Here is a 108,909-nt window from a genome sequence, read left to right as displayed (position 1 = left end):
GCAACGGCGGATCCAGAAGCCGCACGGTGACCGGCAGGCCGGCCATGATCTCGAACAGCTGGACGAAATCGGCCTTCTGGAACGGCGCGATCTTGGCCAGGGCGGCGCGGCGGCCGGCTTCGTCATCGGCGAGGATCATCTCGCGCACGGCGGCGATGCGGGCGTCGTCGAAGAACATGTGCTCGGTGCGGCACAGGCCGATGCCCTCGGCGCCGAAGCCGCGGGCGGTCTTTGCGTCGAGCGGCGTCTCGGCGTTGGCGCGGACCTTGAGGCGGCGGACCTTGTCGGCCCAGGCCATCAGGGTCTGGAAGTCCCCGGTCAGCTCGGGCTCGATCATCCGCACGGCGCCATCCAGCACCTCGCCCTTCGAGCCGTCGATGGTGATCACCTCGCCCGCCCTGAAGGTGCGGCCACGAGCGGTGAAGGTCCCTGCCCGGTGGTCGATCTGGATTTCGCCGGCGCCGGAGACGCAGGGCCGCCCCATGCCGCGGGCGACCACGGCAGCGTGGCTGGTCATGCCGCCCCGGGCGGTGACGATGCCGCGCGCCGCGTGCATGCCGTGGATGTCTTCCGGGGAGGTTTCCTCACGCACGAGGATGACGGCGTCGCCCAGCTGGGACAGGCGTTCGGCCTCGTCGGCGTCGAAGACGACCTTGCCGGTGGCCGCGCCCGGAGAGGCCGGCAGACCGGCGGCCACGACCTTGCGCTCCGCCTTCGGGTCGAGGGTCGGATGCAGGAGCTGGTCCAGCGCCGCCGGCTCAACCCGGCCGATGGCTTCCTCCTGCGAGATCACGCCCTCGGCGGCGAGATCGACAGCGACCTTCAATGCGGCCTTCGCGGTGCGCTTGCCGTTGCGGGTCTGCAGCATCCAGAGGCGGCCCTGTTCGACCGTGAACTCGATGTCCTGCATGTCGCGGTAGTGGCTCTCCAGCCGGCCGACGACATCGACGAACTGGGCGAAGACCTCGGGCATGGCCTCTTCCATCGAGGGGGCGGTCTCGCCCATCTCCTCGCGGCCCGCCCTGGTCAGCGACTGGGGCGTGCGGATGCCGGCGACCACGTCCTCGCCCTGGGCGTTGATCAGGAACTCGCCATAAAGCTTCGACTCGCCCGTCGACGGGTTGCGAGTGAAGGCCACCCCCGTCGCGGAGGTGTCGCCCATATTGCCGAACACCATCGACTGGACATTGACCGCCGTGCCCCAGCTTTCGGGGATGTCGTGCATGCGGCGGTAGAATTTGGCCCGGTCGTTCATCCAGCTGGCGAAGACGGCGGACACGGCGCCCCACAGCTGGTCGTTCGGGTCCTGCGGGAAGGCGTGGCCGAGGTTGTCCTCGACGACCCGCTTGTAGTCGAGGACGACCTTCTCCCAGTCGGAGGCGGACAGGTCGGTGTCGATGGTGACGCCGAGACGGTCCTTGTGGTCGTCCAGCACCTCCTCGAAATCGTCGTGCGACAGACCCAGCACCACGTTCGAGTACATGGTGATGAAGCGGCGGTAGCTGTCGAAGGCGAAGCGGCGGTCTCCGCTAAGGGCCGCCAGCCCCTCCACCGTCTCATCATTGAGGCCGAGGTTGAGGACGGTGTCCATCATCCCGGGCATGGAGGCGCGGGCGCCGGACCGGACCGAGACCAGCAGCGGATTCTTCGGATCGCCGAAGGTCTTGCCGACGATGCCCTCGACCTTCTTCAGGCCCGCGGCGACCTGGGTCTCAAGGTCAGCCGGGTAGGACTGGCCGTTCGAATAGTAGTGGACGCAGGCCTCGGTGGTGATGGTGAAGCCCGGCGGCACCGGCAGGCCCAGCGAAGACATCTCGGCGAGGTTCGCGCCCTTGCCGCCGAGAAGGTTCTTCATCGACGCGTCGCCGTCGGCGGAGCCGCCGCCGAAGCCGTACACCCACTGAGTCATTCACCAGCCCCTGAGCCGTTGTCCGTCGCGCGGGACTCGCATCCCTCGCGGTGCAGGGCCCCGCTTACCGCGCCGGACGCGGCAAGGCGAGGCTGAGGGTGTAACAAAACGTGAGCCGCTGTGACGGTTCCGCCCCTGCCGACCCTGTCGTTCGAAAATCGCGGAACCCTGTCATCCCGACACTCCCGCACTCCTCCTCGTTCCCCGGGCCAGACGCTCTGGGCGCCCAGGACGCCCAGGACCGGCCTCCTGCAGAGCCGTTCGCCCCTGTTGCGCCATGAGAGCACGCGCCTGCGTCAGAAGCGGACGCAGGCGGTCCCCGCCGGCTCCCGACCAGTGGTCGTTGGGGTACGGGATGGCAGGGAATGGCGGGGATTGGCCGGGATGGCAGGGTATGAGTTGGCAGGCCGTCGCCACCGCTTCCCCAGCCTAGATCGGGCGCGCCGCGGGACGGACGCCGAGTTCCGGCCCTCCCCGCTCCCTCGGCTTATCGTCCGGCCGCGCGGGTGGCGCGAGGTCGGCGTCGGGCGACAGGAAGGAGCGGCGCGAGGGGGCGGCGGGGCGGCTGCGCAGAAGACGGACGAACTCGGCGAAATCGCCGATCTGCTCGTTGTAGAAGGCGGCCCTTTCGACCGGACCCATATGGCCGGCGTCCTCGACGCGGATCAGCCGGGCCTGCGGCAGGGCGGCGGCGATCGTCTCGCCGGCATGGTCCTTGGTGATCAGGTCGCGGCCGCCGGCGAAGACCAGGGCGGGCACGTCGGTGCGCGGCAGACGCCCTGTGACCGACCAGTGCAGCATGGCGAGGTTGCCGCGCGCCTGCACCGCCGGGGAATTCTTGGTCGGCAGCCGCGCGGTGCGGTCCAGCTGTTCCCGGGTCGGACGGGTGCCGAACCCGGCGAGGCGCGCGGCGACGTGGGTGGAGCCGCTGAGGTAGGCCTGCCAGTTCATCACCCAGAGGGCCGGCGACAGCACCATGTCCAGCTTGCAGGCGAGCTCGATGACCGGCTGCAGCGGCCTGAACACGCGCGAGAGGATCATTGTCTCGAGCGGATTGGTGTGGGTGGTGTTCTCGAGCACGATGGCGGCGACGCGGCGGTTCAGCAGTTCGGGGTGACGGGCGCAGAAGGTCTGGACCGTCATGCCGCCGATGCTGTGGCCGACAAGGATGAGCGGCCGGTCTTCCGGAAGACTGTCGATCACCGCATGCAGGTCCTCGGCGAAGCCTTCGATCGAATAGCCGGCGGTCGGGCGGCCTGAACGGCCAAGGCCGGGAAGATCCCAGAAGACGAGGCCGAAGCGGGCGCCGAGGTCCGCCCTCGCCTCGGCCCAGATGCGGGCCGAGAGACCCCAGCCGTGCGTGAAGACGAGGACGGGCCCCTCGCTCGCGCCTTCGGTCTCGACATGGAGGACGGCGCCGTCGGCGCCCGGAACCTCGACGCTCGCCGCCCGGCGCGGGGGCGCCGTCGTCTCGTTGCGTCCGAGCAGCATGAGAACCGGCAGGCGGCCCAGCAGGCTGAAGGCCATCAGCCCGGCGCCCCACCACAGTCCGGCGCTGGACGGTTCGGTCACCCCCAGGACGTCGGCGAGGTGGTCGGCGTCATACCAGCGCCACAGCAGCCAGGCCGCGGCGGCGAAGATCGCCAGCGACCCGATGGCGAAGAGGCGTTGGAGAAAGGCGAACAGGATCATCGGGATACTTTCGGACCAGCGCCACTCCCAACACTACGGACCTCTGTTCGTTCCGCGAAATGCGACGGGCTAACCCGCCCTTAACCGCGATGATTCACCACTCGGTCTCCAATCTGTACGGGGCCGAGTAAGAGAATGTCCGGGTGGAAGACCGACGTCGTTCTGAGGGGCGACTGCATCGAGGTGCTGAAGGGCCTGCCCGACGCCAGCGTCGACATGGTCTTCGCCGACCCGCCCTATAACCTCCAACTGGGCGGCGACCTGCTGCGGCCCGACAACAGCCTGGTCGACGCGGTCGACGACGACTGGGACAAGTTCGACAGCTTCGCCGCCTATGACGCCTTCACCCGCGCCTGGCTAACGGAATGCCGGCGCGTGCTAAAGCCGGAAGGCTCGATCTGGGTGATCGGCAGCTATCACAACGTCTTCCGCCTGGGATCGGCGATCCAGGACCTGGGCTTCTGGGTGCTGAACGACATCATCTGGCGCAAGTCGAACCCGATGCCGAACTTCAAGGGCACCCGGTTCACCAACGCCCACGAGACGCTGATCTGGGCCGCGCGGAGCCGCGAGCAAAAGCGCTACACCTTCAACTACGACGCGCTGAAGGCCTTCAACGAAGACACCCAGATGCGGTCCGACTGGACCTTCGCCCTGTGCACCGGCGAGGAGCGGATCAAGGACGCCGACGGCAAGAAGGCGCATCCGACCCAGAAGCCCGAGGCCCTTCTGCACCGCGTGCTGCTGGCGGCGACGAAGCCGGGCGACGTGGTGCTAGACCCGTTCTTCGGCACCGGCACGACCGGGGCGGCGGCCAAACGGCTGGGACGGCAGTTCATCGGCATCGAGCGCGACGAGGGCTACGCCAAGGTGGCCGAAAAGCGGATCAAGGCGGTGATCCCCGCCGCGCCTGAGGACCTGGCGGTGATGGGCTCCAAACGGGCCGAGCCGAAGGTGCCGTTCGGGGCGCTGGTCGAGGCCGGCCTGCTTCGGCCGGGCGACCGGCTGTACTGCCCCAAGGGCGAGCGCGAGGCGCGGGTCCGGGCCGACGGGTCGCTGGTGTCGGGGTCGCTGAGCGGCTCGATCCACAAGATGGGGGCGCTGTTCGAGAACGCCCCCGCCTGCAACGGCTGGACCTACTGGCGCTTCAAGTCGGATCAGGGGCTGAGGTCTATCGACACCCTGCGGGCCGAGGTCCGGGCCGGGATGCAATAACACCGGTCTTTGGATTCGACGTCCGGTCGGGACAGGCGTAAGGTCCCGCTTTCCGGCCAGGTTCGCCGGTCATGTGCCCAGTGCGATTTCCAGAGTTCCCTCGTTCACCAGGGAGCGGATCGCCGCCGAGCGATCCGGAACGCCATGCCGGAACTTTCCCCCGAACAGCTGGAAGCCCTGCTCAGGGAAATGGAACAGATGCTCGAGCGCATCTGGTCCAAACTCACGCCTGAGCAGCGAGCCCAGGCGGAGGCCCTGTATCGGGCCCTGAGGGACGCCATTCAGGCCGCGCGCACGGCCGGTCCCGCCGCCGCCCGCGCCAACCTGATCGCGATCGCCGAACGTCTGCAGGCCCTCATCGCCCACCTGCTGCGCTATTTCGAACACTGGTTCATCCGGGACCAGCTGAAATGGCTGGTCCACAGAATCTACCTCCACCTGCGGGCGCTGGGACCGGGCGGAGCCGGGGCTGTGGCGGCGGGAGCCGAGGCGGCGGCCGCGGGCGGCAGCGTCACGATCGGCGGGGTGACTGTCGCCGGCATCGGGGCCGCGACCGTCGGGGCGCTGCTGATCGAAATCCTGATCATCCTCTACGGCCTCTCCTGGTGGTGGGACTACTGGACGGAGATTTCCGAAACCACGGAGGAGCCGGTCGGCGGCAAGTCCTGCGGCGGCACCCTGCCCATCGCCCAGGGTCTGACCGACTGGGACCTCAGCTGGGGCACGGCGCGCAGCTGGGAGAACCTGATGGCCAAGATGCGCAAGACGGCGGCCGGCTATGCCTGCCCCGGCGCCTGCAAGACCGGAACCTGCACGGGCAACCCGGCGGTCATGGACTTCGACCAGACCCGGCTGGGGGTCATGACCTACAGCTGGGCCCGGTTCGACGTCTATTGCGAGTGCCTGTGAGCAGCCGACTCCCGTAGAGGCCGGGACCGGGCGGATACCGTCATTCGGCGAGGAACCGTTCGCAAGTGCGAAGGTTAATCTCACTGTCCGGATTCCGACATCGAGAGCGCGCGCCATGAAGATCGCCCAGGTCACGCCCCTCTATGAGGCGGTCCCGCCGAAACTGTACGGCGGCACCGAACGGGTCGTGGCCCATCTGACCGACGCCCTGGTCGACCTGGGGCATGATGTGACCCTGTTCGCGGCCGCCGACGCCGAGACCCGCGCCCGGCTGATCCCGGTGCGGGACCAGGCGATCAGGCTCGACCCGAATCCGCTGAAGTCGGATCTGGCGGCGCACATGAGCCAGCTGTCGGAGGTGCTGAAGCGCGTCGACGAGTTCGACGTGATCCATTTCCACACCGACATTCTCCATTTTCCGTTCTTTTCCCGCTACGCCGACAAGACGGTGACCACCCTGCATGGCCGGCTGGACCTGAAGGACCTGCCGGGCGTCTATGAGCGCTGGCCGGAGTTCGGGCTGGTGTCGATCTCGGACGACCAGCGCCGGCCGCTGCCGCTGGCCAACTGGAAGGCGACGGTGCACCACGGCATGCCCGGCGATCTCTACAAATTCTCCGAGGCGCCGAGCGGGTATCTGGCCTTCCTCGGCCGCATCTCGCCCGAGAAGGGCCCCGACCGGGCGATCGAGATCGCCACCAAGCTGAACAAGCCGCTGAAGATCGCGGCCAAGATCGACGCCGCCGACAAGGTCTATTGGGAGACGGTGATCCGCCCGCTGGTCGAGGGCAATCCGCTGGTCGAGTTCGTCGGCGAGATCGGCGATCACCAGAAGTCGGCGTTCCTGGGCGGAGCGGAAGCGCTGCTGTTCCCGATCGACTGGCCCGAGCCGTTCGGGCTGGTGATGATCGAGGCGATGGCCTGCGGCACGCCGGTGGTGGCGTTCCGCTGCGGCTCGGTTCCGGAGATCATCGAGGACGGCGCGACGGGCTATCTGGTCGAGACCGTGGAACAGGCCGTCGCGGCCGCGGCCCGGGCGCACCTGCTGGACCGCGAGGCCATACGGGCGCGGTTCGAACTGCGCTTCTCGGCCACGGCCATGGCCCGGCGTTACCTCGACGTCTACGGCGATCTGCTGGCCCGCCGCCCCTTCGCGGAGGACCCTCTGGACGACGTGGTGACGCCGCTGCGCCCGCTGGAGGACCGCAGTTTCGCCAGCGCGGTCTGACGGCGCCGGGCGTCAACGGGCCTGAACCTCCGGCGGGTTTGTCCATTAGCGTACCATTGCCGCCATCAGGAGCCCGCAGTCTCAGCGCCCTGTCGGGTCCCACCGCCGCCGATCCGGGGTAACGCATGGACGACGCCTATACAGTTCAGGTCACGGCCGCCGAGTCGCAGGACGCCGACGGCCTTGAACAGCTGATGGCGCTGAAGGACGCCGACACCTTCGCGGTGGCCGATGTCTGGGGGGACATGAAGGGCGGCGCCGACGGCCTGTTCGACAGCGACACCCGGCTGCTGTCGCGCTTCGTGATGACGGCGGGGCTGGCGCGGCCGTCACGGCTGAGCTCGGGCATCAGCCAGGACAACGTCTTCTTCACAGCCCATTCGACCAACCGGCCGCTGCCGCCGATGGGCGGGCGCTCGGCCCCGGCGGGGGTGCTGCACATCGAGCGCCGGCGCTTCATCTTCGACCGGCGGCTGTTCGAACGGGTGCGAATCCTCAACCACGGGATCGAGGACGTGCTGCTGCCGCTGGCCTTCGACTTCGCCGCGGATTTCGCCGACATCTTCCAGGTGCGGGGCACGGCGCGACCGAAGCGGGGGACGCAGGAGACGCCGACCGCGGACGGACGGCGGGTGACGTTCCGCTACACGGGCGTCGACGGGGTGCGGCGCAGCAGCTGCCTGGCGTTTTCGGAGCCGCCCGCCCGGCTGACGTCGTCGCGAGCCGAGTTCATGTTCAGCCTGCCCCAGGGCCGGCGCATCGACCTGTATGTCGAATGCGGACCGGGGGCCTGCGAGGCGCCCGACGAGAACCGGTACCGGCTCCACGCGGTGCAGGCGCGGATGGCGATGCGGCGGCGGCGGCGCCGCGGGGCCTCGATCCGGGGGCCGCGCAGCCCTCGCTTCAACGACTGGCTGGACCAGAGCCGGGCCGACGTGGCGCTGCTGACCACCGACCTGCCGACCGGGCCCTATCCCTACGCCGGGGTGCCGTGGTTCTCGACTCCGTTCGGGCGCGACGGGATCATCACGGCCTGGCAGATGCTGTGGCTCGACCCGAGCCTGGCCAAGGGCGTGCTGACCTACCTTGCGATGCGGCAGGCGACGGAGTTCTCGGCCTTCCAGGATTCGGCGCCGGGCAAGATCATGCACGAGACGCGCGGCGGCGAGATGAGCGCCCTGGGGGAGGTGCCGTTCGGCCTCTACTATGGCGGGGTCGACACCACCTGCCTGTTCGTGGCGCTGGCAGGGGCCTATCTGAAGCGCACCGGGGATGTCGCGACCATCCGCGCCCTGTGGCCCAACCTGATCGCGGCGGTCGGCTGGATGAAGGAGTCCGGCGACGTCAGCGGCGACGGCCTGATCAGCTATCAGCGCGCTGCGGACACCGGGCTGTCCAATCAGGGCTGGAAGGACTCCGAGGACTCGATCTTTCACCGGGACGGGCGCTTCCCCCAAGGGCCGATCGCCCTGCTGGAGGTGCAGGGCTACGCCTACGCCGCCTGGGAGGCGATGGCCGACATGGCCCGGCTGACCGGCGACGAGCGGCAGGCCGAATGGGCGGCAAGGGCCGGGGCGGTGCGCACCCTCGTGGAAGAGCGGTTCTGGCTGGAGGATGAGCAGTTCTACGCCATCGCCCTGGACGGCGAGGGCGAGCCGTGCCGTTCGATCGGATCGAATGCGGGCCACCTGCTGTTCACCGGCCTGCCCTCGGCGGAGCGGGCCCGGGCGGTGACCAGGCGGATGCTTGGGGCGGAGTTCAGGTCGGGCTGGGGCCTGCGGACCCTGGCCACCGGCCAGGCGCGTTTCAATCCGATGAGCTACCACAACGGCTCGGTCTGGCCGCACGACACGGCGATGGCGGCGGCCGGCATGGCGAAATACGGGGAACGCCGGGCCGTGGCCCTGCTGCTGGGCGAGATCTATGCGGCGGCGACGCATTTCCATCTGCGCCTGCCCGAACTGTTCTGCGGTTTCGAGCGGGTGCCCGGCGAGCCGCCCGTGGCCTATCCCGTGGCCTGCCTGCCGCAGGCCTGGGCGGCGGGATCGGTCTTCCTGATGCTGCAGGCGGCGCTCGGGGTCAGCATCGACGCGATCGAGGGCGTGGTGACGGTCGACCGGCCGCTGCTGCCGTCGGGCATCGACCGGCTGCACATCACCAATCTGCAGGTCGGCGACAGCGTTGCGGACCTGGCCTTCCAGCAGCTCGGGACGCACACGGTCGCCATTCCCAAGCGGCAGAAGGGACCGGTGACGGTGCGGACGCTGGGCTAGGCCAGCCCCCGCTCCAGCGCCTTGCGGAACACGGTCGGCAGGGACGTCAAGGCCTCGTCCTCCTGGAGCCAGATGAACTCGCCGGCGCCCTGCCCCGCCTGCACCGAAAGCGTCAGGGCGAAATGGGTGAAGACGTGCTCCACCGCGCCGACGTCGCGCCAGTCCGCCGCAGCGGGAGGCGCGGCCTCGACGGGCGCGGCGGACCAGGCCGACGTCGGCAGGCCGAGCATGCCGCCGAGCAGGCCCCTGGCCGGGCGCTGGACCAAGGCGATCCGGCCCTGGTCGTCACGGAGCACCCAGGCCACGCCATGACGACGGGGCCGATCCGCCTTCTTCGTTTTCAGCGGCCAGCGTTCGGGCTCGCCCGACTGGAAGGCAGCGCACCAGGCGGTCAGCGGGCAGCGCTCGCACAGCGGTCGGCCGGGACGGCAGACGGTGGCGCCGAGGTCCATCAGAGCCTGGGCCCAGTCGCCGGGGCGGTCATCCGTGACCAGCGTGCCCGCCAGCCGCTTCAATTCGGGTTTGGCGGTGGGCAGGGGCGTCTCGACCGCGAACAGCCGGGCCATGACGCGCTCGACATTGCCGTCGACGACGTTGGCCGGGCGATCGAAGGCGATCGCGGCCACGGCGGCGGCCGTATAGGCCCCGATTCCGGGCAGGGCGAGCAGGCCTGTTTCCGTGTCGGGAAAGACGCCGCCGTGCCGGCCGGCGACTGCGCGGGCGCAGGCCAGCAGGTTGCGGGCGCGGGCGTAGTAGCCAAGCCCGGCCCAGGCGGCCATGACCTCGGCGTCCGGCGCCGCTGCAAGATCGGCGACGGTCGGCCAACGCTGCGTGAAGGCTTCGAAATAGGGCGTGGCGTGCGGCGTGGTGGTCTGCTGGAGCATCACCTCCGACAGCCAGATCCGGTAGGGATCGGGCCGCGGCGCGCCCGGGCGGGGCCGCCACGCCAGCACACGACGATGAACGTCATACCAGCCGAGCAGCGCGGCGCGGATGGCGCTCCGGTCGTCTGCGACCTGTATGGGGACTTCAGCGGGGACGGCGGGCATTCCCCGCGCTATAAACCGGAAATGCGCCGCGAGCTGCCCACAGACGCCGAGGCCCGCGAAATCCTGTCGCGGCGACGCACTCGTCCGGCCCCCCGGCCGGCGCCCAGGGCCGGGAGAGCCCTGCAGGGGCTGATCAAGGAACTCGACGCGAAATTCGGACGCGGCGCGTCGGCGCTGGAGCCGCGCTGGACCGAGATCGTCGGCGAGCGGCTGGCCCGGGTGACTCGACCGCAGAAACTGAGCAAGGGCCGGGGCGGCGCGGGCGGCACGCTGGAACTGCGGGTGGCCGGGCCAGCGGCCTTGCTGGTGCAGCACCAGTCGGAGGAAATTCTGCAGAGGGTCAACCTGTTCCTCGGTCCGGGCAGCGTCGACAAGCTGAGCATCGCCCAAGGTCCGGTGAAGCCGCCGGCCGGACTGTCCAAACCGGGCCGCCCGCCGGCGGGCCCGCGTCCCCTGCCGGCGTATCAGGAAGCGGAACTGAAGGCGGGACTGGCCGACGCTCCCGATCCTCTGAAAGGACCGCTGGAGCGTCTCGGCCGCGCCGTCCTCGGCGATCCGCAGAAGGGCCGCGACCGCGCCGGAGACTGAAGGCCAGCTCGCCCGCCCCTCCCCCGCCGCGACACCGAGCAAAACCCCGCTTGACTTGTTTCGATGTTTAGCTAAATAACGAGGCATGAACAAGGTCTTCAAGGCGCTGGCCGACCCGACCCGCCGCAAGGTGCTGGAGCTGCTGCGCCAGACGCCAATGACCGCAGGCGAACTGAGCGAGCATTTCGCGGTCTCGAAGCCGACGATGTCGGCGCATTTCAACGTGCTGCGCGAGGCTGACCTGATCGACGCCCACAAACAGGGCACGACCATCACCTACCGGCTCAAGCTGTCGGTGCTCGAGGACGCGCTGCTGGGATTCAGCCAGGCCTTCGGCATCGGGGCCGGCGCACCCGCCCAACGGACAGACGCTTCCGGAAAGGACACCCCGTCATGACCAACCGCCTCATTCCGGCGATCGCCCTCGCCGCCTTCATCATCGGCGCCGCCCTGGCGCTCGGGTACGCCGAAAACGCCGGATGGATCGGCGACGACACGGCGAAGCGGATCATGCAGGTCCTGATCGGCCTGATGCTCGCCGCCTACGCCAACCTGATGCCCAAGCAATTGGATCGCCCGCGGGGGACGCCGCGGGCCGAGGCCGCCGCCCAATCCGTGCTGCGGGTCGGCGGTTGGTCCCTGATGCTGGCCAGCCTGATCTATGCAGGGCTTTGGGCGTTCGCGCCGCTGGACTTCGCCAACATCGCCTCGATGATCGTCCTGGGCGGGGCGACCGCCTTCATCGTCGGCTACTCCGCCTGGGCCTTCCTGACCTGCCGCCGCGACGGCGGCGCCTCGACCTGAGCGGTCAGGCGGTCCGCGGCGCAGCGGTCACGATCGCGCCTTGATCCCGAGGCTGGAATGGCGCCGGCGCCAGAGCCGCTGGCGCCGCCGATCTTCTTTGGCTAGATCGGCTGTTCAACGATAGACTGGCGCTGACCGGTCTGTCGCCCAGACCCGGGCGCGCGCATTTCGGGGAATCGCGCGATGCTCTCCACCCCCCGTGCAGTGAGGACGACTCCATGAGCGCCACCACCCGTTACGCCGCGATGAGCCGCCGCGCCGCGATGACCGCCGCCGCCCTGACCGCCATGGTCGCCCTGGCAGGCTGCAACAGCGGGGGCGCCGGCGCGGCCGCCGAAGGCGACATGGCCATGGGCGCGCCCGAGGGCGCCAAGGTGACGGTGGTCGAATACGCCTCGGTCACCTGCCCGCACTGCGCCGCCTGGCAGGACAACACCTGGGAGGCGTTCAAGACCGCCTATGTCGACACCAACAAGGTCCGCTACGTGTTCCGCGAACTGCCGACGCCGCCGGCCCCGGTCGCCGTGGCCGGCTTCGCCGTGGCGCGCTGTGCGGGAGAGGACCGGTATTTCCAGGTCGTCCACGAACTGATGTCCGACCAGCGCGCTTTCGTGAGCGACCCGCGCACCACGCTGATGCGGGTCGGCAACGGCGTCGGCCTGAGCGAGCAGGAGGTTCAGGCCTGCATCACCGACGAGGCCGCGCTGAAGGCGGCCGACGACCGGGCCCAGGCGGCGACCAAGGCCGGCGTCACCACCACGCCCGCCTTCTTCGTCAACGGAACCCAGGTGATCACGCCGGGCGGCGAAGGCCCGAGCATGGAAGACCTGTCCAAGGCGATCGAAGCCGAGCTGGCCAAGGGCTGATGGGGCGGTGAAGCGGCTCTCGCGGTTCCTGCTGACGCTGCTGATCGCGCTCGCCGCGCCCGCGCTGGCGCTCGCCCAGACGATCGAGTCGGTGCGGCCGGGTGACCGGACCGTGGGCTCGGCCGACGCGCCGGTGACGCTGACGGTCTATTTGTCGACCACCTGCCCCCATTGCGCCGACTGGCATACGCGGGATTTCCCCGCCTTCAAGGCGGCCTTTGTCGATACGGGCAAGGTGCGAGTGGCGTTCCGCGATCTGCCGACGCCGCCGCAGCAGGTCGCCGTCGCCGGCGCGGTGATGGCCCGCTGTGCGCCGGAAGAGACCTACGACGTCGTGCTGGACGCGCTGTTCCGCGGCCAGGCGCAGCTCCGCGCCCTTCCCGGGCCGCCGTCCCATGAGACGGTCCTGAACTGGTTGAGCGTCGCGGGCCAGGCGGGAGGCCTGACCCGCGAGCAGATGGTCGCCTGTTTCAGCAACGAATCCTCGTTTGCGGAAATCGAAAGCCGCGCCGAGCAGGCCTTCGCCGACGGGGTGAACACGACGCCGAGCTTCTTCCTCAACGGGGAACGGGTGTCCGAGGCCCTGCCGTCCTACTCGGTCAGGGCGTTCGAACCGCTGATCCAGCCGCTGCTCGACGGCCGGTGACCCGCTAGCAGGATGCAGTTCCAGCGCCTTCGGCTCGTCGGTTTCAAGTCCTTCGTCGATCCCGCCGAAGTGCATATCGAGCCGGGCCTGACCGGCGTCGTCGGGCCCAACGGCTGCGGCAAGTCCAATGTGCTGGAGAGCCTGCGCTGGGTCATGGGGGCCAACTCGGCCAAGGCCATGCGCGGCCAGGGCATGGACGACGTGATCTTCGCCGGGGCCGCCAACCGCCCGCCGCGCAGCCACGCCGAAGTCCAGCTGACCATCGACAATACGCAGCGCCGGGCGCCGCAGCCGTTCACCGACAGCGCCGTGATCGAGGTGTCGCGGCGCATCGACCGGGGCCAGGGCTCGACCTACCGCATCAACGGCAAGGAGGTGCGGGCCCGCGATGTGCAGCTGCTGTTCGCCGACGCATCGACCGGCGCCAACTCGCCGGCGCTGGTGCGGCAGGGGCAGATTTCCGAACTGATCGCCGCCAAGCCGCAGAATCGGCGGCGCATCCTCGAGGAGGCGGGCGGTGTCGCGGGGCTGCACACCCGGCGGCACGAGGCCGAGCTGAGGCTGAAGGCGGCCGAAACCAACCTGGAGCGGCTGGACGACATCGGCCGGGAGCTGGAAACGACGCTGACCCGGCTGAAGCGCGAGGCGCGGCAGGCGGAGAAATACAAGAAGATCTCGGCCGAGATCCGGGCGCTGCAGGCGGCGCTGCTGTTCGTGCGCTGGAACGACGCCCGGGTGGCGGCGGAGGCGGCGGCGCAGGAACTGGCCGAGGCGGACCGGGCGGTGCTGGAGGCGACGACGGCGTCAGGCCGGGCGCAGACGGCGTCGCTGAACGCCCGGGAGGCGCTGAAGCCGGCGCGCGAGGAGGATGCGGTGGCGGGGGCCCTGCTGCACCGCGCCTCGCTGGAGCGCGACCGGCTGGACATGGCCGAGCAGGCGGCGCGGGCCGAGGTCGAGCGGCTGACCGCCGAGGCGGCGCGGATCGCGGCGGATATCGAGCGCGAGACGGCGATGGCCGGGGACGCAGGTCAGGAGCTGGCCCGACTGGGCGCGGCGCTGGAGGCGCTGCAGGCGGAGATGGCGGCGGCGCCCGCGCGGGGACCTGAGCTGGAGGCGGCGCTGGCCGCGGCGGAAGAGGGGCGCAAGGCGGCGGACGGCGAGGTGGAGCGGGTCGCGGGCGCCGTCGCGGCGGTCGAGGCTCGCGTCTCGGCCGAGACCGCCCGCAAGCGGGACGCCGAGGCCCGGGTGGCGCGGGCGGAGGCCCAGCTGACGTCGACCAAGGCGGAACGCGAGGCGCTGGGGCCGTTGGAGACGCCGGAGATCGAGGCCGCGAAGGCGGCTCTGGATCAGGCGCAGCTGGAGCTGGCGACGGCGCGGGCGGCGGTCGAGGCGGCGGAGGCCGGGCGTGGCGACCGGGCCCGGGCGGAGCAGGAGGCGCGGCAGGCGGCGCGGGCGGCCGAGGACCGGCTGGGGCGACTGCAGACCGAGGCGCGGGGACTGGCGCAGCTGCTGGTGCAGGGCAAGCGGGAGCATCCGCCGGCGCTGGACCGGGTGCAGGCCGACAAGGGTTATGAGGCGGCGCTGGCCGCAGCCTTGGGCGACGATCTGGACGCGGCGCTGGACGCGCGGGCGGCGGCCTACTGGGCGGGGGCCGAGGCGCCCTCCCCCGTCTGGCCTGAGGGGGTGGAGCCGCTGGCGGACCATGTGTCGGCCCCGGATCAGCTCAAGGCGCGACTGGCGCTGTGCGGCGTGGCCACGCGCGGGGAGATCGAGGGGCTGACCAGGAGCCTGCCGGTCGGGGCGCGGCTGGTCACGCGCGAGGGCGACCTGTGGCGCTGGGACGGTTTTGTGCAGCGGGCCGAGGCGCCGCGTCCCGCCGCCGTTCGGCTGGCGCAGCGGACACGGCTGTCCGAGTTGGAGGCCGAGATCGACGAGGGCAAGCCGGCGCTGGAGGCGGCGCAGGCGGTGCAGAAGGCGGCGACGGAGGCGTTCCGCGCGGCCGAGGAAGCGGTGAAGACCGCGAGGGCCGAGCCCTTCGCTCTGGACAAGGCCGTGACGGCGGCGCGGGACCGGGTCGAGGCGCTGGGTCGGGAGCAGGCGCGCAAGGAGGCGCGGGCGCAGGCGCTGGACGAGACGCTGGGACGGCTGACGGCCGAAGTGGAGGCGGCGGAGGCGGCGCTGGCGGAGGCGCTGGGCGTCGAGGCGCCGTCGGAGACTCTGGAGGCGCTGCGCGCCGAGTTGACGGGCGCAAGGGCGGCGGCGGATGCGTCGCGGGGCGCGGCGGCGACGGCGCGGGTCGAGCGCGACGCCGAGGCGCGCGAGGTCGCGGGGCGACAGGCGCGGCTGGACGGTCTGACGCGGGAGCGCGACAGCTGGGCGGCGCGGGCGAAGGACGCAGCGGCGCGGATCGCGGCGCTGGAGAAGGATGCGGAGAAGACGGCGGCGCGGCTGAAGGCGGCGGCGGATGCGCCGGAGCAGCTGGCGGCGCAGCGCTCGTCCCTGCTGGATGCGCTGACGGCGGCCGAGACGCGGCGGAAGACGGCGGCGGACGCGCTGGCGCTGGCGGAGGGGCAGGCGGGCGAGGCGGACCGGACGGCGCGGGCGGCGGAGAGCGCGGCGTCTTCGGCGCGCGAAGCCCGGGCCGGACTGGCGGCGCGGGCCGAGGCCGCCGCCGAGAAGCTGGCCGAGACCGAGGCCAATTTGCGCGAGACGGCGCAGATGTCGCCGGAGGAGCTCGGGCAGAAGCTGACCGACGACGCCATCGCCCGGCCGCCGGACGCCGCCGGGGCCGAGAGCCTGCTGTACGGGCTGGAGCGCGAGCGCGAGGCGTTGGGTCCCGTGAACCTGCGGGCCGAGGATGAGGCGGGCGAATACGGCGACCGGCTGCAGACCATGAAGGTGGAGCGCTCGGACCTGACCCAGGCGATCGCCAAGCTGCGCGACGGCATCGACGAACTGAACGCCGAGGGCCGCGAGCGGCTGGTGGCGGCGTTCGACATCATCAACGACAACTTCAAGACCCTGTTCGAGGCGCTGTTCGGCGGCGGCCAGGCCGAGCTGAAGCTGGTCGAAAGCGACGATCCGCTGGAGGCGGGGCTGGAAATCTACGCCTGCCCGCCGGGCAAGCGGCTGTCGGTGATGAGCCTGATGTCCGGGGGCGAGCAGGCGCTGACGGCGGCGGCCCTGATCTTCGCGGTCTTCCTGGCCAATCCGGCGCCGGTCTGCGTGCTGGACGAGGTCGATGCGCCGCTGGACGACGCCAACGTCGACCGCTTCTGCCGCATGCTGGACGAGATGCGGAAGCGCACCGACACCCGCTTCATCGTCATCACCCACAACCCGGTGACCATGAGCCGCATGGACCGGCTGTACGGGGTCACCATGCCCGAGCGTGGGGTGAGCCAGCTGGTCAGCGTGGACCTGACCCAAGCCGAAGAGATCGTCGCCGCCTAACGGCCGCCGCTCGGCCTACTGAAATGAAAGCCCATGATGTGGAAGCCTTCGCGGAAGTAGAAGCGATGGGCCCGGTCGCGATGCACCGCGGAATGCAGGGTGGTGGTCGGGCAGCCGAGCGCGACCGCCTGGGCTTCGAACCACCGCAGAAGAGCCGCGCCGTAGCCGCGTGAACGGTGGGCTTCACTGGAAACGAGGTCCTCGATTTCCAGGCGGCGGCCGCAGTAGGTGGTCTCGAACACCCGCCAGAGGGCGATGGCGCGGACCTCGCCCTCGTCAACCAACTGGGCGAGCCGCGCGCCTTCTCCGATCATCCGCTCGATCTGGGCCGGGTAGTCGGCTTCCAGCAGGGGCCGCAGTTGACGGTGCAGGGCCTCGCCCTCGAGCAGCCGGGGCCGGCGATCAGCGGGATCGCCGACGGACTGCGCGTCGGACGTGCGGAAATCGATCCGGGTGAAACTGGGCATGCGGCCAAGCTGAGGCCGACGGGAGCGGGTTTCAACCCCGCCGCAGCACCTCGTGCCGGATGAACAGCCCGAAGATGGCAGGCCCCTCGATGACGTAGCGGCGGAACATGCGGCGGGGCTGACTGAGCAGCCGGTGGAGCCATTCCAGGGACAGCCGCTGGAACACCTCCGGCGCGCGCTGCTGGCGGCCGGTCAGGAAGTCGACCGAGGCGCCGACGCACAGGGCCACGCCGTGCTCGCGGCCGGCGGCTCGCAAAGCGTGGGCGAAGCGCTCCTGTTTCGGAAAGGAGACGCAGGCCAGAAGCACGTCCCAATCGGCGCGGGCGGCCGCGTCGACGGCCCCGATCCAGACCGCTGTCCCGGGGGTCAACCCCATAGGCGCCTCGATGAAGGTGAAGCGGCGATCCGGATAACGGGCCGCGAGATCGTCGAAGGCGGTCCGGTCGGGGCCGAACACGCCGATGGTCAGCCCCTCGGCCACAGGGGAGGCGAGCAGGTCGGCGGTCATGTCGGAGCCGGGATAGACGGAGAGCGCCTTGCCGCGCAGCTTGGCCAGATGGGCGAGGATGCGGCTGTCGCAGACCTTCAGGTCGGCGTCGCCATAGACGTCCGCCTCGACCCGACCGTCCATCAGCTTGATGACGTGATCGACGTTGGGGGTGACGACGTAAGCGTAGCCCTCTCCGCGCGCCATGCCGGCCACGCGGGCCAGCAGGGCCTGGCGGCTCCCGTCGGCGAAGTCGAGCGTCATGAACCGCGTCATGCGCGGAGTCTACTCGCCAGCCGGTCAACGGGCGGTTACGACTGGCGTATGAGAACGGCGATGCTTGCGGTCCTGCTCGGCCTGACGCTGGCGACGCCCGCCTGCGCGGAGCCCGCCCCGCCACGGGAGGGCCCACAACTGGTGCTCACGAGCGTCGGCCGCTTCGCGGTGCTGGCCGAGCTGTCGACGATCCGCCGCGAAGGCGACACGGCCCGGATGCGCTCTCTGCAGGTGGCCGAAGAAGACTTCACAGCCGGCGGGGAGGCTTACTGGGGCGGCTGGTCGTGGTGGGCCTTCGACTGCCGCACGGGCACGGCGGACCGGCTGGATTTCGCCTCGGTGCGACAAGGCGGTGCGGAAGGGCCCATCACGCCGGATGCCGCTCCGCCCTACCCCGCCGCTCGCGACCCCGACGCAGCCGCACTGCGGGCCATGGCCTGCGATCCGGCCTCGGCGGGCGAGGCGGACGCGGACAACCTCGCGGACGCCATCAGGGTCGGGCGGGCGGCGCTTCGGGCGGCGGAGTGAGCGCCAGCCGGTCCTTCGGCAGCGCCTCCGGACATTCGTCGCGCATGAAGGCGAGCATCTTCTCACGGATTTCACAGCGCAGGTCGAAGGCGACCGAGCCGTTGCGGGCGCTGGCCAGGCAGCGGACCTGGGCGACCCGGTCGGTGATGTCGGTGACCTGCAGGCTGACCACGTCGCCGTCCCACAGCGGGCTGTCGCGGCAGATGCGCTCCAGCTCGGCCCTCAGCCGGTCCATCGGCGCCTCGTAGTCGACATAGAGGAAGGCCGTGCCGATCAGCCGGGCGGTCTCGCGGGTCCAGTTCTGGAACGGCTTCTGGATGAAATACGTCAGCGGCAGGATCATCCGCCGCCAATCCCACAGCTTCACGACGACATAGGTCGAGGTGATTTCCTCGACCGTGCCCCATTCCCCCTCGACGATGACGGCGTCGTCGAGACGGATCGGCTGGTCGGTGGCGATCTGGACCCCCGCGATCATGTTCGTCAGCAGCGGCTGCAGGGCGAAGCCGGCGATGATGCCGACCACGCCGGCCGAGGCGAGCAGGCTCATGCCCCATTGGCGGACGGCCGAGATGGTCAGCAGCGCCAGACCCAGGGTGACGACGCCGATCAGCAGGGCCGCGACGCGCTGAAGGATGCGGGTCTGGGTGATGTGCTTTCGGGCGACCAGATTGTCTTCCGCCGCCATGTTGAAGCGGCGCAGATAGACCACCGCCCACATGTCCGACGCGCCGATCGCCATCCAGCCGAGCGTCAGGATGAACAGGAACAGCAGCGTCTGACGGATCGCCTCCGACGGGCCGGGATCGAGCGGCGAGACGGTGACCGCGAGCCCCATGGCCACGATCATGACTGCGATCCGGACTTTCAGGCGCGCCCGGCCGACGACCCCGCGCCAGAACACGTCGCGCTTGCGAACCGCCAGCTTGAGCAGGGCGAAGACGATCTGGTTGGCCGCCCAGCCGACGAAGACGAAACCCGTGACAATGACCGCCACAACCGCCCATTCAGGCAGCCAGTACAGCCGGCGCCAAAGGCGGAAGACCTCGTGGGTCAGGTCGGTGATGAATGCGGGCATCGGTCCCTGCGCAGGCGTGGGCGCCACCTGTCCGGAACGCCTGACGCGACGCAGGTTTGCATAACGCGAAATGACGGAGATAGTGCGGCCGGGGACTTGGGAGGGATTGTTCCATGAAAACAGTACTTAAGATTGCGATAGTCGGCGCCTTCGCTCTTACCGGGACAGCGGTGGTCGCCCAGGACGCGACCCTGGGCCTGGACGGTCCGATGCGGCAGGTGTTCGCCGCGCCGGCGGCCGTGGCCTATATGACGCCGCCCGTCGACGACGGGACGCTGAAGCGGACCTGGACCTGGCTGTTCCTCAAGGACGCCATTCCCGCGGGAGCGGACACCCTGGCGCTGGAGTGGGAGATCGACTGCGCCGCCCGTACCTCGCGGACGGTGCGGACCGTGCTCTATGCCGGCGCCACCCACGTCAAGACCGACGCGGGGGCGGCCGAGCGGACGGCCCCCGCCGCGGGCACCCCGGCGGCGATCACCCTGGACGCCGCCTGTGCGCCGCCGGAACGGGCCCGCACGACGCCCGTGACCAACGCCGCCGCGGCGCGGGCGGCCGCCAACGCGCTGTTCGCCGCGCCCGCGCCCGCAGGCCGGCGGTAGCTCAGGCGGGGCGGGCCGCCGCCTCGACCCGCTCGGCCAGCGAGCGGGTGGCGTCCGGAAGGGCCGTGGCGCGCGCGCCACGGCTCATCGCCTCGAGCCGGGCCGGGTCGCCGAGAATGCCGGCGAGGGCGAGCGTCAGGCGCTCGACGGTGACCGCGTCCTCGAGCATGACCTCGGCCCCGCCCGCGTCCGCGAGGCTGGCGGCGTTGAAACGCTGATGGTCGTCCATGGCGATCTTCAGCGGGATCAGGATCGATGGCAGGCCCGCCACGGCCAGTTCCGAGCAGGTCGAGGCCCCGGCCCGGCCGATGACCAGATGCGCGGCCGACAGCCGCTGGGCCATGTCGCGAAAGAAGGGGGCGACCTCGGCGTCGATGGCGGCGTCGAGGTAGATCTGGCGGGCGGCCTCCAGGGTTTCGGGCCGGGACTGCTGCTGGACCTTCAGACGCGCGCGGATCGCGTCCGGCAACGCGGCCAGGGCGCGGGGCGCGGTCTCGGACAGGATGCGCGCGCCCTGGCTGCCGCCGGTGACCAGCACGCGGATCGGCTCTCCGGGCGCGGGGGCCCTGAAGGGTCGGTCAAAAAGGACCTTGATGTCCGCCCGGACCGGATTTCCGACAAGAGTCACGCGGGCGCCGACGCCGTTCGGGACCTTCTGCAGGTTGGGGAAGGACGAGGCGACCGAGCCGACATAGGGGGCGAGCCAGCGGTTGGTACGCCCCAGCACCGCGTTCTGCTCGTGCAACAGGGTGGGCCGGCCCTGACTCAGGGCCGCCAGCAGGGCGGGCGCGGACGGATAGCCGCCGAAGCCGACCACCACGGCCGCGTCCAGCCGCTTCAGCGCCGCCCGCGCCTGCAGGACGCCGCGCACAATGGTCAGGCCGGCCTTCGCCATCCCGAGCGGGCCGCGGCCGGTGGCGGCGTCGAGGGCGATCCGTTCCTCGGCCGGAAAGGCGTGGGCGTACTGTTCGCCGCGATGGTCGGTGGCCAGCACGATGCGCCAGCCCCGCGCCTGCAACTCGCGCGAAAGCGCCTCGGCCGGGAACATGTGCCCGCCGGTGCCCCCGGCGGCGACGACGCAGACTCTGGTGGTCATGTTGGCTCTTGGATCGGGTCTAGGGCTGGTGAGCGAGAGGTGAGCAGGACACAGCGCGCCGCCTGCGACAGCGGCTCACCCCTTGCTCACTAGCACTAGCGCCCGGTCGGGCCACCCCCATCAAGGCAGGATGCGCCGCCGCTGCGGCAGGGTGGCGCCGGGCTCGTAGGCGCCGGGGCGGCGGCGGGTCAGGGCCAGGGCCAGGCCCATGGTCAGGCCCATGGCGAGCATCGACGAGCCGCCGTAGCTGATGAACGGCAGGGTCATGCCCTTGGTCGGGATGAGGTTGAGATTGACGGCGATGTTGATGCAGGCCTGCAGGCCCAGCAGCACGAACAGGCCGGCGGCGGCGGTCTGCTCATAGGGGTCGTTCAGCTTCATCGCCCGCTTCATGCCGCGGATGACGATGAAGGCGTAGAGGCCGATCATGCTCAGGGACAGCATCAGGCCGAACTCCTCGGCCCCGACGGAATAGATGAAGTCGGTATGCAGATCAGGCACGTGGCGCTTCATGACCCCCTCCCCAACCCCGCGGCCGACCAGGCCGCCGGCGCGGATGGCCTCGGAGGCGCGGTCGATCTGGTGGGTGTCGGTGCTCTCGGGCGAGAGGAAGCGACTCAGGCGGTCGCGCATGTGGCCGAAGGCGAAATACAGCGACACCAGCCCGGCCATGCCCGCGGCCGCGATCACCGCCACCCATTTCAGCGGCACCCCTGCCATGAAGAAGACGGCCATGAAGGTGGTGGTGACCAGCAGGGTCTGGCCGATGTCGGGCTGGATCAGCAGCAGGCCGACGGTCAGGGCCCAGAAGCCGAAGGCGATGCTGACGCCGGGCACCCCCTGTCCCTTCTGGGCCTCGGCGAACATCCAGGCGGCGAAGACGATCAGGCCGGGCTTGGCGAATTCCGACGGCTGCAGGCTGAAGGGCCCCAGGTTGATCCAGCGCGCGGCGCCCTTCACCTCGTCGCCGATGAACGGCAGGGCCATCATGGTGACGATGGCGCCGAGAAGGGCGAGGACGGCGATCCGGCGCACCCCCCGCGGCGACAGCAGCGAGGTGGTCAGCATGATGACCAGCCCCATCGAGGCCCAGACCATCATCCGCCACGAATAATGGAACGGGTCGGTGATCGACTGGTCCGCATTGATCGCCGCCGGGCTGGAGGCGAAGCTCAGCGCCACGCCCAGAGCCATCAGGGTCAGGGCCGCCGCCAGCAGGCCGCGGTCCACGGTCCAGAACCATTTGGCGATGGGGCTCTGGTCGTTGCGGGAGAAGGCGGGGCTGTAGGCTTCGGTCATAACGCGCCTGCGGGGGTTGCGCCGAGGGCGAGGACGGCGGCGCGGAAGGCCTCGCCGCGCGCCTCGAAGTCGGGATACTGGTCGAAGGAGGCGGCGGCGGGGGACAGCAGCACCACCTCGTCGCGGCCGGTGGCGGCGGCGGCCTGGGCGGCCTGACGCACGGCCGTGGCCATGTCGCCGCTGATGCGGTGTGGGGTGTCGCCGAGTCGGGCGGCGAACGGCCCGGCCGCCTCGCCGATCAGGAAGGCCTCGGCCACGCGTGGGAACAGGTCCTCGAGGTCGTCGATGCCGCCCGCCTTGGCCCGGCCGCCGGCGATCCAGAAGCTGCGGACGTAGGATGACAGGGCCTGCCGGGCGGCGTCGGCGTTGGTGGCCTTGGAATCGTTGATGAAGCGCACCCGGCCGAGCGTGCCGACATGCTCCATGCGATGGGCGAGGCCCGGGAAGGAGAGAAGGCCCTCGATGGCGGCGTCATGCGGCACGCCGACAGCGCGGGCGGCGGCGTAGGCGAAGGCGGCGTTCTGGGCGTTGTGGCGTCCCGGAAGCGAGCGGGCCGAAGAGAGGTCGATCTCATGGCCATCGACCGTCAGGCGCCCGGGTTCGGCAAGGATCCCGATTGCGAGTCCCGCCGTGGACACGGCCCGGGCGCGTCTCCCGAGCGCCAGCAGGACGCCCCGCCCCCACTCCTCATCGACCCCCACGAGCGCAACGCCATCGGCCCGCTGCGTCTGGAAGATGCGGGCCTTGGCCGCGACATAGCCCTCCATCCCTCCGTGCCGATCCAGATGGTCCGGGGTGACGTTGGTCAGGATCGCGACATCCGGAGCGAAGCGCGTCGCCAGGTCCAACTGGTAGCTCGACACCTCGATCACATAGACCGCCTCCGGCGTCGGGGCCGGGAGAGCCAGGACGCCGATGCCGATGTTGCCGCCGACATGGACGGTCATGCCGGCCTGCTTCAGCACCCAGCCGATCAGGGCGGTAGTGGTGGACTTGCCGTTGGTGCCGGTGATGGCGACGACCCGGGGCCGCTCGCCTTCAGGCAGGGAGGCGACGGCGCGGGCGAACAGTTCGATGTCGCCGATGATCTCGATGCCGGCTTCGCGCGCGCGGGCGACCGTCCAGTGCGGTTTGGGGTGGGTCAGGGGCGCCCCTGGCGACAGGACCAGCGCTGCGAAGCCGGACCAATCGGCGCTTGTCAGGTCCTCGACGGCGAAGCCCTCCGCTTCGGCCTGCATGCGGCTGGAGACGCTGTCGTCCCACAGCACCGGCAGGGCGCCGCCGGCCTTGAGGGCGCGCGCGGCCGTCAGTCCCGACCTGCCGAGGCCGAAGACCGCGATCCGCCGCCCTTCGAAGCCGGGGACCGGGATCATCTATCTGAGTTTCAAGGTGGCGAGGCCCGCGAGGGCCAGCATGGCCGAGACGATCCAGAAGCGGATCACCACCGTCGACTCCGGCCAGCCCATCTTCTCGAAATGGTGGTGGATCGGGGCCATCAGGAAGATGCGCTTCTTCGTGGCCTTGAAGTAGCCGACCTGGATCATGACGCTGAGCGCCTCGATGACGAACAGGCCGCCGACGATGCCGAGCACCAGCTCATGCTTGGTGGCCACGGCGATGGCGCCGAGCGCGCCGCCGAGGGCCAGCGAACCGGTGTCGCCCATGAAGATCTTGGCCGGCGGGGCGTTGTACCAGAGGAAGCCGACGCCGCCGCCGATGATGGCCGCGCAGAAGATGGCCAGCTCGCCCGAGCCCGGCACGTGGTGGACGCCGAGGTAGTCGGAGAAGATGAAGTTGCCGACCAGGTAGCTGATGATGCCGAAGGCCGCAGCCGCCATCATCACCGGCACGATGGCCAGTCCGTCGAGGCCGTCGGTCAGGTTCACCGCATTGGAGAAGCCGACGAGGGTGAAGGCCGCGAACAGGACGTAGAACCAGCCGACGTTCAGCAACACCGCCTTGAAGAACGGGAAGGCGATCGAGGTCTCCAGGTTCGGCGTGGTCGGCGAGGCTGTCATCCAGAGCACGGTGAGGACGCCGGCGATGACCGAGACAATCACCTGGGCGACCAGCTTCTGCTTCGAGGTCAGGCCGGCGGAGGTCTGCTTCGAGACCTTGGCGTAGTCGTCGATGAAGCCGAGCACGCCGAAGGCGGCGGTCACGAAGCTGACGATCCAGATGTAGGGGTTGGTCAGGTCGCCCCACAGGAGCACCGCCACGGCGATGCCGGCCAGGATCATCAGCCCGCCCATGGTCGGGGTGCCGACCTTGGACAGATGCGAGACCGGGCCGTCCGAACGGATCGGTTGGCCCTTGCCCTGCTTGACCCGCATCCAGGCGATGAAGCGGCTGCCCATGGCCACTGCGACGATCATGGCCGTGGCCATCGACAGCGCCACCCGCACGGTCTGGTACTGAACCAGGTTGAGCAGGGGGTAGTCCTGCGCGATGTCGGCGTAGTGGAGATAGAGCAGGTAGAACATGTTGCGTTCCCTATCGCTCCGCGCGCGGCGCGTCGCTGCTTGAGGGCGTTTCGAGGGCGGCCAGGGCGCGGGCGACGAGGGACGCCTTTGACCCGTTCGATCCCTTGACCATGACGATGTCGCCGGGCGCAACCAGTTCGGCGGCTTCAGCGGCGAGCTCGGCGGCGGTTGGGCGCCACAGGCCGCGGCGCTCCCGCGGAAGGGCGTCGTGGAGCCGCTTCATCTCGGGCCCGGCGGTGTGAACGAGATCGAGCCCGGCGGCCGCGATCGGGCCAGCCAGGCCCTCGTGCAGGGCCTGCGACTGATCCCCCAATTCGAGCATGTCGCTCAGGACCACGACGCGGCGTCCGCCGGCGCCGACCGGCTTTGCGCCGAGACTGCGGAAGCCGGCGGCCATCGACAGCGGATTGGCGTTGTAGCTCTCGTCGATCAGGGTGAAGGCCCCGCCCGGCGCCTTGATGATCGTGGTCTGGCCCCGGCCCGCCAGCGGCTCGAAGTCGGCGAGGGCCGCGAGTCCCGTCTCCAGCGGCACGTCCAGGGCGTCGAGCATCAGCAGAACGCAGAGGCTGTTCAGCCCCCAGTGGAAGCCCGACTGGCGCAGGGTAAAGTCCAGCGGTGTGCCGAACAGCTCGGCCCGGACCCGGGCGCCCTCAGGGCCCGGCTCGAAGTCCAGCAGCCGGGCGTCGTGCCCGGCCGCGGTTCCGAAGGTGGCCAGACGGGCGCCCGCCTTGCGAGCCGCGGCGTCCAGCACGACCGCGAAATCGACCTCACCGTTCAGAACCGCCACGCCGTCGGGCGCCAAGCCCTCGAAGATCGACGCCTTTTCGGTCGCGACCCCGGCCTCGCCATTGGCGAAAGCCTCGATGTGCACGGGGCCGACGGTGGTGACGCAGGCGGCGTGCGGCCGCACCATCCTCGACAGGGGCGCGATCTCGCCCGGTGCGCTCATGCCGATCTCGAACACCGCGCGGGCGGTGGAACGCGGCATTCGGGCGAGGGTCAGCGGCACGCCGATGTGGTTGTTGTAGCTCTTGATTGAAGCGTGGGCCGGGCCGGCGAGGTCAAGGCCGGCCTTGATCGCCTGGGTCACGCTGGTCTTGCCGACCGAGCCTGTCACGGCGCCGCGCCGGACGTGCGGAGCCCGCTCCCGCGAGAAGACGCCCATTGCCTCGAGCGCCTCCAGGGCATCGCCGGTGATCACCGCGGGACCATCGACCGCCCGCTCGACGAGGGCCCCGGCCGCGCCGTTGGCGAAGGCCATGCCGGCGAAGTCGTGGCCGTCGCGGGCGCCCTTCAGGGCCACGAACAGGTCTCCGGGGACGATTTCCCGGCTGTTGTAGGTGATGCCGGACGCGGCGAACGGGTGGCCGGACAGGCGGCCGCCTGTGGCCTGTTCGATTTCGGCGGAGGTCCAGAGGGGGGCGGTGTCAGGCATGGAGGCGCAGGGCTTCGGCGGCTTCGGTCGCGTCGTCGAAGGGATGGGTCACCCCGCCGACGATCTGTCCCTGCTCATGCCCTTTTCCGGCGATGACCACCACATCTCCGTCGCGCATCTGTTCGATGGCATGACGGATGGCGGCGCGCCGGTCGCCGATCTCCTGCGCGTCCGGGCAGCCCTGGCGGACGGCGCGACGAATGGCGGCCGGGTCCTCGGACCTGGGATTGTCGTCGGTGACGATGGCGAGGTCGGCAAGGCGGCCGGCGATCTCGCCCATCAGCGGACGCTTGGCGCGGTCGCGGTCGCCGCCGGCGCCGAAGACCACGATCAGCCGTCCGGCGGCGTGCGGGCGCAGCGCCTTGAGCACCGTCTCCAGCCCGTCGGGCGTGTGGGCGTAGTCGACATAGACCTCGCCGCGGCCGGCGCCCGGAATGCGCTGCAGGCGGCCCTGGGCGCCGGTGAGGGTTTCCAGTCCAGCCAGGACGCGTTCAGGCGTCTCGCCAGCGGCGATGCACAGGCCGGCGGCGACGAGAGCGTTGGAGGCCTGGAAGGCGCCGGCCAGCGGCAGCAGAACCTCATGCAGGGTCCCGCGCACGTCCAGCGCCAGCCGCTGGCCCTCCGGTACGGCCTGGCGGCCGACCAGGGTCAGGTCCCGGCCCCGCTCGCCGACGCCCATCACGCCAAGGCCCGACATGATCGAGGCCGCGGCGAAGCTGGAATAGGCGTCGGAGTCGGCGTTCAGCACGGCGGTCCGGCCGCGAGGCAGCAGGGTCTCGAACAGGCGCAGCTTGGCGGCGCGATAGGCCTCCATGTCGCCGTGGTAGTCGAGATGGTCCTGGGTCAGGTTGGTGAAGGCGGCGGCCTTCAGCGACACCCCGTCAAGCCGCCGCTGGTCGATGCCGTGCGACGAGGCTTCGAGCGCCAGATGAGTGACGCCGTCGGCGGCCAGCTCGGCCAGCAGGCGGGCGGCGTCGGCGGCGTCGGGGCTGGTCAGGCCGGGGCCGGTCAACGCCTGATTAACGTTACCCGTCTGTTTCAAAACCCCAAGCGTCCCCATGCTCGCGGCGGACAGGCCGAGTGAGGCCCAGATCTGGCGACAGAAGGCGGCCACCGAGGTCTTGCCGTTGGTGCCCGTGATGGCGACGCAGGTGGCGGGCTGGCGTCCATAGAAGCTGCGGGCGGCGATGGCGTAGGCGCGGCGCACGTCGCCGGAGGTGACCAGAACGGGGGCGAGGGCGGCCTCGGTGTCGGCGGGAGCCAACACCGCGGCTGCTCCCTGCGACAGGGCCTGGGGGATGAAGGCTCGGCCGTCGGCGGCGCTGCCCGGCAGGGCCACGAAGAGGCTGCCGGGCGCAACCTTGCGGCTGTCGGCGGTGACGCCGGTGATCACGGGGTCGGCCGGCACGTCGCGGCGCAGCAGGTCCGACAGCTTCATGGCCGTGGGCTGGACGGCGCTCACCGGCCGTCCCCCTCGACGTCCTCAAAGGCGGGAATTCGCTCGCCAAGGGCGGTGCGATATTGGTCCGCGCGGCGCTCGACACCGAGGAAGGGCGCGATGCGGTCGGCGATCCGGCCCACCGCCGGTGCGGCCACGAAGCCGCCCGTACGCGGGTAGGTTCCCGGCTCGTCGATCAGGATCAGGATCGAGTAGCGCCGGGCGTTGACCGGCCCGTCAGCGGGGAAGACGGCGGCGAAGGTGCCGACCGCATGGGTCGGGTCGTAGCGGCCGTTGACCAGCTTGTTGGCCGAGCCAGTCTTGCCGCCGACGCGCAGGCCCGGCGCTTCCGCCCGTCCGCCGGAGCCGCGCACGACGTTTCGGCGCAGCAGGTCGAGCAGGGTCAGCGAGGTCTGCGGGCTGACCACCTGGCGGACCTGGGCGTCGGGCCGTCCGCCCTTGCGCAGCGTCAGCGGAATGAAGCGGCCGCCGTTGGTCAGGGCGCCCATGGCGGCGGACATCTGCAGCGGGGTGATCATGATGCCGTAGCCGAACGACAACGAGGCGAGCGTCGAGTCATCCCACTTCGTCGGGCGGCGGGGGCGCGCCGACTCGTGCAGCTCGATGGGGGCGGCGTCGAGCAGGCCGAAACGCCTGAAATAGTCCCGCATCGTCGCGGGGCCCATTTCGACGGCCAGTCGGGACGTGCCGATATTCGAGGAGTGCAGATAGACCTCTTCCAGCGTCAGGACCTGGTTGGTGGCGTGGAAGTCGGTGATGCGGCGGTTGCCGATCATGAAGGCCTGCGACGCGTCGAACAGGGTGTTCATGTCGGCGCGGCCGGTGTCGAGGCCGGCGGCGACGGTGAAGGTCTTGAACACCGAGCCCATTTCGTAGTGGGCCGAGGTGGCGCGGTTGAGCCGGTCGGTGGTCGGCCAACTGGCCATGCCGAGGATTTCGCCGGTCTGGACGTCGGCGATGATGCCGACTGCGCCCTTGGCCTGGGTCTCCGCCACGGCGCGGGCCAACTCGTTCTCAAGCACGCCCTGGACGCGGAGATCGATCGACAGGGGGAAGCTCTCGCCGCGCGCGCCGGCGTCGCGGATTTCCTGATTGAAGGCCAGTTCCGCGCCGGTGATGCCCTGGCCCCCGGTATCGGTGACGCCCAGCACGTGGGTGGCCGACGCGCCCAGAGGATAGACGCGGCGATCCTCCGGTTCGAAGCTCACCCCGCCGAGGGCGAGGGCGTGCACGGCCGCCCGTTCGCCGGGGGTCAGACCGGGCATGACGATCAGCCGCCGGTCGCCCGACAGCACACGGTTCAGCTTGGCCATCGAGACGCGCGGCAGCACCCGCTTGATCCGTTCGGCGGCGGCGCCGCGATCCCAGACTTCGGCCGGATCGATGTAGAGGCCGTAGTGGACGATGTTGGTGGCCAGCAGGGCTCCGTTGCGGTCGACGACATCGGCGCGGGACACGGCGTTCGGATGGCCGATCGAGCCGACGCCACCTTTCGGCGCCAGCAGGGCGGCGTTGGCCGCGCCGAGGGCCAGGCAGACGAAGACGGCCGAGAACAGCGACAGGATGACGAAGATGCGGACCCGGGTGTCCTCTTCCGGACGGGCGTCGGCGCGGGCGCGGCCGAACGAGTGTTCGATCCGCCACATGGCCTCGGACAGCCAGCGCCACGACGGCAGCGAAACGCCGCCGCCCGAACGGCCGGGCGCGGGGCGCTGCCACGCGTGCGGATCGTCGTGCACGCTCATTGCGCGACCTCCGCGGCGGGCGCGGCGGGCGTTTGTGCGGCCGGCGGGGCGGCGGGAGGCGTGGGAGCAACGATGACGGCGGGCGACGGCTCGGGGATCGGCGCGAGTTCGGGCAGGCTGGCCTCGCTCGCCTGGCGGCGAACATCGACGGGGCCGAGACCGGCCATGCGCGACAGGGCCTCCAGCCGGCCGGGCTGCTCCAGCCGGGCGGCCTCGGCGCGCAGCAGGCGAACCCGCTGTCCGTTTTCGGTTATCTGGCGTTCCAGCCGGGCGATGCGGGCGCTCTCGCTCGCCGCCGCGGCCTTGGCCAGATAGACGGAGAAGATCATCGCCCCGACCAGCATCAGGCCGATGATCTCGACCCAGCGCACGCCGCGGACCTTCCAGTCGAAGACGCGCTTGAGGGTCCCGAGCGCCCTCATGCTGCAATCCTTCCCCAGGCGGGAGCGTCGGTGCGGATGGCCGCGCGCAGCCGGGCCGAACGGGCGCGAGGGTTGGCGGCCCGCTCATCCTCGCCGGCCTCGCGCGCCCCTTTGAAGCGCAGGGTGAAGCTGGGCTTGCGCGGATCGATGGCCACCGGCGCGTGGCGCGAGCCGCCCGGGGCGTTACCGGTGCGCTCGGTCAGGAACGCCTTGACAATGCGGTCCTCGAGCGAATGGAACGTGACCACGGCCAGCCGGCCGCCGGGCGCCAGCGTCGCCTCGGCCGCCTCCAGACCGGCGCGCAGCTCGCCCAGTTCGTCGTTGACGGCGATGCGCAGGGCCTGGAACACGCGAGTGGCGGGATGGATGGGCGCGCCGCGTCGGCCGCCCAGAGCCTTTTCGACGACCTCGGCCAGGTCGAGCGTGCGGGTGAACGGCTTCTCGGCGCGGCGGCGCAGGATGGCGGTGGCGACGCGGCCCGACTGACGCTCGTCGCCATAGAGTTTGAAGATGTGGGCCAGCGGGCCGTGGTCCCAGCCGTTGACGATGTCGGCGGCGGTCTCGCCCCCATGATCAGAATTGGCCGACATGCGCATGTCCAGCGGCCCGTCGCGCATGAAGGAGAAGCCGCGCTCGGCCTGGTCCAGCTGCATCGACGAGACGCCGATGTCGAACACCACGCCGTCAAGCCTGGGGTGGCCGCTGTCGGCGAAGGCCTCGGACAGGCCCGAGAACGGCGTGCGGATCAGCTGGAACCGGCCGGGGAAGTCGTTGGCGACGGCGTCGGCGTGGGGCTGGACGGTGGGATCGCGGTCCAGGGCGATGACGGTCGCGCCGGTGGCGAGGATGGCGCGGGCGTAGCCGCCGGCGCCGAAGGTGGCGTCGATGATCACGTCGCCGGCTTGCGGCTCCAGAGCCTCGAGCACCTCGGCCAGCAGGACGGGGGCGTGGGGCGAGCTCATGCGCCCTCCCCGCCCGGTCGGCGCCCGGCCAGCAGGGCCTTGCGCCCGGCCTCGCCGCGCTCGCGCACCGCCTGACGGGCCAGCGCCCGGCGCTCGTCACGCCGCGCGCTCCAGCGGGCGCGGTCCCAGATCTGGAAGCGCGAACCGAGGCCGACGATGACCACGTCCTCGCCCAGACCGGCGTCCTGGCACAGATGTTCGGGCAGGGTGATGCGGCCGCCGCCGTCATAGGCCAGCGGGCGCTGGCCGGCGTAGAAGGTCTCTTCCAGCGCCGTGCGCACGTCGTCGCCGAACGGCAGTTCCTCGATCATCGAGACGTATTCGGCCATCAGCTTGTCGCCGCCGGCCTCGAGGCAGTCGGACTCGATCGAGAAGAAGCAGAAGACGCCGTGCTCCGCGCCGTTGTCGGCCGTGCGGAACTCCTGCGGGATCAGCAGACGGCGCTTGCCGTCCAGTTGTTTCTCATAGGTCGAGAGAAACACGCCCTGCCCCAACTCGGACCCTTCGATCCGCCCCTCTGCGTCATGGGCGCATCCCCGCGCCCGCCAACCCCAACTCAGATGTATGGGATAGCATGGGATGAAATGGGTCTCAATGGGATTAGTTGACGGAAGTTAACCTCGACCGTAACAGCGAACCCTGTAGAAATCAGAACATACACAGAACATAGAAAGTATAGACAGGCTGTGGATGAATGTTGCGCCGCAAAAGGTTAACGGCGCGCTCAGGCAGCGAGCGCCCGCGGCGCGAGCGGAAGGCCGCCAAAAGAGAAAGGGTCAGACGGCCTGTAAGCCGGGTTCTGTTCCGCCCCGAAAGGCGGCGACGATCATTCCTCTGGACCGGCCATTGCTGGACGGTTCTCGCGACCTACCCGGACGCCTCGGGCGGTGAACCCTGCGGCCGAAACCGCGCGACGTCCCTATTCGGTCTTGCTCCAGGCGGGGCTTGCCATGCCGTCCCTGTTGCCAGGCACGCGGTGGGCTCTTACCCCACCCTTTCACCCTTACCGGCCTCGCGAGGCCGGAGGTTTGCTTTCTGTGGCGCTATCCCTCGGGTCGCCCCGGGCGGAGGTTATCCGCCGCCATTTCACCGTGGAGCCCGGACTTTCCTCGACGGAGCAAGCTCCGCCGCGACCGCCCGGCCGTCTGACGGGGCCTAGGTGGGCGTTCCGGGCGGCGGCGTCAATGTCGCCGGGTCGGCCGGGGCGTAGCCGTGGATCCAGAACGTGCCGGCCTCGTCCTCCCGGAAGGGGATGCGGAGGCGGATCAGCAAATCGCGGAAGGCATTCGTGCAATCGATCCATTCGTCGTCGATCAGCCCGCCCACGACCTTGCGGTAGCGGGGCAGGACCCTCAGACATTCGATGGCGAAGAAAGGTTCGAGCTCGCTCCACGCGCCCCAGTGGTTCACGGCATCGAGGTTCCAGGGCGCCTCCCGCTCTCCGATGACCGGCTGAAGCTGAAAAGGCGGCGGGAACGGCAGTTCGGCGTAGACGCCGTCGACGAGGGCCCGCCAGCGCGTCGTGTTCATGAAGGAGGCGAGGCCGCGGCTTTCGATCTCGGCCAGGACCGCCGCCTTGAACCGGGGCTCCTCGACCTCGCGCCAGCGCTTCTGACGCGCCTCGCGATCCGCCTGGCGCCTTGCGGCCCAATCCGCCCGGGTCAGCTGCTTGCCGGTCATTGCAGGACGCCGGTGACGCTCTCCGCCGTCGCCAGTTGGAGCACGCCCATCAGGGTGGCGCGCGTTTCCCCGTCGGCGATCCCGTCCACCTGCGCGGGCCGCCAGTGGCGCTGGAAGGCCTCGACGGTCAATCGCGTCGCCTCGTCGTAGTCGCCGCCCGGCTGAAGACCGTAGCCCAGCCTGTGCAGACCGGCGCGCAGGACGATGACGCCGAGGCCCTCGTCGCCGACGGCCAGAGGGGCTCCAAGCGCGGAAATTCGCTCCGCCGCAGGCTCGAACCACAGGCCGTGGCCGACCGAGGCCAATCGCTTCCACGGGAAGCGCTCCCCGGGGTCCTGCTTGCGCTCCGGGGCGAGGTCGGAGTGGCCGACGATACGGGCGTCGGGGATGGTCCAGCGGGTGCGGATGTCGCTGACCAGGCTGATGACGGCGTCGATCTGCGCGTCGGGAAAGTCGCGGTAGCCGAATTCGTGGCCCGGGTTGACGATCTCGATGCCGATCGAGGCGGCGTTGCAGTCGGTCTCGCCCTGCCAGGCGCCGCGGCCGGCGTGCCAGGCGCGATGCTCCTCGGCGACCAGCCTCAGGATCGACCCATCCTCGTCGACGACATAGTGGGCCGAGACCTTCGCCTCCGCGTCCTGCAACCGCGCGACGGCTTCATCGGCGCTGCGCATGCCAGTGTAGTGCAGCACCAGCATGTCGGGCGGGGCCCGCCGCTTGTCGAAATTAGGCGACGGCGCGTCCCGGACGACCAGCATCCTAGCGGCCCGGACGCTCCCAGCCGTAGGCGACCCAGGTGCCGTCGACCTTGCGCGCCTCGATGACATCGTCGCCTCGACGCCTGCGGACGGAGAGGGTGCGGCGGGCGCGCAGGGCGAGGCCGGCGAGGAACACCACCGCTCCGGCGAACAGGGCGATCACCGCGACGGCGGCAGCCGTGAATACGGCGAGAACCGCGCCGATCGCCATGGCGGCCAAGGTGGCGATGAGGCCGCCCAGCCACATGACCGAGGCCACGAACCCGTTGGCGGGCCGTCGACCGGAGGGGCCGGGGCCGAAGGTCAGGCGATCGGACTGGGTCATGAATTCACCTCTGTGGCGTTGCGAACAACGCCGAACTCCGAATGTCGGTCCATAGGGGTGAACGGTCAATGACCGGCCCCTTCACAGGCGAGTGTCCTTTTGTCGCTGGTCAGTAGGGCCGGTCGGCCAGCACCGTGGCGCCCGAGGTCCGTGCGCGTTCGGTCTGGAGCTGGCGCACGGCGGCCTCGGCCTGGGGATCGTTCATGACGCCGCCGATGCCGATCAGCACCCGGGCCGCTTCACCCGAGACGCCGAACATGTCGGACAAGGCCGCAAACGGCGACTTCGATTCCGGGTAACGCTTGAAGCGCACGGACTCGTCGGCGGGGATGCGGGCCAGCTGGCGGGCCTTCGCGACGGCCTCCTCCAGACCGCCCAACTGGTCGACGAGGCCGATGGCCTTCGCCTGTGCGCCGGTCCAGACGCGGCCGCGGGCGATCTCGCGCACCCGGGCCTCGGGCAGATGGCGGCCCCGGGCCACCCGGGCGATGAACTCCTCATAGGTGCGGTCGATCGAGGCTGAGAAGGCGGCCCGGTCGGCCTCGCTGAAGGGTTCGGACGGCGAGAAGGCGTCGGCGTAGTCGCCGCCGACGGCCAGGTTGCGCATGTCGATGCCGAACCGCCCAAGGGCGTCCGCCAGGACCATCTTGCCGCCGAACACGCCGATCGAGCCGGTCAGGGTCGAGGGCTGGGCGACGATCCAGTTTGCTTCCGAACTGATCCAGTAGCCGCCCGAGGCCGCATAGTCGCCCATCGAGACCACCACCGGCTTGCCGGCCGCCTTGGCCGCGCGCACCGCGGCCAGGATCTGTTCCGACGCGTCGGGCGAACCGCCGGGCGAGGAGACGCGGAAGACGATGGCCTTGACCGAATCGTCCTCGATGGCGTCGTAGATCGCCTCGGCCAGATCGTCCGACATGATCGAGGAGCCGCCGCCGAACGGATCGGCCCCGCCGCCCGTCCCCGTCAGGATCGCGCCCTCACCGCCCACGATGGCGATGGCGTTTCGCCCCGAGCCCGCACGCTCGGCCTTCGATGCGGCGTAGTCCCCGAACTCCATGATCTCGGAACCGCGGCCGGCGCGGCGTCGGGCCTCGGCTTCAGCCTCCTCGACCTGGCCGATCTTGTCGATCAGGCGGCGCTGCAGCGCCTGCGCCGAGGAATACGGGCCGGCCTCGATCGTCGTGCGCAGGGCCTGGGCCGTCACGCGCCGATCCTGGGCGGCGTTGGCCAGGGCGGAGGTGTAGATGGAGGTCATCCACGCGGTCATCGCCTCGCGATGGGCGGGCGTGTAGTCGCTCTCGGTGTATTCGTTGACGGCGTTCTTGTACTCGTAGCGCTGCTCGAACTGGGCGTTGACGCCATATTTCTCGAAGGCGCGACCGAGGAAGATCGACTCGGTGGAGAAGCCGGCCAGCTGGAAGCTGGAGGTGTTCTGCATCCACAGCTCGGAGGCCGAAGCGCCGACCATATAGCTGGAGACCGCCGTCCCGACCGGCTGGAAGCCCTGCGCGTGAGCGATAACGACCTTGCCGGAGCGGCGGAAACGGCGAATCGCCTGACGGATCTCGTCGGCGGCCGCGGGAGTGATGCCGGCTTCCGGCAGGCGGATCAGCAGCGCCTTCACCCGGCTGTCGTCCTCGGCCTGGGCGAGGGTGTCGACGATCTGCATCGTCGACAGGCCGCCGCCGCCGAACAGGGCGAACGGGTTGGTGGGGGCCTGGTCGGTCACGCCTTCGCGCAAATCCAACTCCAGCACGGTGTTGGACGGCGTCGGCTCCTTCGAGCTCGCCGAACTGATCGCCACGGTGATCAGAATGAACGGCACGACGACGAGGAACAGGAAAAGGCCAGCGAAGACGCCGAGCATCGTCAGGAAGAACTGCTTCATGGAGAGGGTCAGGGTCCGGAGCGCGGGCCGGGCGCGGCCATCCTCGACCATAGGGCGGCAGGGTTTGCCGTCAAATGAACGTCACGTAACAGGCGAATGCGCTGCAACGCGGATGGTGCGCCGCAACAGAGATGATTGATGAGGCGCGCGCTTGCCCCTATATCAGCACCCTGCGAGCGGGGGCCGATCGCCCCGCGTCATCCCGGACCGCACTCCCCATGCTGGTCACCCTGATGAAGGCCAAGCTTCACCGCGCCACGGTGACCCAGGCCGACCTCGACTATGAAGGCTCGATCGCGATCGACGCCGACCTGCTGGACGCCGCGGGCATCTTCCCGCACGAGCAGGTCGATGTTCTGAACATCACCAACGGCCAGCGCTTCACCACCTACGCCATCGAGGCCCCGCGCGGCTCCCGCGTCATCGGCGTCAACGGCGCCGCCGCCCGCCTGGTGCAGAAGAACGACAAGGTCATCGTCGTGACCTACGGCCAGCTGCCGGAAGAGGAGGCCCGCCAGTGGTCGCCGACCGTGGTGCTTCTGGACGACCGGAACGAGATCAAGCGCGCGGCTTGACGGAACCGCCGCCGCGGCCTTCCCTGCGGAAGGAGGCGCCGATGGCTCGCAGCATTTCCTGGATCAAATGGCTCCTCTACGGCCTCTATGCCGTCGCCGGAGCCGTCAGCCTGATGCTGGCCACGCCGGCCGGGCTCGAGTTTCTGGGCCAGTCGATCGACAGCCTGACCTTCTTGCCGGCGCGGGTGCTGACCGTGCCGTGGAGTCTGGCCCTGCTGGTCACCGACGACGACATCGCGACGGCGCTGGCGATCCTGGGCGTCGGCTACATCCTGAATCTGGGCATCGCCACGGTGCTGGTGCGAGCCAGCTGACCCGAGCGGGAGCGCCCTCCGGCCCCGCTTGACGTCGGCGCCCGGGCGCCCTCCCCTTCGGGCAAGCCCCGGGGAGAACACCATGAACCTGCTGACCTGCCTGACCGCGCTCGCCCTTTTGGTCACGCCAGCATCGGTTTTGGCGCAGGACCGGACGACGGACATCTCGACCATCGTGGTGACCGGCGAAGGCGTCGGCGAAGCGCTTCCGAATGTGTTCACCGTCAACGCGTCCGTCCAGGGACGGGGAGAGACGCAGGCCGCCGCCCTTCGCCAGCTTGCGGCGATGCAGTCCCGGTTGCTGGAGCAATGGGCGCGGCTGGACGGCCTGACGGAAGCCCGGGCCACCACCGGGGACATCTCGATCGAGCCCCGCCGCGACCCGCAATGCGAGAGCAACGCCCGGCGGGACGATACCTGTCCTGTCGTGGACTATATCGCCTACAGCGCCGTCACTCTGAGAGGCGCCCCGGCGGATCGCGCGGGCGACGCCGTCTCCCTCGCGTCAGACCTCGGCGCCGTTCGCGCCGGCCTCGGCGAGTACGTGTTCTCGGATCGGCAGTCGCTCCGGGAGCAGGCCAACCGCGCCGCTTTCGAGGACGCACGGCGTCAGGCCGCCCTGCTGGCCGAGGCGTCCGGCCGCCGGCTCGGCCGCATCGTCAGGATTCAGGACCCCAGCGCCGCCCGCTACAACGCGGGGGACGAGGCGACGCAGATCGATGAAATCGTGGTCACGGGCAGCCGGGTCCGGCCCGCCGTCTCGATCGAGGCCGCGCCTGAGCCGGTCCGCGTCAACGCCCGCATCACGGTCGTATTCGAGATCGAGTAGGCGGCGGGAGCCGAAACTCCCGCCGTCCGACCTCTACCGGTTCAGGTCGTACACACCGGTGATATCGATCCGCACCGTCAGTTCGCCGGCGGCGACCGGGGTGCTGCCGGCGTCCATGGCCATTTCGGCGCGGGCGTACATCGGCCGCGGCGGCTGGGGCGCATAGCCGCCGCCCTCGGTCAGCGAGCGGATGCCGCCGAGGTCCACACCCAGCGCCTGGGCGTACAGGGCCGCCTTGGCCTGCAGGTTGCGCACTGCGATCTGGCGCGCCTGGTTCTCGGCCGCGCTCGGGTCCTTGAGGCCGAAGCCGATGCCGTCGATCTGGTTGACGCCGGCGGCGACCACGGCGTCAGCGGTGGAGCCGACGGCGTTCAGGTCGTTGATGACCACCGTCACGCGGTTGTTGGCCTGGTAGCCGCGCAGGCGGGGCGGCTCATTCTGGACGTAGTCGTACTGGGCCGACAGGTTCAGGCCTGAAGTCTGGACATCGCGGTCCGCGATGCCCGCACGGCGCAGGGCGGCCATGACCTGGTTCATGCGGGCGGCGTTCTGGCTCATCGCCTCGGCGGCGGTGGAGGCCTCGGTGACGACGCCGAAGCTGATCGTGGCCATGTCCGGCGCGGTCTTGACCTCGCCATAGGCCGACAGGTTCAGGGCCGGGCGCTCGGTCAGGGCCTGGATGGTCAGAGGCGCGCCGCCGCCGGGCTGGGACTGGGCGAAGGCCGACGGGGCGGCCAAGGCGATGGCGGCCGCGGCCAGTACGCCCCCGCTCATCAGCAGGATGCGGTTGGACAGCGCCGGCAGGGCGGCGGCTCGGGCTGGGGCGGCGGGGCGGTTCATGGTGATCGTCTCCTGATGCGGGGCGGCCCGTCGAAGGTGTGCGCGGACCGTGGCGGCACCTTGGCCGTTTCCGCCTGAACGAACGCCCGGGCGGGGTTGGCAGTTTCCGTTCATCGCCGTGAAATCGGCGACAGGCCGGCGTCGGGACCAAGGCGCTTGGCAAGCCGCGGCGCCGCCTGCTAGGCCACGAGCGCCGCCATGGCGGGGCCCGTAGCTCAATGGTTAGAGCCGACCGCTCATAACGGTCTGGTTGCAGGTTCGAGTCCTGCCGGGCCTACCATCCACCTCCTGATGCAGACGGCTACTCGCGGAATTCTTGCACGGTCGCCTGCGCAGCGGCCCGGGCCGATCGATACGTCTGTGAATCGACATCTTGAGGAACCTCACCCCGGCAGACGAAGCCCCAGAGAACGCGACCGACCGACCCATCCGTGACCGCCTCCCAAGGACCCGGATCGCGTGTATCTCTTTTTAAGGTCATCTCAAGGGTATAGGTTCGGCTTGAAGCCGTGCGGGTCCGATAGGCGGCGCAGTCGAACTCAATCCGTCTGAGCTCGACCTCCACGTCTTCGTCAAAGTCGTCAGGCCATACGGTCAGGACCGTGGCGCTTCGGACCGCGACTGCATCATCGATCGACCGAGTGTCGATGAAGAAGTCCCCCGCGATGCTCATTGCCAGCCGTCTGAAATCCGCAGCTTCGGCGGATGGCGCACTGGCCACTGTGAGTACGAAAACGAGGACGGCCAGAGCCTTCATGGCTAACCCGCGCGTCACCGCCGCCAGCCTCCACCCCGGCTCCAGCGGTCCTCGCCCCGGTAACGGTCGTCCTCGATGTAGCGGCCGTCGCGGTCGTACCAGCCCTGACCGCGCTGGTAGCGGTCGTAGCCGTCGAGCGAATAGCCGTCGTCCTGGTACTCGAGGCCCAGGAGGCCGTCCTCGGCGTCCCACCAGTTGCGCGGATAGGCGCCGAAGGCGCACTCCCAGCCGTCGCCCGGGCGCCAGTAGGGTTCGTACCGGCCGCGATACCGATCACGGAACTGGGGCCGGCAGACGGATTGCGAATAGACCCGGTTGCCGCGCGCCTGAACATTGGCGCGATCCTCGGCGTAGATCACCTCGCGCACGCCCGAGAAGACGTTGTTGACCACCACGGCGCTGCCCGAGGCGGCGGCGACGCCGACTGTGGCCGCCCGGATGCGGCTGTCGGTCAGGCGCAGTTCGCCGTTGTAGAGCACCACCCCCTTGTCGGACCGGCCCACGCGGCTGTTGCTGATATCGACCGATGCGCCTTCGATGGCGACGCCCTCGACGTAGCCGACGATGGCGGTGTTCTCGATCTCGACGCGTCCGTAGTCGCGGCCCGAGCGGACGATGATCCCGATCGAGCGCGGCCCGAAGGCGTTGGGCGCATTGGTGCCCTTCAGCGTGGTCGAGGCCACCCGCGAGGTCTGGCCCGCGCCGGGGATCAGCTCCAGCCCCGACTGGGCGCCCGCGACCACGACCTCCCAGGCGTTGAGCACGGCCCCGTCGGCGACGATCGCCGGCGCGACCGTCTGGGCCTCGATGATAGTGTTGCGCAGGTCGAGCAGGCCGCCGTCGGCGTAGATGGCGGCCTCGTCGCCCGCGTGGCGGAAGCCGACCCGGTTCATGACGATCTCGGCCCCGTAGCCGACCACGCAGGCGGCGTCGCCGGCGCGCGGGGAGGCGAAGACCATGTCGCGGATCTCGACGCGGACGCCCTGGGCCACGGTGATGCAGGGCAGGCCGTCGGGGGCCTGGAGCGTCGGGTTGCCGGTGCGGGCCCAGTCGCGCGGATCGAAGCCGCTCTCGCCGATGATGGTCAGCGGCTTGTCGATGTTCAGCCAGCCGACGCAGGCGCCCGCACGGGCGCGGATGACCAGGGTTCCGCCCGGGCGGACCCGGCGCACGGCGTCCTCGACGGCCCCGGTGCCGGGATTGCCGCCGCAGTCGACCAGCACAATCTCCTCGCCGCCGGGGCGGAAGCCGTCGCGGTAGTAGTCGGGCCGGTGGCGGCCGTAGTCATAGCGCCGGTGATGCGAGCCGCGGCTGTGATAGCTGCGCGTCGGCGGGTCCAGCAACAGGCCGAAATTGGGCCGGGTCTGGCTCTCCACCTTGGCGGCGACCTGGGCATGGGCCTGCGGGCTCTGGGTCAGGGCGACGCCGGCGACCGCGGCGGCCATGATGGCGACGCCGGCCATCGTGGTGCGGAAGCGACCGAAGGGGAAACGGATCGTCATTGCTCCACGCCCTCCTTAACGGCGCTGCTGCGAACGGGAGACCTGGGCCAGCACGGCCTGCAGGCGGGCGGCCGATGGACCGAAGCCGGACAGGGCCGAATCGATGCGCAGGGCCACGGCCTGGGCCTTGTCCTGATCGGCCACGCCGGAGACGCCGAGGGCGAAATAGCTCGACATGGCGAACTTGGCCTCGGGGCTGCCCTGGCGCGCAGCCTCGTCGAACCACTTGAAGGCCCGGGCGTAGTCGGCGGGCAGGCCGATGCCCTCGGCGTACATCACCGCCAGGACCAGCTGCGCCTCGGACGAGCCGTTGATCGCGGCCAACTGGATGGCGCGGACCCGCTCCAGGTAGGAAAGCCGGCTCTCCATCGGGTGGCCCAGCATGGCCTCAAGGGTCTCGACCTGGCGCTTGGAAAGGTCCTCGGGCCGGGCTGGAACCGTCTCGGTGATGCCGAGGTAGCGGAGGGCTCGCCCGACGTGGACGAACGGCAGTTCGGTTCCCATCCGGGTCAGAGCGTATTCGTAGGCGTCGCCCCTCGGCCGGCTTTCGTCGGAGAAGGGCACGCCCGAGGCCGGGGCCTCGTTGGGATAGAATTCGAACGGCGGCGTCCACTGCCGGGCCTTGGCCTCGACAAATCGGCTGTATTGATCGCGGCTGGGGGCGGAGCGTTCGAAATCCTTCATCAGCACATAGGCGCCGACGTCGCCGGTCTGCACCGCCAGATAGTTGTACAGATACGCGTCGACGTCGTTGCGCGGGAACAGGCTGGTCGCCGCCAGATAGCCGCGCCGGCGGCGGTCGCGGGTGTCCGGCCCGCCGCTGCCGCGGCCCCAGGCCTCGCGCGCCTCGCGGTTGTCCTCGGGTTCGCCGAACGGGCCGTACAGGCCGTCATGGAGCCGCGCCAGGGTGCGGAAGCCCTCCGCGTCCTGGGTCGACAGGATGTAGACGACCCGGTCTCGAACCGACTCCTGCTCTTCCCGGGTCATCTGGCCCAGTTGACGGTCCAGGCGCTGGTAGGCCGTGTGCCGCTCGAAGGCGCGGCAGTCGTCGTATTTCGACAGCGGCCGCCAGCCGCCGAAGCCGCCGCGGTCGACCCGGTTGATCGGGGCGTAGCCCTCGTCGTTGGCCAGCGCCATGGCGTACCAGGTGGCGCTCTCGATCGGGTCCTCGATGTTCTTGTCGGTGGCGCGCAGGGCTGCGTAGCGCGATCCCAGCTCCAGCTGGGCGAAGAAGTCCCCGCGGAAGGCGGCCCGGCGCAGAGCGCGAAGCCCGGTCTCCTGGGCGTTGAATTCGGAACCGGTCAGCGACGCCGGACGCGGACAGGCGTTGGAGCTGGCGTCGGCGCGCTGCCAGAAGCGTATGCCGCTGCCGCGGTCGCCGCAGGACGCCATGCCGAACGCCGTGAGCGCCAGCACGCCGGCGATCGCCGCGATGGCGACGGGCCCGCGCGACCGGTCGAACCGGCCGCGGTCGGTCTTGTTGGCCTCGCCCTCGCCCATACAACCTCGCACCAACTGGAGCGGGCGTCCCCCGGCTCGCCCGTTAAGCTTTGCGCGACCGGACACTCCGGTCCAGTTAACTGTCTGTCAAGGTTAACGCCGTTTCGCGACAAAGCGTTGCCGCATCACGGCCATTTTGTGACTCGGCGAAAGTTGTCCACGCGAATCAGCGGTTTGTATTTCCCCTGAGAGGGGAAACCCGGCCCTCGCGTCCGCCGCTAGCGACCCCTATATGCCTCGGCAGTATCCCCGGAGCTCTCCCGATGTCCTACGTCGCCCGTGACGATCGCCCCGCCGACAAGGCCGCCCGTTATGCCGAATTAGAGGCGGAGATCCTGGCGGTGCTGGACGGGGAGCCGAACCTGACCGCGCGGATGGCGACGGTCGGGTCGATGCTCGCCGACGCCTTCCCCGCCTTCTTCTGGACCGGCTTCTATGTGGTCGACCCAGACCGCGCCGAAGAACTGGTGGTGGGCCCCTATCAGGGCACGCTGGGCTGCCTGCGCATCGCCTTCGGTCGCGGCGTCTGCGGGACGGCGGCGCGGGACCGGTCCACGCAGATCGTCGAGGACGTCAACGCCTTCCCGGGCCATATCGCCTGCGACAGCCGTTCGGCCAGCGAGATCGTCGTTCCGGTGCATGATGGGGCGGGTCGCCTGATCGCCGTCCTGGACGTCGACGCAACCGAAACGGGCGCCTTCGACGGCGTCGATGCGGAGGCGCTCGAACGGTTGATGGCCCGGGTGTTCGCCGCCTGATCATCTGCTAAGCCTCAGGCCATGCGGATCGGCATCGACTTCGGCGGCACCAAGATCGAGGCGGCGGTCGTCGGCGACGACGGCGCCTTTGTAGCCCGCCGCCGGGAGCGCAACCCCGGGGATTATGACGCCGCCCTTCAGACGGTCGCCCGGCTGATCGCGGCCGTCGAGGCGGAGACGGGCGCCAGCGGCCCCATCGGCGTGGCGGCGCCGGGATCGGTGTCTCCGACGAGCGGCCTGATGCGCAACGCCAACTCGACCTGGCTGAATGGCCGCGCCTTCCCGCAGGACCTGGAGCAGGCGCTGGGGCGGCCGGTGCGGCTGGCCAACGACGCCAACTGCCTCGCGCTTTCAGAAGCGGTCGACGGAGCGGCGGCCGGCAAGGCGGTGGTGTTCGCCATCATCCTCGGCACCGGCTGCGGCGGCGGCGTGGCGGTGAACGGGGCGCTTCTCGAAGGGGCCAACGGGGTGGCCGGCGAGTGGGGCCACACCTCCCTCCCGTGGCCATCGGCCGAAGAGGCGCCCGGCCCGGCCTGCTGGTGCGGGCTGAACGGATGTCTGGAGACATGGGTGTCGGGCACCGGCCTGCAACGGGACCATTTCGAACGGACGGGCCAGTCGTTGACAGCCGAAGAGATCGTCGCGGCGGCGCGCGGGGGCGAGGCGGAGGCGCGGCGATCGCTGGACCTGTGCATCGAGCGGCTGGGCCGGGCCATCGCCATGGTCGTCAACCTGATCGATCCGGACGCCTTCGTCCTCGGCGGCGGGCTTTCGAATGTCGAGGAGCTCTACGCCGCCCTGCCCCCGATCGTCGAACGCCATGCCTTCACCGATGCGTGGCGCGGGCGCATCGCTCCGGCCCGCTGGGGCGATTCGTCGGGCGTGCGCGGGGCCGCCCGCCTCTGGCCTTCACCAACCCGTCTGGAGAATTTCGCATGACCCGCACCATTGCCGTCACGGGGGGGCACGGGGTTCTGGGCCGAGCGGTGGTCGAGGCGGCGCTCGCCGACGGCCTGAACGTGGCGGTGATCGACCACGCCTCCGGCCTGCCGGTCCCGGCGGGCGTGCTGGAGGTCGGCGGAGTCGATCTGACCGAGGCCGCGGCGGCGGACCGGGCGATCGCAGCGGTTGTCGAACGGTTCGGCCGGATCGACGCCCTGCTCAACATCGCCGGCGGTTTCGTCTGGCAGGGCGTGGACGACGCCGCGCCGGCCTGGGACCGGATGTTCGCCCTCAACCTGAAGACGGCGTTGAACGCCAGCCGCGCCGCCCTGCCGCACCTCAAGCGGTCTCCGGAAGGCCGGATCGTCAATGTCGGCGCCAACGCCGCCCTGAAGAGCGCCGCGGGCATGGGGGCCTACGCCGCCTCCAAATCCGGCGTCCACCGGCTGACCGAAAGCCTCGCTGAGGAATTGAAGTCGACCTCGGTCACCGTGAACGCCGTCCTGCCGTCCATCCTGGACACGGGTCAGAACCGCAAGGACATGCCCGACGCAGATCCGGCGAAATGGGTCCAGCCGGCCGATCTCGCCCGGGTGATGCTGTTCCTCGCCTCGCCGGAGAGCCGGGCGATCACCGGCGCACTGATCCCTGTCACGGGCCGGGTCTGATGCAGCTGGTCCGCTCCGTCCTTTATCTGCCCGCCAGCAATGCTCGGGCGATCGAGAAGGCCCGGGGACTCGATTGCGACGCGGTGATCCTCGACCTTGAGGACGCCGTCGCCCCGGACGCCAAGGCGGAGGCGCGGCAAGCGGCGGTTGCGGCCCTGGAGGCCGGGGGCTTCCGCGGGCGGGTGGGCGTCCGGGTGAACGGACTCGACACGCCGTGGGGCGCCGACGATCTGGTCGCCCTGTCCGGCTCGAAGCCGGATTTCGTGGTCGCGCCCAAGATCGAGAGCGCCGAGGCCGTGCGAGAGGCCGCGGCCCGCCTGCCGGAGGGCATGCCTCTGTGGATCATGATCGAGACCCCCTTGTCCGTGCTGCGACTCGACTCGATCGCCGGCGCGGGGGCTCCCCTGGCGGCGCTGATGCTGGGCATCAATGACTTCGGCGAGCGGATGAACCTGGTGCTCGGGCCTGATCGTGAGCCGTTGAAACCGTGGCTCGCGGCCGTGGTCGCCGCCGCGCGCGGCCATGGTCTTCTGGCCATCGACGGCGTCGTCAACGCCACCGACGACTCGGATCGGCTGGAGGCGGAATGTCGCCAAGGCCGGGCCTTCGGCTTTGACGGCAAGAGCCTGATCCATCCGAACCAGATCGCCGCTGCAAACGCTGCCTTTTCGCCGTCGCCCGAGGAGGTCGCCCGGGCCCGCGAGGTTGTCGCCGCCTTCGCCACGGCCGAGGCGGAGGGCAAGGGGGCGATCCGCGTCGGCTACCGGATGGTCGAGCGGCTGCACCTCGACGCCGCCCACCGCCTGCTGGCCCGCCACGCCGCCGCCTCGACCTCGCCTTCAGACCGGCCTATCTAGTCCGTTCAGAAACAAGACCCGCGCCCCACCAGCGAGGCGCCGGGCGCCGAGCGATAGGAACGCCCACAGTGTCCAAAGCCGTCATCGCCGCCACGGGCCTGTTCACGCCGGAACAGTCCATCTCGAACGAAGAACTGGTCGCGGCCTACAACGCCTTCGCCGACCGCTTCAACGCCGATCACGCCGACGCCATCGAGGCCGGCGAGATGGAGCCGCTGACCTCCTCGTCGGTCGAGTTCATCGAGAAGGCGTCGGGCATCAAGTCGCGTTTCGTCCTGGACAAGGTCGGCATCCTCGATCCGTCGCGCATGGTCCCGAACCTGCCCGAGCGGCCCAACGACGAACTGTCGATCCTCGCCGAGATGGCGGTCAAGGCCGCACAGGACGCCATTGCCCGCTGGGGCAAGCCGGTCAGCGAGATCGGCGCCGTCCTCTGCGCCGCCTCCAACATGCAGCGCCCCTACCCCGCCATGGCCATCGAGGTGCAGCAGGCGCTCGGCATCGAGGGCTTCGCCTTCGACATGAACGTGGCCTGCAGCTCGGCCACCTTCGGCATCAAGACGGCGGCCGATTTCATCGCGTCCGGCTCGGTCAAGGCGGTGCTGATGGTCAATCCGGAAGTCTGCTCGGCCCACCTGAACTTCAAGGACCGCGACAGCCACTTCATCTTCGGCGACGTCGCCACCGCCGTGATCATCGAGGCGGAGGAACAGGCGACCGACGGCTGGGAAATCCTCGGCACGCGGCTGAAGACCGTGATGTCGAACAACATCCGCAACAATTTCGGCTTCCTCAACAAGGCCGCCCTGCCGACCGGAGAGGCCGAACCCGTCTCCCCGACCGGCCTCACCGACAAGATGTTCGTCCAGCAGGGCCGCAAGGTGTTCAAGGACGTGGTGCCGATGGTCTCTGAGATGATCGTCGATCATGCCGTCGAGCTGGGCCTCGACCCGCACCAGCTGAAGCGGCTGTGGCTGCACCAGGCCAACATCAACATGAACCAGTTCATCGGCCGCAAGGTGCTGGGCCGCGAGCCGACGCCCGAGGAAAACGTCATCATCCTCGACGACTACGCCAACACCTCCTCGGCCGGATCGATCATCGCCTTCCACCTGCACAGCGATGGCTTCGCGCCTGGCGACGTCGGCCTGATCTGCAGCTTCGGAGCGGGCTATTCCGCGGGGACGGTGTTCGTAAGGAAGCGGGGCTAGCGCCCGCGCACCAGCCAGCCGCGGTAGCGCACCAGCCGACCGATCAGCGGCGCGGATATCTCGACGTCGAAGACGAAGCGGCCCTGCGCATCGACCTCCTCATGGGCGCGGGTGGACGGGGCCAGCGCGCGCGGCAGCGGGATCGGCCCGACACGCCAGCCTTCGACACGGTAGACCAGACGCCCGGCTTCCGGGACCAGACGCAGCTCCATGCTCAGCGGCCCGAACCGTTCGCAGACGCGCCCGCCCACGCGCGGCGCCGACAGCACGCTGGCGAAGGCGTGGCCGCCGATGCGGCGGCGCCAGACCGAGCGGTCGCCGTCGGCGTCGATTGTGACCTCAGCCGGACAGGCCGCCTGCGCTTTCGGGAAACCCACGACCGCCGCGACGAAGGCGGCGAGCGGCCCCGTCGCGCCTTCGGTCGTCGCCTCGCCCCGCCACACTGATCGGCCGGGCGTTTCGTGCAGCGCCCGGATCGCCACCGGCAGGGTGTCGAAGGCCGGTCCGATGGCGCGGGCGTAGATCGCGCCCCGCTCCGCGATTGTCTCCGTCTCCAGACCGTGCGGCGCCATCTCCGCGACGATGTCCTCCAGCGCCAGCACTCCGACGCAGGGCCGGGCTCCGGACCCGACACGCCCCGCCGCGATGGCCTTGATCGCCGCCAGCGCCGGGAGGCTGGGGGTCACCGGACCCTCGCCGGGCTCGGCGACCAGTCGCCAGACGGCCCGCGCGGCGCGGCCTTCGCCATCCACGCCATAGGCCTCGACCCGCATGGCGCCGCGATCCGATCCAAGCGGCGCCGCCCAGCCGGACAGCCGCACCAGCAGGCGAGCCAGAGGCAAGGGATCGAACCGCAACAACCGCACCAGCCCTCCCAGCAACCATGCACCCAGATGGGCGGGCCACGGCTCCAGGCCGGCCAGAAACAGCGCCCGTTGGCGCGGCTGGAACCGGGTCTGCAGGAGGTCCAGATCGGGCGTCTCGCACAACGACACCCGCCGCCGGCCGGCGCGGCCGAAGTCCCGGCGATACAGCCCGCCCCAGCCCGGCCGCACGGTCCAGCCGGCGTTCTCGAAAACCCGTACCGGACGGCCGATCCACGACAGGATGGCGCGCATGACCGACAGGCCACGCGGGGCCCTCGCGCCGGGCGAGATCGCCGCCTCGACCGAGACGATCTCGCGCCATCCGGCGGTCAGCCGATCGAGCACCGTATTGGACAGCGCCGGCGTGGAACTGCAGCCGGACAGGGCGACCACACCCGCGGCCTTGGCCGCCTCGTCCAGCGCCGAGAAGCTTGCGACGAAGTCCCGGCCGTCGGCGAGATCGACGTAGTGCAGTCCCGCCGCGATGGCCGCCCGGGCGACGGTCGGCTCCGCGCCCTGAAACGGCCCCGCCGCATCGGCGACGATCGCGGCCCCTGTCGCCTTCAGCGCCTCGGCCGTGACCGTCGCCGTGTCGAGCGCGGCGACCTCCACGACTGGGCCCGGGGCGCCGCCCCTGAGCCGCGCGGCCACCGCTTCGGCGCGGTCCAGAGAGCGCCCCGCCACGACCACCCCATAGCCGCTCCGCAGCAGCCCCTCGCACAGGCGGGAGCCGAACACACCGCCTGCGCCGACCACCAGCACCCGGGTCATGACAGGAAGCGGTCGCTGTCTTCCGGCGACGGCGCCATGCACTGATCGGTCCGGCCGAAGATGCGGTACCGATTGCGTGCGACCAGGTCATAGATCGGGTCGCGCAAGCCCCTCGGCGCAATCTTCAGCGCAGCGAGCGGCGCGGTTTCGGGGAATGCGCCCAGCACCGTCAGGGCGGCGTCCGACTTGAAGAAGATGCGTCCGCCCCACAGAACGGCATTGGTCTGCGGCGCATCCGGATCGATCCCGTAACGGCTGGCGAGCGCCCGCCCACGTTCCGTCTGGATGGGCAGGAAGCGGAAGCGACGCTCGCGGTCCAGCCGCATCACGAACCGCACCCATCGCGAGCAGAACACGCAGACCCCGTCGAACAGGATCAGGCCGTCCGGCTCGTCTGGACAGGGTTGCGGAGACCAGCGGCTCATCGGTGGACGGTGCGGCGCGCCGGCGCCGGGCGCAAGGCGACGTTACGCCGCCGCCACCGCCTCGATCTCGACCAGCCACGCCTCATCGAAGATGCCGGTGACGATCACCGTCAGGGCCGGTTGACGTCCCGCGAGCCGACGCACCCGCACTTCACGGTTCTCGAGCGCGTAGCGTCGGTCCGAGAGGAAGGTCGTGACCTTGACCAGATTGTCCAGCGTCATGCCGGCGGCGGCCAGCTGGGTCTCGATATTGTCCCACACCTGCTCGCACTGGCGGGTGAAATCGCTGGCGAGCGACCCGTCCGACCCGACCGGAATCTGGCCGGACAGGTAGAGCCAACGGGTGGGTCCGGTGACCTCCACCGCCTGCGGATACGAGCCCTCGACCGGCGGCGAGCCGTCGCCGGTCAGGGGCCGTATCGTCACGCTCACTGACGCGCGGCGTCCGAGCGGGCGCGGACCGAGGCGAACTCGGAGGTCGGCTTCCAGCCCGGCCAATCCTCGCTGTTCGCGAGGTCGAGGCCGAGGTGGTACAGCAGGGTCAGGTTCTCGACCGCCGAGGTCAGGTTCCAGTCCGCCGACCATTCGTCCGAGGGCTTGTGGTAGTCGGCGGCGAATTTGGCGCGCCAGGCGGCCTCGCCGGCTTCACGCCCGCCCTCGACCCAGTCCCAGCCGTGCCACGGCATGATCGCCGGCACGCCCATGCGGGCGAAGGGGAAGTGGTCGGAGCGGTAGTAGAAGCCCTGTTCCGGCATGTGGTCGTCGGAAACATAGCGGCCCAGCGGCTCGGCCAGGGCCTGCAAGCGGTCCTCAAGGTCGTTCTGGCCCTTGCCGAAGATCGGGATGTCCTTCGTCGGTCCCGACAGCGGCAGCATGTCGATGTTGATGTCCGCCACAGTGGTTTCCAGCGGATAGACCGGATCGGCGGCGTAACCGTAGGCGCCCATCAGGCCCATCTCCTCGGCCGCCATATGGGCGAAGACGATGGAGCGCTCCGGCCGCGGGGCGGCGCTGATCTGGCGGGCCATCTCGAGCACGCCGATGGTGCCCGACGCGTTGTCCCAGGCCCCGTTGTAGATGTTGTCTTCGGTAGTCGAGACCGGACTGACGTGGTCCCCGCCGACGCCGACGTGGTCCCAGTGGGCCGAGTAGATGATGGTCTCGTCCGGGCGCTCGGTTCCGGGAATGCGGGCCAGCAGGTTGTGGGTGACCAGCGGGTCGATGGTTTCCTGGGTCGCGACCGACAGGGTGACGCCGTTCAGCGGCACCGCCTTGAAGGCGCCCGAGCCGATGGAGCCCAGTTGCGCCATGTCCAGGCCGGCCGCCGTGGCCCACTGCAGGGCCACGTCGTGATTGACGGCCATGGAGAATTCGAGGTCAGCCGCACCCGGGGTCATCGTGCGGGTGCGGTTCGCGAACTGGGCCGCCCGGCGCCAGGTCTGCGAGTCGGCCGGCTCCGTGACGAGCGTGACGATGCCGACTGCGCCGCGGCGGACCGCTTCGTCGGCCTTGTAGGCGGCGGACTGGTAGTTGGTGTCATACTCGCCGTTGAACACGTCGCCCTCGGGCTCGCCGCTGATCACCACCACGACCTTGCCGCGCACGTCCATGTCGCCGTAGTCGTCCCAATTCCGCTCCGGCGCGCTGATGCCGTAGCCGGCGAAGACCACCGGAGCGTTGCTGATCGAGGCGCGGCCGTCGTTGGAGATGGCGCGCAGGGTGACGTCGGTCCCGACGGTCAGCGAATGGCTGACGCCGTCCGGGCCGGTCCAGCTGGCGCTGGCGGCGCCCGCCACCGGCGTGAAGCGGTTCAGCGTCACTTCCTGCAGCCATTGGCCATCGGGGCCGCCGGGCTGGAGCCCCATCGCCTCGTACTGCGCCTGCAGCCAGGCCAGCGTCATCCGCTCGCCCTCGCTGCCTGGGTAGCGGCCCTGGAAGGCGTCGGCGCTGATGGCGCGGATGTCGTTGCTGATCCGCTCGGCGGAGAAGTCCTGGGCGGACGCCAGTCCGGCGGACAGCAGAACGGCGGCGACGGCGACGCCGCCCATCATCTTGCGAAGCATATGGGAAACTCCATCCCCGGATTGATGGGGCGCACTCTAGGGCGGCCCCGGCGGCCCGCCCATTAAGTTTTCGTCATGTCCGCAGCGCGGCCGCGACGCGGCGGCTCAGCGGCGTGCGGCCGCGCTCGCCGCCCGGGCCGGGCCGAACTCCGAGCCCGGCTTCCAGCCGGGCCAGTCACGGCTGTTGGCCAGATCCCGACCGATCCACAGGGCGACCTCGAGATCCTCGATCTGGCCGCGCAGGTCCCAGTCGGGCGACCACTCGTCGTCGGCCTGGTGGTAGCGGCGGGCCCCGTATTCGTCCCGGGCGGCCTCGCGGGCGGCGACCGGCTCATCGCGAAAATCACCGCCGCCCTCGGCGTAGGCCATGGGCACGCCGCGCTTGGCGAGCGGGAAATGATCGCTGCGGAAATAGCTGCCGGCGGCCGGATTCTCGTCCGGCGTGACGGTGCGGCCCTGACGCCCGGCCGCGGCGGTCAGTCGCTCGTCCAGCTCGGACTGGCCATAGCCGATGACTCCGAGGTGAGCGACGCGGCCATAGACGTTCATGGCGTCCATGTTGAAGCCGGCCACAGTCTTCTCGAGCGGATAGACGGGGTTGGCGGCGTAGAATTCCGAACCCAGCAGGCCACTTTCCTCGGCGGTGAAGCTGACCATCACGATGGAGCGCTCGGGGCGGGGGCCCGCGCCCCAGACCCGCGCCAGTTCCAGCAGGCCGGCGGTGCCGGTGGCGTTGTCGACCGCTCCGTTGAAGATGGCGTCGCCACTGGCGTCCGGTTCACCCACGCCGATGTGGTCCCAGTGGGCGGTGTAGAGGATGGACTCATCCGGATGGGTCGTACCCGGCAGGCGGGCGATGACATTCTTCGTGGTGATCTGGCTTGTGGCGACGTCGAACATGCCGCTGAAGGTCGCGCCGTCGAGGGTGACGGGCCGGAAGTCGCGGCTGCGCGCCTGGGTTTTCAGGACCTCGAAATCGAGTCCCGCCCGGCGGAACAGGTCGACGGCCACGTCCCGCTGAATCCAGCTCTCCATCGACACGCGCTCGGCCGCCGCGTTCTGGCGCACAATGTCGAACTGCGGACCCGACCAGCTGTTGGTGACGGTCGCCCAGCCGTAGGAGGCGGGGGCGGTCTCGTGCACGATGATGACGCCCGCGGCGCCCTGACGCGCGGCCTCCTCGTACTTGTAGGTCCAGCGACCGTAGTAGGTCATGGCCCGGCCGTTGAAGGTGTTCAGCTCCGGCTGTTCGAAGTCGGCGTCGTTGACCAGCACGACGATGACCTTGCCGCGGACGTCGACGTCCTTGAAGTCGTCCCAGTTCCGCTCGGGCGCCTTGATGCCGTAGCCGACGAAGACCAGCGGCGCGTCCGCCAGCATCACATGGCTGCCCGGCAGGCGGGTCGAGACGACGATCTGCTGGCCCTGCGCCAGCGGGATGGTCTCGCCGCCGATCTTGAAGCCGGCGCGGATGTTGGAGGCGGTGAAGCGGTTCAGCGTGACGTCCTGGGTCCAGCCGCCGTTGGGCCCGCCGGGCTCGAAGCCGGCGGCGGCGTACTGTTCGCTCAGATAGCGAACGACCATGTCCTCGGCCGGCGTGCCGATGCCGCGGCCCTGGTAGCTGTCGTCGGACAGGATTCGCACATGTTCCGACAGCTGTGCGGCGTCGATCTCCGGAGCCGGCGACATCGTGCCGGCCCACGGGAATGGACTCGCGCTGATCGTGGGAGCGCAGGACGAAAGCAGCGCGCCGGCGCAGAGCGCGGCCACGAAGGCGAGCAGACGCATGAAACGAGACCCTCAGCCGATGAACAAACCCGGCGGGACGTTAGGGCGTCGGTCGCCGCCTGTCGATCACGGGATGACCGGATCGCCCGCCGGCCAGTCGGTAGCCCCCCGGCGGCGCAGGCGTAGCTCGATCACCTTCATCGGATCACGGCCGGGCATCGCGAAGTGTCCGACCTCGACCCATTCGCCATCCTTGAAGGTGGTGACGTAGCGCATCTCGCCGCCCCGGGCCGGGGTGGTCCAGCTGAAGCCGTCCGCCGTGGCCTCCAGCGGGAAGTCGCCGGCATGACCGTTGGCGTAGGAGCGCATCATGTAGCGGTCGGCGGCGTCGTCCCATGAGACGATCGCGAAGGCGTTGAAGGCCGGTGACCCGTCGGCCGAGCCGGCGCTGCGCCCTTCGATGACCTTGATCGAGCCGCCGAGGATGGGTCCGATCCGCTCGGTGTGCGGATGGCCGGCGCCCGCGCCCGGACCCATGAAGATCGTCGCCTCGCCGACCCACTCGCCATCCATCCAGGACAACGCCTGCATGGCGTCACGCTGTTCCTGGGTCCCCGCCGGCAGGACGTCCTGGGCCGTGGCCGTAGCCGGGGCGGCGAGCAGAAGACACGCGGCCGCGGCCGCCATGGCAATCACTGAGCTTCTGGACATGGTGATCCTCCCTCTATGCTTTATGTCATAAAGTTCTTTTTCTTGGATGGCAATAGCGCATGAAAAACCCGCCGGAGCAGGGGCTCCGGCGGATTTGTCGATCCGTGGAAAGCGGCGCTGGCTAGTGCGCCACGCCCTTCCAGATGCGGCGGTAGCTGACGTAGGTGACGCCCGCGAACAGGAAGAGGAAGATCAGCACGCCGAGGCCCGACTGCTTGCGCTGGACCTGCCTGGGGTCCGACGCCCAGGCGATGAAGGCGGCGACGTCCTTGGCGTACTGGTCGACCGTCTCTTTCGAGCCGTCGTCATAGGTCACCTGGCCGTCCATCAGCGGCGGCGGCATGGCGATGAAACCGCCCTCCGGCACATGGGCGCCCTCGGCCACGAACGGCGTCAGGTCGCCGGCCATGTACGGGTTGTAGTACTGGCCCGGGCGGATCTCGAGGCCGGCGGGCGGGGTCCGGTAACCGGACAGCAACGAGTAGATGTAGTTCGCGCCGTCGTGGCGGGCCTTGGCCATGACCGAAAGGTCCGGCGGGGCCGCACCGCCGTTGCCCGCGGCCGCGGCCGTGGCGTTCGGATACGGGTTGGGGAAGCGGTCGGCCGGGACGGCGTCGCGCATGATCGGCTCGCCGGTCTCGCTGTCGATGTCCGGCACCTGGACCTCGGCGGCGAGCACCTTGACGAAGCGGTTCTCGGCCGGATTGGCCTGATGCTCGTCGTAGAACGGGCCGCCGGGCTCGGCCAGGGTGCGGAAATGCATCAGGTCCATGCTGTGGCAGGACGCGCAAACTTCCCGATAGACCTTGTAGCCGCGCTGCAGCTGGCCCTGGTCAAAGGTGCCGAAGGGCCCTTCGAAGCTGAAGCCGCCGCTGCGCGGGTGGGCCGCGCCGCCGGACGCCAGCGCCGGTTGGGCGGCGAGCGTCAGGCCGGCCGCCGCGGCGATCAGGACCAGGGTCTTTTTCATCGAACGCATCGAAGTCTCGAGGGTCATGGTCGCTCTCAGCCCTTCTTCTCGGGCGAGGCCGGGGCGGCGGCGGTCATGGCGTCCCCGCCCGGCAGGACCGGCTCGGAGATGGTCGCCGGGATCGGCCGCGGGGTCTCGCGCAGGCCGACCAGCGGCATCAGCACCAGGAAGAACAGGAAGTAATAGAAGGTCAGCAGGCGGGTCAGCCACAGGTAGCTGTTCAGCGCGCCGTCAAAGAGGGTGAAGCTGGGCATGCCCGGGATCACCGGCGCGTCGGGAAGCTGGGCCCCGCACCAGCCCAGACCCATGCCGACCAGCACGAAGATGATGAAGAAGGTCCGCATCGCCGGGCGGTAGCGCATCGAGCGCACCTTGGACGTATCCAGCCACGGCAGGACGAACAGCACGCCGATGGCGCCGAACATCGCGATGACGCCGCCGAGCTTGTCGGGGATGGCGCGCAGGATCGCGTAGAACGGCAGCATGTACCACTCGGGCACGATGTGCGCCGGCGTCTGCAGCGGATTGGCCGGGATGTAGTTGTCGGCGTGGCCCAGGGCGTTCGGCATGAAGAAGACGAACAGGGCGAACAGCATCAGGAAGAGGATGATTGCGAAGCCGTCCTTGACCGTGAAATACGGGTGGAACGGCACGGTGTCCTTCTTCATCCGGTCCTTGGGGATCAGGATGCCGACCGGATTGTTCTGGCCGGCGTGGTGCAGGGCCCAGAGGTGCAGCACGACGCAGCCGGCGATGACGAACGGCAGCAGGTAGTGCAGCGAGAAGAAGCGGTTCAGCGTGGCGTTGTCGATGGCCGGGCCGCCGCGCAGCCAGACCAGGATCGGCTCGCCGACCAGCGGGATCGCCCCGATCAGGTTGGTGATCACCTCAGCGCCCCAGAACGACATCTGGCCCCACGGCAGGACATAGCCGAGGAAGGCGGTGGCGATCATCAGGAAGAAGATCACGCAGCCGACGATCCAGATCATCTCGCGCGGGGCCTTGTAGGAGCCGTAGTAGAGGCCGCGCAGCATGTGCAGGTAGACCGCGATGAAGAACATCGAGGCCCCGTTGGCGTGGGTGTAGCGGATGATGTCGCCGCCGTTGACGTCACGCATGATGCGCTCGACCGAGGCGAAGGCCATCTCGGTGTTGGGCACATAGTGCATGGCCAGGATGACGCCCGTGGCGATCTGCACGACGAGGCAGAGGGCCAGGATGCCGCCGAAGGTCCACCAGTAGTTCAGGTTCTTCGGGGTGGGCAGCGCCATGTAGTCGGCGCCGAAGCGGACGATCGGCAGGCGGCTGTCCAGCCACTTCTCGACGCCGGTCTTGGGGACATAGGTGGATTCGTGATCGCTCATCGTTTTCTCGCCCGTCCTCAGCCGATTTTCACGCGGGTGTCGGACACGTAGTCATAGGTCGGCACGACCAGGTTCTTCGGCGCCGGACCCTTCCGGATGCGGCCCGAGGTGTCGTAGTGCGATCCGTGGCAGGGGCAGAACCAGCCGCCGTAATCGCCGGCGCCGAAGGTCGGCACGCAGCCCAGGTGGGTGCAGGAGCCGAGAACGACGAGATACTGCTGGTGGCCCGGCTTGACGCGGTCCGCGTCGGTCTCCGGGTCCTTGAGGCCGGCGCGGTCGTCGGCGCGGGCGCGCTCGACCTCGGCCGGGGTGCGATAGCGCACGAACACCGGCTTGCCCTGCCATTTGATGACGACCTGCTGGCCTTCCTGGACCTTGGTCAGGTCGAACTCGATGGTCGACAGCGCCAGGGTGTCGGCGGCCGGGTTCATCGAATTGACCAGCGGCCATGCGGCCATGGCCCCGGCCCCCACCGCGGCCGCGCCGGCTGCGATGTGGATGAAGTCTCTACGATTGGGATCCTGATGGTTCGGATCGCCCTGGTCTGCAGCCACCGATTCGTCTCCTGAGCCGTTGGCGGCGTCGCCCTGCGGCGCGCCGTTTCAACGCTGTCGTTCCTTTAGCGGACTCCCCGATGGCTGGCCCGGCCCGGCTTTGCGGCGCATCGCCGCAAGGTGCTGGCGTCTCGTGAGAAACGCTCGCAAATCGAGCCGCGACAAGCCCCCGGGCCGCGCGTATGAGGGCCTTAGAATGCGTCTCGCCCTTTTTCAACCGGCCATTCCGCAGAACGTGGGCGCCTGCATCCGTCTGGGCGCCTGTTTCGGGGTGGAACTGCACGTCATCGAGCCCACCGGCTTTCGTTTCGACGACCGGGCGATGAAGCGGGCGGCGCTCGATTACGGCCCGCTGGGGCACATGGTCAGGCACGCCGGCTGGGACGATTTCCAGCGCGACCGGGGGCCGGGACGACTGGTGCTGTTCACGACCAGGGGGGCGACGCCGCTGGACGATTTCCGCTTCGAGGCCGGCGACACCCTGTTGTTCGGCAGCGAGACCGCCGGGGCGCCGGATCCTGTGCATGCAGCGGCCGATGCGCGGGTGGTGATCCCGATCCGGCCGGGGGCGCGGTCACTGAACCTGTCGGTCAGCGCCGGGATCGCCCTGTGGGAGGGGCTGAGGCAGACCGGGGGCTGAGGCTACTCGGGCGCGCCTTCGTCCGGCAGGCGGGCCAGGCTGGGCCTGTCATCCTCCCGGCTGCCGGCCACCGCCTCGACAGCGCGCATGACGCGCAGGATGTTCTCGCCCGCCAGCTTGCGGATGTCGGCCTCGCTCCAGCCATTGGCCATCAGGGCGGCGAGGATGCGGGGGTAGGCGTCGACGCCGTCGACCCCGTCCGGCAGGGCGGACACGCCGTCGAAGTCGCCGCCGAGGCCGACGTGGTCGATGCCGGCCACGTCGCGGACGTGCTGGATGTGGGCGACGACGTCGGCGATCCCGGCGCGGGGCGTGGGATGGGCCGCCATCCAGGCCTGCAACCCGGCGGCGACGGCGGCGGGATCGCCGGGGTTCAGCGACTTCAGCCGGGCGTCCTCGGCCGAGCGGGCGGCGCTCCAGGCCCGGACGGTCTCGCTGATGAAGCCGGGAACGAAGGTGACCATGACCACGCCGCCGTCCTCGGCCATCAGGCGCAGCACGCTGTCCGGCACGTTGCGCGGGTGGGCGGTGACGGCGCGGGCCGAGGAATGGGAGAAGATCACCGGCGCCTCGGACACCCGCATGGCGTCCAGCATGGTCTCCTCGGAGACGTGGCTGAGGTCGACCATCATGCCGAGACGGTTCATCTCGCGGACGACCTCTTCGCCGAAAGGATTGAGCCCGCCCCATTTCGGCGCGTCGGTGGCGCTGTCGCCCCAGGTCGTGGTCGTCGAGTGGGTCAGGGTCATGTAGCGGGCCCCGGCGTCGTGGAACTCGCGCAGCAGCCCGAGCGAGTCGTCGATCGAATAGCCGCCTTCCATGCCGATCAGGGAGGCGATACGGCCGCGCCGGTGGATGCGCTGGATGTCGTCGGCGGTGGTCGCCAGCTCGAACACGTCGGGGTGGGCGGCGACGATGCGCTTGACGGTGTCGATCTGCTCGAAGGTGGCCTTGGCCGCCTCGACGGGCGTGAGGCTGGCGGGGACATAGACCGACCAGAACTGGCCGCCGACGCCGCCGGCGCGCAGGCGGGGGATATCGGTGTGCAGGGCCGTCGAGGCGTCGAGGTTGGTGGTCAGGTCGACAGCGTGCGGGTCATTACCGTGCTGCTGGCGCAGGGCCCAGGGCAGGTCGTTGTGGCCGTCGATCAGCGGCGTGCGCTCGAGGATGCGCCGGGCGGCGGCGGCGTCCTGGGCCATGGCGGGAGCGGCGGCCATCACGGCGGCGACGGTGGAGAGAAGGGCGGCGCGGATCATCACAGGCTCCCGGAAGCGATGCCCGACAGTGGCAGACGGAGGCGACGCGTCAACGGTCGAGCCTGGCGGAAAAAACAGTCCGTAGCGTCCATAGCGTCCGTAGAGTGCATAGAGTGCATAGAGTGCACAGAGTGCGTTGAGTGCGCCGCGTTCGTCCGGACAGCGCGCCCGGCAGCCGTGAACCTGATGTCAAAGACCGCGCCCGCCGGGACGTGACGAACCGGAGCATTATGCGCCTGCCGGCTGCTGCGGCGGGAAGACGGGGTCGGGAATCCGCCATGTCGTTGATCGGGCGCGAGATTATCCGCTGAACCCGACTATGAATTCCCGGATTGTCAGCACAGCGTCACGGGGTCGGGCGCCGAGGTTCGTCACGAAGGGCACGAAGGAAGACGGCACGAAGGACACGAAGGGGGCCGGCGGCCTTGCGGCTCCCGGCAGGGACACGCCTTTCTTTGAAGGCGGGCAAGGGCCCGCGAAGGGGGACCGGGCAGGCTCCCTTCGTGTCCTTCGCGCCTTCTTCGCGGCCTTTGTGATGAACCAGCGCGTGGGAGTCGTGGAGCGATGGGGAGGTGACGAGGGCCGGCCACGTCCGCCGGATGAAAGCGCCGCACTTCACCGGGTCGTGCGGACCGCATAGAAGCCTCGCCATGACCGACGCCGACCCGCTCGCCCCGCAGAAGACCGAAGCCCGCGCCTGGTTCGAAGCCTTGCGGGATCGAATCCATGCGGCGTTCGAGGCGCTGGAGGATGCCGCGCCGGCCGATCTGTTTCCCGGCGAACCCGGCCGTTTCACGCGCACGCCCTGGGACCGGCGCGAAGGCGGCGGCGGGGTCATGGGGATGATGCACGGGCGGCTGTTCGAGAAGGTCGGGGTGCATGTCTCGACCGTGCACGGGACCTTTCCGGCCGACTATGCCAGGTCGGTTCCGGGGGCGGCGGAGGACCCGCGCTTCTTCGCCACCGGGATCAGCCTGATCGCTCACCCGGTCAGCCCGCGCGTGCCCGCGGTGCACATGAACACCCGTTTCATCGCCACGACGCAGGGCTGGTTCGGCGGCGGAGCGGACCTGACGCCGGTGCTGGACGCCGAGCGGCGGGACGACCATCCCGACACCCTGGCCTTCCATGCCGCGATGAAGGCCGCCTGCGACGCCCACGACCCGGCCTGGCATGCGAAGTTCAAGGCGTGGTGCGACGAGTATTTCTGGCTGCCCCACCGCAACGAGCCGCGCGGCACCGGCGGCATCTTCTACGACCATCTGGACAGCGGCGACCGCGCCCGCGACTTCGCCTTCACCCAGGACGTCGGCGAGGCCTTCCTGAAGGTCTATCCGGAGATCGTCGCGCGCCGGATGGTGGAGCCGTGGACGGCGGCGGAGCGCGAGGAGCAGCTGGTGCGGCGCGGCCGGTACGTCGAGTTCAACCTGCTGTACGACCGCGGGACCATGTTCGGACTGAAGACCGGGGGCAATGTGGAGTCGATCCTCAGCTCGATGCCGCCGGTGGTGAAGTGGCCGTGAGGCGCGTCACCCTCGGGCTTGACCCGAGGGCCAGATGCAGGGGCGAGCTGTCCGACAGGAGCGGCCTTTGGAGCGGGCCCGCGCCTTCTTCACGGAGCACCGGATGGTCTGGCCCTCGGGTCAAGCCCGAGGGTGACGATGGGGGTCAGGCCGACTCCAGCTCGGCCTCGGCTTCCCCGAGCGGCTCCAGCGCGGCGCCGATGGCGGCGAACAGGCTGGTCATGGTGACGGGTTTGGTCAGGTGGGCGTCGGCCCCGGCGGCGCGGCCCGCCTCGACGTGCTCGGCCATGGCGTTGGCGGTCAGCATGATCACCGGGGTGCGGGCGAGGCCCTGATCGGCCTCGTGCCGGCGGATGGCGGCGGTGGCGCTGAGCCCGTCCATGACCGGCATCTGCATGTCCATCAGGACCAGGTCGAAACCGCCGCCGTTGAAGGCCTCGACCGCCTGCAGGCCGTCTTCGACCGCGACCAGTTCCATGTCGGTCGCGCCCAGCATGATCTCGACGACCTTGCGGTTGGCCGGGTGGTCGTCGGCGAGAAGGATGCGCAGGGGGGCCGCGGTCAGGTCGCGGGCCACGGCCTCCGGCGCCGCGGCCTGGGGCCGGGCCCGTTCGACGCGCGGCAGGGGGATTTCGAACCAGAAGCTGGAGCCCTCGCCCGGGGTGCTCTCGCAGTCCAGGGCGCCGCCCATCAGCTCGACCAGGGTCGTCGAGATGGCGAGGCCCAGGCCGGTGCCGCCGTACCGGCGGGTGATCGAGCCGTCGGCCTGCTGGAAGCGCCGGAAGATGCGGCTGCGCTGCTCGGTGTCGAAGCCGACGCCGGTGTCGCTGACGCGGAAGGCGACGCCGGCCTCCACGGCCCGGACGGCGAGGCTGACCGATCCCTGGCTGGTGAATTTCAGGGCGTTGCTGACGAGGTTGGTCAGCACCTGGCGCAGGCGGACCGCGTCGCCCTCGACGAGGCCGGACAGGGCCGGGTCGAACTCGACCTCCAGCGCCACGCCCTTGTCCTCGGCCTTGACCCGCCACAGGGCGCCGATGTCGCCGACCAGCTGCTCGAGATCGAACGGCGCCGGCTCGATCGCCACCTGGCCGGATTCGATCTTGGCGCTGTCGAGGATGTCGGAGAGCAGCCGTTCGAGGGTCACGCCCGAGGAGCGGATCAGTTCGACCATCTCGCGTTCCTGCGCGCCGAGCGGCCGCCGGGTCAGGGAGTCCGCCATCGAGACGACGCCGTTCAGCGGGGTGCGGATCTCGTGGCTCATATTGGCGAGGAATTCGCTCTTGGCGCGGTTGGCGTCCTCGGCCCGGCGCTGGGCCTTGCGCAGCCGGTCGGCCTGGCGCGACAGCCAGACCACGGTGCCGATGGCGAACAGCAGGAAGACCACGCCGATGGCGATGACCGCGCGCTGCAGGTTGGTGTTGTCACGCGCCGTCTCCAGCTGGCGGCGGCGCTCGGCGAGCTGCTGCTGCATGTTGCCGGTGACCTGGTGGATGCCGGCGCTGAAATTGCGGGCCGAGATGATCTCGCTCTGCTCCATGTGGGCGCGGAGGATGCGGTAGGCCTCGGCGGCGCGGCCCTCGGCGAACAACACCTCGGCCTCGACGTGATCGGTCTCGATCCCGGCGTTCTCGGCGCGGAGGCGGCGCAGGTCGCGGCGGGCGGCCCCGGTCTGGCCGGTCTGGGCGCGGGCGATGGCGCGCAGGGGCAGGATGTCGCGCGACAGGAAGGCGGCCGCGCCCAGGGTCTCGCCGTAGGGTTCGAGGCAGGCCAGGACCTCGCGGGGCGCGTGGCGGGCGCTGGCCACGGTGGCGCACAGGCTGGCGTCGTAGATCGGCAGGGTCGGGAGGTCGGAGCGCTGCGCCAGCCGGTGGTGCGCGGCGTAGTAGTCTGCGGCGCGGGCCTGGTCGCCGATCCTCACCGCCATCATGGTCAGGTTGTAGAGGCTGTCGAAATCCGGGCGGGGATAGGCCGGGTTCGAGAAGTCGACCTCGAATTTGCGGAAGGCGTCGGCGGCGCCGTCGACGTCGTTGAGGTCCTTGAGACCCATGCCGGCGACTTCCCAGATGCCCGCCTGGGCGGTCGGGGCGAAGGGATCGTCGACCGGGATGTCGGCCTGGGCCCGGGTCAGGAGCTCGAGGCCCTCGCCGATGCGGCCCTCGTCGACCAGCGCCAGGGCGGCCAGCCGGGCGGCATGGGCGCGGACGAACCAGTCGCGGCCGGTCCGGGCGAAGCGGGCCATCTCGGCGCCGACGCCGGTCTCGCCCTGGTCGTAGCGCATGGTCAGGGCGTTGAGGTGGGCGATGTCGATGTAGCGCGCGTCGTTGCGCCGCCGGGCGGCCTGCTCCAGACGCCGGTTCCACACCGCCGCGCGGGCGAACTCGCCCTGGTTCAGGATCGTCCAGGTGACGTGATAGAGCCGGTTCAGACCCTCGCGGTCGTCGCGGCGCAGGGCCTCGCGGCCGAAGGTCTCGAGGGCGTCGAAATTGGTCGAGGCGGCGCGCCGCTCCACGAACCGCGCCAGGCCGAGCGCGTCCGCCCCCGCGCCGGCCACAGGCGGCTGGGCGAACCCGCTGGGGGCGCCGGCAAGGACGACGAGCAGAACGAAACTCGCCGCAAGGATACGAAGAAGCGACATGAGGTTTCCGGCGTGACCCCCCGGTCCTCGCACACATATGTTGCGCAAGTTTTAGCGAACGGCCGGAAGGCGGACGCCTAGCGGCCGGCGCGGGAGGCGATGAAGCGCCGCAGCCATTCGCCGACCGTTTCGCGGTCGTCGGGCCGGGTCAGGCTGTCGAGCGCCTCGTCGACCAGGGCCGGGCCGATGCGCTCGCGGCGGCCGCCTGTCAGTTCGGCGGCGTAGGCGGGGGTGAACTCCGGATGGCCCTGCAGGCTGATGGCGTCGTCGTCCCAGGCCAGTCCGGCGAAGGGGGTGAAGGCGCTGGTCAGGGTGACACGGGTCCCGGGGGGTTGCTCGACCACCTGGTCCTGGTGCGAGACCGGGATGGCTACGGTCCCGAGCGGCGGGACCATCCACGGCTCGGCCGAGACCACGTCGTAGCGGTGCAGGCCGACGCCCCAGCCGCGCTCCGACTTCTCGACCCGGCCGCCGAGCGCCTGGGCCATGGCCTGATGGCCGAAGCAGACGCCGATCAGGCCGGTGCGGCCTTTCGCCTCACCGATCCAGTCGAGCAGGTCGGCGATCCACGGATGGGGTTCGTACACGCCGGCGGAGGAGCCGGTGATGATCGCGGCGTCGAAGGCGGCGGGCTCGGGCCAGTCGCCGGCCCGGGAGTCGAAGGCCTGGCAGACATAGCCGTCGCCGAGCAGGGCGCGGAACATGGCCGGGTAGTCGCCGTGCCGTTGGGCCAGGGCGGGAGGCGGAGCGCCGGTCTCGAGGATGGCGATGCGGCTCATGCGGAGGCTCCGTCGCCGGTCATCCACACCTCAGCCCTCGCGCCGGCGTCGCCGAGCCGGCCGGCGACCCAGCCGCAGATTTCCGAGGCGGCGGCTTCGGCCCCGGCGGGAGGATTGAGGACCACCACCGCGCAGCCGTTCATCTTCATCGGATTGGTCAGGGGACGCAGCCGGGCCTCGGCGACCAGCAGCCGCTTCACCCCGGCCTGGTCGAGGCGGCGCAGGAAGCCGTCGAAGGTCTCCATGTCCTTGAGGGGGGTCCAGATGGCGACGGTGGCGCGGGGGTCGGCGCGGGCGATGGCGGCGCCCGCAGCGGCGGCGCGGTTGTAGTCGTCGGGGCGCTCGAACGGCGGATCGATGAGGACGAAGGGGCCGGGGGCCCGGGCGGCCCAGGCATGGGCCTGGTCGTAGCCGTCGCCGCCCATGCCCACCGCCTCGGGGAAGGGCTCCAGCGCCTGCTCCAGCAGGTCCAGCACAGGCGGGTTGAGCTCGAAGCCGACATAGCGGTCGGCGGGGCGCAGGCGGCCGGCGATGAGCAGGGGCGAGCCGGGGTAGAGGGCGGCGCCGCCGTGGGGGTTGAGCGTGGCCACCTCGGCCGCCAGGGCCTCGATCAGCGGCGGACGGTCGGCGGCGGCCATCAGGCGGGCGACGCCGGCTTCGGCCTCCTTCGAGCGGGCGGCGTCGCCGGTCAGGTCGTAGACGCCGGCGCCGGCGTGGGTGTCGATCACCGTCACCGGCCCGTCGGCCTGGCGCCGCTGCAGCAGCCAGAGCACGAGGGCGTGCTTGACGATGTCGGCGAAGTTTCCGGCGTGGAAGCTGTGGCGGTAGTTCATGGCTGCTGTTCCCCCCTGCGGGCGGCGCGGTCAAGGGCGGAGGAACCGGCGGGCGAGCGCTGTCGTTTGCGCAGGCCGAACCGGACGCACCGATGACCGACCGCCCCGCCCTCTCCAACGACGACCGCACGCCGCGCGAGGCCCGGGGGTGAGCCTCGCCGACCCCGCGGCCATCCCCGAGGGCCTGACCTGGTGCAGCGACGAGTCGCCCGGCATCCGGCGCACCGCGGCGGGCGACGGCTTCCACTACCACGACGCCAGGGGGCGGGAGATCACCGACGAGACGGCGCTGGAGCGGATCCGGGCGCTGGCCATCCCGCCGGCGTGGACGGAGGTGTGGATCTGCCCGCGCGCCTCGGGGCACATCCAGGCCATCGGGCGGGATGTGAAGGGGCGAAAGCAATACCGCTACCACCCCGACTGGAGCGCCCATGCGGCGGAGACCAAGTTCGAGCGCCTGCCCGCCTTCGCCCGCGCCCTGCCGAAGCTGCGCAAGCGGGTCGAGGCGGACCTGAACCGGCGGGGGCCGTGCCGCGAGAAGGTGCTGGCCACGGCGGTGCGGCTGCTGGAGCTGACCCTGATCCGGGTCGGCAACGCCCAGTATGCGAAGCAGAACCGGTCCTACGGCCTGACGACGCTGAACAAGCGGCACCTCGAGGTCGACGGGGCGGCGCTGATCTTCGCCTTCAAGGGCAAGAGCGGGGTGGAGCACGAGGTCAGGGTGCGGGACCGGCGGCTGGCGACGGTGGTGCGCGGCCTGCGCGAACTGCCGGGGCAGCAGCTGTTCAAATACCGCGACGAGACCGGCGAGCTGTGTGCGGTCACTTCGGACGACGTCAACGCCTATATCCGCGAGGCCATGGGCGAGCAGTTCTCGGCCAAGGACTTCCGCACCTGGGCCGGGACGGTGTCGGCGGCGCGGGCGCTGCGCGACATGGAGCCGCCGTCGTCGCCGACCGAGGCGAAGCGGCGGATCAACGTCTGCGTCAAGGCCGTGGCCGGGCTGCTGGGCAATACGCCGACGGTGTGCCGCGCCTCCTATGTCCATCCCCGGGTGTTCGACCTCTATCAGGAGGGGCGGCTGCACGGGGTGCTGCCCGGCCCCGAGGCGGCGACCTTCGAGCGGGCCCTGGCCCGGGTGCTGGGCGGCTGACGGCAACGTTCGGGAAAGGTTGATCGCCGACCCTGCGGGGGAACAACCCGACAGGTGATCCGTGGCCGGACGTCGATACCCTCGCGCGCTGCGCCGGACGTCCGGCCGGCGCAGCCGCGCGGCGCGGCTGATCGAGGCCTTGGTGGTTTCCGTGACGGTGCTGGCGGTGGCGCTGATCCTGCGGCCGGAGGGCGATACGGCCCGGGCCGAGTCCGAGCCCGTGAGCGCCGCCAACCGGCTGGAGGGCGTCGGCCGGGTCATCGACGGCGACACTCTGGACGTCGGCGGGGTGCGGGTGCGGCTGCACGGCATCGACGCCTTCGAGCGGAACCAGATGTGCGACGGGCCACGGGGACCCTGGGCCTGCGGAGCGGCGGCGACCCGGGCGCTGGAGGACAGGGCGGAGGGCCGCCGGCTGGTCTGCGAAGTGCGCGACACGGACCGCTACGGCCGCAAGGTCAGCCGCTGCGAACGGGACGGCGTCGACGTGGCCCAGGCCCTCGTCGCCGACGGGCTGGCGCTGGCCTACCGGCGCTACAGCCAGGACTATGTCGACGAGGAAACGGCGGCGCGCGCCGGGTCGCTGGGGGCCTGGAACGGATCGTTCGACCGGCCCGAGCAGTGGCGCGGCCGGTCCCGCGCCGCGCGGGCAGGCTGAGCCGCCCCGATTGCGCCGAAAGACTGAATTGGATGTAACTTGAACCCTTGGGAGAACGGCGCTCTACGGACGCCGTTTGTCGGAGGGACCTTCCATGTCTGTTTCAAATAATTTCCTGCGTCTCGGCGTGCTGTCGGCCCTGGTCGGCATGTCGCTGGGCGTGTGGATGGGCGCCAACGAGAATTTCGTGCTGCGCCCTGTGCACGCCCACATCAACCTGCTGGGCTTCGCGTCGATGATGCTGTTCGGCCTGTTCTACCGGGCCTTCCCCGCCGCGGCGCGCGGCTGGCTGCCGATGGTTCATTTCACCCTGTCCGTGCTCGGCTTCCTGATCCTGATGCCGTCCCTGACGCTGATGTTCCTGGGCAAGCCGTTCTTCCTGCCGGGCATGATCGCGTCCGAGATCATGCTGGTCGGTTCGATGCTGCTGTTCGTCATCATCGTCTTCATGGCGACGATGAAGAAGGACGAGGCGGTCGCCGCCTGATCTAGGCGGTCGTCCAGTAACCGCGGCTGCGGGCGCTGACCGGCGCCCGCGCCGCCTCGACCAGCGACAGGATCATGGCGCGGAAGGCGTCGGCCTCGGCGTCGCCGCGCAGCAGCCGCAGCGAACGGATGATGCGGGTGATGCGCAGGTGGTTGTGGTCGTGAGGCTGCAGCCACGCGTGCGTCGACCGATAGAAGGCCTCCATCCGGTCCGTGGCTGCGGCGAGCGCGCACTGGGCGAGGATCGAGTCGTGGATCGCCTGCATGTCGTCCGCCGTCAGGACGGGCGCGTCGGGCACGGCCCCCGACGGCTCCCGCAGCGGGAACAGCCACTGGATGAAGTCGTGGTTCAGCTCCAGCGCCGCGTCGTCGAAGCCGAGCACGTCGAACAGGGTGCGGCCGCGCGCGTCCGTCCCCTCCCCTTCCAGAAAGGCCACGATGGGCCGGACCGCCATGGTCTGGTCGGCCCTTACGCCGCCTTGTCCCAGTCCAGCACGACCTTGCCCGACTGGCCCGAGCGCATGGCCTCGAAGCCCTCGCGGTAGTTCTGGTACGACATCTGGTGGGTGATCAGCGGGGTCAGGTCGAGACCGGCCTTGAGCAGGCCCAGCATCTTGCGCCAGGTGGTGAACATCTCGCGGCCGTAGACGCCCTTGATGGTCAGGGCCTTGAGGATGATCTGGCCCCAGTCGGTCTCCATCGGCTTCGACGGAATACCCAGCAGCGCCATGCCGCCGCCCATGATCAGGGTGTCGACGCACTGTTTGAAGGCGATCGGCGAGCCGGACATCTCCAGCGCCACGTCGAAGCCGACCTTGAGGCCGAGCTCGTGCATCACGTCCTTCAGGTCTTCCTTCGTGGTGTTCACGGTGCGGACGCCGGGGGCGACCTTCTGGGCGAGCTCAAGGCGGAAATCGTTGATGTCGGTCAGGACGACGGTGCGCGCGCCGGCGTGGCGGGCGACGGCGGCGGCCATCATGCCGATCGGACCCGCGCCGGTGACCAGCACGTCCTCGCCGAGGAGGTCGAACTGCTGGGCCGTGTGCACGGCGTTGCCGAACGGATCGAGGATCGAGCCGATCTCATAGGGCACGTCGTCGGGCAGTTCGATGACGTTGAAGGCCGGGGCCACGACGTATTCGGCGAAGGCGCCCTGACGGTTGACGCCGATGCCGCGAGTGTCGGGGTCGAGGTGGAAATGGCCGGCGCGGGCGGCTTCGGAGTTGAGGTCGATGACGTGACCCTCGGCCGAGACGCGCTGGCCGACCTTGAGGCGGCGGTCGACGTCCTTGCCGATGGCGACGATCTCGCCGGCGAACTCATGGCCGGTGATCATCGGCACCGGGACGTTCTTCTGGCTCCACTCGTCCCAGTTCCAGATGTGGATGTCCGTGCCGCAGACGGCGGTCTTGTGGACCTTGATCAGCACGTCCTCGTCGCCGGCGACGGGGATGGGCGCGTCGATCAGTTCGAGTCCGACTTCGGGACGGGTCTTGGCCAGAGCCTTCATGGTGTCAGTCACGCGATCACTCCCAATTCCTTGCCGGCCGTCATGAACGCCGCGACCGTTTGATCAATCTGTTCGAAGGTGTGGGCCGCCGACATCTGGGTGCGGATGCGGGCCTGGCCGCGGGGCACCACCGGGAAGCTGAAGCCGATGACGTAGACGCCGAGCTCCAGCATGCGGGCGGCCATGTCCTGGGCCAGCTTCGCATCGCCGAGCATGACCGGGATGATCGGGTGTTCGCCAGGCAGCAGGTTGAAGCCGGCGTCGCTCATGGCGGCGCGGTAGCGGGCGGCGTTGGCGAACAGCTGGGTGCGCAGGGCGTCGCCCTCGGCGCCGGCGGAGATGCGGATCGCCTCCATCGAGGAGCCGCAGACGGCGGGGGCCAGGGCGTTGGAGAACAGGTAGGGCCGGGCGCGCTGCTTGAGCAGGGCCACCACCTCGGATTTCGCGCAGATGAAGCCGCCCATGGCGCCGCCGAGCGCCTTGCCGAAGGTGCCGGTGACGAAGTCGACCTCGACGCCGTGGTGGGCGTAGGAGCCCTTGCCCTGCGGGCCGAGGAAGCCGGTGGCGTGGCAGTCGTCGACCATGATCAGGGCGTCGTAGCGGTCGGCCAGGGCGCGGATCTCGTTCAGTTTGGCGATGTAGCCGTCCATCGAGAAGGCGCCGTCGGTGGCGATGACGATGTTGCGGGCCCCGGCGGCGCGAGCCTCCTTCAGCCGCGTCTCCAGCTCGTCCATGTCGGAGTTGGCGAAGCGGTAGCGTTTGGCCTTGCACAGCCGGACGCCGTCGATGATCGAGGCGTGGTTGAGGCTGTCGGAGACTATGGCGTCCTCTTCCCCGAACAGCGGCTCGAAGATGCCGCCGTTGGCGTCGAAGGCGGCGGCGAACAGGATGGCGTCCTCGAAGCCGAGGTAGCCGGCGATGGCGCGTTCCAGCTCCTTGTGGATTTCGAGGGTGCCGCAGATGAAGCGCACCGAGGCCGTGCCGGCGCCCCATTGTTCCTGGGCCTCGATGCCCGCCTGGGTCACCCGCTCGTCGCCGGCGAGGCCGAGATAGTTGTTGGCGCAGAAATTCAGCACGTCGCGGCCGCCGACCCGGATCACCGGGCCCTGGCGGGAGGCGATGACCCGCTCGGGCTTGGTCAGGCCCTGGGCGTCGATGTCGGCGAGGTCCGCGCGCACGCGGTCATAGAAGCTGGCTGTCATGCGCGCTCCGCTACGCCGTTTTGAACGCGGTTTGAAGCCCTTGGGCGGTCAGGCCGACGGAACCGGCGCGGGCTCGGCCACGGCGCGGAAGGGACTGACCTCGATCTTGCCGCCGCAGGCCGTGAACGACTGGCTGAGCGTCACCGGCGAGGTGTCTCCGGGGGCGGTGCGGACCCGCGCCGCCGAGGGGCAGACGGTCTCGCCCTGGGCCTCGTTCGGGATGACCGTCGTGGCCAGGTCGAAGAAGGCCTTGCCCTGGGGCGCCAGCTCGACCGGAGTCGGGGCCTCGCCGTTGCGGAGATAGCTGCCGGGACGCTGCTCGGAACGGACCGTGGTCAGGGTCCGTCCGCGGCTGTCCTGCAGGCTGACGGCGGGATAGCCGGTCAGGCTGCACGCCTGCGCGCCGAGGTTCTGCACCGCCACGATCGAGACGCGATGGCCCATGCCGGCGTCGCCGCCCGCGGTGGAGAGCCGCAGCTGGGGCCCCTTGCAGGGGGCTGAGGCCGGCAGGACGCCGCCCGGGCCGGGCTGGGGCGCGGGAACGGGACCGGTCGGCACCGCGCCGGAACTGGGGCGGCTGCAGCGCTCCAGCACCGCGACGCCGACGTCGTCGTTGGGGCCGAGTCGGCTGAGGGTGGCGCTCTCCTGGCCGTCGCGGGTGACGGTCCACCATTCGAGTTCCGAGCCGGCATAGCGGGCGCCCGAGGCGGACTGGACGGTACGCAGGGCGTAGGCCTGGCCCCTGTAGGTCAACCGGGCCGTGGCGGTGTCGGGATAGGCGACGGTCACCGACTGGCCGCTCTCGCAGGCGTAGCTGATCGGCGGGGCGGGCGGCGTGGCCGGCGCGGGCGACGGCTCGACGGGCTGCGGCGGAGTCTCGGCCTCCTGGGTGCAGGCGGCGGAGAGGGCGACGATCGAGAGGGCGGCGAAGGCGGTGCGGAAGCGCATGGTCATCCTCGGACTGCTCGCGACGGTTAACGCCAGCCAACGGCAAAGGCTCCGCTTGCGCAAGTCAACCGGGCGGCGGCCTTCAGGCGGTGAGCAGGCGCGGCAGCTTGAAGGTGACGGTCTCGCGTTCGCCGGCGTCCTCGATCACCTCGGCGTCGAACCGGGCGCGGACGGCGTCGACCAGCGCCTCGATCAGGGGCTCGGGGGCGGAGGCGCCGGCGGTGATCCCAAGGGTGGCGACCCCGTCGAGCCATGACCAGTCGACCTGGGTCGCGTCATCGACGAGACGGGCGTCGCGGGCCCCCGCCCGGAGCGCGACCTCGACCAGGCGGACCGAGTTGGACGAGTTCTTCGAGCCGACGACCAGGACGAGATCGCACCCCTGCCCCAGCCGCTTGACCGCCTCCTGACGATTGGTGGTGGCGTAGCAGATGTCTTCCTTGTGCGGGTCGGGCAGTTCGGGGAAGCGGCGCTTGAGCACGGCGAGGATCTCGCTGGTGTCGTCGACCGACAGGGTGGTCTGGGTGGCGTAGGCCAGAGGGGCGTCGCCGGGGCGCTGGAAGGCCTCGGCGTCGTCGACCGTCTCGATCAGGCTGATGGCGCCGGGCGGCAGCTGGCCCATGGTCCCGACCACCTCGGGGTGGCCGGCGTGGCCGATCAGGATGATGTGGCGGCCGGCGGCGTGGTGGCGCTCGGCCTCGACGTGGACCTTGGAGACCAGCGGGCAGGTGGCGTCGAGATAAAGCATCTCGCGGGCGCGGGCGCCCTCGGGCACCGACTTGGGGACGCCGTGGGCGGAGAAGACCACCGGCCGGTCGTCGGGGCATTCGTCCAGCTCGCGGACGAACACGGCGCCCATGGCCTTGAGCCGGTCGACGACGTGGCGGTTGTGCACGATCTCGTGGCGCACATAGACCGGCGCGCCGTATTTCCCGAGGGCGCGTTCGACGATCTGGATGGCGCGGTCGACGCCCGCGCAGAAGCCGCGCGGGGTGGCCAGCCGCACGGTCAGCGGACGCTTTTCGGGAGCCGGGATCGGCGCGTGCAGGGTCATGGCCGGAACCTAGTCGCTCGCTCCCCTCACCGCCACCACGCTTTGCGCCAGCGCGGGTTTGCCGCGCCTCGCTTTAGCCGCTATCAGCAACGAGCGTTGCGCCCGGCGTCGGGCTGTCGCGCGCCTCCTCGTTCGTGGAAGAGCTTTCGATGCGTCGCGTCTTCAAAATTTTCCTGGTCTCGGCTCTCGCGGCCCTGGCGTTGCCCGTCGCCGCCTCGGCCCAGTCGCGGCCCCGGGGCGACAACCCGCAGAACGCCGACGGCTCGGAAACCAACCAGAGGGAGCGCCGGCCCCGGATCGCGCCGCTGCGCCGGAACTCGGCGGCGGGCCCCTGCCCCTATGTGAAGATTCTGTACGACGCCGCCCGCTACGTCGAACTGACCGGCGACCGGGTGTCGTCGTCGAACGTCGCCTACACCGGCGAGATCGAGGGCCTGACCTCGGACTGCGCCTATCAGGGCGACGATCCGATCACGGTGCAGACGCGGGTGCTGTTCAACCTCGGCCGCGGACCGCAGGCGCAGGGCGACCAGCGCACCTATCGCTACTGGATCGCGGTGACCGAGCGGAACAAGGCGGTGTTGGCCAAGGAGTATTTCGACCTGCCGGTCGATTTTGAGGGGGCCCAGACCACCTCGGTGACCCAGGACCAGACGATCGTCATCCCGCGCGCCGATGCGGCGACGAGCGGCGATAATTTCGAGATTCTGGTCGGCTTCGACGTCACGCCGCAGATGGCCGAGTTCAATCGCACCGGCAGCCGCTTCCGCGTCAACGCCGGCACGACCGCCATCCCGCCCGCCGCCCAGTAATGACCGACCTCAGGACTGTTCTGGGCGAGGCGGTCGGGGCCGCCTTCGCCGCCGAAGGCGTGGAGGCGTCGCTGGCCCGGGTGACGCCGTCGGACCGGCCGGACCTGGCCGACTTCCAGTCGAACGGGGCGCTGGCCGCGGCCAAGGCGCTGAAGGCCAATCCGCGCGAGCTGGCCGGGCGCGTGGCCGGGCGGCTGCAGGGCGACGCCCGGCTGGCCTCGGTCGAGGTGGCGGGGCCCGGGTTCATCAATCTGAAGGTCGCCGACGCGGCGCTGGCGGCGCGGGCGGCCGAGGTCGCGGGCGACGCGGGGCACAACGGCGCCTCGACCGTGGCGGCGCCGCGCAAGGTGGTGATCGACTACGCCGGGCCGAACGTGGCCAAGCCGATGCACGTCGGACACCTGCGCTCGTCCATCATCGGCGAGAGCCTGAAGCGGCTGTTCCGCTTCCGCGGCGACCAGGTGTGGGGCGACGCCCATTTCGGTGACTGGGGCTTCCAGATGGGGCTGCTGATCGTCGCGGTGGCGGACGAGGGTCAGGCCGAAGGCTTCATGGCCGAGGGCGACGGGCCGTTCCCGGGCGAGAGCCCGGTGTCGCTGGACGACCTCGAGCGGCTGTATCCGGCCGCCGCCGCCCGGGCCAAGGAAGACGCGGAGTTCCGCGACCGCGCCCGCAAGGCGACGGCGGAGTTGCAGGCGGGACGGCCGGGCTACCGCGCCCTGTGGCGGCACATGCACGACGTGTCGATGAGCGGACTGCAGCGCGAGTTCGGGGCGCTGGGCGTGACCTTCGACCTGTGGAACGGCGAGAGCGACGCCGATCCGCTGATGCCCGAGATGATCGCCCATCTGGAGACGACCGGCCTGCTGGTCGAGGACGCCGGGGCGCGCGTGGTGCACGTCGCGAAGCCGGGCGAGACGCGGAAGCGGAAACTGGCGGACGGCAGCGTCATCGAGGCGCCCAGCCCGCCGCCGCTGCTGGTCATCTCGTCCGAGGGGTCGGCGATGTACGGCACGACCGACCTGGCCACCATCCTGGACCGGCGCAAAGCCATCGATCCGGACCTGATCCTCTATGTCGTCGACGAGCGGCAGGCGGAGCATTTCGAACAGGTGTTCCGGGCGGCGTACCTGGCCGGCTATGCAGGCGAGGGCTCGCTGGAGCACCTCGGCTTCGGCACCATGAACGGGCCGGACGGCAAACCCTTCAAGACCCGCGCCGGCGGGGTGCTGAAGCTGCACGACCTGATCAGCATGGCCACGGACAAGGCGCGGGAGCGGCTGCGCGAGGCCAAGCTGGGGGCCGACCTGCCCGAGGCCGAGTTCGAGGACATCGCCCGCAAGGTGGCGGTCGCGGCGCTGAAATTCGCCGACCTGTCGAACAGCCGGACCACCAGCTACATCTTCGACCTCGACCGGTTCATGAGCTTCGAGGGCAAGACCGGGCCGTATCTGCTGTACCAGGCGGTGCGGATCAAATCCCTGCTGCGCAAGGCGGCCGACCAGGGCGCGGCGGCGGGACCGGCGGCGATCGGCGAGCCGGCGGAGCGCGACCTGGCCCTGACGCTGGACGCCTTTTCGCAGGCGACGGCCGAGGCCTACGACAAGCGGATGCCGCACCTGATCTGCGAGCACGCCTACCGGCTGGCCCAGTCGTTCTCGAAATTCTACGCCGCCTGCCCGGTGCTGGCGGCGCCGGACGAGGCGACCAAGGGTTCGCGGCTGACGCTGTCGAAGGCGGTGCTGGACCAGCTGGAGCGGGCGCTGGACCTGCTGGGCATCGACACGCCGGAGCGGATGTAGGGCTCAGCCTTCCTCCGGCAGGGTGCGCTGGGCCAGGGCGGCGGCGATGCTCCACGCGCCGGCCACGATGACGACCACCAGCACGCTGTGCACGTCCGCGCCCCAGGTTCCCGTCGCCAACCAGACCATGAAGCCGAGCGCTGCCAGCACGCCGCCCCACTTCAGACCGAGGTCGGAGGCACGGTTCGGCCAGGCCAGGGCGAACAGGCCGATGCCGATCATCAGCAGCACATAGTGCACCGTGGCGAAGCCCTGGTTCAGCCAGAAGACCAGGTCGCGCAGGGCGTGCAGGGTCTCGGGCGGGAACGCGTCGCCGGCCACCTCGGCCATGACGAGGCCGCTCATGGTCGCGGCGGCCATGCCGGCGAACAGGCTGGCGATCAAGGTGCAGACTGCGAGGAGCACGAGCGGCCGGCGCAGGTCGAGGCGGCGACCGAGCTCGACATAGGCGTACATCAGGACCGGCAGGAGCAGCAGGCCGGTCCAGTGCACCGCGTCGTTGAGGCTGACGTGGCCGATTGACGGCCCGCGAAGGTGGGTCGGGTGGACCGCCATCAGGGCGATGTAGCCGGCCCATCCCGTGATGAGCGCGGCGGCGCAGGCGTTGCGGCTGGTCATGATGCGGTCTCCCCCCTTGTTGCGCTTGTCGTGGCCGCGGTTCGGGTGGAAAACCAGTGCTGCTCCCGCCCGTCCCGGCGTTGCGGGACACGGAGGCGGGGAATGTCCGGAAACAGTCCAGGCCGGGAGGGGATGGACCAGCGCGTCGCCCGCACGCGCGGCCGGCTGGGGCACGCCCTGATGCAGCTGGGCCGGACGCAGGACCTCGATTCGATCCGCGTCGGCGATCTGGTGCGGACGGCGGGCGTGGGCCGATCGACCTTCTACGCCCATTTCCAGGACCGGGACGATTTCCTCGGCCGATCGTTCTGCGGGATGATCGACATCTGCGACGCCCTGGCCCGGCGCGAGGGGCTGGCGGAGGACATCCTGCCCGTCGCCCATGTGACGCATCACGTGGCCGGAAACCTGGCCTTCGCCCGCAGCGCCGGCCGGTCGCGGGCGATGGAGGTGATGCTCGCCGCCGGAGAACAGAGGCTGCGCCTCATCGCCGGGACCAACCTCGACGCCGCCCTGCCCCGGGTCGCGCCGGAGGAGCGGCGGCAGGTCGCCGCCTTCCTCGCGGGGGCCTTCGTCGGGCAGCTCCGCCTGTGGGTGCAGAATGACCTGCGCACCGCGCCCCAGACCCTGATCGCCGCCAACCGGCGGCTGACCGCGGGGGTGCTCGACGCCCTGAAGACCGCGCCGCCCCTGATTCACGACCGGAGACCCGTCCATGTCCCTTGACGCCTACATCGCCGGCCTTCCGAAGGCGGAACTGCACCTGCATATCGAGGGGTCGCTGGAGCCCGAGCTGATGTTCGAGCTGGCGCGGCGCAACAAGGTCTCGATCCCGTTCGACAGCGTCGAGACGGTGCGGGCGGCCTATGACTTTTCGAACCTGCAGGACTTCCTCGACATCTATTACGCCGGGGCGAACGTCCTGCTGACGGAGGAGGATTTCCACGATCTGGCCCTGGCCTATTTCCGGCGCGCGGCGGCGGACACCGTGCGGCATGCCGAGATCTTCTTCGATCCGCAGACCCATACCGACCGGGGCGTTCCGTTCGGGGTCGTGGCCGAGGGGCTGCTGGCGGGGATGAGGCGGGCGGAGAGCGAACTGGGGGTCAGCTCGAAGCTGATCCTGTGCTTCCTGCGCCATCTCGACGAACACGCCGCCTTCGACGTGCTGCATCAGGCCGAGCCGTGGCTGGGCCGGATCGAGGGGGTCGGGCTGGATTCGTCCGAGGTCGGGCATCCGCCGTCGAAATTCCAGCGGGTGTTCGAACGCGCCGGGCAGATGGGGCTGAAGCGGGTCGCCCACGCCGGCGAGGAGGGGCCGCCGGCGTATGTGCGCGAGGCGCTGGACCTGCTGCACATCGACCGCATGGATCACGGCAACCGCTCGATGGAGGACGAGGCGCTGATCGAGCGGCTGGCGGCGTCGCAGATGACGCTGACGGTGTGCCCTCTGTCGAACCTCAAGCTGTGCGTGGTCAAGGACCTGAAGGACCACCCCGTGCCGGAGATGCTGCGCCGGGGCCTGCATGTGACGCTGAACTCGGACGACCCGGCCTATTTCGGCGGCTATGTGAACGACAACTACCGGCGGCTGGCCGAGGCGGTGGGGCTGACGCGGGAGCAGGTGACGCGGCTGGCGCGGAACAGCTTCGGGGGGTCATTCCTGGACGAGGCGCAGAAGGCGGCGCGGGTGGCGGAGGTTGACGCCTATTTCGAAGCCGACGGCGAGTCCGCCGCACAATGAGTCAGACCGTCAGTCAACCCGGCGAAGTCGCCTTCAGCTGCCGGGAAATCCCCGGCTCATACTTCTACGAAGTGGCCGTCCGGCTCGGCGACCAGCGCGATGAAATCGGCGGCAGCCGGGTGTTCATCGGGCCCGAGGACGCCCTGATGAAGGCCGTGCTGATCCTGCTCGCCGGAGACTGGGACGCCGTGGCGCCATTTCCCGCCGAAAGCGACGACTTCACCCTGACACTGCGGATGTTCCATCCGGAGGACGGGGTCCGCGACAACCGGCTGGAAAACCCCTGCGAATTGATCTGGTCGGAGGTCGACCGGCATTCGCAACCGATCGAGACCCGTTCGCTGGGCGTCGCGCCTTCGACGCTACAGCTGGCGGAAGCGGCCTATGCCTTCGGCCAGACCTACTATGCGGACAAGACCCCGTCCGCCGCCCTGGTCGCCCTGGGCGCGGCCCTGTCCGCGATCCGCTCGGCGGCCCCTCCCTACTGACCCGGCTTTCGCAGCGTTCCGACCTGCCGCTCCCGCTTGACTTCGCCCCGGAGTCGGGGCCTAGGTCGCGGCGCTCTCGCGGGAGAGATCGGGGTCGTTTCGGCGGCTTCGGAGCCGAAGGCGCAACCGCCCCGGAAACGCTCAGGCAAACGGACCGCGAGGACGTACGGACGCTGGAAAGTCGCTCTTGCGAGCGCGCCGACGGAGCAAGGCGGTCCCTTATGGGAACCCGCCGGAATCTCTCAGGCTTCAGGACAGCGGGGGCGCGAGGACGGCGGAGCCTTCCGCTTCAAAACGCGACCGTGAAAGTCTGACCATGACCGACGAGACCCTGAAGACCACGCCCCTGAACGCCGCCCACCGCGCGCTGGGGGCCCGGATGGTCGGCTTCAGCGGCTATGACATGCCGGTGCAGTACGAGGGGGTGCTGGCCGAGCACCGCTGGACCCGCGAGCACGCCGGCCTGTTCGACGTGTCGCACATGGGCCAGTGCAAGATCACCGGGGCCGACGCCGTCGCCCAGTTCGAACGCTTCGTGCCCGGCGACTATGCGGTGCTCAAGGCCGGGCGGCAGAAATACAGCCTGCTGCTGAACGCCGAGGGCGGGATCATGGACGACCTGATGGCCGGCAAGCCGGACCACGACGGCCTCTATGTCGTGGTCAATGCCGGCAACAAGGACGCGGACTTCGCCTTCCTGGAGGCCAATCTGACAGGCGACGCGAAGCTGACCGTGCTGGCCGACCGGGCGCTGATCGCCATCCAGGGGCCGGAGGCCGCCGAGGTCATGGCCGCCCACGAACCCCTGCTGGCCGAGATGGGCTTCATGGATTGCGCCCGGCTGATGCTCTTCGGCTGCGACTGTTTCATCTCCCGCTCGGGCTATACCGGCGAGGACGGCTACGAGATCTCCGTCCCGGCCGATCAGGCCGAGCGCGTCTGGACCACCATCCTGAAGGACGCCCGCGTCAAGCCGATCGGCCTGGGGGCGCGCGACAGCCTGCGGCTGGAAGCCGGCCTGCCGCTGCACGGCCACGACATCGACGCCTCGACCAGCCCGGTCGAGGGCGCGCTGACCTTCGCCCTGTCGAAGTCGCGCAAGGAGCGCGCCGACTTCAACGGCGCCGAGCGCGTTCTGAAGGAACTGGCCGAGGGCCCGTCGCGGGTCCGCGTGGGCTTGAGCGTCAAGGAAGGCGCCCCCGCCCGCGAAGGCGCCGAGATCGCCGACATGGACGGCACGGTCATCGGCGCCGTGACCTCGGGCGGCCCCTCCCCCACGCTGGGCCGCAACATCGCCATGGGCTATGTGCCGCCGGCCTTCGCCGAGTTGGGCACGGAGCTGAAGGTCGTCGTGCGCGGCAAGCCCGCCGCCGCCGAGGTCGTGGCCACCCCGTTCGTCGCCGCCCGTTATTACAGGAAGCCGAAGTCGTAATCGCGTCACCCTCGGACTTGATCCGAGGGTCAGATTATCCGTCGCACGGTTTTGGCCGTGTCCGTCAATCAGTCCCGCCCAACGTCTGATCCTCGGGTCAAGCCCGAGGATGACGAGAAGAGAGAACAGAGATGCGCTTCACCAAGGATCACGAGTGGGTTCGCCTCGAGGGCGACGTCGCCACCGTCGGCATCAGCAAGCACGCCGCCGACGCGCTGGGCGACGTGGTGTTCGTCGAGACGCCGGACGCCGGCAAGACCGTGTCGAAGGGCGACAGCTTCGCCGTCGTCGAGAGCGTCAAGGCGGCCTCGGACGTCTATGCGCCGGTGTCGGGCGAAGTGGTCGAGGGCAACGCCGCCCTGGCCTCGGCGCCGGAGACCGTCAACGCCGACCCGGAAGGCGAAGGCTGGTTCGCGAAGATCCGCGTGTCGGACGCGTCGCAGCTCGACGCCCTGATGGACCGCGCCGCCTACGACGCCTTCCTCGCCACCCTCTGATTAGAAGTCAGATGCTCTAGCGGCCCTCCCCGGCCAGGAACATTCCATGCGCTACCTCCCCCTGACCCCTGACGACCGCACGGCGATGCTCGCCGCCATCGGGGCCAAGTCGATCGACGACCTGTTCGTGGACGTGCCGCAGGCGGCGCGCCGGGAGGGGTTCGTGGACCTGCCGCGCGTGGCGGGCGAGCTGGAGGTCGAGCGGACGCTCGGGGCCCTTGCGGCGCAGAATACGGCGGCGGGGTCCGTGCCGTTCTTCTGCGGCGCGGGAGCCTATCGCCACCATGTGCCGGCGACGGTGGATCATGTGATCCAGCGGTCGGAGTTCCTGACCAGCTACACGCCCTATCAGCCGGAAATCGCCCAGGGCACGCTGCAGTATCTGTACGAGTTCCAGACCCAGGTCGCGAACCTGACCGGCATGCCGGTGGCCAACGCCTCGCTGTATGACGGCTCGACCGCCATGGCCGAGGGCGTGCTGATGGCCACGCGGGTGACCCGCCGCAACAAGGCGGTGATCTCGGGCGGGGTGCATCCGCACTATGTCGCCGCCACCGAGACGGTGGTGCATGCGGTGGGCGTCGAGACCCAGGTGCTGGCGGCCGCCGTGGACGCCGAGGCGGACGTCATCGGCCAGATCGGGCCGGATACCGCCTGCGTGGTGGTCCAGACTCCGAACGTGTTCGGCACGGCCACGGATGTGACGAAGATCGCGGAAGCGGCCCATGCGGCCGGCGCGCTGCTGATCGTGGTGGTGACCGAGGCCGTGTCGATGGGCCTGCTCAAGTCGCCGGGCGAAATGGGGGCCGACATCGTCGCCGCCGAGGGCCAGTCGATCGGCAATGCGCTGAACTTCGGCGGGCCCTACGTCGGCCTGTTCGCCTGCCGTGAGAAACTGATCCGGCAGATGCCGGGCCGCCTGACCGGGGAGACGGTGGATGCCGACGGCGCGCGCGGCTTCGTGCTGACGCTGTCGACGCGGGAGCAGCACATCCGGCGCGACAAGGCGACCTCGAACATCTGCACCAACTCGGGCCTGTGCACCCTGGCCTTCACCATCCACATGAGCCTGCTGGGCGAGACGGGGCTGCGCAAGCTGGCCCTGCTCAACCACGAGACGGCGGTGGCGACGCGCGACGCGCTGGCGTCGATCCCCGGCGTCGAGGTGCTGACGCCGCGCTTCTTCAACGAGTTCGCGGTGAAGCTGCCGAAGAACGCGTCGGAGGTGGTGGATGCGCTGGCCGCCAGGGGCGTGCTGGCCGGCGTGCCCTACGGCCGTCTGGCGCCCGCTGCCGGACTGGACGACGTCCTGCTGGTCGCCGCCACCGAGACCACGACCCCGGCCCATATCGCCGCCCTGAAGACCGCCTTGGCGGAGGTTCTGTAATGAGCACCATGAACACCGTCGGTCGGCCGACCACGCCGAACCAGGTCCAGTCGAAGCCCGCCACCCTGACCGGCGGGCGCGGCCTGTTGCAGGACGAGCATCTGATCTTCGAGAGCGATGGCTGGGGCAAGACCGGCGTCGATCTGCCCGAGCCGAAGACGGACGGCGGCGACCTGGGCGATCTGGTGCGCAAGGATCCGATCGGCCTGCCGGGGCTCAGCGAGCCCGAGGCGATGCGCCACTATGTGCGGCTGAGCCAGAAGAACCACGCCATCGACCTGGCCATCTATCCGCTGGGCTCGTGCACGATGAAGCACAACCCGCGCCTGAACGAGAAGATGGCGCGCCTCCCCGGGTTCTCGGACATCCACCCGCTGCAGCCGCAGTCGACGGTGCAGGGGGCGCTGGAGCTGATGGACCAGCTGGCCCACTGGCTGAAGACCCTGACCGGCATGCCGGCGGTGGCGATGAGCCCGAAGGCCGGGGCGCACGGCGAGCTGTGCGGACTGATGGCCATCCGCGCCGCGCACGAGGCGTCGGGCGAGCATCTGAAGCGCCGCAAGGTGCTGGTCCCGACCTCGGCCCACGGCACCAACCCGGCCACCGCCGCCTTCGTCGGCTATACGGTGGTGGAGGTGGCCCAGACCGATGACGGCCGCGTCGACGTGGCCGATCTGGCGTCGAAGCTGGGGCCGGACGTGGCCGCCATCATGGTGACCAATCCGAACACCTGCGGCCTGTTCGAGCGCGACATCCTCGAGATCAGCCGGCTGACGCACGAGGCCGGGGCGTATTTCTACTGCGACGGGGCGAACTTCAACGCCATCGTCGGGCGGGTGCGGCCGGGCGACCTGGGCGTCGACGCGATGCACATCAACCTGCACAAGACCTTCTCGACGCCGCACGGCGGCGGCGGGCCGGGCGCGGGTCCGGTGGTGCTGTCGGAGGCGCTGGCCGCCTTCGCCCCGGCCCCGTGGGTGGTGTCGGGAGGCGACGGCTTCAAGCTGGTCGAGTTCGCGGAAGGTGAAGCGGAACAGGCCTTCGGCCGGCTGTGCGCCTTCCAGGGCCAGATGGGCATGTATGTCCGAGCCCTCAGCTACATGATGAGCCACGGCTCGGACGGGCTGCGGCAGGTGGCCGAGGACGCGGTCCTGAACGCCAACTATATCAAGGCGCGGCTGTCGGACCTGATGAGCCCGGCCTTCCCGGACGGCCCGTGCATGCACGAGGCCCTGTTCGACGACGAGTGGCTGAAGGGCACGGAGGTGACCACGCTCGACTTCGCCAAGGCGATGATCGACGAGGGCTTCCACCCGATGACCATGTATTTCCCGCTGGTCGTGCACGGGGCGATGCTGATCGAACCGACCGAGACCGAGTCGAAGCAGGAGCTGGACCGCTTCATCGAGGCGATGCGGGCGCTGGCCGAGGCGGCCAAGGCCGGAGACGTCGACCGGTTCAAGGGCGCGCCCTTCCACGCGCCGCTGAAGCGGCTGGACGAAACGCGGGCGGCGCGTCAGCCGGTGTTGCGCTGGACGGCTCCTGAAGGGTCGAACATCGCCGCGGAATAGACCAGTCGCGGCAATGTGAACGCCGCCCTCCCCAAAAGGCGTATCCTTCTCCACGCGTTATCAGAACCGGAACTGGCGTTGGGAGGCGCTGAGGTCATGATGTCACGCGTACAAAAGGGTCTGGCCGCCGGTTTCGCGGCGACCGTGGTGGTCTCGATCATCGAGGCGATCAACATGACGGTGGGGCACTGGGCCGTCGCATTCCCGCAGCTGCTGGGCGTCATTCTGCAGCAACCCCAGGATCAGCCGGTCGTCGGCTGGATCGCCCACTTCGTCGCGGGTCTCGGCCTCGGCGTCGTGTTCGGGGTGCTGTGCCCCCGGCTGCCGACCGACACGGCGGAGTCCAAGGGCATCGTGTTCGCCGTCGGGGCCTTCATCCTGATGGGCCTGGTCGTCGCCCCGATCGGCGGCGCGGGCCTGTTCTTCATGAAGGCGGGCTTCGGCACCCTCGCCTGGATGATCGCCAGCCACGCGATCTTCGGCATCGTGCTCGGGAATGCCTACGGACGGCTGGTCGGCCGCAGCCGGGAAGCCCAGCACATGATCCACGGCGATCACATCCACCGTCACGGTCCGTACCACGCCTGAGCGGTCGGGCCGGAAAGCGAAAGGGCCCCCGCTGTCGCCAGCGGGGCCCTGTGCGTTTCGGCGATCCCGCCCGCCTAGTTCAGGCGCGAGCCGATCTGGGCGATAGCGGCGTCGAGCAGCGGGTCGGTCTTCTGGCCGGCCAGACGGGCGGCGAGGATCTGTTCGGCGGCGCGGGCGGCGAGGTCGGCGGCGGCCGCCTTGACCTCGGCGGAGGCCTGGGCCTCGGCCTGGGCGATGCGGCGCTCGGCCAGCGCCTGACGGCGGGCCAGGGACTCTTCCAGCTTGACCTTGGCCTCGGCCTCCATCACGCGGGCGTCGGCCTCGGCGGCCTTGAGCATCTCGGCGGCCTGGGCCTCGGCCTCGGCCTTCTCGGCGCGGATCTGGGCGAGCAGGGCCTCGGCCTCGGCGCGCAGGCGGGCGGCCTCGTCGAGTTCAGCCTGGATTTTGGCGGCCTTGGCGTCCAGGGCCGAGCCGACCAGCTTGAACGCGCCGGTGAAGACGCAGATGGCGAGGAACAGGACCAGGCCGACGCCGACCCAGAGCTCGGCGCTGTCGAGGCGGAAGAAGCCCTCTTCGAAGACCATGTTCATGTCAGGCGGCTCCCTTGACGGCGGCGGCGGCCTCGGCGGCGGTCGGCGCCTTGCCGGTCAGGCGCTCGACGATGGCGGCGGCCGTGTCGGAGGCGATGGCGGCGACGTTGGTCATGGCGGCGTCGCGGGTCTGGCCGATGGCGGTCTCGGCCTCGGCGATGCGGGCGTTGACGACGGCTTCCTCGGCGGCGGCGCGGGCGTTGGCCTCGTCGGTGACGCGGGCCTTGGCGGCGGCGGCGGTGGCGCGCGAGGCGGCGCGGGCGGCCTCGACCTCGGCCTTGGCGGCCTCAGCCTGGCCAGCGGCCTCGGCCTGCACCTGACGGGCGGTGGCGACGGCGCCGGAGATGGTCTGCTCGCGCTCGTCGAAGACCCGGCGCAGGCGCGGGGCGAAGACCCTGGCGATGAGGAGATAGAGGATGGCGAACAGGAAGATCAGATAGACGATCTGACCGAACCAGTGCTGGAACTCGAACTGCGGCAGGCCGCCGGATTCGTGCTCGCCGCCGTGGGCGGCCGCCGTCGTGGCGTGCGTGTCCTCGACCGCCACCGGGTGCGGGGCGTCGGGCGTATGGACGGTCGGGTGGGCAGTGGTCATCTGTCGCCTGGTCGTTGAGCTACGGTCGATCCGTCAGCCGGCGACGGCGCGGTCCGCCGAAAGGCAGGCCGCGCCGCGCCGGAAGGACGAAATCAGGCCGAGTACAGCAGGATGCCGAGCACGAACGACAGGATGCCCAGGGCTTCGGCCAGAGCCGCGCCCACGAACAGGTTGCCGATTTGCGAGCCGGCGGCCGACGGGTTGCGCAGGGCGCCCGCCAGGAACTGGCCGAAGATGTTGCCGACGCCGATGCCGGCGCCGATCATGCCGGTCATCGCGAGGCCGGCGCCGATGAGCTTGGCGGCTTCTGCTTCCATGGTCGTAAGTCCTAGTCTGAGGTTGGTTGGTTGGAGACGAAACTGGTCCGGGCCTTAGTGACCGTGGCCCAGGTTGACCACGTCGTTGAGATAGATCGTGGTCAGAACAGCGAAGACGAAGGCCTGCAGGAAGGCCACGAGGAACTCCAGCGCGGTCAGGCCGACCGTCATCCCCAGCGACAGGATGAAGACCGGCACGCCGAGCCAGCCGATAGCGCCGCCGATGGCGACCACCGCGAAGCCGGCGAAGACCTTCAGGGCCACGTGGCCGCCCATCATGTTGCCGAACAGACGAAGCGTCAGGGTGACCGGCCGCAGGAGGAAGGAGACGAACTCGATGATCACCACGAAGGGCAGCACCAGCCACGGCACGCCCGACGGCACGAACAGGGTGAAGAACTTCAGCCCGTGTTTCACGAAACCGATGGCCAGGACCATGAGGATGGTGATGACGCCGAAGGTGGCGGTGACCGCGATCTGCGACGTGGCGGTGAAGCTGAGGAACAGGCCGAGGAAGTTCATCGCCAGGATGAACAGGAAGATCGTGAACACGAACGGGAACAGCTTGCGGCCGTCGTGGCCGATGATCGAGTCGACGAGGCCGTCGATCATGCCGAACAGGGTCTCGCCCGCGGCCTGCATGCGGCCGGGCACCACCTTGGCGCCGGCGGTGACCAGGGTCAGGAACAGCACGACCATGCCGAACGCGACCGTCATCGCGAGGTGCGAATTGGTGAAGGCGAGCGTCTGCTGCCCGATGAGCGGCACGTCGACCACGACCTCGGGGGTCAGCGGCTGGATCTGGAACTGGTGTAGCGGATCGGCCATCGAGCCCTTGGTCCCTAGTCTTCTTCGTCGTCGTCGAAGGGAACCGACTTCGGCTCCACCCCGCTTGCCTTCGCCTGGGCCATCAGGCGTTGCGCCGTCCGCCAGGCCATGAATACCGAGACGGCGAAGCCCAGAAGGACGCCGCCGATCAGACCCCAGGGTCCCGTCCCGGCGAACCGGTCCACGATGAACCCGAGCGCCAGTCCGACGAACACGCCGCCGAACAGGTCGGCGAGGATACGCCACGCCTGCCCCGCCGCCGCCTGCCCCGCCGCCTCGTGAGACAGCTGGCGCGCATTGCGCGCCTCCATCGCGGATGCGCTTTCGGTGAGGCGTTTGATCGCCTCTTCGCGCGATTCCGGCTGGGTTGACATGGGCGGCCTCAGCACTCCGGCACGGATGTCGGAGGGGGTCTGAATTCGGCGCGGAACCTATAGGCGGGACCCCCGCAGGTCAAGGCGGCGAGGAACGCCTTTAGGCCCTTGATTTTCCGCACGTTTATTTCGCCCTTCGCCGGGCGTGGCGAACGGTCGCTGGCGGTCGCGCGGATTCGCGGCATGAGTCCTCGCAGGCGGTGACGCTTCGGAGAGCCGAGGTTCGTCACGAGGGACACGAAGGGCGGCGGCCGATCGGACCGGCCTGCGGCCGCGAGGCTGGCTAGCGACCGCCCTGGAGGCAGTGGCGGGCGGTGTAGAGGCCGTTCAGGTAGTACCAGCGATTCTCGTCGGCCTCGCGGCGGCGGCGCTCGGGCGCATTGAGGGCGTTGACGCCGGCCATGACCAGTCCGGCCCCCGGGATCAGGGCCGCCGCGCCGGCCTTGGCCACAGTGGTGGCCGTGCCGAGGGCGCCGCCGCCGGGGGTTCCGCCCATCCGCTCGCTGAGCGTCGCGGCCTCGTCGGCGATCTGGCGACAGGTGAGGGAATCGTCCCCGGCCCGGGCCACCATCGCGCTGTCGGCGTCGGCCTGCTGGGTCGCGCAGCCGCTGCAGAGCAGGGCCGCGGCAATGAACACATGGGCTTTCACAACGGGTACTCCACCTCTGCCTGTCCGGGACAGAACGGGGGTGGAGGAGTCCGGTTGCGCCCGATCAGGCGCGGGCGACGCGCGAGGCCTCGACGCCCAGGGCCTGCAGCGCGGCGGCGGCGATGTGGGAGGCGTTCAGGCCCGCCTGGTCGTACATGGTCACGGGATCGGCCTGGTCCTGGAAGACGTCGGGCAGGTGCAGGGTGCGGATCTTCAGGCCGGCGTCGAGCGCGCCGCGTTCGGCAAGCATCTGCAGCACGAAGGCGCCGAAGCCGCCCATGGCCCCCTCCTCCACCGTGATCAGGCAGTCGTGCTCGCGGGCGAGGCGCAGGATCAGGTCTTCATCCAGCGGCTTGGCGAAGCGGGCGTCGGCGACGGTGGCGGAGACGCCGCGGGCGGCGAGGGCGTCGGCGGCCTTGAGGGACTCCTGCAGGCGCGTGCCAAGCGAGAGGATGGCGACGGTCGTCCCCTCGCGGACGATGCGGCCCTTGCCGATCTCGAGCGGCGCGGCCAGCTCCGGGATTTCGACGCCGACGCCGTCGCCGCGCGGATAGCGGAAGGCGGAGGGGCGGTCGTCGATCTCGAGACTGGTGGCGATCATGGCGGCGAGTTCGGCCTCGTCGGCCGCGGCCATCAACACCATGCCCGGCAGGGCGCCCATGTAGCCGATGTCGAAGCTGCCCGCGTGGGTGGCCCCGTCGGCCCCGACCAGACCGGCGCGGTCCATGGCGAAGCGCACCGGCAGCTTCTGGATGGCCACGTCGTGGACGACCTGGTCATAGCCGCGCTGGAGGAAGGTCGAGTAGATGGCGCAGACCGGCTTCATGCCGTCGGCGGCGAGGCCGGCGGCGAAGGTGACGGCGTGCTGTTCGGCGATGCCGACGTCATAGGTGCGCTCGGGGAAGGCCTGGCCGAACAGGTCCAGCCCGGTGCCCGACGGCATGGCGGCGGTGATGGCGACGATCGAGGGGTCGAGGGCGGCGCGCTTGATCAGCTCGGTCCCGAACACCTTGGTGTAGCTGGGCGCGTTCGAGACCGACTTCGACTGCTTGCCCGAGACCACGTCGAAGCGGGCGACGGCGTGCAGCTTGTCGGCGCTGGATTCGGCGGGGGCGTAGCCCTTGCCCTTCTGGGTCACGACATGGACGATCACCGGCCGGTCGGTGATGGCGGCGGCGTTGCGCAGGATGGGGACGAGGTTGTCCATGTCGTGCCCGTCGATCGGGCCGATGTAGTAGAAGCCGAGCTCCTCGAAGAAGGTGCCGCCGACGACCATGCCGCGGGCGTATTCCTCGGCCTTGCGGGCGGCGTTGCGGAACGGGCGCGGCAGGTGCTCGGCGACCGACTTCCCGAAGCGGCGGAAATTGCGGTAGGCGCCGCCCGACACCTGTTTGGCCAGATAGGCGCTCATGCCGCCGACGGGCGGGGCGATCGACATGTCGTTGTCGTTGAGGATGACGACTAGTTGCTTGGTCGTCTCGGCGGCGTTGTTCATCGCCTCATAGGCCATGCCGGCGGACATCGAGCCGTCGCCGATGACGGCCACGACCTTGTTGTCGCCGCCCTGCTGGTCCCTGGCGGCGCAGAAGCCGAGCGCGGCGCTGATCGAGGTCGAGGCGTGGGCCGCGCCGAACGGGTCGTATGCGCTCTCGCTGCGCTTGGTGAAGCCCGAGAGCCCGCCGGGCTGGCGCAGGGTGCGGATGCGGTCGCGGCGGCCTGTCAGGATCTTGTGCGGGTAGCACTGGTGGCCGACGTCCCAGATCAGGATGTCCTTCGGCGTCTCGAACACATGGTGCAGGGCCACGGTCAGCTCGACCACGCCGAGGCCGGCCCCGAGGTGGCCGCCGGTCGTGGAGACGGCGTCGATGGTCTCGGCGCGCAGCTCGTCGGCCAGCTGCCTCAGCTGGGGAATGTCGAGGCTCCGCGTGTCGGCGGGAAGCTTGACCTTGTCGAGCAACGGCGTGTCGGGCATTCGGCGACCTTGGACCCTTGGAGACTCGGGGAGACTGTCGTTCTAACCCGCTCTAGACCATTTCGCTGCCGGGCGGGTCGATCCGGCGTCGAAAAGCGGTTCAGAAGCGGTGCAGACCGGGTGGCGATTCAGGAGCGGCGTTCTAGCACGTAGTCCACGCTGGCCTTGAGGATATCGGCGTCGGCGCCGAACGGGTCGAGGTGGGCGCGGGCCTGGTCGGCGAGGTGCGCGACCCTGTGCCGCGCCGCCTCGATGCCCAGCAGGGTGACGAAATTGGTCTTGCCCTGGGCGTGGTCCTTGCGGGCCGCCTTGCCGAGGATGTCCTCGTCGCCCTCGACGTCGAGCAGGTCGTCGACGATCTGGTAGGCCAGGCCGATGTCGTGGGCGAAGCTGATCAGGGCCTGGCGGTGGACCTCGCGGGCGTCGGCGATGATCAGCGGGATCTCGAAGGCGTAGGTGAACAGGGCCCCGGTCTTGAGCCGCTGCATGCGGGCGACGCCGCCGAGATCATCGCGGACCCCGAGCAGGTCGATCATCTGGCCGCCGGCCATGCCGCGCGCGCCGGAGGCCAGCGACAGGCGGGCGGCGAGTTCGCAGCGCACGGCCGGGTTCTCGTGGGTGTCGGGGTGCAGCAGGATGTCGAAGGCGGCGGTCTGCAGGGCGTCGCCGGCGAGGACGGCGGTGGCCTCGTCATAGGCGCGGTGCACCGTCGGGCGGCCGCGGCGCATGTCGTCGTCGTCCATACAGGGCAGGTCGTCGTGGACCAGGCTGTAGGCGTGGACGCATTCGAGGGCGCAGGCGGCGCGCAGCACCGGCCGCTCCTCGATGTCGAACAGATTGGCCGCCTCCAGGGCGAAGAAGGGGCGCAACCGCTTGCCGGGGCCGAGCGCCGCGTAGCGCATGGCCTCGGTCAGGCGCGATTCGGGACCGTCGGCGCGGGGCAGCAGCTCGTCGAGGGCGACGGTGACGAGGTCGGCGGTCTCGGCGACGCGGTCGATGACGTTCTGCTCGGGCGAGTTGGCGGCGAGAACGTTCAGAACAGCCTCCCGCCCACGGGCACGTCGCGGTCAACGCCGACCAGCACCACCTCGCCCGCCGCGTCGGGGAAGCCGAGGGTCAGGACCTCGGACATGAACGGGCCGATCTGGCGCGGCGGGAAGTTGACCACGGCGGCGACCTTGCGCCCGACCAGCTGGTCCGGCGTGTAGTGGACGGTGATCTGGGCCGAGGACTTCTTCACGCCGATGTCGGGACCGAAGTCGATGGCCAGCCTGAAGGCCGGCTTGCGGGCCTGCGGGAACGGGTCGGCCGAGATCACCTGGCCGACCCGGATGTCGACCCTGAGGAAGTCGTCGAAGCTGATGGTCGGCGCGGCGCCCTCGTGGGCGGGGCCGGACATCAGTCGAACCCGGCCGGTTCGACGCCCTTCGCCTGGCCGTCGGCGCCGACGACGATCTTCTCGACCCGCAGCTGGGCGGCCTTGAGCCGGTCCTCGCAGTGGGCCTTGAGGCGCGCACCCTCCTCGTAGAGGGCGATCGATTCCTCGAGCGGGGCCTGGCCGGACTCGAGGCGGGAGACGATCTGCTCGAGGCGCTGCAGGGCGTCCTCGAAGCTGAGCTCGGCGGGAAGGGCGTTGGCGTCGGTCATTTGCGGGCGACCCTAGAGGGGGGCGCGGCCCGCCTCAAGTACGCCGTTCGTAGCGGCGCTGGGACCAGTATTTGAAGCCCTGGTTCTCGACGAGCTTCCAGCCGTCGGCCTTCAGCCGCTTGCCGACCATGTGATTGAAATAGCCGTGGGCGAGGACCAGCACGTCCTGGCCCGACTCGGCGCGGGCGATCAGCGCCTGGGCCGCCTGTTCGGCGCGGACCTCGGCCTGGGCGCGGGTCTCCTGGCCGTCGTGATGGTTGAAAGCATGCCACCAGATGCGGGCCACCGCGCCCCAGTATTTCGGCGGCAGCTTGAACCAGGAAGGGAAGCGCGGCGGCGGCAGGGGCGCCTCGATGAACAGGGCGTCGGACATGACCTCGCGGCCGGCGGCGATGGCGGCGGCGGTCTCCTGGGCGCGCGGCCGTGTCGAGGCGTAGATGGCCCCGGCCCCCTCGGCGGTGACGAGCAGCTCGGGCGGCGGCGTCTGGCCGGCGCGCAGGCCGCCGACCTCGTACTGGGCCCACCAGTCGCGGTACTGGTCGGCGGTGAGCAGGCATTTGCGCGACAGGGCCGGCTCGCCGTGCCGGGCGAGGATGATGGCCCCGGGGCGGACGGCGACCAGGGCGGCCGGGCGCGGAACGGGCGCCGGCGCGGGGTGGTCTGCGGTGGGTTCTCGGGCGGGAGCTGACATAAGCGGCGGGCGGGAAAGCGTTTCGCGTTCCGGCCCCTAGTCCTCCCCCAAAGCCTGGACATGGGCGGCCGCCGAACGACCGAGCCCTTCTAGGTCGTAACCGCCCTCGAGCGAGGAAACAACCTTGCCCGAACAGCACGATCGCGCGACCTCGGCCACGGCGCGGGTGGCCCAGGCGAAATCCTCGGCCTCAAGGCTCTGGTGGGCCAGCGGATCGCGGCGGTGGGCGTCGAAGCCGGCCGAGATCAGGATCAGGTCCGGGCCGAAGGCTTCCAGCGCGGGCATCAGCGCGCCGGCGAAGGCGGCCCGCCACGCCTCCCGGGCCGCATGCGGCGGCATGGGCGCATTGACGATATTGCCGACGCCGGTCTCGGACGCGGCGCCGCTGCCGGGATAGAGGGGCGACTGGTGGATGGAGCCGAGGAACAGGCTGCCGTCGCTCTCGAAGGCCGCCTGGGTGCCGTTGCCGTGGTGAACGTCGAAGTCGATCACGGCGACGCGGGCCAGGCCTTCCGATTGCGCCACCCGGGCGGCGATGGCGACGTTCGAGAACAGGCAGAAGCCCATGGCGCGGTTTGGCTCGGCGTGGTGCCCGGGCGGGCGGACGGCGGCGAAGGCGCGGTCGGCCTCGCCGCGGGCCACGGCCCGGACGGCGTCGACCGCCGCTCCGGCGGCGAGGCGGGCGGCGCGGACGCTGCCGGGCGACAGGAGGGTGTCGGCGTCGATCGCATTCAGCCCCTCGGCGGGCGAGGCGTTGAGCAGATTGGCGACGTAGGCGACCGGATGCAGCCGCTCCAGGTCGGCGATCGAGGCTTCGGTCGCGGAGCGGCGGTTGCGCGACAGGCCCGCGTCGTCGAGGGCGTCGAGCACGGCCCGCAGCCGTTCCGGCCGCTCGGGATGGCCGGCGCCGGGCCGGTGCCCGATCATGTCCGGATGGGTGAAGAGGGTGACGCTCACCGGGCGAGATTATGCGCCCGCGCCGCACTTGTCGCGCCCGGATCGAGGCTGTAGGCGCCGGTCATGCCCGAGCCCCTGATCCGCCCCGCCGTTGACGCCGACGCCGCCGCCCTGGGCGAGCTGGGACGGCAGACCTTTGTCGACACCTTCGTGGCCGGGTTCGGCATCCCCTACCCGGCCGACGACCTGGCCGCCTTCCTCGACGCCAGCTTCAGCCCCGAGACGCTCCGGACCAAGCTGAAGGAGCCGGGCGCCGCCTGGTGGGTGGCGGAGCGGGGCGGCGAACTGCTGGCCTTCGCCAACGCAGGGCCGAACACCCTGCCCCATCCGGACGCGCGGGCCAGCCACGCCGAGCTGCGGCGGCTGTATGTGTCGAAGGCGGCGCAGGGGTTCGGTCTGGGCACGAAGCTGCTGGCGGCGGCGCTGGAGTGGATGGAGGCGAACGGCGACGGACCGCTGTGGATCGGCGTCTGGAGCGGCAACCTGAAGGCGCAGAAGCTGTATGCCGCCTACGGCTTCGAGAAGGCCGGCGAATACCAGTATCCGGTCGGGCGGTGGCTGGACGACGAGTTCATCCTGCGGCGCGGCTGACGGAACCGCGGACGAAGCCGGCGGTTGGCCGCCCATGCGCGACGTTCGGATCGGCACCTCCGGCTGGGCCTACAAGGACTGGAACGGGCCGTTCTATCCGGACGAGGTCAAGGCGGCCGGACGGCTGGAATATATCTCGCGCCGGTTCCGGACGCTGGAGATCAACGCCAGCTTCTACCGCATGCCCACGGAGCAGGCGGTGGCGGGGTGGCGGCAGCAGACGCCCGACGATTTCCTGTTCGCCTGGAAGGCCTCGCGCTTCCTGACCCACAACAAGAAGCTGAAGGACCCGGTCGAGCCGCTGGCCTATATGTTCGAGCGGGCGAAGGGTCTGGGGGCGAAGCTGGGGCCGATCCTGTTCCAACTGCCGCCCAACCTGCACCGCAATGACGAGCGGCTGCAGGGATTCCTCGACGCCCTCCCCGCCGGCTGTCGCTACAGCGTCGAGTTCCGCCACCCCGGCTGGTACGCCGATGAGGTGCTGGAGATGCTGCGCCGGCGCAATGTGGCGCTGTGCGTGTCAGACCATCACCACGCCCCCGCCCCATGGGAGACGACCGCGAACTTCGTCTATCTGAGAGGCCATGGACCCGGCGGCCATTACCACGGCCGCTACGGCGAGGCGGCGCTGCGAGAGTGGGCGGAGGCGATCCGCGAGTGGCGCAGGGACCGCGAGGTGTTCGTCTATTTCGACAACGACATCAAAAGCGCGGCGCCGGCCGACGCGGAACAGTTGACGGCCCTGCTCGGGACGGGCTGAGCCTCATTCCCAGGCGGTGCGGTTGGGCGAGAAGGCGTCAAGGGTCTCCAGCAGGGTCTTGACCAGGCCCCGCTCCTCCTCGCTCAGCTCCGGCCGCCAGATGTCGAAGATCAGGACGACCCGGGTCTGGTCGCTGGTGTTGCGGGCCTCGTGCTCGATGGTGTCGTCGAAGACCCAGGCCTTGCCCCGCTCCCACTGGCGGACGTCATTGCCGACGCGGAACTCGCAGCCGGGCGGGACGATCAGGGGAACGTGGCAGATCAGCCGGGTGTTGACCCCGCCGGTGTGCGGCTTGATGTGGGCGCCCGCCTTGAGCTGGGAGAACATGATGTAGGGCGACCGTCCCTCGACCCGGCACAACGGGACATCGGCCAGAGCCTCCATCGTTCGCGGGCAGCGCGCGGCGTTCGGAGTCTCCTTGCCGTCCTTCCAGAGAAAGCAGGTGCTCCAGTCCATGCTGTCGACCAACGGATAGTCGGGCCGGTTCGGCAGGCCCGGCGCGGTGCGCAGATAGGGGGCGAAACCGGCGTCCTCGTACAGCAGGTCCGTCAGCTCCTCGGTCATGGCGTCGACCGCCGCCTCGACCTTGTCCAGCCAGGAGAACATGGAGCGGGGGTAGAACTGATGGGCCGGCAGCTCGGGGTAATAGAAGCCGTGCGGCTGCGGCTGGTACAGCGTGCGACGGCCGGTCAGAAGGTCGAGGGCGTGGGTGAAGCGCGGGTCCGACCGACCCTCGACATAGCCCGCCTTGTCGAGGCTCTCGCGCAGCCGCGCGCCGGCGCCGGAGACCACCCGGTCGCGAAACGCTCGGGCCCTCGCGACCCCGTCGGCGAGGTCCGGCGCCAGGCCCGTCGCGCCGCCGCCGACCTGGAGAACGGCGCCATAATAGACGTTGGCCTCGCGCTGGAGGTTCTGGGCGGCGAGGAGGTCGGCCTTGGCCAGCAGGGCGCGCAGGTCCTTCGGGGCCAGGGCGAGCGCCCGGTCGAGGGCCGCGTGCGCCGCGTTCGCGTCACCGGACCGGTAGGCGGCGACGGCCTCGCGGACGAGAGCGTCGGGGGTGCTGCGAGAACTGTCCATGGTCCGCTTCCTAGACGGCGGGCGCCGCGCGCTTCAAGCGGAACGAGGCGCGCGTTTCCCGCGGGCGGCTCGCGCGCTATGCTCGCCGAGGCCCAAAGGAACCCTCGCCGGACATGCTCCTCCCCTTCTTCACCGCCCTGCGCGACGCGAAAGTGCCCGTGTCGATGAAGGAATGGCTCCACCTTATGGAGGCCATGGACAGGGACGTGGCCGGGCGGCGGGTCGATGACTTCTACCACCTGTCGCGGGCGGTGCTGGTCAAGGACGAAAAGCACTACGACCGCTTCGACCAGGTGTTCGACAAGGTGTTCGCAGGCGTCGAGACCGTCGGCGCGGGCGAGGACCTGACCACCGACATTCCCGAGGACTGGCTGCGGCTGCTGACCGAGAAATACCTGACCGACGAGGAAAAGGCGCAGATCGAGGCGCTGGGCGGGTTCGACAAGCTGATGGAGACGCTGAAGCAGCGGCTCGAGGAGCAGAAGGGCCGGCACGAGGGCGGCAGCAAATGGATCGGCACCGGCGGGACCAGCCCGTTCGGCCACGGCGGCTACAATCCCGAGGGCGTGCGCATCGGCGGGCCGGGCCGGCAGGGCCGCGCGGTCAAGGTGTGGGAGAAGCGCGAGTACCGGAACCTGGACGACCAGGTCGAACTGGGCACGCGCAACATCAAGGTGGCCCTGCGCCGGCTGCGGCGGTTCGCGCGGCAGGGCGCGCCGGACGAGTTGGACATGGACGCCACCATCGACGGCACGGCGCGGCAGGGTTGGCTGGACATCCACATGCGGCCCGAGCGCCGCAACACCATCAAGGTGCTGCTGTTCCTCGACATCGGCGGCTCGATGGATGCCCACGTAAAGATGTGCGAGGAGCTGTTCTCGGCCGCGAAGACCGAGTTCAAACACTTGGAATTCTTCTACTTCCACAACTGCCTCTACGAGGGCGTCTGGAAGGACAACCGGCGCCGGCACAGCGAGAAGATTCCGACCTGGGAGCTGCTGCACAAATACCCGGCCGACTGGCGGGCCATCTTCGTCGGCGACGCCACCATGAGCCCCTATGAGGTGACCATGCCCGGCGGCTCGGTCGAGCACTGGAACGAGGAGGCCGGCGCGGTCTGGATGAAGCGGGCCACGCAGCAGTGGGACAAGGTCGCCTGGTTGAACCCGTCGCAGGAGCGCTACTGGAGCTATTCCGCCTCGGTGGGAATGATCCGCGAACTGGTCGACGAGCGGATGTATCCGCTGACGCTGGCGGGACTGGAGAAGGCGATGCGGGCGCTCGCCAAATAGGCTAGTCTGCCCCTGTCACATCCGGGAGGTCCGCCATGCTCGCCCTCGTCGCCGCCGTCGTCCTGCAGCAGGCCGCGTCCGGCCAGGTGGTGTGGCAGACCGCCGAGCCGCCCGAGCCGGCCGCCACGCCGGCCTATGCGCCGCCGATCCCCGACTGGGCCAGAACCGATCCCTACGGCTACGAACGTTCGGAATGCAGCCCGCTGCTGCGCGCCGCCAGCGAAAGCCTGGAGACCTGCCAGGCGCGGGTGCGAACCGCCCTGGCCGCCAATCTGGGCGACGCCCTCCCGGCCGGACTGGCCCCGGCGGGCGCGGTCGATACCTGTCGCCAGGAAGCGGCTGGCGATCGCTACGCCCTGCAGTGCGGCGCGCCGAGCCGGTCGGGGCCGGCGACGTCGCCGCTGGTCGAGCGCACCTGCGAGTCGCGCCCCCGCGTCCAGCCGGAGGGCGGCGTGGTCTGGACCGAGGAGTGCCGCCCCGCCGACGGCCGCAAGCCCCCGGAGGAAGGCTTGACCTTCCGCCTCGGCGGCGACGACGACTAGACCAGCGCCGGCCGCTAGTGGCGCTTGTCGTCGCGCAGGGTGTCCTTGATCCCGCCGACGGCGTTCTGGACCTTGCCGGACACCTGGTCGGCCTTGCCCTCGGCCTTCAGCTTCTCGTCGCCGGTGATGTTCCCGGCCGCTTCCTTGGCCTTGCCGCCCATGTTGCGGGCGGCGCCTTCGACACGATCGTGATCGGCCATTCTGGATCTCCTGGCTTGGCCGCTTCCGCGGCGAGGGTCAGGGGAGCGGTCGAGCTGCGCCGGATGTTCCGTACGGCGCCGCTTGGGGCGGCGTCCTACCTGCGCCGCAACCACACCGCGACCGCCCAGGCATGGGCGTCGTGGCGGAGTTCGTTGAGGGCCGTGTGGGGATGCAGCCAGACCAGTTCGTGATCGGCCTCGACCTTGGCGGACGGGTCGAGCGACAGCTGCTCCGCGATCCAGAAGCCGGCGATGTTGTTGACCGGCGCGCCGTCCGACCTGCGAAAATACTGGGCGGCCTCCGCGAGACGGACGAAGGGCCGGACGGCCATGCCCGTCTCCTCGACGAATTCGCGGACCAGCGCCTGCGGCTCGGTCTCGTCGCCGTCGATGGCGCCGCCCGGCAGGTCGTAATAGCTGGCCTCGCCGCGGTCGACGCGCACGCAGGCCAGCTTGCCGTCGTGGAAGACCAGGCCGAAGGCCGTGGGCCGGGCGGGATAGTCGAGGGAAGGGTCGCGGTCGCCGAACTGGAGCATGGCGGGAGTCTAGCGCGCCGCCGGCTGGAGGTCGAAGGCGAGACGGGCGCGCACGCCGGAATGGGCGGCGTCGTATTCCACCCGGGTGCGCAGGCCTGAGGCCATGGCCGTCACGATCCGGCCGCCAAGGCCGGTGCCGCGCGGCTTGCCGCTGCCCAGGCCCGGACCGTCGTCCTCGACCGTCAGCACGGCGCGGCCGTTCGGCGCGTCGGGCTCCAGGAGGATGCGGATCTCGCCGCCCTTGCCGGGTTCGTAGGCGTATTTGACGGCGTTGGTGACCAGTTCGGTGACGATCACCCCGATGGACACGGCCTGGTCGGTCGAGACATCCAGCGGCGCGGCCTTCAGGAGCAGCGTGGGGGAGCCCGCCCCGGGCGCCAGCGACTTGCCGAGTTCGGCGATCAGCCCCTCAAGGTATTCGTCCATGGCCACAGAGGACATGTCGTCCGAGGTGTAGAGGCGGCGGTGGACGTGGGCCACGGCTTCGATCCGCGCCTGCGATTCCTTCAGGGCGGCGCGGGCGCCCTCGTCGGCGAGATGGCGCAGCTGCAGCGACATGAAGCTGGAGACCAGCTGCAGGGAGTTGCCGACGCGGTGATTGACCTCGCGCAGCATGGCCTCGGCCCGGTCGCGGGCCCGGGTCAGTTCGGCGGTGCGGTCGCGGACCTGGGTTTCGAGCCCGGCGTTCATGCGGTCAAGCGTGTCGCGCGCGGCCTGGATCTCGCCAATGTAGCGCCGGACCAGCCAGATCATGATGCCGGCCAGCACCAGCACCAGCAGCCCCGCCAGGGCGTTGGCCGCCATGGTCAGCCGCAGGCCGTGTTCGGACTGACGGGTCCTCGCGTCGAGACGTTCGTTCTCGATCTCGTCGATGGCGCTCGTACTCGACCGGATGGCGTCCATCCTGGCCGCGCCCTGGCCGGATCGGTTCAGCCGCAGGGCCTCGCCGGTCCGGCCGGTCCGCGACAGGGCGATGGTGCGTTCCAGTTCGGCCAGCTTGTCGCGCGCCGCTTCCAGCAGGACCGTGACGTGAGGCTCCAGCTGGGGATCGCCGGCCGTCAGCTGCTCCAGCTCCTGCATCTGTTCGGCCACGGTGATCTCGGCGCGGCTGTAGGGCGTGAGGAATTCCGCGTCGCCCGACAGCAGGAACCCTCTCTGGCCGGTCTCGGCGTCGAGCAGCGACAGCAGCACCAGATGGGCGGCGCGGCGGACCTGCTGCGAGCGCTCGACCTGATCGTTGAAGGCCGCCGTGCGCTGGATCATCACGAAGGTGGCGATGTTGACGGCCAGCAGCAGCAGGATGGCGCCGGCCAGCAGGGCCACGATCGTTCGCCCGATGCCAGGCGTGCGTGCAAACCGGAGCAGGGCGGGCAAGGATGGGCGGACAGCCGAAAACATCGGGCGCGAGCATTAGCGGCGCGTTTTGGCCTGTCCAGTCGCGCGCGAAGGGAAACCGTCACAGTTCCGCGCATTTAGGGTAAAGATCATCGGATGGGGCGGGAGTGACGACATGGTTTGGTGGTGGTGGATCGCACCGGCGCTGGTCGGACTTATCGGGCTGGTGCTGCTGTTCCGGGGCCTGGGCGCCCTGTTCAGGGGGCGGGTCTTCGGCGGCCTGCTGGGCGGCGTGAGCGGGGCCGGCTTCATCGCCGCGGCCATGGTCGCGGCCCTGCTCGGGCTGGACGTGCAGACCTATTCACGCCTGACCTATGAGCGGCCGGTGGCGACGATCGAGACGCGCCAGCTGGGCCCGCAGTATTTCGAGGCCACGGTGATGCAACCCGATCGCGGCGAGAACGCCCCGGCGGTCAGCAACCTGTATCCGCTGCACGGCGACGAATGGCGGATCGAGGCCCAGGTGCTGAAGTGGAAGCCGTGGGCCAATGTGCTGGGGCTCGACACCCAGTACCGTCTGGACCGGCTGTCGGGCCGCTACCAGTCCATCGAGCAGGAGATCAACGGGGCGCGCAGCGTGCACCCGCTGGCCGGCGGGGACGCCGGGCCGACCTGGATGCCGTGGAAGGTCAGCGCCTGGGACACGGCGCGGAAATACCGCCAGTACGTCGACGCGGTCGACACCCTGTATGGCGGCGGCGCCTATATGCCGATGGCCGACGGGGCCCGCTACGAGGTGTGGATCACCCAGTCCGGCCTGATCGCCCGCCCGGCCAACGATGTGGCGCGCAACGCCTCGGCGGGCGGTTGGACGGAAGCGGACTAGGTCACTCGCCGGCGAAGCTGTCGCGCAGCAATTCCAGGGTCTGGCCGTTGCCCTGGTGGAAGAAGCCGTAGAGCGTGTCGAAGGCCGGGCCCGGCCCGAAGCCGGTCGCCGTCAGCGTCACGCGGGTGCGGTCCTCGCCGACCGGATCGAGCTCCATGACGGTGGCCGTCTGCCCGAACTCGGCCGCGTGCGGAAAACCGGGCGGCGCCTTCACATTGCGGATGGCCAGCATGCGGCCGGGCACATAGGCGACGATCTGGTTCTGGATATTGCCGGGAGCGCCGGCCGTCGCGTCCGGCGCATAGGCGGTCTCGATCACCCCGCCGGTGCGGAAGTCGACCTCGGCGAAGCCGACCCCGAGGCGCCGCCAGCCCTCCGCGGTGGTCAGGGCGGTCCACACCTCCGAGGGCGGGGCGGGAATCTCGACCGACAGCTGGATGATGCGGTGGCCGTTCGCCTCGACGCTGGAGCTGTCGACGAGGCCGCCGGCGGTCTGGGCCGTCGCGGGGGAACCCGACAGCGCCGTCATCGCGGCGACAAGGAGCAGCAGGCGCATGGGAACCTCCCTGATCTGGAACGACCCTTATAGCCCGGGCCGCGCCGTTCCCTAGACCGTTCCGATCGTCCTCAGCCGCGCCTTCGGGTGGACCTCGTTCTGGCTCATGACCACGGTCTGGCCGCGGAAGCGTTCGATGATCGAGCGGACGTAGGGGCGGACCTGCGGGCCGGTCAGCAGGACGGCGGTCTCGCCGGCCATGGCGGCGCGCTCGAAGACGTCGCGAACGGCGCGAATGAAGTCCTGCAGGCGCGACGGGGCCATGGCCAGCTGCTTGTCCTCGCCCTGCCCGACCAGCGCCTCGGCGAAAGCCTGCTCCCAGTCGGGCGACAGGGTGACGATCGGCAGGGCGCCGTCGTCGCCCTTGTGCTGCCAGCACAGCTGACGGGCGAGGCGGGCGCGGACGTGCTCCACCAGGCTGGTGACCGACGAGGTATGCGGAGCCGCCTCGGCGAGGCCCTCAAGGATGGCCCCGAGATCGCGGATCGAGACCTTTTCGCGCAGCAGCGACTGGAGCACGCGCTGCAGGGTGGTGACGGTGACCACCGACGGGATCAGCTCGTCGACCAGCTTCTTCTCTTCCGGGCCCAGCTCCTTCAGCAGTTTCTGCACCTCGGCGTAGGAGAGCAGCTCGGCCATGTTCTCCTTGAGGATTTCGGTCAGGTGGGTGGTCAGCACCGTCGAGGGGTCGACGATGGTGTAGCCGCGGAAGGTCGCCTCCTCGCGCAGGCTCTCGTCGATCCAGGTGGCGGGCAGGCCGAAGGCGGGCTCCTTGGTGTGCTCGCCGGGCAGTTCGACCTGGCGGCCGGCGGGGTCCATGGCCATCAGCGAGCCGAGACGAACCTCGCCTTGCCCGGCCTCCATCTCCTTGATGCGGATGGCGTAGCCCTGGGTGCCGAGGCGCATGTTGTCGAGGATGCGGACCGACGGCATGACGAAGCCGTACTCCTGGGCCAGCGAACGGCGCAGGGCGCGGACCTGGTCGGTCAGGCGGCGGCCCTCCAGATCGTTGATCAGCGACAGCAGGGAGTAGCCCAGCTCGATCTTGACCTCGTCGATGGTCAGGGCGGTGCCGATGGGTTCCTCGACATCCTCCTTGGGGCTGGCCGCCGCGGTGCTGAGCTCGGCCTCCGTCGGCTTGGGCTTGAGCCGCTGCCGGCCCAGCCGCCAGGCCATGAAGCCGGTCCCGATGGCCAGGGCCGCGAACGGGATCAGCGGCATGCCGGGGATCAGGCCGATCAGGCCGGCCGCGCCGGAGACGACGCCGAGGCTGACCGGGTTGGTGGCCAGCTGGGCGACCAGGGCCTTGTCGGCGGTGCCCTCGACGCCCGCCTTGGACACCAGGAAGCCGGCGGCGATGGAGATGATGATGGCCGGAACCTGGGTCACCAGGCCGTCGCCGATGGTCAGGGCGACATAGGTGTCGGCGGCCTCGGAGATCGGCAGCTGATGCTGGATGACGCCGATCAGGATGCCGCCGATGGCGTTGATGAAGACGATGATCAGGCCCGCGACGGCGTCGCCGCGGACGAATTTGGAGGCGCCGTCCATGGCCCCGAAGAAGGTCGATTCCTGCTCCAGCTCCTTGCGGCGCAGCTTGGCCTGCTCCTCGGTGATCAGGCCGGACGACAGGTCGGCGTCGATGGCCATCTGCTTGCCCGGCATGGAGTCCAGGGTGAAGCGGGCCGAAACCTCCGCGATGCGGGTCGAGCCCTTGGTGATGACCACGAAATTCACCACCAGGATGATGGCGAAGATGATGATGCCGATGATGAAGCTGCCGCCCATCATCAGGGCGCCGAACGACTGGATCACCTGACCCGCCGCGCCGTGGCCCTCGTGGCCGTGGGTCAGCACCAGCCGGGTCGAGGCCAGGTTCAGGCCGAGCCGGAACAGGGTGGTGACCAGCAGCACCGTCGGGAAGATGGCGAAGTCCAGCGGCTTCTTCATCATCACCGCGGTCATCAGGATCAGCACGGACGAGACCAGCGACAGGGCCAGCAACAGATCCAGCAGGAATTTCGGCACCGGCAGGATCAGCAGCAGGATGACGCCGATGACCCCGATGGCCATGGCCACCTCGCCGCGCGCGACCCAGCCGAGGATGTCGCGGCCGCTGGGGCGGGCCATGCCGTCCTTCATCATCGTGGCGGCGGCGTCGGTCATGCGGCGTGGCCGAGCGCGGCGAGCGCCATACGGGCAGCGTCGGCGATGACGGCCTCATGGCGCGCGGCGGGGCCGCTGGCCGCCGCGTGATAGTAGGCGGCCACGATCACCGGCGCGCCGACCGGCGGATAGAGGACGCCGATGTCGTTGGTAGGGCCGTAACCGCCGGTGCCGGTCTTGTGCGCCACGGTCCAGCCGGCCGGGACGCCTGCCTTGAGCCGAGCCTGCCCCGTCGGCGTGTCGGTCATCCAGCGCAGCAGCAGGGCCTTGTTCGCCGCCGACAACGGCGTGTCGGCGTCGATCAGAAGCCGGTTGATGTTGGCCGCCGACCGCAGGGGGGTGATGGTGTCCTTGTCGCCGTCGAGACGGTTCATGGTCGGCTCGAAGCGGTCGACGGTCGTGCTGTCGTCACCGAGCGAGCGGTAGAAGGCCCGCATCGCCTCCAGCCCGCCAAGGGCTTTGAGTAGAAGGTTGGCGGCGGGATTGTCGCTGACCTCGACGGCGCCCTTCATCAGGGCCTCGACGCTGAGCGACCGGCCGATCGCTGGTTCGGTCAGGGGTGCGTGATTGACCATGTCTTCGGCGGTCACCGGAATCTGGCGGTCGAGCCGCTCCTCTCCTGCCTGCACGCGCAGGAAGGTGGCGGCGGCCAGATACATCTTGAAGGTCGAGCAGTAGACGAACCGCTCCTCTCCGCGCCAGGCCAGGCGACGGCCGGAGCCGGTGTCGTGCGCGACGAAGCCGAGACGGCCGCCGTTGTCGCGCTCGAGCGGCGACAGGTCGAAAGCCTCCGGAGCTGCGGCGGCCTCCTGCGCCGCCTCCGGTTCGGCGCGGGCGCAGCCGGCCATCGCCAGCGCCCCAAGGCCGGTCAGGACGCTTCTGCGGTCCGTTCGGAGACTCATGGTCAGGCGGCCGCGTAGCCGGAGGCGGCGATGCCGGACTGCGGAGCCGGGATGCTGGTCCCCTCGTCGGCGTATTCGTTCAGCTTGTTGCGCAGGGTGCGGATCGAGATGCCGAGGATGTTGGCCGCGTGGGTGCGGTTGCCGAGGCAGTGCGACAGGGTGTCGAGGATCAGGGTCTTCTCCATCTGCGCCACCGTCTGGCCGACGTGGGCGCGGGTGACGGCGTCGGCGACATGGGCGGCGCGGCCCGCCACGCCCGCGTCCGGCGCCGCGCCGTGGCTGCCCATCGCCAGCGGCTGACCGTCCGGCAGACGGATGGCCTCGACGTCGATCTCGGGCCCGACCGCCAGCAGCACGGCGCGGTGCATGGCGTTCTCCAACTCGCGGACGTTGCCGTTCCAGCGGTGCGAGACCAGGGCGCGCTTCGCGTCGGCGGAGATCGGGCGCACCGGCACGCCGTTGGCGGCGGCGTATTTCTTGACGAAGTGATCGGCCAGCACGGCGATGTCGCCCGGCCGCTCGCGCAGGGCCGGCAGGCGCAGGTTCACGACGTTGAGGCGGTACAGCAGGTCTTCGCGGAACGTCCCCTCGGCCACCGACTTGGCCAGATCGCGGTTCGAGGTGGCGATGATGCGGATGTTGACCGGCACCGGCTTGGTCCCGCCGACGCGGTCGATGACCCGCTCCTGCAGGGCGCGCAGCAGCTTGGCCTGCAGGCGGACGTCCATCTCGGAGATTTCGTCCAGCAGCAGGGTGCCGCCGTCGGCCTCCTCGAACTTGCCGATGCGGCGGGCCATGGCGCCGGTGAAGGCCCCCTTCTCGTGGCCGAACAGCTCGGATTCCAGCAGGTTGTCGGGGATTGCGGCGCAGTTGACGCTGATGAAGGGCCGCTCGGCCCGCTTCGATCCGGCGTGCAGGTAGCGGGCCATGACTTCCTTGCCGACGCCGCTTTCGCCGGTGATCAGGATCGAGGCTTCCGAGCGGGCCACCTGGTCGGCCAGCTGGATCACGGCCTTCATCGACGGATCGGCCGAGATCAGCGGGCGCTCGTCGTCGGCGACGGCCGACAGCACGGCGGCGATCAGGTCGGCCTCGGGCGGCAGGGGGATAAACTCCTTGGCGCCCGCGCGGATGGCGTTGGCGGCGTCCGTGGCGTCGGCGTCGACCCCGCAGGCGACCACCGGCACATGGATGCGCTCGGCCTCGTTGGCCGCGATCAGCGCGGCGATGTCGACGCGGTAGTCGACCATCAGCAGGTCGGCCCCCTGCCCGCGCCGGAGCTGTTCCGTCGCCTGGTCGCCTCGCTCGACGTGCTGCACCTTGGCGCCATGCGCCATGGCCATCTTCACCGCCGTCGCCAGCTGTCCGCTGAGCCTGCCAACCACCAGAAGCCGCATGGGTCTTCTCCTCTAATCTCTACGCGCGTCGCCGATCAGGCGCCGCTGTCCTCGGTCTTGATGATTTCCGTCATGGTCACGCCCAGCCGGTCCTCGACGACGACCACCTCGCCGCGGGCGACCAGCCGGTTGTTGACGAAGATGTCGATGGCCTCGCCGACCTTGCGGTCCAGCTCGAGCACCGAGCCGCGGTTCAGCTTGAGCAGCTGGGCCACGGACATGTGCGCCTTGCCCAGCACCGCCGAGATGTTGACCGGCACGTCGAAGACCGGGGCCAGGTCGCTGGCCGACTTGTCGGTCGCGTCGTCGTTGACGGTGATCGCGGTGGAGTCGGCGAACTCCTCCAGGGCCATGGTGTCGGACGCCATTACGGCCTCCCTTCCAGTGAAGCAGCGGGGGTGAGAGATTCGGAGTGTCCGGCCTCGGCGGCGAGGGCCGACTGCAGGGCCTCGCCGATGCGGACGAAGGCGGCCTCGGCGTCGAACTGCGCGCGGCCGTCGGCCCATTCCAGCTGGAACGACGCCGCGGGCAGGCCCGGCTCCTCGCGGAAGGCGACCACGCCCGAGAAGCCGGCGTCAGCGCACTGCTGTTCGACGCGGGCGCGGCTGGCGTCGTCGAGCTGGCCGGTCCGGATGACCAGCCGCGGCGAGGCGTCGATCTCCTGGGCGAGCGCCTCCAGCGCGGCCTGCAGCGGTCCGGCGGGGAAACGGTCAAGCGCGGCGGCGGCGACCAGCCGGGCGGCGGCGAGAGCCAGGTCGGCGGATTGTTCGCGGTGCGCCTGCGCCACCTGGGCCAGGGACGGAACGGCCGCCGCGAGGGTCTGGGCGATGGTCGACAGGGCCATGGCCTGGACGCTCGCGCTCTCGGCCAGGGCGGCGTCGCGCGCCTCGGCGCGGGCCCGGGCGACGAGGGCCTCGACCTCCGTCGGCGCATAGGTCCGCTTGGCCGGACGGAAGGCGGAAGCCTGAACGACCACGCCCGAGGCGTCGAACTCGGTGTCGAAGGAGAACGGGGTGCTGAGGGGCTGGGCGGTCATGTCAGTAGATCAGCTCGTCGTCGGCGCCCTGGCCGACCAGCATGATCTCGCCCTTGGCGGCGAGATCCTTGGCGACCTGGACCATGGCCATCTGCGCCTGGTCGACGTCCTTGAGGCGGACGGGGCCCATCGACTCCATGTCCTCGCGCATGATCTTCGAGGCGCGCTCGGACATGTTGGAGAAGAACAGCTCGCGCAGGGATTCCGAGGCGCCCTTCAGGGCGAGGGCGAGGGAGTCCTTCTCGACCGCCCGCAGCAGGGTCTGGATGCCGCCGGGGTCGAGCTTGGCGAGGTCTTCGAAGACGAACATCAAGGCGCGGATGCGTTCCGCCGCCTCGCGGTTGCGTTCCTCCAGCGCGCCGATGAAGCGGGCCTCGGTCTGGCGGTCGAAGCTGTTGAAGATGTCGGCCATCATCTCGTGGCTGTCACGCTTCGAGGTGCGGGCCAGGTTGGACATGAATTCGGTCCGCAGGGTCTGCTCGATCTTGTCGAGGATCTCGCGCTGCACCGGCTCCATGCGCAGCATGCGCTGGACGCATTCGAGGGCGAAGTCCTCGGGCAAGCTGGTCAGCACCCGGGCGGCGTGGTCCGGCTTGATCTTGGACAGGACCACCGCGACGGTCTGCGGGTATTCGTTCTTCAGATAGTTGGCGAGGACCGCCTCGTTCACATTGCCGAGCTTGTCCCACATGGTGCGGCCGGCGGGACCGCGGATTTCCTCCATCAGGGCGTCGACGCGCTCGCCCGGCATGAACGAGGCCAGCAGGCGCTGGGTCTGCTCGTAGCTGCCCATCACCGCGCCCGAGCCGCTCATGCCCGAGACGAACTCGACCATCAGCTCCTCGACCACAGCGGCCGAGACCGTGCCGAGCGAGGCCATGGCCTGCGAGATTTCCTTGATCTCGTCCTCGTCGAGGCTCTGCCACAGGCGGGTGTGGTCCTCGCCCAGCGACAGCAGGATGACGGCCGCCTTCTCCGGGCCGGTCAGCTTCCTGACGTCCTCGACCGCCGGTTTCTTGGAGACGAGCCGGGCCGCCATCAGCCTTCGTGCACCCAGCTGCGCAGGATGGAGGTCGACTCGTCAGGATGCTTCTCGACGAAGTCGGCGACCTTCTTGACGGAAGAGGCCTTCACCTGGCCCTCGATGCGGGCGATGTCGAGCCGCTGCTCCATCTCGGACGGACCGGCGGGGCCGGCGAGCTGGGCCATCTGCATGCCGCCGCCCGCGCCGTTCATGATCGTGGTCTGCAGCGAGGTCACGGGCACGCCGCCGGCGCCCGCCAGCTGGGGCTGGCCCGCGCCGCCGCCGGTGGCGGTCTTCAGCAGCGGGCGCAGCACGAAGAAGATCAGCAGCACGCCCGTGATCAGCAGCACCAGCAGCTCGACGCCGCGCATCAGGTCGTTCTTGGTGAAGTCGAACAGCGACGATCCGGCCTCGACGCCGCCGGGCGCGGCGGGGTCGCGGGCGAAGCGGACGTTCTGGACCTCGATCTTGTCGCCCCGGGCCTCGTCGATGCCGACGGCGGCGGCGACCAGGGCCCGGATCTGGGCGATCTCCTCGGCGCTGCGCGGGGCGTAGGTCGGCTCGCCCCGGCCATTGGCGGCGGGGGTCCAGCGGCCGTCGACGGCGACGGAGACGGCCAGCTTCTTGACCTCGCCGGCCTCTTTCACCGTGGTCGTGGTGGTGTTGGAGATCTCGTAGTTGGTGGTCTCGGTGTTCTGGGTGTCGCGCGAGCCGATCGGCGTGCTGGCGGGCTCGGCGCCGCCCGGGATGTTGTTGGTCGCCGTGGCGCCGCCGTCGTTGACCCCGGTGGTGTCGGCGCTTTCCGAGCCGTTGGTCGAGGTCGAGCGCACCACCTGGCCGTCCGGGTCGAAGCGCTGTTCCTGGGTGGTGGAGCGGCTGTGGTCGATGTCGGCGGTGACCTGGACGCGGGCCGCGCCGACGCCGACGACGCCCTCGACGATGTCCTTGATGCGGGCCTGCAGCTGGGCCTCGGTCGACGACTTGGCCTCCTCGGCCGAGGCGGCGCTGAAGCCGGCGTCGTCGGTTCCGGCGGCCAGGGTGCGGTTGGCCGTGTCGGTCAGGGTGACCTTCTCGGGCTTCAGGTTGGGCACCGACGAGGCGACCACGTTGCGGATGGCCTGGACCTGGGCGCCGGTCAGGGTCCCGCCGGTGACACCCACGACGACCGCGGCGGTCGGGTCGGCCGCGGCGGTCTGGAACAGCTGCCGCGACGGCAGGGCGATCATCACCCGGGCCGAGGTGATGCCGCGCATGCTCATGATGGTGCGGGCCAGCTCGCCTTCGAGGGCGCGCTTCTCGTTGAGATTCTGCTGGAACTCGGTCTGGCCCAGCACGGACTGGTTGTCGAAGATTTCGTAGCCGACGCTGCCCGAGGTCACGAGCCCCTTGCCGGCGACCAGCAGGCGCGCCTCGCCGACCTGGTCGCGGCTGACGAAGATGGTCGAGCCGTCGCCCTTGGACGAGTATTTGATGCCGGCCCCGTCCAGCGCCGTGGTGATCTCCGAGGCTTCGCGCAGGTCGAGGTTGGAATACAGCAGGGCGTCGGGCGGCTGGCCGATGCGCAGCATGACGGCGACCAGCACGGCCGCGACGCCGGCGGCGACGCCCAGCACCACGGTCAGCCGACCGATCCCGAATCTCTGCAACGCCGCCGTGAAGCCGCCCACGCGTTCCGCCCCGAATACTCACGGGTGCATACCGACGCCCGCTAGGCAGAAACTGCCGCCTGCGTGGTAAACGAGGCGTTAAGGACGTTCGCTCTTACAGCCCGCCCATCGCCATGAAGGCCCGGCCGGCGGCGAAATCGCCCGCCTCGAAGCGGGCCGTGGCCACGCTGCCGTCGCGGAAATGGAACTCGACCAGAAAGGTCTCGCGCGGGTCGAGACGCGCCAGCCGGTCGGCGGCGGAGGCCGGGAAGCGCCAGGCGTCGCCGCTTCGCCGGCCCTCGGCCAGCAGGGCGGGATCGGCCGCCGAGACTCCGGTGGCCCAGACGCTGGCGCGCGACGCCGCGGGAACCAGGCCGCCGCCGGAGACCCATGCGCGCGGGGCCTTGGCGATATCGCGGAAGACCAGCCTCACGGCGTTCGGACGCGAACGGCCGACGAAGGAGACCACGGCCGTCAGTCCCTCGGCGTCCGGCTCCCCGCCGTAGCCGAAGGCGACTGGCGAGGCGCCGACGGTGGTCGCCTGTTTCAGCCTCCAGCCGGGCTGGGTCCATTTGGTGCGGTCGGCGAGCCAGGGCTGGCGCTCGCCGGCGAAGGTCATGCGCGGCGTGCGGGCCCAGCCGGAAAAGGCGCCGTCGACACGGGCGCGGACGGTGGCCAGCTGGGGATCTCGGCACGACACGGCTCCGGCGCGTGAGCGGGCGCGGGCGGCCACGGCGTTGAGATCGGTCTCTGCCGCGCCCGAACGCAGGGCGGCGCCCCGGGCCTGGGCCGTGGCCGCGGCCAGGGCGGCGTCCACGTGCGGATCGAACAGGTCGCAGCGCGCGTCGGCGGCGACCACGAAGGCGCGCTCGTAATAGGTGTCGGCGACGCCCGCCCACGCCTGCGCCGGCGTCGCCAGCACGGCGGCGGCGAGGAGGACGGCTTTGGCGGCGCTGGCGTTCTGCCCTATCGTCATGCGCCGCACCCTACGCACGACGCGTTCCGGTCCGGTTTCCGAGCAGGGTTAGCGAATTGCTTCTTTCCACCGACCTGTGGGTGTCCGCCCTGATCCGCCGCGCCGAACTGGCCGGGGCCTTCGCCACGGTGGCGCGCAAGGGCGACGCGCGCGCCGGCACGGTGATCGTCAAGGCCTTCGACACGACGAACCGCCGCGCCAGACTCTATAGTGAGGCTTTCGGGCCCGACGGCGAGCGGTTGTGGATGCAGCCCGTTCAAAGCGAGTTTGAAGGCGAGCTGGATCAGTATCTCGAACGGCAGATTGGCTACGATCCCGACCTCTGGATCATCGAGATCGAGGACCGCGAGGGCCGGCATTTCATCACCGAGAAGGTGGAAGGGTCGAGGGGCGGGGGGCGAGGGGCGAGGGGCGAAGAAGATGGCGAATAGGGGCTACATCGACCTTCAAGTGTGGACGAAGGGCATGGACCTCGCGGCGCTCGTCTATGGCTTGGCGCCGTTCATGCCGAAGGCCGAGCTGTATGGGATGACGAGCCAGATGCAACGGGCCGCCGCGTCGGTTCCTGCCAATATCGCTGAGGGGTATCAGCGGGGGACTCGAAAGGACTACTCGCGCTTTGTCAGCATCGCGCGTGGATCGCTCGCTGAAACCGAAACCTTCCTGTTGCTCGCCGTCAGAGTCGGCCATCTCTCTTCCGAAACGATACAGCCTCCCCTGCTGATGGCTGATGAATTGAGCCGGATGCTGACTCGCCTGAAACAGAAGCTGGACGGCCCACCAGCGTCGTCGTCGTAGCCCTTCTTACTCGCCCCTCGACCCTCGACCCTCACCCCTTTCCTAACCACCTGTTTCCGCCCCCGCCGCCGGTGCGAAATCCTTAACGACGTTCGGGAACGGAACTGCAAGCCAGGCCCCCTATGGTCATGTCTAACGGGTCGAAATGAGCCCGATGTGATGGTGGGTGAGCCGAATGCTCTTTCTTCTGAACGATGTCGTGTTCGACCTGGACGAGACCTGCCCGGTCACGCCCGGCGACGCGCGCCGTTTCGAAAGGCTGGGCTTCGACTATGTGCTGACGCTGGGCTGCGAGCTGTTCGCCGAGGACCCGCTGCTGCACCACAACGATCCGGAGCGGGCGCGCCGTCTGGCCTGGCTGATCCACGACCGCTCGCCGGAGATCAACGCCGCCCTGTTCGCGGCGCCGGCGGCCGGGTGCGACCCTGATCTGGTCGAGCCGCAGTTCTGCGCCCTGCCCGATGCGGTGATGCGCCAGCTGAAGACCCGCGCCTCCAAGGGCAAGCTCGACGCCGTCGCGGCCGACAAGGCCGTGTGGATGCGGCTGGCGGCCTGACGCGGGCGGCGGCGGCCCCGCGGGGTTCGGTCAGACCAGGACGTTGAAGACCACGTGCACGACGATGGCGCCGAGAATGATGACGCCGAAGCCGGCGATCAGGCTGACGGCCGGGTGCGGGCCGCCCTCGGGTCGCGGGTTGACGGGCTGGTCGTGAGCCATGGCCGTTCCTTCGTTTCCAAAGGCGGCGGCCGATTGCGTGACCGGTCGTCTCGCCTGGACGGACGATGACTCCGATACCCCTGGCTGCCTAGGGGTATTCGCCGGCGGGTGACTTTCGCTCGCGTCCGCGCTACCTCGCGCGGCCCAACGGAACGAACATGTCGAAGCTCACTCTCGAACAGGAGGCCCTGCGCCGCAGGACCTTCGCCATCATCGCGCACCCCGACGCCGGCAAGACGACGCTGACCGAGCACATCCTGCTGGCCGGCGGCGCCATCCGGGCGGCCGGGGCCGTGCGGGCGCGCGGCGAGAACCGGCGCACCCAGTCCGACTGGATGAAGATCGAAAAGGAGCGCGGCATCTCCGTCAGCGCCTCGGTCATGACGTTCGAGCACGACGGCAAGA

General features: G+C 70.1%; 113 protein-coding genes, 1 tRNA gene, 1 other RNA gene and 2 riboswitches (2 of these 117 cut by a window edge). Of the genes, 45 read left to right on the top strand and 70 right to left on the bottom strand.

Annotated features, from left to right (window positions below; translation table 11 throughout):
• Window positions 1-1,909 carry the 5' portion of a pyruvate, phosphate dikinase gene (ppdK, locus tag VEA98_RS05065; RefSeq protein ID WP_324811391.1) on the bottom strand. 782 nt of this gene lie to the left of the window's left edge, so only the first 1,909 of its 2,691 coding nucleotides appear in the window; it begins with the start codon at window positions 1,907-1,909; its stop codon lies off the left edge, out of view.
• Between the two features lie 429 nt (window positions 1,910-2,338).
• The gene (locus tag VEA98_RS05060; protein WP_324811390.1) at window positions 2,339-3,601 is read right to left on the bottom strand and encodes an alpha/beta hydrolase; all 1,263 of its coding nucleotides are present in this window, start codon (window positions 3,599-3,601) and stop codon (window positions 2,339-2,341) included.
• 135 nt (window positions 3,602-3,736) lie between these two features.
• Between VEA98_RS05060 and VEA98_RS05055 the strand changes: the two genes are divergently transcribed.
• From VEA98_RS05055 to VEA98_RS05040, 4 genes are all read left to right on the top strand, one after another.
• On the top strand, window positions 3,737-4,816 hold the full coding sequence (locus VEA98_RS05055) for a site-specific DNA-methyltransferase (protein WP_324811389.1): 1,080 nt from the start codon (window positions 3,737-3,739) through the stop codon (window positions 4,814-4,816).
• 144 nt (window positions 4,817-4,960) lie between these two features.
• Window positions 4,961-5,725 carry a hypothetical protein gene (locus VEA98_RS05050; protein ID WP_324811388.1) on the top strand — a complete coding sequence of 255 codons (765 nt, stop codon included), beginning with the start codon at window positions 4,961-4,963 and terminating at the stop codon, window positions 5,723-5,725.
• 115 nt (window positions 5,726-5,840) lie between these two features.
• Complete coding sequence (locus VEA98_RS05045; protein WP_324811387.1) at window positions 5,841-6,953, top strand: glycosyltransferase family 4 protein; 1,113 nt, start codon at window positions 5,841-5,843, stop codon at window positions 6,951-6,953.
• A 125-nt stretch (window positions 6,954-7,078) separates the two neighbouring features.
• Window positions 7,079-9,226 (top strand): glycogen debranching N-terminal domain-containing protein, encoded by a 2,148-nt coding sequence (locus VEA98_RS05040; protein ID WP_324811386.1) that lies wholly within the window; start codon window positions 7,079-7,081, stop codon window positions 9,224-9,226.
• Here the strand turns inward: VEA98_RS05040 and mutY are convergent.
• On the bottom strand, window positions 9,223-10,275 hold the full coding sequence (gene mutY, locus VEA98_RS05035) for an A/G-specific adenine glycosylase (protein WP_324811385.1): 1,053 nt from the start codon (window positions 10,273-10,275) through the stop codon (window positions 9,223-9,225). The genes VEA98_RS05040 and mutY overlap by 4 nt on opposite strands.
• Before the next feature lie 21 nt (window positions 10,276-10,296).
• Between mutY and VEA98_RS05030 the strand changes: the two genes are divergently transcribed.
• The 6 genes from VEA98_RS05030 (at window position 10,297) to smc (ending at window position 16,632) form a co-directional block, all read left to right on the top strand.
• Window positions 10,297-10,863, top strand: coding sequence for a DUF721 domain-containing protein (locus VEA98_RS05030; protein WP_324811384.1), 567 nt, complete (start codon window positions 10,297-10,299; stop codon window positions 10,861-10,863).
• A gap of 85 nt (window positions 10,864-10,948) precedes the next feature.
• A complete protein-coding gene (locus tag VEA98_RS05025; protein WP_324811383.1) occupies window positions 10,949-11,260 on the top strand; it encodes an autorepressor SdpR family transcription factor in 312 nt (103 codons plus the stop codon).
• On the top strand, window positions 11,257-11,667 hold the full coding sequence (locus tag VEA98_RS05020; RefSeq protein WP_324811382.1) for a hypothetical protein: 411 nt from the start codon (window positions 11,257-11,259) through the stop codon (window positions 11,665-11,667). The genes VEA98_RS05025 and VEA98_RS05020 overlap by 4 nt, the downstream gene beginning before the upstream one ends.
• A 218-nt stretch (window positions 11,668-11,885) precedes the next feature.
• Window positions 11,886-12,533: a thioredoxin domain-containing protein gene (locus VEA98_RS05015; RefSeq protein ID WP_324811381.1), complete on the top strand. Its 648-nt coding sequence runs from the start codon at window positions 11,886-11,888 to the stop codon at window positions 12,531-12,533.
• Between the two features lie 7 nt (window positions 12,534-12,540).
• On the top strand, window positions 12,541-13,179 hold the full coding sequence (locus VEA98_RS05010; RefSeq protein ID WP_324811380.1) for a thioredoxin domain-containing protein: 639 nt from the start codon (window positions 12,541-12,543) through the stop codon (window positions 13,177-13,179).
• 12 nt (window positions 13,180-13,191) lie between these two features.
• On the top strand, window positions 13,192-16,632 hold the full coding sequence (smc, locus tag VEA98_RS05005; protein ID WP_324811379.1) for a chromosome segregation protein SMC: 3,441 nt from the start codon (window positions 13,192-13,194) through the stop codon (window positions 16,630-16,632).
• Here the strand turns inward: smc and VEA98_RS05000 are convergent.
• Window positions 16,629-17,099 (bottom strand): GNAT family N-acetyltransferase, encoded by a 471-nt coding sequence (locus VEA98_RS05000; protein ID WP_324811378.1) that lies wholly within the window; start codon window positions 17,097-17,099, stop codon window positions 16,629-16,631. The genes smc and VEA98_RS05000 overlap by 4 nt on opposite strands.
• A gap of 31 nt (window positions 17,100-17,130) precedes the next feature.
• Window positions 17,131-17,862: a WecB/TagA/CpsF family glycosyltransferase gene (locus tag VEA98_RS04995; RefSeq protein WP_324811377.1), complete on the bottom strand. Its 732-nt coding sequence runs from the start codon at window positions 17,860-17,862 to the stop codon at window positions 17,131-17,133.
• 60 nt (window positions 17,863-17,922) lie between these two features.
• On the opposite strand from VEA98_RS04995, the gene VEA98_RS04990 reads away from it, so the two are divergent.
• Complete coding sequence (locus VEA98_RS04990; RefSeq protein ID WP_324811376.1) at window positions 17,923-18,390, top strand: hypothetical protein; 468 nt, start codon at window positions 17,923-17,925, stop codon at window positions 18,388-18,390.
• Here the strand turns inward: VEA98_RS04990 and VEA98_RS04985 are convergent.
• Entirely contained in the window at window positions 18,353-19,468 is a 1,116-nt protein-coding gene (locus VEA98_RS04985; protein ID WP_324811375.1) for a mechanosensitive ion channel family protein, read from the bottom strand. The genes VEA98_RS04990 and VEA98_RS04985 overlap by 38 nt on opposite strands.
• Before the next feature lie 113 nt (window positions 19,469-19,581).
• Between VEA98_RS04985 and VEA98_RS04980 the strand changes: the two genes are divergently transcribed.
• Complete coding sequence (locus VEA98_RS04980) at window positions 19,582-20,070, top strand: hypothetical protein (RefSeq protein WP_324811374.1); 489 nt, start codon at window positions 19,582-19,584, stop codon at window positions 20,068-20,070.
• A 1-nt stretch (window position 20,071) separates the two neighbouring features.
• Here VEA98_RS04980 and murG read toward each other — a convergent pair whose 3' ends face one another.
• The 15 genes from murG to sppA all read right to left on the bottom strand — a co-directional run bounded on the left by murG (window position 20,072) and on the right by sppA (window position 35,625).
• The gene (gene murG / locus VEA98_RS04975) at window positions 20,072-21,166 is read right to left on the bottom strand and encodes an undecaprenyldiphospho-muramoylpentapeptide beta-N-acetylglucosaminyltransferase (protein ID WP_324811373.1); all 1,095 of its coding nucleotides are present in this window, start codon (window positions 21,164-21,166) and stop codon (window positions 20,072-20,074) included.
• Window positions 21,167-21,286: 120 nt separating this feature from the next.
• Window positions 21,287-22,465: a putative lipid II flippase FtsW gene (gene ftsW, locus VEA98_RS04970; RefSeq protein ID WP_324811372.1), complete on the bottom strand. Its 1,179-nt coding sequence runs from the start codon at window positions 22,463-22,465 to the stop codon at window positions 21,287-21,289.
• A complete protein-coding gene (gene murD / locus VEA98_RS04965) occupies window positions 22,462-23,838 on the bottom strand; it encodes a UDP-N-acetylmuramoyl-L-alanine--D-glutamate ligase (protein ID WP_324811371.1) in 1,377 nt (458 codons plus the stop codon). The genes ftsW and murD overlap by 4 nt, the downstream gene beginning before the upstream one ends.
• Window positions 23,839-24,948 carry a phospho-N-acetylmuramoyl-pentapeptide-transferase gene (mraY, locus tag VEA98_RS04960; protein WP_324811370.1) on the bottom strand — a complete coding sequence of 370 codons (1,110 nt, stop codon included), beginning with the start codon at window positions 24,946-24,948 and terminating at the stop codon, window positions 23,839-23,841. It abuts the gene before it with no gap.
• Window positions 24,949-24,958: 10 nt separating this feature from the next.
• Window positions 24,959-26,383, bottom strand: a complete 1,425-nt coding sequence (locus VEA98_RS04955; RefSeq protein ID WP_324811369.1) for a UDP-N-acetylmuramoyl-tripeptide--D-alanyl-D-alanine ligase — start codon at window positions 26,381-26,383, stop codon at window positions 24,959-24,961.
• Window positions 26,376-27,821: a UDP-N-acetylmuramoyl-L-alanyl-D-glutamate--2,6-diaminopimelate ligase gene (locus VEA98_RS04950; protein ID WP_324811470.1), complete on the bottom strand. Its 1,446-nt coding sequence runs from the start codon at window positions 27,819-27,821 to the stop codon at window positions 26,376-26,378. Before VEA98_RS04950 ends, VEA98_RS04955 begins: the two co-directional genes overlap by 8 nt.
• A 20-nt stretch (window positions 27,822-27,841) precedes the next feature.
• Window positions 27,842-29,587, bottom strand: coding sequence for a penicillin-binding protein 2 (locus VEA98_RS04945; RefSeq protein WP_324811368.1), 1,746 nt, complete (start codon window positions 29,585-29,587; stop codon window positions 27,842-27,844).
• Entirely contained in the window at window positions 29,584-30,009 is a 426-nt protein-coding gene (gene ftsL, locus VEA98_RS04940) for a cell division protein FtsL (protein WP_324811367.1), read from the bottom strand. Before ftsL ends, VEA98_RS04945 begins: the two co-directional genes overlap by 4 nt.
• Window positions 30,006-30,971, bottom strand: a complete 966-nt coding sequence (rsmH, locus tag VEA98_RS04935) for a 16S rRNA (cytosine(1402)-N(4))-methyltransferase RsmH (RefSeq protein ID WP_324811366.1) — start codon at window positions 30,969-30,971, stop codon at window positions 30,006-30,008. Before rsmH ends, ftsL begins: the two co-directional genes overlap by 4 nt.
• A complete protein-coding gene (locus VEA98_RS04930; protein WP_324811365.1) occupies window positions 30,968-31,453 on the bottom strand; it encodes a division/cell wall cluster transcriptional repressor MraZ in 486 nt (161 codons plus the stop codon). Before VEA98_RS04930 ends, rsmH begins: the two co-directional genes overlap by 4 nt.
• Window positions 31,454-31,743: 290 nt before the next feature.
• Window positions 31,744-32,120, bottom strand: an RNA gene (gene rnpB / locus VEA98_RS04925) — RNase P RNA component class A.
• A 6-nt stretch (window positions 32,121-32,126) separates the two neighbouring features.
• Entirely contained in the window at window positions 32,127-32,651 is a 525-nt protein-coding gene (locus VEA98_RS04920; RefSeq protein WP_324811364.1) for a DUF6678 family protein, read from the bottom strand.
• On the bottom strand, window positions 32,648-33,409 hold the full coding sequence (locus tag VEA98_RS04915; RefSeq protein WP_324811363.1) for an N-acetylmuramoyl-L-alanine amidase: 762 nt from the start codon (window positions 33,407-33,409) through the stop codon (window positions 32,648-32,650). Before VEA98_RS04915 ends, VEA98_RS04920 begins: the two co-directional genes overlap by 4 nt.
• Before the next feature lies 1 nt (window position 33,410).
• A complete protein-coding gene (locus VEA98_RS04910; protein ID WP_324811362.1) occupies window positions 33,411-33,734 on the bottom strand; it encodes a hypothetical protein in 324 nt (107 codons plus the stop codon).
• A gap of 109 nt (window positions 33,735-33,843) precedes the next feature.
• Complete coding sequence (gene sppA, locus VEA98_RS04905) at window positions 33,844-35,625, bottom strand: signal peptide peptidase SppA (RefSeq protein ID WP_324811361.1); 1,782 nt, start codon at window positions 35,623-35,625, stop codon at window positions 33,844-33,846.
• A gap of 218 nt (window positions 35,626-35,843) precedes the next feature.
• On the opposite strand from sppA, the gene panD reads away from it, so the two are divergent.
• The 3 genes from panD (at window position 35,844) to VEA98_RS04890 (ending at window position 37,343) form a co-directional block, all read left to right on the top strand.
• Window positions 35,844-36,200, top strand: coding sequence for an aspartate 1-decarboxylase (gene panD, locus VEA98_RS04900; protein WP_324811360.1), 357 nt, complete (start codon window positions 35,844-35,846; stop codon window positions 36,198-36,200).
• Between the two features lie 41 nt (window positions 36,201-36,241).
• Window positions 36,242-36,514 carry a hypothetical protein gene (locus VEA98_RS04895; protein WP_324811359.1) on the top strand — a complete coding sequence of 91 codons (273 nt, stop codon included), beginning with the start codon at window positions 36,242-36,244 and terminating at the stop codon, window positions 36,512-36,514.
• A gap of 82 nt (window positions 36,515-36,596) precedes the next feature.
• Window positions 36,597-37,343, top strand: coding sequence for an SIMPL domain-containing protein (locus tag VEA98_RS04890; RefSeq protein ID WP_324811358.1), 747 nt, complete (start codon window positions 36,597-36,599; stop codon window positions 37,341-37,343).
• 33 nt (window positions 37,344-37,376) lie between these two features.
• On the opposite strand, the gene VEA98_RS04885 is transcribed toward VEA98_RS04890, so the two are convergent.
• On the bottom strand, window positions 37,377-38,183 hold the full coding sequence (locus tag VEA98_RS04885) for an SIMPL domain-containing protein (protein ID WP_324811357.1): 807 nt from the start codon (window positions 38,181-38,183) through the stop codon (window positions 37,377-37,379).
• 204 nt (window positions 38,184-38,387) lie between these two features.
• On the opposite strand from VEA98_RS04885, the gene VEA98_RS04880 reads away from it, so the two are divergent.
• Window positions 38,388-38,463, top strand: a tRNA-Ile gene (locus VEA98_RS04880).
• A gap of 21 nt (window positions 38,464-38,484) precedes the next feature.
• On the opposite strand, the gene VEA98_RS04875 is transcribed toward VEA98_RS04880, so the two are convergent.
• The 3 genes from VEA98_RS04875 to VEA98_RS04865 are packed head-to-tail and all read right to left on the bottom strand — an operon-like array spanning window position 38,485 to window position 41,942.
• Window positions 38,485-38,940 (bottom strand): surface-adhesin E family protein, encoded by a 456-nt coding sequence (locus VEA98_RS04875; protein ID WP_324811356.1) that lies wholly within the window; start codon window positions 38,938-38,940, stop codon window positions 38,485-38,487.
• A 14-nt stretch (window positions 38,941-38,954) separates the two neighbouring features.
• On the bottom strand, window positions 38,955-40,442 hold the full coding sequence (locus VEA98_RS04870; RefSeq protein ID WP_324811355.1) for a right-handed parallel beta-helix repeat-containing protein: 1,488 nt from the start codon (window positions 40,440-40,442) through the stop codon (window positions 38,955-38,957).
• Window positions 40,443-40,457: 15 nt separating this feature from the next.
• On the bottom strand, window positions 40,458-41,942 hold the full coding sequence (locus tag VEA98_RS04865) for a tetratricopeptide repeat protein (RefSeq protein WP_324811354.1): 1,485 nt from the start codon (window positions 41,940-41,942) through the stop codon (window positions 40,458-40,460).
• A 263-nt stretch (window positions 41,943-42,205) separates the two neighbouring features.
• Here VEA98_RS04865 and VEA98_RS04860 point away from each other — a divergent pair, with 263 nt between their 5' ends.
• The 5 genes from VEA98_RS04860 (at window position 42,206) to VEA98_RS04840 (ending at window position 46,378) form a co-directional block, all read left to right on the top strand.
• Window positions 42,206-42,700, top strand: a complete 495-nt coding sequence (locus VEA98_RS04860) for a GAF domain-containing protein (protein WP_324811353.1) — start codon at window positions 42,206-42,208, stop codon at window positions 42,698-42,700.
• Window positions 42,701-42,721: 21 nt separating this feature from the next.
• Entirely contained in the window at window positions 42,722-43,639 is a 918-nt protein-coding gene (locus VEA98_RS04855; RefSeq protein ID WP_324811352.1) for an ROK family protein, read from the top strand.
• Window positions 43,636-44,310, top strand: a complete 675-nt coding sequence (locus tag VEA98_RS04850) for an SDR family NAD(P)-dependent oxidoreductase (RefSeq protein ID WP_324811351.1) — start codon at window positions 43,636-43,638, stop codon at window positions 44,308-44,310. Before VEA98_RS04855 ends, VEA98_RS04850 begins: the two co-directional genes overlap by 4 nt.
• Window positions 44,310-45,167, top strand: a complete 858-nt coding sequence (locus VEA98_RS04845; RefSeq protein WP_324811350.1) for a CoA ester lyase — start codon at window positions 44,310-44,312, stop codon at window positions 45,165-45,167. Before VEA98_RS04850 ends, VEA98_RS04845 begins: the two co-directional genes overlap by 1 nt.
• Before the next feature lie 68 nt (window positions 45,168-45,235).
• On the top strand, window positions 45,236-46,378 hold the full coding sequence (locus VEA98_RS04840; RefSeq protein WP_324811349.1) for a beta-ketoacyl-ACP synthase III: 1,143 nt from the start codon (window positions 45,236-45,238) through the stop codon (window positions 46,376-46,378).
• On the opposite strand, the gene VEA98_RS04835 is transcribed toward VEA98_RS04840, so the two are convergent.
• The 9 genes from VEA98_RS04835 to petA form a co-directional block, all read right to left on the bottom strand.
• Entirely contained in the window at window positions 46,375-48,015 is a 1,641-nt protein-coding gene (locus VEA98_RS04835) for a DUF4166 domain-containing protein (protein ID WP_324811348.1), read from the bottom strand. The genes VEA98_RS04840 and VEA98_RS04835 overlap by 4 nt on opposite strands.
• Window positions 48,012-48,440 carry a thiol-disulfide oxidoreductase DCC family protein gene (locus VEA98_RS04830; RefSeq protein ID WP_324811347.1) on the bottom strand — a complete coding sequence of 143 codons (429 nt, stop codon included), beginning with the start codon at window positions 48,438-48,440 and terminating at the stop codon, window positions 48,012-48,014. Before VEA98_RS04830 ends, VEA98_RS04835 begins: the two co-directional genes overlap by 4 nt.
• 42 nt (window positions 48,441-48,482) lie before the next feature.
• Entirely contained in the window at window positions 48,483-48,866 is a 384-nt protein-coding gene (locus VEA98_RS04825; protein WP_324811346.1) for a RidA family protein, read from the bottom strand.
• Between the two features lie 2 nt (window positions 48,867-48,868).
• Window positions 48,869-50,503, bottom strand: a complete 1,635-nt coding sequence (locus tag VEA98_RS04820) for a M28 family peptidase (protein ID WP_324811345.1) — start codon at window positions 50,501-50,503, stop codon at window positions 48,869-48,871.
• Window positions 50,504-50,608: 105 nt separating this feature from the next.
• Window positions 50,609-52,291 (bottom strand): M28 family metallopeptidase, encoded by a 1,683-nt coding sequence (locus VEA98_RS04815; RefSeq protein ID WP_324811344.1) that lies wholly within the window; start codon window positions 52,289-52,291, stop codon window positions 50,609-50,611.
• Between the two features lie 66 nt (window positions 52,292-52,357).
• Window positions 52,358-52,942, bottom strand: coding sequence for a DUF1579 domain-containing protein (locus tag VEA98_RS04810; protein ID WP_324811343.1), 585 nt, complete (start codon window positions 52,940-52,942; stop codon window positions 52,358-52,360).
• A 121-nt stretch (window positions 52,943-53,063) separates the two neighbouring features.
• Window positions 53,064-53,936 carry a cytochrome c1 gene (locus tag VEA98_RS04805; RefSeq protein WP_414642141.1) on the bottom strand — a complete coding sequence of 291 codons (873 nt, stop codon included), beginning with the start codon at window positions 53,934-53,936 and terminating at the stop codon, window positions 53,064-53,066.
• Between the two features lie 8 nt (window positions 53,937-53,944).
• Window positions 53,945-55,273, bottom strand: coding sequence for a cytochrome b/b6 (locus VEA98_RS04800; protein WP_324811342.1), 1,329 nt, complete (start codon window positions 55,271-55,273; stop codon window positions 53,945-53,947).
• 17 nt (window positions 55,274-55,290) lie between these two features.
• Window positions 55,291-55,827, bottom strand: coding sequence for a ubiquinol-cytochrome c reductase iron-sulfur subunit (petA, locus tag VEA98_RS04795; RefSeq protein ID WP_324811341.1), 537 nt, complete (start codon window positions 55,825-55,827; stop codon window positions 55,291-55,293).
• Window positions 55,828-56,023: 196 nt separating this feature from the next.
• Here petA and VEA98_RS04790 point away from each other — a divergent pair, with 196 nt between their 5' ends.
• Entirely contained in the window at window positions 56,024-56,467 is a 444-nt protein-coding gene (locus VEA98_RS04790) for a tRNA (cytidine(34)-2'-O)-methyltransferase (RefSeq protein WP_324811340.1), read from the top strand.
• A 2-nt stretch (window positions 56,468-56,469) separates the two neighbouring features.
• On the opposite strand, the gene VEA98_RS04785 is transcribed toward VEA98_RS04790, so the two are convergent.
• The gene (locus VEA98_RS04785) at window positions 56,470-57,723 is read right to left on the bottom strand and encodes a dipeptidase (RefSeq protein ID WP_324811339.1); all 1,254 of its coding nucleotides are present in this window, start codon (window positions 57,721-57,723) and stop codon (window positions 56,470-56,472) included.
• A 650-nt stretch (window positions 57,724-58,373) separates the two neighbouring features.
• Between VEA98_RS04785 and hemF the strand changes: the two genes are divergently transcribed.
• The gene (gene hemF, locus VEA98_RS04780; protein ID WP_324811338.1) at window positions 58,374-59,246 is read left to right on the top strand and encodes an oxygen-dependent coproporphyrinogen oxidase; all 873 of its coding nucleotides are present in this window, start codon (window positions 58,374-58,376) and stop codon (window positions 59,244-59,246) included.
• Window positions 59,247-59,391: 145 nt separating this feature from the next.
• On the opposite strand, the gene VEA98_RS04775 is transcribed toward hemF, so the two are convergent.
• From VEA98_RS04775 to rlmJ, 3 genes are all read right to left on the bottom strand, one after another.
• Window positions 59,392-61,884: an ATP-binding protein gene (locus tag VEA98_RS04775; RefSeq protein ID WP_324811337.1), complete on the bottom strand. Its 2,493-nt coding sequence runs from the start codon at window positions 61,882-61,884 to the stop codon at window positions 59,392-59,394.
• 77 nt (window positions 61,885-61,961) lie between these two features.
• On the bottom strand, window positions 61,962-62,663 hold the full coding sequence (locus tag VEA98_RS04770; RefSeq protein WP_324811336.1) for a glutamine amidotransferase-related protein: 702 nt from the start codon (window positions 62,661-62,663) through the stop codon (window positions 61,962-61,964).
• A complete protein-coding gene (gene rlmJ / locus VEA98_RS04765) occupies window positions 62,660-63,496 on the bottom strand; it encodes a 23S rRNA (adenine(2030)-N(6))-methyltransferase RlmJ (RefSeq protein WP_324811335.1) in 837 nt (278 codons plus the stop codon). The genes VEA98_RS04770 and rlmJ overlap by 4 nt, the downstream gene beginning before the upstream one ends.
• A gap of 148 nt (window positions 63,497-63,644) precedes the next feature.
• On the opposite strand from rlmJ, the gene VEA98_RS04760 reads away from it, so the two are divergent.
• From VEA98_RS04760 to VEA98_RS04750, 3 genes are all read left to right on the top strand, one after another.
• On the top strand, window positions 63,645-64,649 hold the full coding sequence (locus VEA98_RS04760) for a DNA topoisomerase IB (protein ID WP_324811334.1): 1,005 nt from the start codon (window positions 63,645-63,647) through the stop codon (window positions 64,647-64,649).
• A gap of 61 nt (window positions 64,650-64,710) precedes the next feature.
• The gene (locus VEA98_RS04755) at window positions 64,711-65,307 is read left to right on the top strand and encodes a thermonuclease family protein (RefSeq protein WP_324811333.1); all 597 of its coding nucleotides are present in this window, start codon (window positions 64,711-64,713) and stop codon (window positions 65,305-65,307) included.
• 94 nt (window positions 65,308-65,401) lie between these two features.
• Window positions 65,402-65,794 (top strand): hypothetical protein, encoded by a 393-nt coding sequence (locus VEA98_RS04750; protein ID WP_324811332.1) that lies wholly within the window; start codon window positions 65,402-65,404, stop codon window positions 65,792-65,794.
• A gap of 1 nt (window position 65,795) precedes the next feature.
• Here VEA98_RS04750 and VEA98_RS04745 read toward each other — a convergent pair whose 3' ends face one another.
• From VEA98_RS04745 to ispH, 5 genes are all read right to left on the bottom strand, one after another.
• Entirely contained in the window at window positions 65,796-66,248 is a 453-nt protein-coding gene (locus tag VEA98_RS04745; RefSeq protein ID WP_324811331.1) for an opioid growth factor receptor-related protein, read from the bottom strand.
• A gap of 14 nt (window positions 66,249-66,262) precedes the next feature.
• The gene (gene tdh / locus VEA98_RS04740; protein WP_349255647.1) at window positions 66,263-67,303 is read right to left on the bottom strand and encodes an L-threonine 3-dehydrogenase; all 1,041 of its coding nucleotides are present in this window, start codon (window positions 67,301-67,303) and stop codon (window positions 66,263-66,265) included.
• Between the two features lie 8 nt (window positions 67,304-67,311).
• Window positions 67,312-68,505 carry a glycine C-acetyltransferase gene (locus VEA98_RS04735; protein WP_324811329.1) on the bottom strand — a complete coding sequence of 398 codons (1,194 nt, stop codon included), beginning with the start codon at window positions 68,503-68,505 and terminating at the stop codon, window positions 67,312-67,314.
• A gap of 48 nt (window positions 68,506-68,553) precedes the next feature.
• Window positions 68,554-69,453: a DUF4232 domain-containing protein gene (locus tag VEA98_RS04730; protein WP_324811328.1), complete on the bottom strand. Its 900-nt coding sequence runs from the start codon at window positions 69,451-69,453 to the stop codon at window positions 68,554-68,556.
• An 82-nt stretch (window positions 69,454-69,535) separates the two neighbouring features.
• A complete protein-coding gene (gene ispH, locus VEA98_RS04725) occupies window positions 69,536-70,507 on the bottom strand; it encodes a 4-hydroxy-3-methylbut-2-enyl diphosphate reductase (RefSeq protein ID WP_324811327.1) in 972 nt (323 codons plus the stop codon).
• A 149-nt stretch (window positions 70,508-70,656) separates the two neighbouring features.
• Here ispH and VEA98_RS04720 point away from each other — a divergent pair, with 149 nt between their 5' ends.
• Entirely contained in the window at window positions 70,657-71,319 is a 663-nt protein-coding gene (locus VEA98_RS04720; RefSeq protein WP_324811326.1) for a Tat pathway signal sequence domain protein, read from the top strand.
• Window positions 71,319-73,121: an arginine--tRNA ligase gene (argS, locus tag VEA98_RS04715; protein ID WP_324811325.1), complete on the top strand. Its 1,803-nt coding sequence runs from the start codon at window positions 71,319-71,321 to the stop codon at window positions 73,119-73,121. Before VEA98_RS04720 ends, argS begins: the two co-directional genes overlap by 1 nt.
• A gap of 3 nt (window positions 73,122-73,124) precedes the next feature.
• Here argS and VEA98_RS04710 read toward each other — a convergent pair whose 3' ends face one another.
• Window positions 73,125-73,739 carry a hypothetical protein gene (locus VEA98_RS04710; RefSeq protein ID WP_324811324.1) on the bottom strand — a complete coding sequence of 205 codons (615 nt, stop codon included), beginning with the start codon at window positions 73,737-73,739 and terminating at the stop codon, window positions 73,125-73,127.
• A 102-nt stretch (window positions 73,740-73,841) separates the two neighbouring features.
• Here VEA98_RS04710 and VEA98_RS04705 point away from each other — a divergent pair, with 102 nt between their 5' ends.
• From VEA98_RS04705 to VEA98_RS04670, 8 genes are all read left to right on the top strand, one after another.
• Window positions 73,842-74,465: a hypothetical protein gene (locus VEA98_RS04705; RefSeq protein WP_324811323.1), complete on the top strand. Its 624-nt coding sequence runs from the start codon at window positions 73,842-73,844 to the stop codon at window positions 74,463-74,465.
• Window positions 74,455-75,483, top strand: a complete 1,029-nt coding sequence (locus tag VEA98_RS04700) for an adenosine deaminase (protein ID WP_324811322.1) — start codon at window positions 74,455-74,457, stop codon at window positions 75,481-75,483. Before VEA98_RS04705 ends, VEA98_RS04700 begins: the two co-directional genes overlap by 11 nt.
• Window positions 75,480-75,971, top strand: coding sequence for a hypothetical protein (locus VEA98_RS04695; RefSeq protein WP_324811321.1), 492 nt, complete (start codon window positions 75,480-75,482; stop codon window positions 75,969-75,971). Before VEA98_RS04700 ends, VEA98_RS04695 begins: the two co-directional genes overlap by 4 nt.
• A gap of 69 nt (window positions 75,972-76,040) precedes the next feature.
• Window positions 76,041-76,138, top strand: a riboswitch (glycine riboswitch).
• A 4-nt stretch (window positions 76,139-76,142) separates the two neighbouring features.
• Window positions 76,143-76,231, top strand: a riboswitch (glycine riboswitch).
• Between the two features lie 56 nt (window positions 76,232-76,287).
• The gene (gcvT, locus tag VEA98_RS04690) at window positions 76,288-77,403 is read left to right on the top strand and encodes a glycine cleavage system aminomethyltransferase GcvT (protein WP_324811320.1); all 1,116 of its coding nucleotides are present in this window, start codon (window positions 76,288-76,290) and stop codon (window positions 77,401-77,403) included.
• 131 nt (window positions 77,404-77,534) lie between these two features.
• Entirely contained in the window at window positions 77,535-77,900 is a 366-nt protein-coding gene (gcvH, locus tag VEA98_RS04685) for a glycine cleavage system protein GcvH (protein WP_324811319.1), read from the top strand.
• 46 nt (window positions 77,901-77,946) lie between these two features.
• Window positions 77,947-79,287 (top strand): aminomethyl-transferring glycine dehydrogenase subunit GcvPA, encoded by a 1,341-nt coding sequence (gene gcvPA / locus VEA98_RS04680; protein ID WP_324811318.1) that lies wholly within the window; start codon window positions 77,947-77,949, stop codon window positions 79,285-79,287.
• Window positions 79,287-80,858 carry an aminomethyl-transferring glycine dehydrogenase subunit GcvPB gene (gcvPB, locus tag VEA98_RS04675; RefSeq protein WP_324811317.1) on the top strand — a complete coding sequence of 524 codons (1,572 nt, stop codon included), beginning with the start codon at window positions 79,287-79,289 and terminating at the stop codon, window positions 80,856-80,858. Before gcvPA ends, gcvPB begins: the two co-directional genes overlap by 1 nt.
• 96 nt (window positions 80,859-80,954) lie before the next feature.
• Complete coding sequence (locus tag VEA98_RS04670) at window positions 80,955-81,446, top strand: DUF6789 family protein (RefSeq protein WP_324811316.1); 492 nt, start codon at window positions 80,955-80,957, stop codon at window positions 81,444-81,446.
• A 74-nt stretch (window positions 81,447-81,520) separates the two neighbouring features.
• Here VEA98_RS04670 and VEA98_RS04665 read toward each other — a convergent pair whose 3' ends face one another.
• The 12 genes from VEA98_RS04665 to VEA98_RS04610 form a co-directional block, all read right to left on the bottom strand.
• On the bottom strand, window positions 81,521-82,036 hold the full coding sequence (locus tag VEA98_RS04665) for a F0F1 ATP synthase subunit B (RefSeq protein ID WP_324811315.1): 516 nt from the start codon (window positions 82,034-82,036) through the stop codon (window positions 81,521-81,523).
• 1 nt (window position 82,037) lies between these two features.
• Window positions 82,038-82,631, bottom strand: coding sequence for a hypothetical protein (locus tag VEA98_RS04660; protein ID WP_324811314.1), 594 nt, complete (start codon window positions 82,629-82,631; stop codon window positions 82,038-82,040).
• Between the two features lie 92 nt (window positions 82,632-82,723).
• Window positions 82,724-82,948 carry a F0F1 ATP synthase subunit C gene (locus tag VEA98_RS04655; protein WP_324811313.1) on the bottom strand — a complete coding sequence of 75 codons (225 nt, stop codon included), beginning with the start codon at window positions 82,946-82,948 and terminating at the stop codon, window positions 82,724-82,726.
• A 54-nt stretch (window positions 82,949-83,002) separates the two neighbouring features.
• Window positions 83,003-83,776, bottom strand: a complete 774-nt coding sequence (locus VEA98_RS04650) for a F0F1 ATP synthase subunit A (protein ID WP_324811312.1) — start codon at window positions 83,774-83,776, stop codon at window positions 83,003-83,005.
• A 14-nt stretch (window positions 83,777-83,790) separates the two neighbouring features.
• The gene (locus VEA98_RS04645; protein ID WP_324811311.1) at window positions 83,791-84,150 is read right to left on the bottom strand and encodes an AtpZ/AtpI family protein; all 360 of its coding nucleotides are present in this window, start codon (window positions 84,148-84,150) and stop codon (window positions 83,791-83,793) included.
• Window positions 84,151-84,433: 283 nt separating this feature from the next.
• The gene (locus VEA98_RS04640; RefSeq protein WP_324811310.1) at window positions 84,434-84,787 is read right to left on the bottom strand and encodes a hypothetical protein; all 354 of its coding nucleotides are present in this window, start codon (window positions 84,785-84,787) and stop codon (window positions 84,434-84,436) included.
• Between the two features lie 76 nt (window positions 84,788-84,863).
• A complete protein-coding gene (gene dxs / locus VEA98_RS04635; protein WP_324811309.1) occupies window positions 84,864-86,771 on the bottom strand; it encodes a 1-deoxy-D-xylulose-5-phosphate synthase in 1,908 nt (635 codons plus the stop codon).
• Window positions 86,772-86,899: 128 nt separating this feature from the next.
• On the bottom strand, window positions 86,900-87,808 hold the full coding sequence (locus VEA98_RS04630; protein ID WP_324811466.1) for a farnesyl diphosphate synthase: 909 nt from the start codon (window positions 87,806-87,808) through the stop codon (window positions 86,900-86,902).
• The gene (locus tag VEA98_RS04625; protein WP_324811308.1) at window positions 87,805-88,170 is read right to left on the bottom strand and encodes a tRNA-binding protein; all 366 of its coding nucleotides are present in this window, start codon (window positions 88,168-88,170) and stop codon (window positions 87,805-87,807) included. The genes VEA98_RS04630 and VEA98_RS04625 overlap by 4 nt, the downstream gene beginning before the upstream one ends.
• A complete protein-coding gene (locus VEA98_RS04620; protein WP_324811307.1) occupies window positions 88,170-88,418 on the bottom strand; it encodes an exodeoxyribonuclease VII small subunit in 249 nt (82 codons plus the stop codon). The genes VEA98_RS04625 and VEA98_RS04620 overlap by 1 nt, the downstream gene beginning before the upstream one ends.
• 34 nt (window positions 88,419-88,452) lie before the next feature.
• Window positions 88,453-89,109, bottom strand: a complete 657-nt coding sequence (locus tag VEA98_RS04615) for a histidine phosphatase family protein (protein ID WP_324811306.1) — start codon at window positions 89,107-89,109, stop codon at window positions 88,453-88,455.
• A 36-nt stretch (window positions 89,110-89,145) separates the two neighbouring features.
• Window positions 89,146-90,066, bottom strand: a complete 921-nt coding sequence (locus tag VEA98_RS04610) for a histone deacetylase family protein (protein WP_324811305.1) — start codon at window positions 90,064-90,066, stop codon at window positions 89,146-89,148.
• 63 nt (window positions 90,067-90,129) lie between these two features.
• On the opposite strand from VEA98_RS04610, the gene VEA98_RS04605 reads away from it, so the two are divergent.
• Together VEA98_RS04605 and VEA98_RS04600 are read left to right on the top strand one after the other, a co-directional pair.
• Window positions 90,130-90,657: a GNAT family N-acetyltransferase gene (locus tag VEA98_RS04605; protein ID WP_324811304.1), complete on the top strand. Its 528-nt coding sequence runs from the start codon at window positions 90,130-90,132 to the stop codon at window positions 90,655-90,657.
• Window positions 90,658-90,691: 34 nt separating this feature from the next.
• Window positions 90,692-91,417, top strand: a complete 726-nt coding sequence (locus VEA98_RS04600) for a DUF72 domain-containing protein (RefSeq protein WP_324811303.1) — start codon at window positions 90,692-90,694, stop codon at window positions 91,415-91,417.
• A gap of 3 nt (window positions 91,418-91,420) precedes the next feature.
• Here the strand turns inward: VEA98_RS04600 and VEA98_RS04595 are convergent, their stop codons facing one another.
• The gene (locus VEA98_RS04595) at window positions 91,421-92,494 is read right to left on the bottom strand and encodes an aspartyl/asparaginyl beta-hydroxylase domain-containing protein (protein ID WP_324811302.1); all 1,074 of its coding nucleotides are present in this window, start codon (window positions 92,492-92,494) and stop codon (window positions 91,421-91,423) included.
• A 113-nt stretch (window positions 92,495-92,607) separates the two neighbouring features.
• Between VEA98_RS04595 and VEA98_RS04590 the strand changes: the two genes are divergently transcribed.
• Both VEA98_RS04590 and VEA98_RS04585 read left to right on the top strand, forming a co-directional pair.
• Window positions 92,608-93,786, top strand: coding sequence for a VWA domain-containing protein (locus tag VEA98_RS04590; RefSeq protein ID WP_324811301.1), 1,179 nt, complete (start codon window positions 92,608-92,610; stop codon window positions 93,784-93,786).
• A gap of 35 nt (window positions 93,787-93,821) precedes the next feature.
• Entirely contained in the window at window positions 93,822-94,328 is a 507-nt protein-coding gene (locus tag VEA98_RS04585) for a hypothetical protein (protein ID WP_324811300.1), read from the top strand.
• 14 nt (window positions 94,329-94,342) lie between these two features.
• Here the strand turns inward: VEA98_RS04585 and VEA98_RS04580 are convergent, their stop codons facing one another.
• The 3 genes from VEA98_RS04580 to VEA98_RS04570 form a co-directional block, all read right to left on the bottom strand.
• Complete coding sequence (locus VEA98_RS04580; RefSeq protein WP_324811299.1) at window positions 94,343-94,528, bottom strand: CsbD family protein; 186 nt, start codon at window positions 94,526-94,528, stop codon at window positions 94,343-94,345.
• Window positions 94,529-94,623: 95 nt separating this feature from the next.
• Window positions 94,624-95,064, bottom strand: coding sequence for an NUDIX domain-containing protein (locus VEA98_RS04575; RefSeq protein WP_324811298.1), 441 nt, complete (start codon window positions 95,062-95,064; stop codon window positions 94,624-94,626).
• Window positions 95,065-95,073: 9 nt separating this feature from the next.
• The gene (locus VEA98_RS04570; RefSeq protein ID WP_324811297.1) at window positions 95,074-96,387 is read right to left on the bottom strand and encodes a sensor histidine kinase; all 1,314 of its coding nucleotides are present in this window, start codon (window positions 96,385-96,387) and stop codon (window positions 95,074-95,076) included.
• 187 nt (window positions 96,388-96,574) lie between these two features.
• Here VEA98_RS04570 and VEA98_RS04565 point away from each other — a divergent pair, with 187 nt between their 5' ends.
• Entirely contained in the window at window positions 96,575-97,285 is a 711-nt protein-coding gene (locus tag VEA98_RS04565; RefSeq protein ID WP_324811296.1) for a hypothetical protein, read from the top strand.
• Between the two features lies 1 nt (window position 97,286).
• Here the strand turns inward: VEA98_RS04565 and VEA98_RS04560 are convergent, their stop codons facing one another.
• The 9 genes from VEA98_RS04560 to VEA98_RS04520 all read right to left on the bottom strand — a co-directional run bounded on the left by VEA98_RS04560 (window position 97,287) and on the right by VEA98_RS04520 (window position 106,988).
• Window positions 97,287-97,841 carry an SRPBCC domain-containing protein gene (locus tag VEA98_RS04560; protein ID WP_324811295.1) on the bottom strand — a complete coding sequence of 185 codons (555 nt, stop codon included), beginning with the start codon at window positions 97,839-97,841 and terminating at the stop codon, window positions 97,287-97,289.
• A gap of 51 nt (window positions 97,842-97,892) precedes the next feature.
• Window positions 97,893-100,007 (bottom strand): flagellar biosynthesis protein FlhA, encoded by a 2,115-nt coding sequence (flhA, locus tag VEA98_RS04555; protein WP_324811294.1) that lies wholly within the window; start codon window positions 100,005-100,007, stop codon window positions 97,893-97,895.
• The gene (bla, locus tag VEA98_RS04550) at window positions 100,004-100,909 is read right to left on the bottom strand and encodes a class A beta-lactamase (RefSeq protein ID WP_324811293.1); all 906 of its coding nucleotides are present in this window, start codon (window positions 100,907-100,909) and stop codon (window positions 100,004-100,006) included. The genes flhA and bla overlap by 4 nt, the downstream gene beginning before the upstream one ends.
• Window positions 100,910-100,911: 2 nt before the next feature.
• Complete coding sequence (locus VEA98_RS04545; RefSeq protein ID WP_324811292.1) at window positions 100,912-102,306, bottom strand: sigma-54 dependent transcriptional regulator; 1,395 nt, start codon at window positions 102,304-102,306, stop codon at window positions 100,912-100,914.
• Between the two features lie 35 nt (window positions 102,307-102,341).
• Window positions 102,342-102,674, bottom strand: a complete 333-nt coding sequence (gene fliN / locus VEA98_RS04540; protein ID WP_324811291.1) for a flagellar motor switch protein FliN — start codon at window positions 102,672-102,674, stop codon at window positions 102,342-102,344.
• Window positions 102,674-103,342 (bottom strand): flagellar assembly protein FlbE, encoded by a 669-nt coding sequence (locus VEA98_RS04535; protein WP_324811290.1) that lies wholly within the window; start codon window positions 103,340-103,342, stop codon window positions 102,674-102,676. Before VEA98_RS04535 ends, fliN begins: the two co-directional genes overlap by 1 nt.
• Window position 103,343: 1 nt before the next feature.
• Window positions 103,344-104,381, bottom strand: coding sequence for a flagellar motor switch protein FliG (fliG, locus tag VEA98_RS04530; RefSeq protein ID WP_324811289.1), 1,038 nt, complete (start codon window positions 104,379-104,381; stop codon window positions 103,344-103,346).
• On the bottom strand, window positions 104,381-106,033 hold the full coding sequence (gene fliF, locus VEA98_RS04525) for a flagellar basal-body MS-ring/collar protein FliF (RefSeq protein ID WP_324811288.1): 1,653 nt from the start codon (window positions 106,031-106,033) through the stop codon (window positions 104,381-104,383). Before fliF ends, fliG begins: the two co-directional genes overlap by 1 nt.
• Before the next feature lie 94 nt (window positions 106,034-106,127).
• Entirely contained in the window at window positions 106,128-106,988 is an 861-nt protein-coding gene (locus tag VEA98_RS04520) for a hypothetical protein (protein ID WP_324811287.1), read from the bottom strand.
• Between the two features lie 56 nt (window positions 106,989-107,044).
• On the opposite strand from VEA98_RS04520, the gene VEA98_RS04515 reads away from it, so the two are divergent.
• From VEA98_RS04515 to VEA98_RS04505, 3 genes are all read left to right on the top strand, one after another.
• Entirely contained in the window at window positions 107,045-107,419 is a 375-nt protein-coding gene (locus VEA98_RS04515; protein WP_324811286.1) for a DUF1491 family protein, read from the top strand.
• Entirely contained in the window at window positions 107,409-107,786 is a 378-nt protein-coding gene (locus VEA98_RS04510) for a four helix bundle protein (protein WP_324811285.1), read from the top strand. Before VEA98_RS04515 ends, VEA98_RS04510 begins: the two co-directional genes overlap by 11 nt.
• A 175-nt stretch (window positions 107,787-107,961) precedes the next feature.
• On the top strand, window positions 107,962-108,342 hold the full coding sequence (locus VEA98_RS04505; protein ID WP_324811284.1) for a hypothetical protein: 381 nt from the start codon (window positions 107,962-107,964) through the stop codon (window positions 108,340-108,342).
• 30 nt (window positions 108,343-108,372) lie between these two features.
• On the opposite strand, the gene VEA98_RS04500 is transcribed toward VEA98_RS04505, so the two are convergent.
• Complete coding sequence (locus VEA98_RS04500; protein WP_324811283.1) at window positions 108,373-108,504, bottom strand: hypothetical protein; 132 nt, start codon at window positions 108,502-108,504, stop codon at window positions 108,373-108,375.
• Between the two features lie 158 nt (window positions 108,505-108,662).
• Between VEA98_RS04500 and VEA98_RS04495 the strand changes: the two genes are divergently transcribed.
• A protein-coding gene (locus tag VEA98_RS04495) for a peptide chain release factor 3 (RefSeq protein ID WP_324811282.1) crosses the window boundary here: on the top strand, window positions 108,663-108,909 show its start. It continues 1,385 nt past the right edge of the window; the window shows 247 of its 1,632 coding nt (coding positions 1-247); it begins with the start codon at window positions 108,663-108,665; its stop codon lies off the right edge, out of view.

The sequence above is a fragment of the Brevundimonas sp. genome (assembly GCF_035627055.1).
In the GTDB taxonomy this organism is placed as follows: Bacteria; Pseudomonadota; Alphaproteobacteria; order Caulobacterales; family Caulobacteraceae; genus Brevundimonas.
The sequence above is the reverse complement of the archived record's forward strand: the minus strand, read 5'-3'. Positions and strand labels throughout refer to the sequence as shown.

Bases quoted from the DNA above. Each gene is read 5' to 3' on its own strand.
- VEA98_RS04590 (WP_324811301.1), top strand. From the start codon at position 92,608: ATGCTCCTCCCCTTCTTCACCGCCCTGCGCGACGCGAAAGTGCCCGTG.
- VEA98_RS04745 (WP_324811331.1), bottom strand. From the start codon at position 66,248: ATGGCGGTCCGGCCCATCGTGGCCTTTCTGGAAGGGGAGGGGACGGAC.
- VEA98_RS04605 (WP_324811304.1), top strand. From the start codon at position 90,130: ATGCCCGAGCCCCTGATCCGCCCCGCCGTTGACGCCGACGCCGCCGCC.
- VEA98_RS04520 (WP_324811287.1), bottom strand. From the start codon at position 106,988: ATGACGATAGGGCAGAACGCCAGCGCCGCCAAAGCCGTCCTCCTCGCC.
- VEA98_RS04910 (WP_324811362.1), bottom strand. From the start codon at position 33,734: ATGACCCAGTCCGATCGCCTGACCTTCGGCCCCGGCCCCTCCGGTCGA.
- VEA98_RS04585 (WP_324811300.1), top strand. From the start codon at position 93,822: ATGCTCGCCCTCGTCGCCGCCGTCGTCCTGCAGCAGGCCGCGTCCGGC.
- VEA98_RS04985 (WP_324811375.1), bottom strand. From the start codon at position 19,468: ATGCCCGCATTCATCACCGACCTGACCCACGAGGTCTTCCGCCTTTGG.
- VEA98_RS04855 (WP_324811352.1), top strand. From the start codon at position 42,722: ATGCGGATCGGCATCGACTTCGGCGGCACCAAGATCGAGGCGGCGGTC.
- VEA98_RS04895 (WP_324811359.1), top strand. From the start codon at position 36,242: ATGGCTCGCAGCATTTCCTGGATCAAATGGCTCCTCTACGGCCTCTAT.
- sppA (WP_324811361.1), bottom strand. From the start codon at position 35,625: ATGAAGCAGTTCTTCCTGACGATGCTCGGCGTCTTCGCTGGCCTTTTC.
- VEA98_RS04665 (WP_324811315.1), bottom strand. From the start codon at position 82,036: ATGAACATGGTCTTCGAAGAGGGCTTCTTCCGCCTCGACAGCGCCGAG.
- ftsW (WP_324811372.1), bottom strand. From the start codon at position 22,465: ATGACCGAAGCCTACAGCCCCGCCTTCTCCCGCAACGACCAGAGCCCC.
- VEA98_RS04660 (WP_324811314.1), bottom strand. From the start codon at position 82,631: ATGACCACTGCCCACCCGACCGTCCATACGCCCGACGCCCCGCACCCG.
- gcvH (WP_324811319.1), top strand. From the start codon at position 77,535: ATGCGCTTCACCAAGGATCACGAGTGGGTTCGCCTCGAGGGCGACGTC.
- VEA98_RS04860 (WP_324811353.1), top strand. From the start codon at position 42,206: ATGTCCTACGTCGCCCGTGACGATCGCCCCGCCGACAAGGCCGCCCGT.
- VEA98_RS05040 (WP_324811386.1), top strand. From the start codon at position 7,079: ATGGACGACGCCTATACAGTTCAGGTCACGGCCGCCGAGTCGCAGGAC.
- VEA98_RS04785 (WP_324811339.1), bottom strand. From the start codon at position 57,723: ATGATCCGCGCCGCCCTTCTCTCCACCGTCGCCGCCGTGATGGCCGCC.
- fliG (WP_324811289.1), bottom strand. From the start codon at position 104,381: ATGGCGGCCCGGCTCGTCTCCAAGAAACCGGCGGTCGAGGACGTCAGG.
- gcvPB (WP_324811317.1), top strand. From the start codon at position 79,287: ATGAGCACCATGAACACCGTCGGTCGGCCGACCACGCCGAACCAGGTC.
- VEA98_RS04650 (WP_324811312.1), bottom strand. From the start codon at position 83,776: ATGGCCGATCCGCTACACCAGTTCCAGATCCAGCCGCTGACCCCCGAG.
- VEA98_RS04885 (WP_324811357.1), bottom strand. From the start codon at position 38,183: ATGAACCGCCCCGCCGCCCCAGCCCGAGCCGCCGCCCTGCCGGCGCTG.
- VEA98_RS05050 (WP_324811388.1), top strand. From the start codon at position 4,961: ATGCCGGAACTTTCCCCCGAACAGCTGGAAGCCCTGCTCAGGGAAATG.
- VEA98_RS04915 (WP_324811363.1), bottom strand. From the start codon at position 33,409: ATGCTGGTCGTCCGGGACGCGCCGTCGCCTAATTTCGACAAGCGGCGG.
- VEA98_RS04545 (WP_324811292.1), bottom strand. From the start codon at position 102,306: ATGCGGCTTCTGGTGGTTGGCAGGCTCAGCGGACAGCTGGCGACGGCG.
- VEA98_RS04750 (WP_324811332.1), top strand. From the start codon at position 65,402: ATGTCTGTTTCAAATAATTTCCTGCGTCTCGGCGTGCTGTCGGCCCTG.
- panD (WP_324811360.1), top strand. From the start codon at position 35,844: ATGCTGGTCACCCTGATGAAGGCCAAGCTTCACCGCGCCACGGTGACC.
- VEA98_RS04810 (WP_324811343.1), bottom strand. From the start codon at position 52,942: ATGTCCAGAAGCTCAGTGATTGCCATGGCGGCCGCGGCCGCGTGTCTT.
- VEA98_RS05025 (WP_324811383.1), top strand. From the start codon at position 10,949: ATGAACAAGGTCTTCAAGGCGCTGGCCGACCCGACCCGCCGCAAGGTG.
- VEA98_RS04730 (WP_324811328.1), bottom strand. From the start codon at position 69,453: ATGCGCTTCCGCACCGCCTTCGCCGCCCTCTCGATCGTCGCCCTCTCC.
- VEA98_RS05030 (WP_324811384.1), top strand. From the start codon at position 10,297: ATGCGCCGCGAGCTGCCCACAGACGCCGAGGCCCGCGAAATCCTGTCG.
- VEA98_RS04625 (WP_324811308.1), bottom strand. From the start codon at position 88,170: ATGTCCGGCCCCGCCCACGAGGGCGCCGCGCCGACCATCAGCTTCGAC.
- VEA98_RS04505 (WP_324811284.1), top strand. From the start codon at position 107,962: ATGCTCTTTCTTCTGAACGATGTCGTGTTCGACCTGGACGAGACCTGC.
- VEA98_RS04620 (WP_324811307.1), bottom strand. From the start codon at position 88,418: ATGACCGACGCCAACGCCCTTCCCGCCGAGCTCAGCTTCGAGGACGCC.
- dxs (WP_324811309.1), bottom strand. From the start codon at position 86,771: ATGCCCGACACGCCGTTGCTCGACAAGGTCAAGCTTCCCGCCGACACG.
- hemF (WP_324811338.1), top strand. From the start codon at position 58,374: ATGACCGACGCCGACCCGCTCGCCCCGCAGAAGACCGAAGCCCGCGCC.
- VEA98_RS04535 (WP_324811290.1), bottom strand. From the start codon at position 103,342: ATGACCGCCCAGCCCCTCAGCACCCCGTTCTCCTTCGACACCGAGTTC.
- VEA98_RS04695 (WP_324811321.1), top strand. From the start codon at position 75,480: ATGAGTCAGACCGTCAGTCAACCCGGCGAAGTCGCCTTCAGCTGCCGG.
- smc (WP_324811379.1), top strand. From the start codon at position 13,192: ATGCAGTTCCAGCGCCTTCGGCTCGTCGGTTTCAAGTCCTTCGTCGAT.
- gcvT (WP_324811320.1), top strand. From the start codon at position 76,288: ATGACCGACGAGACCCTGAAGACCACGCCCCTGAACGCCGCCCACCGC.
- ftsL (WP_324811367.1), bottom strand. From the start codon at position 30,009: ATGAGGGCGCTCGGGACCCTCAAGCGCGTCTTCGACTGGAAGGTCCGC.
- VEA98_RS04835 (WP_324811348.1), bottom strand. From the start codon at position 48,015: ATGACCCGGGTGCTGGTGGTCGGCGCAGGCGGTGTGTTCGGCTCCCGC.
- VEA98_RS04775 (WP_324811337.1), bottom strand. From the start codon at position 61,884: ATGTCGCTTCTTCGTATCCTTGCGGCGAGTTTCGTTCTGCTCGTCGTC.
- VEA98_RS04890 (WP_324811358.1), top strand. From the start codon at position 36,597: ATGAACCTGCTGACCTGCCTGACCGCGCTCGCCCTTTTGGTCACGCCA.
- VEA98_RS04830 (WP_324811347.1), bottom strand. From the start codon at position 48,440: ATGAGCCGCTGGTCTCCGCAACCCTGTCCAGACGAGCCGGACGGCCTG.
- VEA98_RS04805 (WP_414642141.1), bottom strand. From the start codon at position 53,936: ATGACCCTCGAGACTTCGATGCGTTCGATGAAAAAGACCCTGGTCCTG.
- VEA98_RS04510 (WP_324811285.1), top strand. From the start codon at position 107,409: ATGGCGAATAGGGGCTACATCGACCTTCAAGTGTGGACGAAGGGCATG.
- VEA98_RS04790 (WP_324811340.1), top strand. From the start codon at position 56,024: ATGCGTCTCGCCCTTTTTCAACCGGCCATTCCGCAGAACGTGGGCGCC.
- fliN (WP_324811291.1), bottom strand. From the start codon at position 102,674: ATGGCGTCCGACACCATGGCCCTGGAGGAGTTCGCCGACTCCACCGCG.
- flhA (WP_324811294.1), bottom strand. From the start codon at position 100,007: ATGACCGACGCCGCCGCCACGATGATGAAGGACGGCATGGCCCGCCCC.
- VEA98_RS04615 (WP_324811306.1), bottom strand. From the start codon at position 89,109: ATGTCAGCTCCCGCCCGAGAACCCACCGCAGACCACCCCGCGCCGGCG.
- VEA98_RS04950 (WP_324811470.1), bottom strand. From the start codon at position 27,821: ATGAAGCTGTCGGACCTGCTGCGCCGCGACGTGCCGGCCGACCCCGTG.
- VEA98_RS05000 (WP_324811378.1), bottom strand. From the start codon at position 17,099: ATGCCCAGTTTCACCCGGATCGATTTCCGCACGTCCGACGCGCAGTCC.
- VEA98_RS04820 (WP_324811345.1), bottom strand. From the start codon at position 50,503: ATGCTTCGCAAGATGATGGGCGGCGTCGCCGTCGCCGCCGTTCTGCTG.
- VEA98_RS04850 (WP_324811351.1), top strand. From the start codon at position 43,636: ATGACCCGCACCATTGCCGTCACGGGGGGGCACGGGGTTCTGGGCCGA.
- murG (WP_324811373.1), bottom strand. From the start codon at position 21,166: ATGACCACCAGAGTCTGCGTCGTCGCCGCCGGGGGCACCGGCGGGCAC.
- VEA98_RS04705 (WP_324811323.1), top strand. From the start codon at position 73,842: ATGTCCGGAAACAGTCCAGGCCGGGAGGGGATGGACCAGCGCGTCGCC.
- VEA98_RS04735 (WP_324811329.1), bottom strand. From the start codon at position 68,505: ATGACAGCCAGCTTCTATGACCGCGTGCGCGCGGACCTCGCCGACATC.
- VEA98_RS04565 (WP_324811296.1), top strand. From the start codon at position 96,575: ATGGTTTGGTGGTGGTGGATCGCACCGGCGCTGGTCGGACTTATCGGG.
- VEA98_RS04595 (WP_324811302.1), bottom strand. From the start codon at position 92,494: ATGGACAGTTCTCGCAGCACCCCCGACGCTCTCGTCCGCGAGGCCGTC.
- VEA98_RS04720 (WP_324811326.1), top strand. From the start codon at position 70,657: ATGCGTCGCGTCTTCAAAATTTTCCTGGTCTCGGCTCTCGCGGCCCTG.
- gcvPA (WP_324811318.1), top strand. From the start codon at position 77,947: ATGCGCTACCTCCCCCTGACCCCTGACGACCGCACGGCGATGCTCGCC.
- VEA98_RS05045 (WP_324811387.1), top strand. From the start codon at position 5,841: ATGAAGATCGCCCAGGTCACGCCCCTCTATGAGGCGGTCCCGCCGAAA.
- VEA98_RS04980 (WP_324811374.1), top strand. From the start codon at position 19,582: ATGAAAACAGTACTTAAGATTGCGATAGTCGGCGCCTTCGCTCTTACC.
- VEA98_RS04770 (WP_324811336.1), bottom strand. From the start codon at position 62,663: ATGAGCCGCATCGCCATCCTCGAGACCGGCGCTCCGCCTCCCGCCCTG.
- VEA98_RS04710 (WP_324811324.1), bottom strand. From the start codon at position 73,739: ATGACCAGCCGCAACGCCTGCGCCGCCGCGCTCATCACGGGATGGGCC.
- VEA98_RS04865 (WP_324811354.1), bottom strand. From the start codon at position 41,942: ATGGGCGAGGGCGAGGCCAACAAGACCGACCGCGGCCGGTTCGACCGG.
- rlmJ (WP_324811335.1), bottom strand. From the start codon at position 63,496: ATGAACTACCGCCACAGCTTCCACGCCGGAAACTTCGCCGACATCGTC.
- rsmH (WP_324811366.1), bottom strand. From the start codon at position 30,971: ATGAGCTCGCCCCACGCCCCCGTCCTGCTGGCCGAGGTGCTCGAGGCT.
- bla (WP_324811293.1), bottom strand. From the start codon at position 100,909: ATGAGTCTCCGAACGGACCGCAGAAGCGTCCTGACCGGCCTTGGGGCG.
- VEA98_RS04600 (WP_324811303.1), top strand. From the start codon at position 90,692: ATGCGCGACGTTCGGATCGGCACCTCCGGCTGGGCCTACAAGGACTGG.
- VEA98_RS04815 (WP_324811344.1), bottom strand. From the start codon at position 52,291: ATGCGTCTGCTCGCCTTCGTGGCCGCGCTCTGCGCCGGCGCGCTGCTT.
- VEA98_RS04875 (WP_324811356.1), bottom strand. From the start codon at position 38,940: ATGAAGGCTCTGGCCGTCCTCGTTTTCGTACTCACAGTGGCCAGTGCG.
- argS (WP_324811325.1), top strand. From the start codon at position 71,319: ATGACCGACCTCAGGACTGTTCTGGGCGAGGCGGTCGGGGCCGCCTTC.
- VEA98_RS04945 (WP_324811368.1), bottom strand. From the start codon at position 29,587: ATGAGCGTGCACGACGATCCGCACGCGTGGCAGCGCCCCGCGCCCGGC.
- VEA98_RS04845 (WP_324811350.1), top strand. From the start codon at position 44,310: ATGCAGCTGGTCCGCTCCGTCCTTTATCTGCCCGCCAGCAATGCTCGG.
- VEA98_RS04800 (WP_324811342.1), bottom strand. From the start codon at position 55,273: ATGAGCGATCACGAATCCACCTATGTCCCCAAGACCGGCGTCGAGAAG.
- VEA98_RS04700 (WP_324811322.1), top strand. From the start codon at position 74,455: ATGTCCCTTGACGCCTACATCGCCGGCCTTCCGAAGGCGGAACTGCAC.
- VEA98_RS04990 (WP_324811376.1), top strand. From the start codon at position 17,923: ATGCTTGCGGTCCTGCTCGGCCTGACGCTGGCGACGCCCGCCTGCGCG.
- mutY (WP_324811385.1), bottom strand. From the start codon at position 10,275: ATGCCCGCCGTCCCCGCTGAAGTCCCCATACAGGTCGCAGACGACCGG.
- murD (WP_324811371.1), bottom strand. From the start codon at position 23,838: ATGATCCCGGTCCCCGGCTTCGAAGGGCGGCGGATCGCGGTCTTCGGC.
- VEA98_RS04560 (WP_324811295.1), bottom strand. From the start codon at position 97,841: ATGCGCCTGCTGCTCCTTGTCGCCGCGATGACGGCGCTGTCGGGTTCC.
- ispH (WP_324811327.1), bottom strand. From the start codon at position 70,507: ATGACCCTGCACGCGCCGATCCCGGCTCCCGAAAAGCGTCCGCTGACC.
- VEA98_RS04575 (WP_324811298.1), bottom strand. From the start codon at position 95,064: ATGCTCCAGTTCGGCGACCGCGACCCTTCCCTCGACTATCCCGCCCGG.
- VEA98_RS04670 (WP_324811316.1), top strand. From the start codon at position 80,955: ATGATGTCACGCGTACAAAAGGGTCTGGCCGCCGGTTTCGCGGCGACC.
- VEA98_RS05015 (WP_324811381.1), top strand. From the start codon at position 11,886: ATGAGCGCCACCACCCGTTACGCCGCGATGAGCCGCCGCGCCGCGATG.
- VEA98_RS05020 (WP_324811382.1), top strand. From the start codon at position 11,257: ATGACCAACCGCCTCATTCCGGCGATCGCCCTCGCCGCCTTCATCATC.
- tdh (WP_349255647.1), bottom strand. From the start codon at position 67,303: ATGAAGGCTCTGGCCAAGACCCGTCCCGAAGTCGGACTCGAACTGATC.
- VEA98_RS04870 (WP_324811355.1), bottom strand. From the start codon at position 40,442: ATGACGATCCGTTTCCCCTTCGGTCGCTTCCGCACCACGATGGCCGGC.
- VEA98_RS05055 (WP_324811389.1), top strand. From the start codon at position 3,737: ATGTCCGGGTGGAAGACCGACGTCGTTCTGAGGGGCGACTGCATCGAG.
- VEA98_RS05060 (WP_324811390.1), bottom strand. From the start codon at position 3,601: ATGATCCTGTTCGCCTTTCTCCAACGCCTCTTCGCCATCGGGTCGCTG.
- VEA98_RS04500 (WP_324811283.1), bottom strand. From the start codon at position 108,504: ATGGCTCACGACCAGCCCGTCAACCCGCGACCCGAGGGCGGCCCGCAC.
- VEA98_RS04920 (WP_324811364.1), bottom strand. From the start codon at position 32,651: ATGACCGGCAAGCAGCTGACCCGGGCGGATTGGGCCGCAAGGCGCCAG.
- mraY (WP_324811370.1), bottom strand. From the start codon at position 24,948: ATGTTCTACCTGCTCTATCTCCACTACGCCGACATCGCGCAGGACTAC.
- VEA98_RS04955 (WP_324811369.1), bottom strand. From the start codon at position 26,383: ATGCCTGACACCGCCCCCCTCTGGACCTCCGCCGAAATCGAACAGGCC.
- VEA98_RS04655 (WP_324811313.1), bottom strand. From the start codon at position 82,948: ATGGAAGCAGAAGCCGCCAAGCTCATCGGCGCCGGCCTCGCGATGACC.
- VEA98_RS04645 (WP_324811311.1), bottom strand. From the start codon at position 84,150: ATGTCAACCCAGCCGGAATCGCGCGAAGAGGCGATCAAACGCCTCACC.
- VEA98_RS04580 (WP_324811299.1), bottom strand. From the start codon at position 94,528: ATGGCCGATCACGATCGTGTCGAAGGCGCCGCCCGCAACATGGGCGGC.
- VEA98_RS04995 (WP_324811377.1), bottom strand. From the start codon at position 17,862: ATGACGCGGTTCATGACGCTCGACTTCGCCGACGGGAGCCGCCAGGCC.